The 115343-nt window shown below is 38.2% G+C and carries 106 protein-coding genes, 1 tRNA gene and 1 rRNA gene (1 of these 108 running past the window's edge); 32 read left to right on the forward strand and 76 right to left on the reverse strand.

Annotation, left to right across the window (positions count from 1 at the left end; genetic code table 11):
- The 3 genes from A6E04_RS00440 to A6E04_RS00450 all read right to left on the reverse strand — a co-directional run.
- Window positions 1–114, reverse strand: a 16S ribosomal RNA gene (locus A6E04_RS00440); the annotation flags it as partial.
- A gap of 461 nt (window positions 115–575) precedes the next feature.
- Window positions 576–953 (reverse strand): ATP-binding protein, encoded by a 378-nt coding sequence (locus tag A6E04_RS00445; protein WP_065609328.1) that lies wholly within the window; start codon window positions 951–953, stop codon window positions 576–578.
- 2 nt (window positions 954–955) lie between these two features.
- Window positions 956–1876, reverse strand: coding sequence for a LysR family transcriptional regulator (locus A6E04_RS00450; RefSeq protein WP_017021465.1), 921 nt, complete (start codon window positions 1874–1876; stop codon window positions 956–958).
- A 123-nt stretch (window positions 1877–1999) separates the two neighbouring features.
- Between A6E04_RS00450 and A6E04_RS00455 the strand changes: the two genes are divergently transcribed.
- The 3 genes from A6E04_RS00455 to A6E04_RS00465 all read left to right on the forward strand — a co-directional run bounded on the left by A6E04_RS00455 (window position 2000) and on the right by A6E04_RS00465 (window position 4749).
- Entirely contained in the window at window positions 2000–3196 is a 1197-nt protein-coding gene (locus tag A6E04_RS00455) for a glycine C-acetyltransferase (RefSeq protein WP_017021464.1), read from the forward strand.
- On the forward strand, window positions 3196–4227 hold the full coding sequence (gene tdh / locus A6E04_RS00460) for an L-threonine 3-dehydrogenase (RefSeq protein WP_012552112.1): 1032 nt from the start codon (window positions 3196–3198) through the stop codon (window positions 4225–4227). Before A6E04_RS00455 ends, tdh begins: the two co-directional genes overlap by 1 nt.
- 189 nt (window positions 4228–4416) lie before the next feature.
- Complete coding sequence (locus A6E04_RS00465; RefSeq protein WP_065609330.1) at window positions 4417–4749, forward strand: DOPA 4,5-dioxygenase family protein; 333 nt, start codon at window positions 4417–4419, stop codon at window positions 4747–4749.
- Window positions 4750–4826: 77 nt separating this feature from the next.
- Here the strand turns inward: A6E04_RS00465 and A6E04_RS00470 are convergent, their stop codons facing one another.
- From A6E04_RS00470 to A6E04_RS00505, 8 genes are all read right to left on the reverse strand, one after another.
- A complete protein-coding gene (locus tag A6E04_RS00470; RefSeq protein WP_065609332.1) occupies window positions 4827–6065 on the reverse strand; it encodes a hypothetical protein in 1239 nt (412 codons plus the stop codon).
- A gap of 188 nt (window positions 6066–6253) precedes the next feature.
- Window positions 6254–8587 carry a Lon protease family protein gene (locus tag A6E04_RS00475; RefSeq protein WP_017021462.1) on the reverse strand — a complete coding sequence of 778 codons (2334 nt, stop codon included), beginning with the start codon at window positions 8585–8587 and terminating at the stop codon, window positions 6254–6256.
- A 380-nt stretch (window positions 8588–8967) separates the two neighbouring features.
- Window positions 8968–9042, reverse strand: a tRNA-Gly gene (locus A6E04_RS00480).
- Window positions 9043–9253: 211 nt separating this feature from the next.
- Window positions 9254–10792, reverse strand: coding sequence for a Na+/H+ antiporter NhaC family protein (locus A6E04_RS00485; RefSeq protein WP_065609335.1), 1539 nt, complete (start codon window positions 10790–10792; stop codon window positions 9254–9256).
- 284 nt (window positions 10793–11076) lie between these two features.
- Window positions 11077–12054: a Gfo/Idh/MocA family protein gene (locus A6E04_RS00490; protein WP_017021460.1), complete on the reverse strand. Its 978-nt coding sequence runs from the start codon at window positions 12052–12054 to the stop codon at window positions 11077–11079.
- Between the two features lie 26 nt (window positions 12055–12080).
- Window positions 12081–12425, reverse strand: coding sequence for a HopJ type III effector protein (locus A6E04_RS00495; protein WP_012552117.1), 345 nt, complete (start codon window positions 12423–12425; stop codon window positions 12081–12083).
- Between the two features lie 89 nt (window positions 12426–12514).
- Window positions 12515–12793, reverse strand: a complete 279-nt coding sequence (locus A6E04_RS00500) for a GNAT family N-acetyltransferase (protein ID WP_017021459.1) — start codon at window positions 12791–12793, stop codon at window positions 12515–12517.
- Between the two features lie 29 nt (window positions 12794–12822).
- Window positions 12823–14001: an MFS transporter gene (locus A6E04_RS00505; RefSeq protein ID WP_017021458.1), complete on the reverse strand. Its 1179-nt coding sequence runs from the start codon at window positions 13999–14001 to the stop codon at window positions 12823–12825.
- Between the two features lie 305 nt (window positions 14002–14306).
- Here A6E04_RS00505 and A6E04_RS00510 point away from each other — a divergent pair, with 305 nt between their 5' ends.
- Entirely contained in the window at window positions 14307–14807 is a 501-nt protein-coding gene (locus tag A6E04_RS00510) for a GNAT family N-acetyltransferase (RefSeq protein ID WP_065609337.1), read from the forward strand.
- 67 nt (window positions 14808–14874) lie between these two features.
- On the opposite strand, the gene A6E04_RS00515 is transcribed toward A6E04_RS00510, so the two are convergent.
- The 3 genes from A6E04_RS00515 to A6E04_RS00525 form a co-directional block, all read right to left on the reverse strand.
- On the reverse strand, window positions 14875–15144 hold the full coding sequence (locus A6E04_RS00515) for a DksA/TraR family C4-type zinc finger protein (RefSeq protein WP_065609339.1): 270 nt from the start codon (window positions 15142–15144) through the stop codon (window positions 14875–14877).
- Window positions 15145–15290: 146 nt separating this feature from the next.
- Complete coding sequence (locus tag A6E04_RS00520; RefSeq protein WP_065609341.1) at window positions 15291–16295, reverse strand: glycosyl transferase family protein; 1005 nt, start codon at window positions 16293–16295, stop codon at window positions 15291–15293.
- Between the two features lie 153 nt (window positions 16296–16448).
- Window positions 16449–17174, reverse strand: a complete 726-nt coding sequence (locus A6E04_RS00525; protein WP_017021454.1) for an EAL domain-containing protein — start codon at window positions 17172–17174, stop codon at window positions 16449–16451.
- A 404-nt stretch (window positions 17175–17578) separates the two neighbouring features.
- Here A6E04_RS00525 and A6E04_RS00530 point away from each other — a divergent pair, with 404 nt between their 5' ends.
- Complete coding sequence (locus A6E04_RS00530; RefSeq protein WP_017021453.1) at window positions 17579–18223, forward strand: winged helix-turn-helix domain-containing protein; 645 nt, start codon at window positions 17579–17581, stop codon at window positions 18221–18223.
- Complete coding sequence (locus A6E04_RS00535) at window positions 18216–18689, forward strand: hypothetical protein (RefSeq protein ID WP_017021452.1); 474 nt, start codon at window positions 18216–18218, stop codon at window positions 18687–18689. The genes A6E04_RS00530 and A6E04_RS00535 overlap by 8 nt, the downstream gene beginning before the upstream one ends.
- Before the next feature lie 67 nt (window positions 18690–18756).
- Here the strand turns inward: A6E04_RS00535 and A6E04_RS00540 are convergent, their stop codons facing one another.
- Entirely contained in the window at window positions 18757–19776 is a 1020-nt protein-coding gene (locus A6E04_RS00540) for a DUF2955 domain-containing protein (RefSeq protein WP_065609343.1), read from the reverse strand.
- A 12-nt stretch (window positions 19777–19788) separates the two neighbouring features.
- On the reverse strand, window positions 19789–20856 hold the full coding sequence (locus tag A6E04_RS00545; RefSeq protein ID WP_065609345.1) for an HlyD family secretion protein: 1068 nt from the start codon (window positions 20854–20856) through the stop codon (window positions 19789–19791).
- A gap of 101 nt (window positions 20857–20957) precedes the next feature.
- Here A6E04_RS00545 and A6E04_RS00550 point away from each other — a divergent pair, with 101 nt between their 5' ends.
- Both A6E04_RS00550 and A6E04_RS00555 read left to right on the forward strand, forming a co-directional pair.
- Complete coding sequence (locus A6E04_RS00550) at window positions 20958–21836, forward strand: LysR family transcriptional regulator (protein WP_012552129.1); 879 nt, start codon at window positions 20958–20960, stop codon at window positions 21834–21836.
- Window positions 21837–22002: 166 nt separating this feature from the next.
- The gene (locus tag A6E04_RS00555; protein ID WP_017021449.1) at window positions 22003–22239 is read left to right on the forward strand and encodes a hypothetical protein; all 237 of its coding nucleotides are present in this window, start codon (window positions 22003–22005) and stop codon (window positions 22237–22239) included.
- A gap of 71 nt (window positions 22240–22310) precedes the next feature.
- Here A6E04_RS00555 and bioD read toward each other — a convergent pair whose 3' ends face one another.
- From bioD to bioB, 4 genes are read right to left on the reverse strand one after another with little or no spacing between them, the layout of a single operon-like run.
- The gene (bioD, locus tag A6E04_RS00560; protein WP_017021448.1) at window positions 22311–22994 is read right to left on the reverse strand and encodes a dethiobiotin synthase; all 684 of its coding nucleotides are present in this window, start codon (window positions 22992–22994) and stop codon (window positions 22311–22313) included.
- Window positions 22987–23814 (reverse strand): malonyl-ACP O-methyltransferase BioC, encoded by an 828-nt coding sequence (bioC, locus tag A6E04_RS00565; protein ID WP_017021447.1) that lies wholly within the window; start codon window positions 23812–23814, stop codon window positions 22987–22989. Before bioC ends, bioD begins: the two co-directional genes overlap by 8 nt.
- Before the next feature lie 7 nt (window positions 23815–23821).
- Complete coding sequence (gene bioF, locus A6E04_RS00570; RefSeq protein WP_065609347.1) at window positions 23822–24973, reverse strand: 8-amino-7-oxononanoate synthase; 1152 nt, start codon at window positions 24971–24973, stop codon at window positions 23822–23824.
- Window positions 24957–26009: a biotin synthase BioB gene (gene bioB, locus A6E04_RS00575; RefSeq protein ID WP_017021445.1), complete on the reverse strand. Its 1053-nt coding sequence runs from the start codon at window positions 26007–26009 to the stop codon at window positions 24957–24959. Before bioB ends, bioF begins: the two co-directional genes overlap by 17 nt.
- A 118-nt stretch (window positions 26010–26127) precedes the next feature.
- Here bioB and bioA point away from each other — a divergent pair, with 118 nt between their 5' ends.
- Window positions 26128–27396, forward strand: a complete 1269-nt coding sequence (bioA, locus tag A6E04_RS00580; protein ID WP_026025404.1) for an adenosylmethionine--8-amino-7-oxononanoate transaminase — start codon at window positions 26128–26130, stop codon at window positions 27394–27396.
- 72 nt (window positions 27397–27468) lie between these two features.
- Here the strand turns inward: bioA and A6E04_RS00585 are convergent, their stop codons facing one another.
- The 3 genes from A6E04_RS00585 to tyrR form a co-directional block, all read right to left on the reverse strand.
- Window positions 27469–27675, reverse strand: coding sequence for a hypothetical protein (locus A6E04_RS00585; protein WP_012552136.1), 207 nt, complete (start codon window positions 27673–27675; stop codon window positions 27469–27471).
- Window positions 27676–27806: 131 nt separating this feature from the next.
- Window positions 27807–28364, reverse strand: a complete 558-nt coding sequence (gene rimJ, locus A6E04_RS00590) for a ribosomal protein S5-alanine N-acetyltransferase (protein ID WP_065609939.1) — start codon at window positions 28362–28364, stop codon at window positions 27807–27809.
- Window positions 28365–28375: 11 nt separating this feature from the next.
- The gene (tyrR, locus tag A6E04_RS00595) at window positions 28376–29923 is read right to left on the reverse strand and encodes a transcriptional regulator TyrR (RefSeq protein ID WP_012552138.1); all 1548 of its coding nucleotides are present in this window, start codon (window positions 29921–29923) and stop codon (window positions 28376–28378) included.
- Window positions 29924–30071: 148 nt separating this feature from the next.
- Between tyrR and A6E04_RS00600 the strand changes: the two genes are divergently transcribed.
- Genes A6E04_RS00600 through A6E04_RS00610 form a run of 3 tightly spaced genes read left to right on the forward strand, consistent with a single transcriptional unit; the run spans window position 30072 to window position 34365 of the window.
- A complete protein-coding gene (locus tag A6E04_RS00600) occupies window positions 30072–31016 on the forward strand; it encodes a YbgA family protein (protein ID WP_017021443.1) in 945 nt (314 codons plus the stop codon).
- Window positions 31006–32445, forward strand: a complete 1440-nt coding sequence (gene phrB, locus A6E04_RS00605; protein WP_065609349.1) for a deoxyribodipyrimidine photo-lyase — start codon at window positions 31006–31008, stop codon at window positions 32443–32445. The genes A6E04_RS00600 and phrB overlap by 11 nt, the downstream gene beginning before the upstream one ends.
- Window positions 32446–32496: 51 nt before the next feature.
- Window positions 32497–34365 carry an alkaline phosphatase D family protein gene (locus A6E04_RS00610; RefSeq protein WP_065609351.1) on the forward strand — a complete coding sequence of 623 codons (1869 nt, stop codon included), beginning with the start codon at window positions 32497–32499 and terminating at the stop codon, window positions 34363–34365.
- 20 nt (window positions 34366–34385) lie between these two features.
- Here A6E04_RS00610 and A6E04_RS21240 read toward each other — a convergent pair whose 3' ends face one another.
- Window positions 34386–34523 carry a hypothetical protein gene (locus A6E04_RS21240; RefSeq protein WP_175365403.1) on the reverse strand — a complete coding sequence of 46 codons (138 nt, stop codon included), beginning with the start codon at window positions 34521–34523 and terminating at the stop codon, window positions 34386–34388.
- 179 nt (window positions 34524–34702) lie between these two features.
- Between A6E04_RS21240 and A6E04_RS00615 the strand changes: the two genes are divergently transcribed.
- Window positions 34703–35641 (forward strand): ChaN family lipoprotein, encoded by a 939-nt coding sequence (locus A6E04_RS00615; protein ID WP_065609352.1) that lies wholly within the window; start codon window positions 34703–34705, stop codon window positions 35639–35641.
- A 50-nt stretch (window positions 35642–35691) separates the two neighbouring features.
- On the opposite strand, the gene A6E04_RS00620 is transcribed toward A6E04_RS00615, so the two are convergent.
- The 11 genes from A6E04_RS00620 to A6E04_RS00670 all read right to left on the reverse strand — a co-directional run bounded on the left by A6E04_RS00620 (window position 35692) and on the right by A6E04_RS00670 (window position 45321).
- Entirely contained in the window at window positions 35692–36210 is a 519-nt protein-coding gene (locus tag A6E04_RS00620; protein WP_065609354.1) for a DUF3833 domain-containing protein, read from the reverse strand.
- Window positions 36207–36713, reverse strand: coding sequence for a chalcone isomerase family protein (locus A6E04_RS00625; protein WP_065609356.1), 507 nt, complete (start codon window positions 36711–36713; stop codon window positions 36207–36209). The genes A6E04_RS00620 and A6E04_RS00625 overlap by 4 nt, the downstream gene beginning before the upstream one ends.
- Window positions 36697–37230, reverse strand: coding sequence for a DUF2878 domain-containing protein (locus A6E04_RS00630; protein ID WP_065609358.1), 534 nt, complete (start codon window positions 37228–37230; stop codon window positions 36697–36699). Before A6E04_RS00630 ends, A6E04_RS00625 begins: the two co-directional genes overlap by 17 nt.
- Window positions 37231–37287: 57 nt before the next feature.
- The gene (locus A6E04_RS00635; RefSeq protein WP_422106844.1) at window positions 37288–38490 is read right to left on the reverse strand and encodes a class I SAM-dependent methyltransferase; all 1203 of its coding nucleotides are present in this window, start codon (window positions 38488–38490) and stop codon (window positions 37288–37290) included.
- Between the two features lie 76 nt (window positions 38491–38566).
- A complete protein-coding gene (locus A6E04_RS00640) occupies window positions 38567–39298 on the reverse strand; it encodes a DUF1365 domain-containing protein (RefSeq protein ID WP_017021434.1) in 732 nt (243 codons plus the stop codon).
- Window positions 39295–40572, reverse strand: coding sequence for an NAD(P)/FAD-dependent oxidoreductase (locus A6E04_RS00645; protein ID WP_065609363.1), 1278 nt, complete (start codon window positions 40570–40572; stop codon window positions 39295–39297). The genes A6E04_RS00640 and A6E04_RS00645 overlap by 4 nt, the downstream gene beginning before the upstream one ends.
- Complete coding sequence (locus tag A6E04_RS00650; RefSeq protein WP_017021432.1) at window positions 40572–41309, reverse strand: SDR family NAD(P)-dependent oxidoreductase; 738 nt, start codon at window positions 41307–41309, stop codon at window positions 40572–40574. Before A6E04_RS00650 ends, A6E04_RS00645 begins: the two co-directional genes overlap by 1 nt.
- Window positions 41306–41734 (reverse strand): nuclear transport factor 2 family protein, encoded by a 429-nt coding sequence (locus tag A6E04_RS00655; RefSeq protein ID WP_065609365.1) that lies wholly within the window; start codon window positions 41732–41734, stop codon window positions 41306–41308. The genes A6E04_RS00650 and A6E04_RS00655 overlap by 4 nt, the downstream gene beginning before the upstream one ends.
- Before the next feature lie 102 nt (window positions 41735–41836).
- The gene (locus tag A6E04_RS00660) at window positions 41837–42496 is read right to left on the reverse strand and encodes a ChrR family anti-sigma-E factor (RefSeq protein ID WP_065609367.1); all 660 of its coding nucleotides are present in this window, start codon (window positions 42494–42496) and stop codon (window positions 41837–41839) included.
- Window positions 42489–43100: a sigma-70 family RNA polymerase sigma factor gene (locus A6E04_RS00665; RefSeq protein ID WP_065609369.1), complete on the reverse strand. Its 612-nt coding sequence runs from the start codon at window positions 43098–43100 to the stop codon at window positions 42489–42491. Before A6E04_RS00665 ends, A6E04_RS00660 begins: the two co-directional genes overlap by 8 nt.
- A gap of 199 nt (window positions 43101–43299) precedes the next feature.
- Window positions 43300–45321: an EAL domain-containing protein gene (locus A6E04_RS00670; RefSeq protein ID WP_065609372.1), complete on the reverse strand. Its 2022-nt coding sequence runs from the start codon at window positions 45319–45321 to the stop codon at window positions 43300–43302.
- Between the two features lie 218 nt (window positions 45322–45539).
- On the opposite strand from A6E04_RS00670, the gene A6E04_RS00675 reads away from it, so the two are divergent.
- On the forward strand, window positions 45540–45857 hold the full coding sequence (locus A6E04_RS00675; protein ID WP_017021427.1) for a c-type cytochrome: 318 nt from the start codon (window positions 45540–45542) through the stop codon (window positions 45855–45857).
- Here the strand turns inward: A6E04_RS00675 and A6E04_RS00680 are convergent.
- The 3 genes from A6E04_RS00680 to A6E04_RS00690 form a co-directional block, all read right to left on the reverse strand.
- Complete coding sequence (locus A6E04_RS00680; protein WP_065609374.1) at window positions 45824–47056, reverse strand: cysteine desulfurase-like protein; 1233 nt, start codon at window positions 47054–47056, stop codon at window positions 45824–45826. The two genes, A6E04_RS00675 and A6E04_RS00680, sit on opposite strands and share 34 nt — an antisense overlap.
- Window positions 47040–47696: a 2OG-Fe dioxygenase family protein gene (locus A6E04_RS00685; protein WP_017021425.1), complete on the reverse strand. Its 657-nt coding sequence runs from the start codon at window positions 47694–47696 to the stop codon at window positions 47040–47042. The genes A6E04_RS00680 and A6E04_RS00685 overlap by 17 nt, the downstream gene beginning before the upstream one ends.
- A gap of 238 nt (window positions 47697–47934) precedes the next feature.
- Window positions 47935–49119, reverse strand: a complete 1185-nt coding sequence (locus tag A6E04_RS00690; RefSeq protein WP_012552150.1) for a multidrug effflux MFS transporter — start codon at window positions 49117–49119, stop codon at window positions 47935–47937.
- Window positions 49120–49197: 78 nt separating this feature from the next.
- Here A6E04_RS00690 and A6E04_RS00695 point away from each other — a divergent pair, with 78 nt between their 5' ends.
- From A6E04_RS00695 to A6E04_RS00710, 4 genes are all read left to right on the forward strand, one after another.
- A complete protein-coding gene (locus tag A6E04_RS00695) occupies window positions 49198–50070 on the forward strand; it encodes a LysR family transcriptional regulator (RefSeq protein WP_065609376.1) in 873 nt (290 codons plus the stop codon).
- A gap of 115 nt (window positions 50071–50185) precedes the next feature.
- Window positions 50186–50806 (forward strand): LysE family translocator, encoded by a 621-nt coding sequence (locus A6E04_RS00700; RefSeq protein ID WP_017021423.1) that lies wholly within the window; start codon window positions 50186–50188, stop codon window positions 50804–50806.
- 172 nt (window positions 50807–50978) lie between these two features.
- Window positions 50979–51536: a glutaredoxin domain-containing protein gene (locus tag A6E04_RS00705; RefSeq protein ID WP_017021422.1), complete on the forward strand. Its 558-nt coding sequence runs from the start codon at window positions 50979–50981 to the stop codon at window positions 51534–51536.
- Window positions 51537–51801: 265 nt separating this feature from the next.
- On the forward strand, window positions 51802–53940 hold the full coding sequence (locus A6E04_RS00710) for a transporter substrate-binding domain-containing diguanylate cyclase (protein ID WP_065609378.1): 2139 nt from the start codon (window positions 51802–51804) through the stop codon (window positions 53938–53940).
- A 2-nt stretch (window positions 53941–53942) separates the two neighbouring features.
- Here the strand turns inward: A6E04_RS00710 and A6E04_RS00715 are convergent, their stop codons facing one another.
- Complete coding sequence (locus A6E04_RS00715; RefSeq protein WP_017021420.1) at window positions 53943–54122, reverse strand: hypothetical protein; 180 nt, start codon at window positions 54120–54122, stop codon at window positions 53943–53945.
- A 143-nt stretch (window positions 54123–54265) separates the two neighbouring features.
- On the opposite strand from A6E04_RS00715, the gene A6E04_RS00720 reads away from it, so the two are divergent.
- A complete protein-coding gene (locus A6E04_RS00720) occupies window positions 54266–55015 on the forward strand; it encodes a phosphatase (RefSeq protein ID WP_065609380.1) in 750 nt (249 codons plus the stop codon).
- A gap of 95 nt (window positions 55016–55110) precedes the next feature.
- Here A6E04_RS00720 and A6E04_RS00725 read toward each other — a convergent pair whose 3' ends face one another.
- Complete coding sequence (locus A6E04_RS00725; RefSeq protein WP_017021418.1) at window positions 55111–55986, reverse strand: DMT family transporter; 876 nt, start codon at window positions 55984–55986, stop codon at window positions 55111–55113.
- 53 nt (window positions 55987–56039) lie between these two features.
- Window positions 56040–56642: a flavin reductase family protein gene (locus A6E04_RS00730; RefSeq protein ID WP_017021417.1), complete on the reverse strand. Its 603-nt coding sequence runs from the start codon at window positions 56640–56642 to the stop codon at window positions 56040–56042.
- A gap of 268 nt (window positions 56643–56910) precedes the next feature.
- Between A6E04_RS00730 and A6E04_RS00735 the strand changes: the two genes are divergently transcribed.
- From A6E04_RS00735 to A6E04_RS00745, 3 genes are read left to right on the forward strand one after another with little or no spacing between them, the layout of a single operon-like run.
- The gene (locus A6E04_RS00735; protein ID WP_012552159.1) at window positions 56911–57126 is read left to right on the forward strand and encodes a DUF4177 domain-containing protein; all 216 of its coding nucleotides are present in this window, start codon (window positions 56911–56913) and stop codon (window positions 57124–57126) included.
- Window positions 57126–57350 carry a membrane protein insertion efficiency factor YidD gene (gene yidD / locus A6E04_RS00740; protein ID WP_017021416.1) on the forward strand — a complete coding sequence of 75 codons (225 nt, stop codon included), beginning with the start codon at window positions 57126–57128 and terminating at the stop codon, window positions 57348–57350. The genes A6E04_RS00735 and yidD overlap by 1 nt, the downstream gene beginning before the upstream one ends.
- Window positions 57350–57748 carry a membrane protein gene (locus A6E04_RS00745; protein ID WP_017021415.1) on the forward strand — a complete coding sequence of 133 codons (399 nt, stop codon included), beginning with the start codon at window positions 57350–57352 and terminating at the stop codon, window positions 57746–57748. The genes yidD and A6E04_RS00745 overlap by 1 nt, the downstream gene beginning before the upstream one ends.
- Window positions 57749–57762: 14 nt before the next feature.
- Here A6E04_RS00745 and A6E04_RS00750 read toward each other — a convergent pair whose 3' ends face one another.
- The gene (locus A6E04_RS00750; RefSeq protein WP_017021414.1) at window positions 57763–58617 is read right to left on the reverse strand and encodes a helix-turn-helix transcriptional regulator; all 855 of its coding nucleotides are present in this window, start codon (window positions 58615–58617) and stop codon (window positions 57763–57765) included.
- Window positions 58618–58919: 302 nt separating this feature from the next.
- On the opposite strand from A6E04_RS00750, the gene A6E04_RS00755 reads away from it, so the two are divergent.
- A complete protein-coding gene (locus tag A6E04_RS00755) occupies window positions 58920–60821 on the forward strand; it encodes a PTS fructose transporter subunit IIABC (protein WP_065609382.1) in 1902 nt (633 codons plus the stop codon).
- A 76-nt stretch (window positions 60822–60897) separates the two neighbouring features.
- Window positions 60898–62097: a mannose-6-phosphate isomerase, class I gene (gene manA / locus A6E04_RS00760; RefSeq protein WP_026025401.1), complete on the forward strand. Its 1200-nt coding sequence runs from the start codon at window positions 60898–60900 to the stop codon at window positions 62095–62097.
- A gap of 64 nt (window positions 62098–62161) precedes the next feature.
- Here manA and A6E04_RS00765 read toward each other — a convergent pair whose 3' ends face one another.
- Both A6E04_RS00765 and A6E04_RS00770 read right to left on the reverse strand, forming a co-directional pair.
- Window positions 62162–62899: a PTS sugar transporter subunit IIA gene (locus A6E04_RS00765; protein WP_241802863.1), complete on the reverse strand. Its 738-nt coding sequence runs from the start codon at window positions 62897–62899 to the stop codon at window positions 62162–62164.
- A gap of 50 nt (window positions 62900–62949) precedes the next feature.
- Window positions 62950–63249: a PTS fructose transporter subunit IIB gene (locus A6E04_RS00770; RefSeq protein ID WP_026025399.1), complete on the reverse strand. Its 300-nt coding sequence runs from the start codon at window positions 63247–63249 to the stop codon at window positions 62950–62952.
- A gap of 214 nt (window positions 63250–63463) precedes the next feature.
- On the opposite strand from A6E04_RS00770, the gene A6E04_RS00775 reads away from it, so the two are divergent.
- Window positions 63464–65365 (forward strand): PTS fructose transporter subunit EIIC, encoded by a 1902-nt coding sequence (locus tag A6E04_RS00775; protein WP_026025398.1) that lies wholly within the window; start codon window positions 63464–63466, stop codon window positions 65363–65365.
- Window positions 65366–65453: 88 nt separating this feature from the next.
- Here the strand turns inward: A6E04_RS00775 and A6E04_RS00780 are convergent, their stop codons facing one another.
- The 12 genes from A6E04_RS00780 to A6E04_RS00835 all read right to left on the reverse strand — a co-directional run bounded on the left by A6E04_RS00780 (window position 65454) and on the right by A6E04_RS00835 (window position 79219).
- Window positions 65454–66626: a tetratricopeptide repeat protein gene (locus tag A6E04_RS00780; protein WP_065609384.1), complete on the reverse strand. Its 1173-nt coding sequence runs from the start codon at window positions 66624–66626 to the stop codon at window positions 65454–65456.
- The gene (locus A6E04_RS00785; protein WP_017021408.1) at window positions 66623–67246 is read right to left on the reverse strand and encodes an energy transducer TonB; all 624 of its coding nucleotides are present in this window, start codon (window positions 67244–67246) and stop codon (window positions 66623–66625) included. The genes A6E04_RS00780 and A6E04_RS00785 overlap by 4 nt, the downstream gene beginning before the upstream one ends.
- The gene (locus A6E04_RS00790) at window positions 67246–67650 is read right to left on the reverse strand and encodes an ExbD/TolR family protein (RefSeq protein WP_017021407.1); all 405 of its coding nucleotides are present in this window, start codon (window positions 67648–67650) and stop codon (window positions 67246–67248) included. Before A6E04_RS00790 ends, A6E04_RS00785 begins: the two co-directional genes overlap by 1 nt.
- Window positions 67647–68180 carry a MotA/TolQ/ExbB proton channel family protein gene (locus tag A6E04_RS00795; RefSeq protein ID WP_017021406.1) on the reverse strand — a complete coding sequence of 178 codons (534 nt, stop codon included), beginning with the start codon at window positions 68178–68180 and terminating at the stop codon, window positions 67647–67649. Before A6E04_RS00795 ends, A6E04_RS00790 begins: the two co-directional genes overlap by 4 nt.
- A complete protein-coding gene (locus A6E04_RS00800; protein WP_065609386.1) occupies window positions 68180–69541 on the reverse strand; it encodes a MotA/TolQ/ExbB proton channel family protein in 1362 nt (453 codons plus the stop codon). The genes A6E04_RS00795 and A6E04_RS00800 overlap by 1 nt, the downstream gene beginning before the upstream one ends.
- 1 nt (window position 69542) lies before the next feature.
- Window positions 69543–70310 (reverse strand): DUF3450 domain-containing protein, encoded by a 768-nt coding sequence (locus A6E04_RS00805; protein ID WP_370527163.1) that lies wholly within the window; start codon window positions 70308–70310, stop codon window positions 69543–69545.
- Window positions 70311–70386: 76 nt separating this feature from the next.
- On the reverse strand, window positions 70387–72402 hold the full coding sequence (gene fhuB / locus A6E04_RS00810) for a Fe(3+)-hydroxamate ABC transporter permease FhuB (RefSeq protein WP_065609390.1): 2016 nt from the start codon (window positions 72400–72402) through the stop codon (window positions 70387–70389).
- Window positions 72395–73339 (reverse strand): ABC transporter substrate-binding protein, encoded by a 945-nt coding sequence (locus tag A6E04_RS00815; RefSeq protein WP_065609392.1) that lies wholly within the window; start codon window positions 73337–73339, stop codon window positions 72395–72397. The genes fhuB and A6E04_RS00815 overlap by 8 nt, the downstream gene beginning before the upstream one ends.
- The gene (locus tag A6E04_RS00820; protein ID WP_065609394.1) at window positions 73333–74100 is read right to left on the reverse strand and encodes an ABC transporter ATP-binding protein; all 768 of its coding nucleotides are present in this window, start codon (window positions 74098–74100) and stop codon (window positions 73333–73335) included. The genes A6E04_RS00815 and A6E04_RS00820 overlap by 7 nt, the downstream gene beginning before the upstream one ends.
- Before the next feature lie 128 nt (window positions 74101–74228).
- The gene (locus A6E04_RS00825; protein ID WP_065609397.1) at window positions 74229–76379 is read right to left on the reverse strand and encodes a TonB-dependent siderophore receptor; all 2151 of its coding nucleotides are present in this window, start codon (window positions 76377–76379) and stop codon (window positions 74229–74231) included.
- A gap of 143 nt (window positions 76380–76522) precedes the next feature.
- Window positions 76523–77419: a helix-turn-helix domain-containing protein gene (locus A6E04_RS00830; RefSeq protein WP_017021399.1), complete on the reverse strand. Its 897-nt coding sequence runs from the start codon at window positions 77417–77419 to the stop codon at window positions 76523–76525.
- A 204-nt stretch (window positions 77420–77623) separates the two neighbouring features.
- Window positions 77624–79219: an ABC-F family ATPase gene (locus tag A6E04_RS00835; RefSeq protein ID WP_017021398.1), complete on the reverse strand. Its 1596-nt coding sequence runs from the start codon at window positions 79217–79219 to the stop codon at window positions 77624–77626.
- A gap of 205 nt (window positions 79220–79424) precedes the next feature.
- Between A6E04_RS00835 and A6E04_RS00840 the strand changes: the two genes are divergently transcribed.
- Window positions 79425–80510 carry an NAD-dependent epimerase/dehydratase family protein gene (locus tag A6E04_RS00840; RefSeq protein ID WP_065609399.1) on the forward strand — a complete coding sequence of 362 codons (1086 nt, stop codon included), beginning with the start codon at window positions 79425–79427 and terminating at the stop codon, window positions 80508–80510.
- Between the two features lie 58 nt (window positions 80511–80568).
- Here A6E04_RS00840 and A6E04_RS00845 read toward each other — a convergent pair whose 3' ends face one another.
- The 9 genes from A6E04_RS00845 to A6E04_RS00885 form a co-directional block, all read right to left on the reverse strand.
- Window positions 80569–83487: a multiheme c-type cytochrome gene (locus A6E04_RS00845; protein ID WP_065609941.1), complete on the reverse strand. Its 2919-nt coding sequence runs from the start codon at window positions 83485–83487 to the stop codon at window positions 80569–80571.
- A gap of 30 nt (window positions 83488–83517) precedes the next feature.
- On the reverse strand, window positions 83518–84888 hold the full coding sequence (locus A6E04_RS00850; RefSeq protein ID WP_244886230.1) for a hypothetical protein: 1371 nt from the start codon (window positions 84886–84888) through the stop codon (window positions 83518–83520).
- Window positions 84889–84891: 3 nt separating this feature from the next.
- Complete coding sequence (locus A6E04_RS00855; protein WP_244886231.1) at window positions 84892–85476, reverse strand: hypothetical protein; 585 nt, start codon at window positions 85474–85476, stop codon at window positions 84892–84894.
- A gap of 21 nt (window positions 85477–85497) precedes the next feature.
- The gene (locus A6E04_RS00860) at window positions 85498–86919 is read right to left on the reverse strand and encodes an FAD-dependent oxidoreductase (protein WP_065609402.1); all 1422 of its coding nucleotides are present in this window, start codon (window positions 86917–86919) and stop codon (window positions 85498–85500) included.
- A complete protein-coding gene (locus A6E04_RS00865; RefSeq protein ID WP_065609404.1) occupies window positions 86916–87734 on the reverse strand; it encodes an FTR1 family iron permease in 819 nt (272 codons plus the stop codon). Before A6E04_RS00865 ends, A6E04_RS00860 begins: the two co-directional genes overlap by 4 nt.
- A gap of 50 nt (window positions 87735–87784) precedes the next feature.
- Window positions 87785–88267: a hypothetical protein gene (locus tag A6E04_RS00870; protein ID WP_017021391.1), complete on the reverse strand. Its 483-nt coding sequence runs from the start codon at window positions 88265–88267 to the stop codon at window positions 87785–87787.
- Between the two features lie 110 nt (window positions 88268–88377).
- Window positions 88378–90399, reverse strand: coding sequence for a hypothetical protein (locus tag A6E04_RS00875; protein ID WP_065609407.1), 2022 nt, complete (start codon window positions 90397–90399; stop codon window positions 88378–88380).
- Between the two features lie 268 nt (window positions 90400–90667).
- On the reverse strand, window positions 90668–91765 hold the full coding sequence (locus A6E04_RS00880; protein ID WP_065609409.1) for an alkene reductase: 1098 nt from the start codon (window positions 91763–91765) through the stop codon (window positions 90668–90670).
- Between the two features lie 78 nt (window positions 91766–91843).
- Window positions 91844–93031 (reverse strand): MFS transporter, encoded by a 1188-nt coding sequence (locus tag A6E04_RS00885; RefSeq protein WP_065609411.1) that lies wholly within the window; start codon window positions 93029–93031, stop codon window positions 91844–91846.
- Window positions 93032–93267: 236 nt separating this feature from the next.
- Here A6E04_RS00885 and A6E04_RS00890 point away from each other — a divergent pair, with 236 nt between their 5' ends.
- The gene (locus A6E04_RS00890) at window positions 93268–94203 is read left to right on the forward strand and encodes a LysR family transcriptional regulator (RefSeq protein ID WP_065609413.1); all 936 of its coding nucleotides are present in this window, start codon (window positions 93268–93270) and stop codon (window positions 94201–94203) included.
- 221 nt (window positions 94204–94424) lie between these two features.
- Here the strand turns inward: A6E04_RS00890 and A6E04_RS00895 are convergent, their stop codons facing one another.
- The 5 genes from A6E04_RS00895 to A6E04_RS00915 form a co-directional block, all read right to left on the reverse strand.
- Window positions 94425–95150: a hypothetical protein gene (locus tag A6E04_RS00895; RefSeq protein WP_065609415.1), complete on the reverse strand. Its 726-nt coding sequence runs from the start codon at window positions 95148–95150 to the stop codon at window positions 94425–94427.
- Window positions 95151–95360 carry a hypothetical protein gene (locus A6E04_RS00900; protein WP_017022881.1) on the reverse strand — a complete coding sequence of 70 codons (210 nt, stop codon included), beginning with the start codon at window positions 95358–95360 and terminating at the stop codon, window positions 95151–95153.
- Window position 95361: 1 nt separating this feature from the next.
- Complete coding sequence (locus A6E04_RS00905; protein ID WP_065609417.1) at window positions 95362–96081, reverse strand: hypothetical protein; 720 nt, start codon at window positions 96079–96081, stop codon at window positions 95362–95364.
- Window positions 96068–99337: a T6SS effector BTH_I2691 family protein gene (locus A6E04_RS00910; protein ID WP_065609419.1), complete on the reverse strand. Its 3270-nt coding sequence runs from the start codon at window positions 99335–99337 to the stop codon at window positions 96068–96070. Before A6E04_RS00910 ends, A6E04_RS00905 begins: the two co-directional genes overlap by 14 nt.
- Before the next feature lie 390 nt (window positions 99338–99727).
- Complete coding sequence (locus A6E04_RS00915) at window positions 99728–100921, reverse strand: acetate/propionate family kinase (RefSeq protein ID WP_023604528.1); 1194 nt, start codon at window positions 100919–100921, stop codon at window positions 99728–99730.
- A 311-nt stretch (window positions 100922–101232) separates the two neighbouring features.
- Between A6E04_RS00915 and A6E04_RS00920 the strand changes: the two genes are divergently transcribed.
- Together A6E04_RS00920 and A6E04_RS00925 are read left to right on the forward strand one after the other, a co-directional pair.
- Window positions 101233–102216: a response regulator gene (locus A6E04_RS00920; RefSeq protein WP_065609421.1), complete on the forward strand. Its 984-nt coding sequence runs from the start codon at window positions 101233–101235 to the stop codon at window positions 102214–102216.
- Entirely contained in the window at window positions 102213–103181 is a 969-nt protein-coding gene (locus A6E04_RS00925; RefSeq protein WP_017021382.1) for a sensor domain-containing diguanylate cyclase, read from the forward strand. Before A6E04_RS00920 ends, A6E04_RS00925 begins: the two co-directional genes overlap by 4 nt.
- 215 nt (window positions 103182–103396) lie before the next feature.
- Here the strand turns inward: A6E04_RS00925 and malG are convergent, their stop codons facing one another.
- From malG to malE, 3 genes are all read right to left on the reverse strand, one after another.
- On the reverse strand, window positions 103397–104287 hold the full coding sequence (gene malG, locus A6E04_RS00930) for a maltose ABC transporter permease MalG (RefSeq protein ID WP_012552182.1): 891 nt from the start codon (window positions 104285–104287) through the stop codon (window positions 103397–103399).
- Window positions 104288–104310: 23 nt separating this feature from the next.
- Entirely contained in the window at window positions 104311–105855 is a 1545-nt protein-coding gene (gene malF / locus A6E04_RS00935) for a maltose ABC transporter permease MalF (RefSeq protein ID WP_065609423.1), read from the reverse strand.
- Between the two features lie 126 nt (window positions 105856–105981).
- Window positions 105982–107166 carry a maltose/maltodextrin ABC transporter substrate-binding protein MalE gene (malE, locus tag A6E04_RS00940; RefSeq protein WP_017021380.1) on the reverse strand — a complete coding sequence of 395 codons (1185 nt, stop codon included), beginning with the start codon at window positions 107164–107166 and terminating at the stop codon, window positions 105982–105984.
- A gap of 400 nt (window positions 107167–107566) precedes the next feature.
- Here malE and malK point away from each other — a divergent pair, with 400 nt between their 5' ends.
- Both malK and glgX read left to right on the forward strand, forming a co-directional pair.
- Window positions 107567–108676, forward strand: a complete 1110-nt coding sequence (gene malK, locus A6E04_RS00945; protein WP_017021379.1) for a maltose/maltodextrin ABC transporter ATP-binding protein MalK — start codon at window positions 107567–107569, stop codon at window positions 108674–108676.
- Between the two features lie 72 nt (window positions 108677–108748).
- Entirely contained in the window at window positions 108749–110704 is a 1956-nt protein-coding gene (glgX, locus tag A6E04_RS00950) for a glycogen debranching protein GlgX (RefSeq protein ID WP_139078720.1), read from the forward strand.
- Between the two features lie 342 nt (window positions 110705–111046).
- On the opposite strand, the gene A6E04_RS00955 is transcribed toward glgX, so the two are convergent.
- Window positions 111047–111988: a chemotaxis protein CheV gene (locus tag A6E04_RS00955; protein WP_017021377.1), complete on the reverse strand. Its 942-nt coding sequence runs from the start codon at window positions 111986–111988 to the stop codon at window positions 111047–111049.
- A 191-nt stretch (window positions 111989–112179) separates the two neighbouring features.
- On the opposite strand from A6E04_RS00955, the gene sstT reads away from it, so the two are divergent.
- On the forward strand, window positions 112180–113421 hold the full coding sequence (gene sstT / locus A6E04_RS00960; protein WP_065609435.1) for a serine/threonine transporter SstT: 1242 nt from the start codon (window positions 112180–112182) through the stop codon (window positions 113419–113421).
- A 118-nt stretch (window positions 113422–113539) separates the two neighbouring features.
- Here the strand turns inward: sstT and A6E04_RS00965 are convergent, their stop codons facing one another.
- Together A6E04_RS00965 and glgA are read right to left on the reverse strand one after the other, a co-directional pair.
- Window positions 113540–114202, reverse strand: a complete 663-nt coding sequence (locus A6E04_RS00965) for a YoaK family protein (protein WP_017021375.1) — start codon at window positions 114200–114202, stop codon at window positions 113540–113542.
- Window positions 114203–114327: 125 nt separating this feature from the next.
- Window positions 114328–115343, reverse strand: the 3' portion of a protein-coding gene (gene glgA, locus A6E04_RS00970) for a glycogen synthase GlgA (protein ID WP_017021374.1). It continues 433 nt past the right edge of the window; 1016 of the gene's 1449 nt are visible here — the last part of the coding sequence; its start codon lies beyond the right edge, outside the window; the stop codon is at window positions 114328–114330.

Consider the following 115343-nt stretch of genomic DNA (forward strand, 5'->3'; position numbering starts at 1 on the left):
ACCCGTCCGCCGCTCGTCAGCGAATTAGCAAGCTAATTCCTGTTACCGCTCGACTTGCATGTGTTAGGCCTGCCGCCAGCGTTCAATCTGAGCCATGATCAAACTCTTCAATTAAAGTTTTTTGGTTGCTCTGTCTTCTTAATTAAAAGAGGGCAGAAACAAAACCAGCTCAATGATTTATACTGATTTCTTACATAAATATATTTGTGTAGTCACTCAGTTCATTGATAGTTGCTCACTTATAAATAAGTTAAGCTATTTTGACTATCAACCTATAAGTGTCCACACAGATTGCTAAGGTCTAATTATTAAAGAGCTCAAAACTAAGCTTTCACTTTCGTTTTGTTTGAAGTGTCATTTCAATTACTAAAAGTAAGTTGCAAGCAACTTTTGAAAACTCCGTTCGCGTTAATGTTTCACTTCACATCGAAACCGTAAACCCTTGCTAAGAAAGGTTTGCTGTGACAACGGATGCGAAGTATAGAGATTTAGAAAGCAGTTGCAAGTACTTTTTAAAACAAAGAAAACGATCGCTCAAAAAACAAACAGATCGATGTGAAAACAACCTACAACGACTAAGCTTGCCAATCCTTTTTCATTCTCTTTATTACTAGTTCAGGGACGTTGTGCGTACTTTTAAATTGGCCTTTGCATACTTCAATATTCAGTACTGCTCCGTATTGTTGGGCAATTTTCCGATAAGCATCCATTTCCCACTGCTTAACAAACGTATTCGCCACCACCACACTTCTACCATGATAAAGATTAAATTCACATTGAGATTGGCACCATTGATGAGCCGAGCTTAATAATGATCCTTCAAAGCAATATTTATTATCATCATTCACAAAAAACTGATCCGCCTCTATATGTACCAAATCCAATGTTTTTGCCAATGTTGATTTTCCACTACCAGGTAAGCCTCTCAATAATCGCAATTCTAATTTATTCATAACTAGCTCTGCTCTTTCATTAAATTCTGTCTTACAAACTCAGTAAATACTTTTATTCTTGATGGCATGTATTTATTTTGTGCATACTGCATCGCGATAACACCATGATAATTTCCTTTTATCTGCCAATCAGAAAGAACAGGAACAACATCGTTATTCTCTAACGCTTCTTTAATTACAAAATCAGGAAATATCCCAATACCAAATCCGTCTTTAACACCATTTAGCCGCATCTGCGAATGGTTAACAGCATATCGACCTGTCACTGCAATAACATGACTCTCGTCGCCTTTCACGAATTCCCAAATATGATCTGTTGTTGTTTCTCCTAAATACAAACAATCATGATTAGGTAATTCTTTTGGGTGAAGAGGCAACCCTCTCCCTTCTATATAAGAGGGGCTTGCACACAAACTTAAATTAACCTTCCCTATCTCCTTCATAATTAATCCTTCCGTCGGTTTATCCGTTAACCGAAAGACCACATCAATACCTTGAGCTATCATATCTATATCACCATCGGAGGCTCTTAGCTTTAATTGAATTTTAGGGTATTGGGTTAGAAAAGGAGTCACTAAAGGTTGAAGTACTATCGTTAAGAATGCTTTTGGTGCAGCAACCGTCAAACTCCCAGAGGGAACTATATGCTCTGAACTAGAAATATCAATCGCCTGCTGAGCCGCCTCAACCATAATGACGGATTGCTGATATATTTTTTTACCCGACTCAGTAATAAGCAAGCTACGTGTTGTTCGCTCAAATAACTTTACAGATAGCGCACTTTCTAATCGAGTAATTAGCTTACTCAACGCAGATGGCGTTACCCCAAGTTTTTTAGCTGCAGCCGTAAAGCTTCCTTCATTAACGACTACAATATACGTAGCAAGATCGGGTAATAAGGTAATAAGTTTATTTGTGACCATGATTCACTAATGCTTTTCCATTTTTAGGGATAATAGTCGTAATTGATTTGAATTAGAATCTATTTATCGGATTTTGATTACACTTTTTATGTACAACAATTATAACTAAAAGAAGGGAACACAATGTCTTCTGCATTCTACACTCAGATCCAAAATCAAATTGAAGAAGTAAAGAGCGAAGGTTTATACAAATCTGAGCGCATCATTACTTCAGCTCAAAAAGCGTCTGTTTCTATTTCTACAGGCCAAGAAGTACTAAACTTCTGTGCAAACAACTACTTAGGATTAGCTAACCACCCTGCACTTATCCAAGCAGCTAAAGACGGCATGGATGAGCATGGCTTTGGCATGGCATCTGTTCGTTTTATTTGTGGTACTCAAGACTCTCATAAAGTACTAGAAGAAAAGCTTTCTACTTTTTTAGGTAAAGAAGACACCATCCTTTACACCTCATGTTTTGATGCAAATGCAGGTTTATTCGAAACTATTTTAGGCAAAGAAGATGCAATCATCTCTGATGCTCTAAACCACGCATCAATCATTGATGGTGTTCGTCTTTGTAAAGCAATGCGTTTCCGCTATGCAAACAACAACATGACTGAATTAGAAGAACAACTGATTGCCGCGAAAGAAGCAGGTGCTCGTCATACGCTTATCGTTACAGACGGCGTATTCTCAATGGATGGCGTGGTTGCTAACCTTCCTGCTATTTGTGATTTAGCCGATAAATACAACGCACTTGTTATGGTTGATGATTCTCACGCTGTTGGTTTCATGGGCGAAAATGGCGCAGGTACTCACGAACACCACAATGTTATCGACCGTATTGATATCATCACAGGTACGCTAGGTAAAGCAATGGGTGGCGCATCAGGCGGCTACACTTCGGGCAAAAAAGAAGTGATCGATTGGTTACGTCAACGCTCTCGTCCGTACCTATTCTCAAACTCTGTTGCTCCTGCAATCGTTTCTGCGTCTATTCGCGTTCTTGATTTACTGGCTGAATCTGGCGATCTACGCACAAACTTATGGGAAAACTCTGCTCATTTCCGTACTCGTATGGAAGCCGCTGGTTTCACGATGGGTGGTGCTGATCACGCCATCATCCCAATTATGTTAGGCGATGCTAAATTAGCCGCCGAATTCGCAGAGCGTGCGTTAGAAAAAGGCATCTATGTTGTTGCTTTCTCTTTCCCAGTGGTGCCTAAAGGCCAAGCTCGTATTCGTACACAAATGTCAGCGGCTCATTCTCGTGAGCAGTTAGATCGCGCAATTGATGCCTTTATCGCAGTAGGTAAAGACATGGAGATCATTAAATAATGAAAATTAAAGCACTATCAAAACTAAAACCTGAAGAAGGCATTTGGATGACCGAGGTTGAAAAACCTGAAATGGGTCATAATGATATTCTTATCCGTATTAAGAAAACGGCTATTTGTGGTACTGACGTACATATCTACAACTGGGATGAGTGGTCACAAAAAACCATTCCAGTCCCTATGGTTGTAGGTCACGAATATGTTGGTGAAGTTGTTGGTATTGGCCAAGAAGTTCGTGGTTTTGAGATTGGCGACCGTGTTTCTGGCGAAGGTCACATTACTTGTGGTCACTGTCGTAACTGTCGTGGCGGCCGTACTCACCTTTGTCGTAATACTACTGGTGTTGGTGTTAACCGCACTGGTGCTTTCTCTGAGTTCTTAGTTATTCCTGCATTCAATGCATTTAAGATCCCTGCAGGTATTTCGGATGATCTAGCATCCATCTTTGACCCATTTGGTAATGCGGTTCACACTGCCCTATCATTTGATTTAGTGGGTGAAGACGTTCTTATCACTGGTGCTGGTCCAATTGGTATTATGGCTGCTGCGGTTGCAAAACATGTAGGGGCTCGCCATGTTGTAATTACTGACGTTAACGAATTCCGTTTAGATCTTGCTAGAAAAATGGGCGTTACTCGTGCAGTAAACGTGATGAACGAGAAACTTGAAGACGTAATGTCAGATCTTGGTATGACTGAAGGCTTTGATGTTGGTCTTGAAATGTCTGGTAATCCATCAGCGTTCAACAGCATGCTAACCAACATGAACCATGGTGGTAAGATTTCTTTATTAGGAATTCCGCCATCAGACATGGCAGTAGATTGGAACCAAGTCATCTTTAAAGGCTTAGTTATCAAAGGTATTTACGGTCGTGAGATGTTTGAAACTTGGTATAAAATGGCAAGTTTGATCCAATCAGGTCTAGATCTAACGCCAATCATTACGCACCACTACAAAATTGATGATTTCCAAGCCGGCTTCGATATGATGCGTTCAGGAATGTCAGGGAAAGTAATCTTAGATTGGGAATAATCCCTAACGACAGATACTAACAAACGATAAAAGGCTAAACTTCGGTTTGGCCTTTATTATATTACTCGCGCTTATTTATTCTCAAGAGATTCAAAGTATAATCATGTAGATATTAAACTGATGAATAGAATCCGCACTCGCAGTTATCTCAATCTATTGGGTAGTATATAATTAAAAAGAGAAAGTAGTATGAAGAATTCAGAACATAACGGGTTTCATGTTCATGTCTATTTTAATGAACATAATATTGATTGTGCAGTTGCTCTAACAGAAGCCTTATACAAAGCATTTGGTTTTGAGATTGGGAATATAAACACAAAACCGATTGGTCCCCATCCAGTATGGAGTCGCCAAGTTTCCTTTAAAGAAGACGATTATCAAGCTGTATTTCAATGGCTAGAGGCAAATCGTTCTGATTTATCAATTTTAATACATCCCTTAACCGAGGATGAATATCGTGATCATACTGAATCTGCAGTGTGGTTAGGAAAACCAATTAATCTTGATCTAACTATATTTTAATAAACAACATCAATAGTATTCACGTCTTCATTTATTATAAAAAGAAATGAAGACCTAAATACTCATTATAGGTTTAATTAAATCGTAAGGGTTTTATAAGCTAAAAACTCTTTATTAAAATGATAGTCAGACCACATCTTTTCATTTTCACGACTTTCAATAAACGCACGCTTCGCTGAAATAAATGCCAGTTTCTCACTCATTTCTTTAGTAGAAAATTCTTTAAATTTATAACTACTTCGTGCTGTTTGGCCAACAATACCTTTGAATATCGTTTCATCTTCTCTTCGTTTAACAACAACACCGATTATTCCTGAAGATGGATGCTTAGCAACAAAGTACTTCCCTTTCGCTGATTCTTCTTTACGTTTACTTTCAAAGTTAGCCCAGTTGTAATTCGCTTTCATCAAGGCAACTTTACGCAATACGTGCGCTGGATGTGTACATGCTTTGAATTTATTAATCTCTATTTTTGTGCCTATTTTCGCATGTTCTTTTTTTACAATGAATTCAGATTTATCTTCCGATTCAATCATTTGAATTTTCTTTGGCTTTCTTTTAAATTCAAACCATGTTTTTTCAAACATCACTTTATTGCTATCCATTGCTTTTTGAATTAGTTGGTCGCAGATTTCACGCATTTCAAACCTAGATAGCGGTGTAGTGATTAGTGTTTTACTCGGCTTGAACTTTTCAATTTCAGAACTATTCGTTTTCATATACGTATCTAATACCTCACCTATTGCATTTAACTCTGCTAGGAAAGTACCGAGATCATCAAAATTAATGTTATATAAACTACGAGAGAAATTATGAGAACGATAAGAACGCTTATTTTCATGGCGTTCAAAATGGCTATTAATATAAGGAGTGCCATTTATCATTGATACTTTTAATTGAATATTAGGATGTAAGCCTTGATAAACAGATTTTGCAGTGAAGGTTTTTGTTTTTCTTGCGTCATCTGCCGTTTCATATTCTTCTTGTTCAATCAACTCTGCTATCGACCACGCCGCTTCAATAATTGCTTCAGAACGTGCATCAACGTCGTTATCTTCATTATCAAAATCAGCATAATACGCTTTGCTATAATATGGTTTTCCTTTACGAGCAAAACGGACTTGTGCAAATTCCATTCTTCGTCTTTTTGTTGATTGACCATCATTCCAATTGATACCAATAGGAATCCAGTATTCAGTTCCACTAATATCAACAGGTTTTACCCGTAGTAATAAATTTTCTTCTATGTAAGTTTTTTTACCACGAACGACAAGAAACGTATCGAAATCCAATCGTGGAGAAAGCGGATGGTACATATAGTAAGAACCTCAATATATGAAATAGATAAATTACAGCCGAGAAAAAACCTTGAAGGAAGCGCTTTTTATTTCATTGTTATCTTATTTTTTAATTATATCACCGTTTTAATTATTAGTTTAGATTTCTTATAACAATATAAAAAAAGGCATAAGATTGATCTCATACCTTTCTTGGTGATTAAAGATTAAACGCTTAATTTAGAACGAATTATATCATAAACACCATCATTACTTTCAGTGTTAATTATTTCACCTATTAATAGCTCAATAGCTTCGCTAACTCGTTTAACAGGCCAGATAGCAAATGTACCTTTTTCAATGGCTTGAGTTACTTCAGTATTTAACATCAAATTTTGAACATTAGATTCAGGAATAATGACCCCTTGAGAGCTTTTTAATCCTTTAATTTTACAAACTTGATAAAATCCTTCAATTTTTTCATTTACTCCACCGATAGGTTGCGCCTCTCCAAACTGATTCATTGAACCTGTAATAGCGATATCTTGTCTTATACCTTTTCCTGAAAATGCAGAAATAATAGAACAGAATTCAGCCATCGATGCACTATCGCCATCAACACCACCGTAAGATTGCTCAAATGCTAAACACGTTTTTAATGGGATCGTTTTTTCACTCCCAAATAGAGAGGCAAGATATGCACTCAGTATCAACACACCTTTAGAATGGATACTTCCACCTAACTCGACTTTTCTTTCAATATCAAAAACTTCACCTTTACCAAATGACGTTGTGGCTGTAATTCTATTTGGCATTCCAAATTGATGATTTGACGTAGATAACACAGATAACGCATTAACCTGCCCTACTACACGGCCTTCGGTTTCCATCAACGTAGTTCCGTTAACAAAACTTTGCATAACCCCATCTTGAACCCGATTAACACGATGTTCTTTATTAGATAAAGCCAATTCTACATGCTTCAAACGGATCATATTTGAATTCGCAGCTCGTGCGATGTAGTTAGTTTCTTTCAATAAATTAGAAATATCCGCAGAGTGCAACGACAAACGATTTTGATCTCCCGTTTGACGAGAGCTGTATTCAATAATTCGTTCTATCGCTCTTTTATCGCATTGCAGCATATTACCATCATTTACAATGCTCGAAATAAATTGAGCATAATGAAACTCAGAAGCATCCGTTCTTGGCATATCATCTTCAAAATCAGCCGTAACTTTAAATAACTCACTGAATTCAGAATCATAATGCTGTAACAGTTGATACGTTTGGTAATCACCAAATAAAATAATTTTCACATTAAGAGGGATCGGCTCTGGTTCTAAAGAAACCGTTCCTGATAGGGTTACCTCCCTTTCTAATGAGCTTAAATTAAGGTTTTGAGAACGTAATGCTCGCTTTAAACCATCCCAAACATAAGGGCGTTCAAGCACTTTTACGGCATCCATTAATAAAACACCGCCATTTGCCTTATGAAGACTACCTGGACGAATTAAGGAAAAGTCAGTAAATACAGTTCCTTTAAAGGTTGCATTTTCTATATAACCAAACAAATTATGATAGCTAGGACTTTCCTCAACGATTAAGGGAAACTGTTCTGTCTTTTGACTAACAATAAGATTGATTTGATAACGTCGTGGTAATTTCTTTTCTAACGACGCATAAGCAAGTTCAGCATCTTCATTACCTTCTTGAATAAAAACATCAAAGTTTTCTAAAATGTCTTTTTCCATGTCTTTTAAATGCTGAGTGATCACCTTTGAATCTTGATATTTAACCTTAATCACTTCAAAGTTAACACTTAATACTTGAGAGACAACTTCTTGATTCAGCTTCTCGATCTTATCCGAATATTTATCTTCCCATTCAGTCAGTTGACGAACCAAACTTCTTAATTTTATTTCCAACTCATCGATAATAGATTCAAGCTGACGTTGTTCTTGTCTATCTAGCGCATCAAAGCTGTCTTCGGTATGTAATTCTTCGCCATTCATAGCAATAAATTGATACTCGCCTTGGGTTGTCACAGCAAGGCTAATCCCTTTACTCTTAGCCTCTTTAGTTAATGATTCAAGTAATGATTCTTGCTTATCGACTAACTGATTTTTTAATATACCCGTTCGGCTATAATAGAGCTCATTGTCAAACGCAAGTGGAATTGCTTTAACAAATTTTAATGTTATTTTTTCAATTTCTTTTTTAAAGCTTAACCCACTGCCCACTGGTAACTGTAAAATTTTAGGGCTTCGCGTATCATCAAAATTAGTGACATAACACCAATCACATACTCCGTTCCCTACGGGTTTATGGCGCTTTAAATAACGTAAGACCATTGTTCTCTTGCCAAGACCATTTTGACCAACGGCATAAATATTATAACCACGGTCGGGAATAGACATCGCAAACTCAACAGCTTGCTGCGCCCTATCCTGACCAACAATTTCATCAATAGGTGTAATATACTTGGTAGATTTACAGGTGTTCTCATCTAGGTTTGCAGAGCGATATACTTGCTTATGCGTGAGAGGTAAAGTAGACATAAGGCGACCTCTTTTTATTAGTAATTTTTACCAGTATAGTTTGAAAAAATCGCTATTTTAGTGACCTGTCCTGTAAATATTTGAATTGATAGGTATTTTGGAAGAAATAAATAAACCCATCGGTTAATAGAATAACCATAATAAAATTAATTTTAGTCTTTAATGAAAACAATGCTTATCATTAAAATATAAATACGTTCAATTACAGATAAGCTCTGAAAGCATATTAGCTTCTAAGGTCGTTTCTGGGTTAATTCCATTTACAGACGAATACATCGATGATCTGCTTGAATAAATGAATTTAAATACTGTTAGATGTTAATTCAAAAAGACTGAAAATTTATTTTGATTTGGAACCAGAAGGGATAAAACTTGAAGAGTGGAGCGTGCAGTGGGAATCGAACCCACATCATCAGCTTGGAAGGCTGAGGTAATAGCCATTATACGATGCACGCACATCGTGAAGACGAGATAGATAATGCCATAATCATTTCATTCGTAAAGCTATTTCTTTCACTTAACTATTTGATTGCTCGATATTTAAACGAAAGAACGTTAAGAGTTCATTTATCATACAACATTGCATTGTTAACAATACCTTTCAAACAAAAGAGCCGCGTAAAAAGCGGCTCTTTACTCATGGTAACAATTACATTGTTCTAACTGTTATGATGATGCAGTCACTTTTGAACACGTTATTTCTTTCTTTTCTTTATTTTCAGTCCATTTAGCCAAAGTAAACACTGAGATAAATTGCATAATCAAAGCAACAATAAATACGATAGGACTATCAATTAACCCTGCAATAATGAAACTTACAAATGCAATCGCACCATTTAATAACGCATAAGGCAATTGTGTTTTAAAATGTTCAAACTGATCACACCCAGCTCCTGTCGATGACAAGATCGTGGTTTCAGATATTGGAGAACAATGGTCACCAAATAAACCTCCAGACAACACAGCACCAATACAAACAAATAATGGCGCATCAATAGCAATAGCGGTTGGAATAACCAAAGGCATCATAATGGCGAACGTCCCCCAAGAAGAGCCTGTTGCAAATGAAATAATCGCAGCCAATAAGAAAGCCACTGCCGGTACCAACCAGTATGGGAAACCACTTTGAGCTTGTTCCGCAATATAAGCGGCGGCGCCTAGCTCTTTACCTACCGAGCTTAATGCCCACGCTAAGATAAGGATGATAGCAACTTGCATCATATTCCCCATCCCTTTCATATATACCGCAATACCATCAGAAAAATTTCTTACCTTATTAAAGGCCATTAATCCTATCAATGTAGCGGCTGCAAAAAAATACGCCGTTGATAACGCAGCTCGAAACGCAGAACCCGATATTTTTTCAAATGGGAATCCTAAAGGGGCAAGCATTGTGACTAATACGATAGCCATGACAAGTAAAGGGGCCCAAACAAAAGATGCTTTTGCATTTTTATGCGTAAACACCTCACTTGAAGCCTCAGCTGAAACATTAACAATACCTTGCTCCGCTTGCTTCTCAGCAATCGCCATCGGTCCAAAGTCTAATTTTTTAAACGCAACAAGAGGAACAATAGCAATCGCTAGAATCGCATAAAATTGATATGGAATCGCACCAATAAATGCATCCCAATCAGACGTTTCTACATTTAATGCTGTAAATTCTTTTTGAATTAAACCCATGATATAAACACCCCATCCAATGAACGGGATCAAAATAGCAACAGGAGATGACGTTGAATCAATAATAAACGCTAATTTTTGACGAGATACTTTTAATTTGTCGAAAAGAGGACGAAAAACAGGACCAACAATTAACGGCGTACCTAAATCAGAGAAGAAAATAACAATACCACCCAACCAAGCTGAAGTTTGAGCCTTAAATTTACTGGTTACCCAAGCCGTCACACGATGAGCAAAGGCTTGACCACCACCAGATTTCTCCATTAATGCAACAAATCCACCAATAAAAACAAGTAAAACGAGTACTCCAGCATTATAGCTGTCTGTTAATTGTGGTGATAAATAGCTCTTTACCATTACACCAAACGTTTCTAATGGATCCCCGTGGGTAAAAAAACCATTCAGCATAGCAACACCGCTAAGCACACCGGCAAATAAACCAACAACGACATTTTTCATCGTAAGGGAGATAAAGAGCGTAATAATAATGGGGATAAGGGAGCTAATGCCTGTCTGTTCCATAACGATATTCCTTTTGCTACTGCATAAAACAAATTAAATATAAATTCACTATTGATGACTATATATTTAAAAAATAACGATGTAAACAATACAAAGCAATTTAATAACAATTATTTACCACTCTTTCTACAATCGATATTTTAAGTTAAAAATAGACAATAAAAACCAATCTTTATAACGCTAAAATGAGAAGAAAAAAGTATATAAAAAAAGCCAAATGATTCATCATCATTTGGCTTTTTTGTGTCTTATTTCGCGATAAACGCTGTCTTTCTGTGTATTCGTTAGTTATCCGCAGGGAAGACGACACCTGTTTGCTTGCGGATCTCAGTGGTTACTTTAGAAATCAATAAAGAACGCTCAACCGCTTGGTTATCCATTTGGTTTGCTTCTACCTGTTCTGCAAACTTAATCGCCTCATAAAACATAGGGTTTGGGTTTTGCTCGACCGTTAAGTCTTCTCTTTCTCCACCACGAGTAATTTTAGTTACCTTCTCACCGATAGAAATCATATCAGCTAAGATAGCCCCATCCTCACCTTGGATCTCACTAGGTACATAAGAATCGCTGGTTTTTGAATGCATCACGACTACATCAAAGCCTTCATATCCACAAATAATACTGCCATTACCATCAACACCAGAGTCTAATAAGTGTGCTTGCGCTTGAATCGATGTTGGCTCGCCAAATAATTCAATCATAGACCCTACACAATAAAAACCAATATCCATGATCGAGCCATTAGAAAATACCGGATTAAATGTATTTGGATTTTCACCATTTAAGTATTTAGGGTAACGAGAGGAGTATTGACAATAAGTGATGTGTGCTTTTCGGATTGCACCAAGGCTTGGCAACTCTGCTTTAATCAATTGAAAATTAGGTAAATACGGTGACATAAACGCTTCAAATAATACGACATTATTTTCTACTGCCGTTTGATAAGCCAATTGCGCTAATGCATAATTTGATGCCATTGGCTTTTCACAAATAACGTGCTTGCCCTGTTTCATCATTTGAATCGATTGGGATCCGTGAAAAGAGTTTGGGCTGGCGATGTATACTGCATCAACCTCATCGCTTTGTGCCAGTTCATCTAATGAATCGAAAGTACGATTAACACCGAACTTATCTGCAAATGTTTTCGCCTGTTCTAACGAACGAGAATACACCGCTTTCAATTCAAATTTACCCGATTCTAATGCAGCAGCGAGAAATCGCTCAGTGATCCAATTTGTTCCTATTACAGCAAGTTTAATCATGATTACTCTCTATGCTTATTTCATTGTTATTTTAATTGCAGAGCTTGAGAGCTAAAGTGGACACCAGACCATCCTGATACCATAAAACTACGGATATTTTGATGATCATTCTCCATTGGATGCAATAATACATCTTTACGGTAATAGCGGCCAAAGCAAGCGAGTGTTTGCTCTACTGTTAGTTCATGTAATTTAGCAAACGCAAAAATCTTGCATGACCCATTATTTTGCCCCGCTTCATTAACGGTCTCACCGTTTGCAAACTCAGTTGCTGTAAACTCATAATGGTTCTCAATCACGGCCATTGTTTCTGAAAATTCTATTAATTTAGGCTCTGTTTTTAATTTATTAAGAAACGTATTCAATGCCATTATGATAATCCTTACTTGCATCTATTTAAATTACAGTTAAATTTTAGGCGGTTCTAAATGCCTGACACTCCATTTAGAACCTCCTATTTTTATTTAGCAAGTAAAAAATGCCATTGCTCATTTTTATTCATGTAATGAACAACATAAGAACACACAGGAACAATGGTTAAATCTGACTCTTTCATCTCATTAAGGAAGGCTTCCATCATTACTTTCCCATAGCCTTTACCTTGAAGTTCATCAGGAATACGAGTGCTAATGACATCAAGAACCTTTCCTTTTTTCTCATAAAAAATATTCGCTACCGATTTTCCTTCCAGAACAACCTGATAGCATTTGTTTTCTACATCATGAGTAATAACATTCATGTTTTCTTAACTCCATTTCATTTATGTGATTAATTCCATTTCAAAATACGAGTTTCATTCCCTTCTGTCGGTGCTTGAGGAATATTCAAAGACAATATAAAGGAAAGTAATGCCATACCCGCACCAACATAGAATACTGCAGCAGGAGAAACTAGCCACAACAAACCGAAGCTAACCGGAATAATAACCGCAGCAATGTGATTGATAGTAAAAGCAACCCCCGCTGTTGAAGCCATATCAGCTGGATCTGCAATTTTTTGGAAATAGGTCTTAATTGCTAAGGCAAGAGCAAAAAATAAATGGTCAATAATGTATAAAGCTGCCGCCATCTCTGACGTTTGTACAAGAGCATAGCCAATAAAAATGAGTACTAAGCCAGTATATTCAAACATGAGCGCTTTTCGTTCACCAATGACTCCGATCCAACGACCAATTTTTTTCGCAAATAGCCAATTGAAAGCATAATTAGCTAAAAACAGTAACGTAATATCGGCGGCCGAATATCCGAATTTTTCAACCATTAAAAACCCTGCAAATACCGTAAAGATCTGGCGGCGAGCACCACTCATAAAGGTTAATGCGTAATATAACCAATAACGTTTACGTAACACCAGTTTCTTCGTTTGAGGCGTTTCACTTTTAAATTCAGGGAAAGCTAACCACATAAAAAAGATAATAGCTAAAGCCACTGAACCTGCGATAAAGTAAATCCATTTAAACTCTAATTGCACCACTTCCAATAGCATCCACAAGACACCATAGGTACATAAAGAAGCCAAAGCCCCTATAGATATAAGCGTTCCTAGCATTTCAGGCGCTTCTTCTTTAGTGAACCACTGTAATGACAATGACTGTTTTAGCGTTTCAAAATAATGAAATCCAGTAGACATTAATAATGTCGTACACAAGAGCCCATATACACTTGGGAAAAAGCCCGTAATTGCAACTCCTACCGCTAACATCACCAAAGAGAGAATCATGAACTTTTGCTCACGAAGAAAAAGAAGGACGAACACAGCAGTAAAAGCAAGGAAACCAGGAATTTCTCGAACACTTTGTAATAAACCGATATCTGCACCAGTAAAAGCGGCTTTTTCAATAACAAAGTTATTTAGTAAAGCACTCCATGCAGAAAAAGCAATGGGTACCACGATAGAGATTAAGATAAGAAACGTTTTTGGATTTCTCCATTGAGTAGTGCTCGACATGATAGTGACTCTTATTCATATTTAGATACATATTACAGTAGCACAGATTGTTTTGATCTCTGTTTATATCGCGATCATCTTTACTTAATTTACTTTTACTTTTGTCAACGACCCATATCTCTTAAATCTATTTTTTATTTTTATACACAACATAATTAATATTAGACCCATGTATAAATGAACCTGCCCAATGGTCGATTATTCTGATAAACCACAATGATTAAAAACTGATGGGATATCTTCTTGCTATAAAGCGGCGTTATCGTTAAGTTAAGTGTATGTTTACTAGGCAAAGGATGTGTGTAATGGAAATTGTAATTCGCCCAACAGAATTAAAAGATATAAGTGGGTTATGTGAACTCTATAGTCAACCTCAAGCACAAGCTCAAACACTCCAACTGCCACAACCATCATCTAGATTATGGGAAAAACGTCTTTCAAGCGTACCTGACAACGTCTACAGTTACGTAGCCATTATTGATGGTAAAGTCGTAGGGAATATCAGTTTTGAACAAGTTACTCGCCCTAGAACTCAACATGTTGCCCACTTTGGAATGGGGGTACATGATGAATACAGCGGACGTGGTATTGGTAATAAATTATTAGAAACCGTATTAGATCTTGCAGATAACTGGCTTAACGTGCGTCGTATTGAAATCGATGCTTTTGTTGATAATAAGGCTGCATTAGCTTTATATAAAAAACATGGCTTTGTTATTGAAGGTGAAGCGATTGATTCTGCATTTCGAAATGGAAGATACGTAAATACCTATTTTTTAGCTCGCATTAATCGCAAAATGATGTAATTTCTGTCTTTCAGACTTAAAACCAATAAAAGGATGAAACATCAATTTTCATCCTTTTATATCATCACTATCGTAGCTGACTGTCTTTACTGGCTCTTCGATTATAGGCACTAAAAACTTTTTCTTTTGCATCTTCTTTTTCCTGACAAGTTACACAACAATCCACGCCAGGAAATATATTACGCCGAGCTTGGGGGATCAATTCTCCACATTCAAGGCAATATTCAGTATCGTTATGCTCATGATGTAAATGTGCTCTCACACGATTAATTGCATCAGCAACAGTAGCATCTATTTGTTCTTGTACACCACCATCTCTTGTAAATCCATTCGCCATAATGATCTCCAATAATGAACGACTAGAATGACAGTATCGATTATTAACCATTGTTTGATAATAGAGAAAAATGAGAATTACTATTGCAGAGATGTAATAATAAACCACAGGATACTCACCCGCGGTTTATTACTTAGAGAAACAATCTAAGACAGTGTTTTAACGTAGTCTGCCCAATATTGAGTAGCTGTAATGATGGCCTCTTCTCTTGGGTAATCTTCTGTACGTTTATTTGCCCATAATACATTAGCAACATTAAAAATAACGGTATTTGCCATTAACTGTAATTGCTCTGGTTTTGTTCCTAACAAACAGTGCTTAGGGACAGGTAAACCGTCAATTAATGCTTCTTCCCAATACAACTCTTCACATACACCTTTAGTTGCACACCACAAAGATTGGCTAACCTTAGGGTTATATTCTGATTCACCGCCCATGCCTTTAAAACATAATGCTAATTCAGAGCAGTCATCGGTTGCTTGTTGCAATCTAGATTCAGCTTCCCCATGCAGTTGTGGTAAGCCAGGATGAAAGCTCCCACGTAATGAAATCGGTGCAGACGCAGGGTTTAGCATACGAGCACAAGTATTGGCAGGAGTACGAAGACCATATTCATGTTGCCATAACAACATCGTTTCTACTTGTGGTGCATAAACAGATAAAGGTAAATAAGCAATGTTACCTTCATCTAGTGCACGATGAGTCGCCTCTATACTGTCACACTTTGGAATAGATAATTTATCAATAACTTGTGATACGTGCTCACGCGTACTTCCCAGTTGAAGATGACCATGCAGTAAAACCCTAAATCCATGATTCGCTAAAATTTGGGCTGCATATAACTGCCAAGACGGGCCTTGAACTTGGCGTTTTCCTGCAAAACAAGCCCAATCAATATCAACCTGTAAGTCTTTTAATTCTGGTGTTTGAACATTCCGAACAAATTCACGGATAGCAGTAGTAAAGCCACTTATCTCGTCAACCGTTTCATTTTGAACTCGGATAAGCATCATTAACATCGCCATTTTATCGCTTGATACGTCCCCGGCAAGATACTCTTTCATCACTAAATACGCTTGTTCAAACGTTAACGGCTTACGACTGCGTTCACCACGCCCTACCGTTTTAATGCATTCTATAATTGAGCTCATAGCTATCCTTGTAATAATCCTTTAAATTTCAACTGCACTGACGTTATCACATCGACAAAAAAAGCCAAGAGATTAGAAACTCTTGGCTTACTATTTGTACTGTAACGAAGGTAACTATCTATGATTAATTGGTCACCTTTACATGATTAAATCTTAATTATTGATAATGCTTCCTATAATTTTAGGTGAACATAAAAAATAACCTTGAAAAAATGGAATAGGATCGAGAGCCAATTTCATAAATTGCTCATTCGACTCAACATGCTCGATAATTAATTTCTTATTATTTTTAATCATCTTATCTATAAAGCTATGTTTATTTATAATGGAACAATAAGCGTGCATTTTTATTTTTATAAACATAAACACACTTAAGTTAAATACCGGGGTTAACATTTCATTCATAGAAACATCATCGATAGCAAATATAACGCCCTCATCATGTAACTCATAAATACTTTTCAATGTAGATTTATAAAAAAAACGCTCTCTTTTTGTAATTTCAACGATTAATTTAATATTAGATTCATTCAATTTATTACTCAAAACTATTAATTCATTTTTCAAAAAATAAATTGAACTGACTTCTATGTTAATCGATATGAATGTTATATCCATATATTTTTCTTTTATAAAAGAGACATTATCATAAATCCAATTAAAATTCCCCCTGCTCGTTGAGATATGCTCAACATCTGAAATAGTATTGTAGAATAAATCTGTATTCATGTTTTTAGGTCTAAAAACCAACTCAATACCATCCACTGAATTGCTGTCATTTCCATTATAGAGACCACTCCTTGAATGTATGCCTTGAGCATATACATCGAAAGATACGTTTGTCTTTTCACCTAAAAGAAAGTCATTACTTACTGCCATACCGGATAACCTAGTTTTAATCATAGAATTAAACTATCTATGAATTCATCATGGAAATAAAACTAAAAGTTACTAATAGTTACTTCTGACTACTACACATTGATGATTTTTATAAAAAAAACATCAAAACAAACCATAAATACACATTAAAAAGCAAATAAAAAACACATGAAATCAAAACTTTAAAATAAAAAAGCACCGATAAAAAACATTAATCTAAATTTTTCACACCTAAATAAGTAGGTTCTATTCTTTTCATTGAATATCCAATAAAATTAACAGTTATTTTATAACTCAATGATAATTTACCTATCAAATATTATGCTAAACTTAAAATAGCATAATTTATGATAGAGATGGCATGAGCATATAAATACCTAACATTATAATAAAGGTACATTGATTTGAGTGCAGTTTATAAAGCAGAAAAATATACATTCAACATGCCACACTACATAATTCAACACCCAGAAAAAGGCGATGTTGAACTATCTAGGGCTGAAGCTTACATTCTAAAAAAAATGCTTGATAATCTAAACATCGTTTGTAACAAAAACGAACTTGAAGATATAGGTTGGGAAGGTAACCCTGTTAGCACCTCAAGCTTAACGGTTGTGATTGCCTCTCTCAGAAAAAAAACACATTCAATAAATGACTTTAGTATCAGAAATATACCAAGAAAAGGATACTTTATTTCAACATCATTAATTATAGAAAAAATAGGCGTCCAATCAAAAAAAACTCTATCTCCGAAAAACGCATCATTTTATACTAAATTTAAGAAAATAATATCCGTGTGTATTTACACATTTAATATTCTAATGGTGATTTTATTCATTATAATTGGATTATTTGTTAGCATTCAACATGATTATTTATCATGCCAAAAATTAAATAACAAAACACTTTGTTCTATTGGAACGAATAACTTCAGCACATTGAGCCTTCTTGATGACATCGATGATGGACAAGTCATATTAAAAACACCAGAAAACACGATCATCCTAGACGAAGGTTCAAATATATTAATGAGTATTGGAAATGATTAAATATAAGAAAATAAATTTATTGATTTTTATCGTTTTAATAACTATCGTCATTATCTTCTTGTATGGCACATCATTAAGTTGTGATTATAGAATGAAGATAGAAACAAAAACAACGTCTTACAATGGTATTTGTAAACTAGGAGAAACATCTTGGATAGAAACACAAAAGAATAAAATTAATGGCTCTATTTGGAATGTAACGGCATGGTCATTCTCATTTAAAAACAATGTTATCTATATAATAAAAAAAAGAGAACGCTTGAATAAAATCGGGAATATACCGAATAATTTAGACATTTATAACACGCAATTAGACCATATTTCAATTCTAAATTATGAATACTATGATTTATCTGAACACCATATTGCCATTTTTTCGCAATTTCCAGAAGAGCATGTATTTATCGCAGAAGTTCATGGAACATTGAGCCTCTTTAGTAGTAAAAATAACAATCGAGCAAAATAAAGTTAAGGTTACTTTCTCCCTAACTCTATCTCTATCTTTATCTTTATCTTTATCTTTATCTTTATTATTACGCCTTATTTCTTTCTACACCACGAAAGAAGATTGGAAACAGTTGTATTAATCGATAACATATCCAAATCAATAAACTGGTTACAATCACAGCAACAACAATAGATGAAGCTCGATACAAAATAGCAAAGAAGGCGTCTTTTTGACCCGGTATTGCCCCTGTAATTGGGATGGTTAATGCAGCCATTGCAGAAAAACCGATACCTTTCATTACTGGTTTGTCACTGGCTAACCACTTACAAAAATACCCTGAAGCAATAGCAAAACTTAAGATATATAAAATAGGATTTTCATACAAATCATATAAGAGTAACTGAATCGCCATTGCGGCTAAACATCCTGCAACGGTTCCTATAATACGAATACGAGCCATCGCAAAAGACCCCACTAACGTCATAGGAGAGAGCATGATTAACATAGACGCTTGCGCTGATAATGAATCATTCAAATTACCTATTTCAAAAATAAAAAAGACGACCATTGCAACCATCCAGCCAAGAGCCGTTTGCTCTAACATTTCTCTTGGATCTTTACTCTGCCCTTCTACTTTTAATATGGGTTTACTCTCTTCAACTGGATCAGGGAAAAAATAAAAAGCAAGCGCACTAATTGGTACAACCATAACAGCTGCAACCCAAACTCCAATAATGAAATTTTCTAAGTCAAAGCTCGCGTAAGAACCAAAATTCAATAGGATTGAGCCAATAAGTAACCCAGTATAACCGAATAAATAACTCGCTTTATAGTGCATGGCATGGCATTTAAACAGGAGTAATAGGCCTACCGCTACTGTCATTAACATTGGATAAGGTTGCAGAAAACCAACAATTAAAGAAACCTGAATACTTACCCAAAAAATACTGACCATTAATTGAATAAACATCTCTGAATGCCAACGATTCAAATTAGATAACACGAATAATGGCAGTAACGTACCAAACATCCCATTTGACCACCCCAATAATGTACACATTGCAAAACCAGCAACACAACCAAACCATATTCGTAATGCTTTCATCGTAGCCTCACACTAATAAATATAATGTAAATAGCTGATCATCACGATCAAACTGTGTCCAATATAATCAATGATATTGTTGCCTGACGTATAAATAATAACCGTAGCTCTAGAGCCCACAAATAAGCGCGGTGACAAGGACTCAGAGCTAATCAAGTTCACTCTTACTCGTTGAGCGTCACGTACCCAGCGATTACTGACTTCAACACTGCTTAACTGTCCATTGGCCTTCTGCTGCGCCGACGCGACACCATAATCTCGGCTTTCAACGGTTAATGGAAAAACCTCACCAGGCATTGCATCATAAGCAACTTCAGCTTTCATTCCTTTATTCATCTTTGATGTCGCTTTTTCACGATAATCTGCTGAGATCCACAGCGAATCAGTAGGAATGAACGTCAGTAATGGTTGGTTTGCATTAGCAAATACACCTACGTGTAATTGCATATTAGTGATAATACCTTCATTTTGAGCAATTACTTGTGTGTTCTCTAAATCAAGTTGCGCTTGTTTTAATGTATTTTTAGCCGATAATACCGCACTACTTTGACCATCTCCTTTCCCTAGTTTCACTTCTAGTGCATGTACTTTTTGCTTAGCAGCCATAAGATTTGCCGATGATTGATCTCTTTTAGTTAAGACCGTATCTAATCCAGAGACTGACACCGCTCCAGATTTCGCAAGTCTTTTAATTCGGTGATATTCACGATTAGCATTATCCGCAGTAACTTGTGTTGTTATTACGTTTGATCGCGATGCTTCAATATCAGCGACTAATGACGCTTCTTGCTCTCGAGCTTGAGCCAATGCTATCTCTGCTTTTCTCACCGCTAATTGATATTTTTCATCATCAATTTTAAACAATAATTCCCCTTTCTTTACTAACTGATTATTTGTATGGCTAACTTCCACAATGCGGCCAGACACTTCAGGTGAAATCTGAACAACAAATCCTTGTACTTTGCTTTGCGTAGTTAATGGCGTCAATCTGTCTGACATGACCAGATACGCGGTTACAATGAGAAATAAGACGATTAGGATTCGCATCCATTGTTTAAATTTTTGTTCTGCAGCTTGCATGAATTTTCTCGGTAAGGATCTGAATATGCATTATAGAGAATGAAAAGTTTTCGAATAGATGGCAAAATAAGCCATATACGACCTATAAATAGGACAATAATATGAGTGACACTATAAAATCACTGCCTTCTTTTGATGATATTTATCTATTTGTGCTTGTTGTTAGGCATAAAGGCATTAGCTCTGCAGCTAATTTCTCGGGATTACAACGCTCAAAAGTCAGTCGTCGTTTACAAGAATTGGAAAAATGCTTAGGCCATCAACTGCTTATTCGAACTACGCGGGCAATAGAACTCACCCAACAAGGTGAATGGCTGTATCAGCAAGCGTCGAACCCAATTAATACACTTGTCGATGCTAGTCGATTAATGAAAGAACAACATTTAAGCCCAAAAGGCACGTTAAGAGTAGCTATTCCACCCGCTCTTGGAATGACAGAGGTATTCTCACAGCTCATTGAACAATACATTGATGACTACTCTGAAGTGAAACTTGAAATAGAGCATCATGTTCAATCACTTGATCTTCGTCGAGAGAATATTGATCTACAAATTTTACCAAGCTATATTGAACCACTGCATGATGATTACGTTCAGCAACGTTTAATTCAAATTCCTTACAGTATGGTTACGTCACCAGAATATCTACAGAATAATGGAAAGCCTGACAATATAACTCAGTTGAATAATTTTCACCTGTTAGCCAGTCGTTATAATAAGAGTCTTTTACCCCAAGGATTAACGTATCATTTATTTAGTGATGATCTTAATTTATTGCAAAGATTGGCGTTATCCGGAAAAGGGATTGCTTTACTACCCTCAATATTAATAGAGGATAACATTCAATCTGGACAGTTAATTGAAGTTTTACCTAGGCAATCATTCACTGACCTTACGATTACGTTAGTATACCCAACACCAAGTTATTTACCTGAAAAAACAAGAATGATGGTAAAATTATTTAGACAAAAGTTCTCATAAATAACCTTAATTTTCAATTAATTAACTATAATTCAATAATGGCATTTGGCATTTGTGTTTGATTTTAATTTACAAGTGCCATATTCCAACTTGTTAATAAGAATATCATTAGGTCTATAAACATTAAGGAAGCACTTTTCCTTTATATAGAGCATAGGATATCATCATGAACTTAATTGACTTTACTTTTTCAGATCGAAAGATACTGAAACAACTGCAAATACAAGGTATGACAATTAATGAAGCGATTCGATCGATCATGTGTGATATCTATTATTTAAATTATAAAGATCGAGCCATAATGAGAGCAGCAATTCGATTAGTTGGTGAAGAGAGAAAAGATCAAATAATTACTAATATACAATTTAGTAAAAGAAAGCAGTATATGACTGAAATCACATAAAAATAAAGCCAATATCATAACAAATATTGGCTTTATTGCATTTTAAATCATAAGGCATCAATTTAAAATTATTAAATCTCCATTAAAAAATCAAGATTGATGTATTTACCCATACTCTTGCGCTTAATACTTGGCATATACGGGATTTCCCCCAGTTTTGGTGCCGGCATCTTATCTTCTAACATCTCGATAATATCAGCGTAATGCTCAGTGCCCGGATTCACTCGGTTTGCTACCCAACCAACAATGTCTAAACCATCATGCTTTATCGCTTCTGCTGTTAGCATCGCATGGCTTAAACACCCTAATTTAATGCCTACAACTAACACAACAGGGAGCTTTTCTTGCTGCACCCATGTCGATAAACAATCGCTTTTAGATACCGGTACACGCCAACCACCAGCCCCTTCAACTAATACGATATCAGATTTGGCTTTAAGTGATGCTAACCCTTTAGATAAGACAGAATAATCAATCACAATATTCTCAGCCGCCGCCGCGATATGCGGAGAGGTAGGCAACAATAATGCGTAGGGATTTACTTCATCATAGCTTAACTCTACGTTAGCGACAGAGCGTAAATGAATCGCATCAGAGTTTTGAACACCATCACCTTTATCTTCTGAACCAGCCGCAATAGGTTTGTAAGCTGCGGTACGTAAACCTTTCATGTTTAACGCATCTAGAATTGCTTTTGAAGCAACGGTTTTACCAACATCTGTATCTGTACCTGCAATAAAAAATGCATCAATCATTACGTATAACTCCATAACCCACCTGATACGTTGCAGGTAAGCGGTTAAATTCATTTTTAAACATTTGATATGCCTCTTCTACTGCTAATAGCTTTTGCTTACTCAGCAAACCTGACTGTCGGCCATTAGGTAAATGCGTTGCTCCAATGCCTTTTAAATCCTTCATTAAAGCTGTCGCAGAAGAGTACATCATCTCAACAGGAATGCAGTCTAGTTGATAGGAATGGTTCTCAGATTGCGCTAACGCAAGGTTTACCGCCGATAAGGTAATGAATTCATTCACATGTTGATATATATCAACCTTTGACCATGCTTTTTTTAACTCAAACAGAGATCCATCTAGCAAAGTTGAGAATATAACCTTGCCTTTATTTTCGGTAACTCGTTTCATTTCAGCTAAAGGAACAGATAAATCCTGACACCATTGCAACGCTAAACTTGAAATCACTACATCAAATTCATTCACATCAAAAGGAAGATCTTCCGCATCACCTTGAACATAAGAAATGTTATAATCACCGCAACGTTCTTTCGCTTTGACCAGCATTGCATGAGCCAAATCAAATGCAACAACGGTTGCCCCACGATTCAGCAGTTGTTCACTGCAATATCCAGTACCACAACCGATATCAAGAACACGCACCCCATCTAATTTTATTGGTAAATACGACATAAGATGATCCGCAACTTGACGTTGAAACTCTGCCGAGCGATCGTAAGTATGAGCCGCTTTACTAAATGCAGCAGCAATCGCTTCTTTATTTTTACTGTGATTTTTAATCCAATATTCGGCGTCTATGGCGACAGCTTGATTAACCATAATTCCATCACCTTAATTCTGTTATCGCTTGAGTAAGCAATTTAATGTCTTTCTCTGAATGGTTTGCACTTAACGTCACTCGTAAGCGAGCGGTACCCAACGGGACTGTGGGGGGACGAATCGCGGTAGTCCACATTCCCTTTTCTTTTAATGAATAAGATAAGGCCATCGCGGTTTCGCTCTCACCAATAATGATCGGCTTGATTGGTGTTTGCGTTGTAATAACACCAACAGATGATCTTAACTCTGATTCAAATTGCTGACTTAACTCGTCTAGTTTTTTACGACGCCATTCTTGTTGTTGGATCATCGATAACGCATGTGATAACGCATGTGCTTGTGCTGGTGGCATCGCGGTTGAATACACATGATGACGAGCAAACTGAGATAAATAATCGCCACACTCAACGTTGCACAATACCGCAGCACCAGACAGACCAAACGCTTTACCAAAAGTAACAACGAGAATATCAGGCGTAATTTGATAAAGATCGCAACATCCACGGCCATGACTTCCTAGCACCCCGCACCCATGAGCATCATCCACCATGAACCAAGCGTTATTTTCTTTCGTTACTCTTGATAACTCAGATAAAGGGGAAAGATCACCGTCCATACTGAAAACGCCTTCCGTTACCACCAAAGAAGGATTACAAATTGATGCCTTCAGTAATTTATCTAAGTGTGCTACATCATTATGTTTAAAACGCTTCATGCTCGCAGGTGATAAAATTCCTGCTTCCATCAACGAGGCATGATTCAATTTATCTTGAACGACTTGATCGCCTTTTTCTAATAACGAAAACAGAATCGCTTGATTGGCACTAAAGCCCGAATTAAACAACACAGCACAATCAAAACCTAACCATTCAGCCAACTGTGATTCAAGATCAGCGTGAGGTTTTGAATAGCCAGTAACTAAAGGTGAAGCACCGCTGCCACTGCCATATAAAGAAAGGCCCTGTTGCCATGCTTGTGTTAATTCTTGACTGCCGGCTAAGCCAAGATAATCATTCCCTGAAAAATTAAGGTACCATTTACCATCGACACTTAATCTGGATTGATTACCTTGTTCAATAACCGTTCTGGCACGAGTTAGCCCTGCTTGCTTGCGCAAAGTAAGTGCAGAGCTAATACGTTCACTAAACGCTTGCTTCATAAAATAAATCGTTTTTATCAGGGCGAGAAGCCACACGCTCAGCAACGCGATCTAATAATTCATGTTCTTGAACTTCATCTGGCTTTTGAGCCACTTGATGGCTGTTCACACCCAGTTTTTTAAATAACTGCATGTCACTGTCTTCATCAGGGTTTGGCGTCGTCAATAATTTACAACCATAAAAAACCGAGTTGGCCCCTGCCATAAAGCACAAAGCTTGCATCTGTTCATTCATGCTTTCACGACCAGCAGATAGGCGAACCGCTGATTCTGGCATCATGATCCGAGCAACAGCAATCAAACGAATAAAATCAAATGGGTCTACGTCTTCTGCATCTTCTAATGGCGTACCTTTTACTTTTACAAGCATATTCACAGGTACTGATTCAGGGTGTTGCGGAAGATTCGCTAATTCAACAAACAGTCCGGCACGGTCATTAACACTTTCCCCCATGCCAATAATGCCACCAGAACAAATCTTCATTCCGGCATCACGAACATGTGATAACGTATCTAAACGATCTTGATAAGTACGTGTCGTAATAATATTGCCGTAAAATTCTGGAGAGGTATCTAAATTATGGTTGTAGTAATCCAATCCTGCGCCTGATAATTCGCCAGCTTGATCTGATGTGATCATCCCCAAAGTCATGCATGTCTCTAGGCCAATGTCTTTCACGCCTTTAATCATATCCAATAGATAAGGCATATCACGTTCTTTTGGATTCTTCCAAGCCGCTCCCATGCAAAAACGCGTTGAACCAGAGTCCTTCGCTTTTTTCGCCGCATCAAGCACACTTTCGACTTCCATTAGACGTTCACGATCGACATCAGTGCGGTAATGAGCACTTTGAGGGCAGTATTTACAATCTTCAGGGCATGCACCTGTTTTGATTGATAACAACGTACTCACTTGCACGTAATTTGCTTCTTGATATTGTCTATGAACAAGTTGAGCTTCAAAGACTAAATCCATAAAAGGCTTATCCATTAAGGCCTTAACTTCTGCTACTGTCCAGTTATGTCTCACTTCCACGTGTAAATTCCTTTAATTTTGTGTTGTTTTTATACTTGGCTAGTCTACGGTTAAACGATACACTGTCAACCTAAATGAAAGCATAAAGTTTACAAGTGGTGAATTAATGAGCAATAGTATCGATTTGGATTTTGACCGTCAGCACATTTGGCATCCATATACTTCTACCTTGAACCCTCTTTCTTGTTACCCTGTCACTCACGCGTACGGGGTTAACCTCTATTTAGAAGATGGGCGAGAATTGGTCGATGGCATGTCTTCTTGGTGGTCAGCTATTCATGGCTACTCCCACCCACATCTTAATCAAGCATTGAAAGCTCAAACCGATAAAATGGCACATGTTATGTTTGGCGGTATTACTCACCAGCCAGCGGTTGATTTATGTAAAAAATTAGTCGAGTTAAGCCCCTCTCGATTAGAGCAAGTCTTCTTAGCCGATTCAGGCTCTGTTGCGGTGGAAGTAAGCTTAAAGATGGCACTGCAATATTGGCATGCAAAAGGACAGCCTCGCTCTAAATTCATAACCGTTCGTCACGGTTACCATGGTGATACATTTGCAGCAATGTCCGTTACTGACCCTGATAACTCTATGCATGGTTTGTATAAGGGCTTTCTTCCTGAGCACCTATTTGTTGATTCACCGACAAGTAAGTTTGGCGAAGAATGGAACCCTAGTGACATTATTTCTTTAGAAACAATGTTAGCTGAACATCATAACGACATTGCAGCGATGATCCTTGAACCTATCGTCCAAGGTGCTGGTGGAATGCGTTTATACCATCCTCAATATCTAAAAGAAGTTCGTCGCTTATGTGATCATTATGGATTACTACTGATTTTGGATGAAATTGCGACGGGATTTGGTCGAACAGGTAAGTTATTTGCTTGTGAACATGCAGATATTGAACCTGATATTATGTGTATTGGTAAAGCATTAACAGGGGGTTATATGACACTCTCTGCGACCTTAACCAGTAAAATTGTGGCAGATACCGTATGTGGAGGAGACGCAGGTTGCTTTATGCATGGCCCTACATTTATGGGGAATCCGCTAGCCTGTGCCGTTGCTAATGCAAGTCTAGAGATAATTAAACAAAACCGCTGGCAAACTCAAACTAAACAAATTGAAACCTGTTTTGCAGAGCTATTGCCTACACTAAAAAAACACGATGTCGTTGCTGATGTTCGCTGGTTAGGGGCAATCGGGGTTGTCGAATTAACAACACCAGTCGAAATGGAAAAAATACAAGCGCACTTTGTTGACCAAGGGGTTTGGATCCGACCATTTGGTAAACTTATTTATATGATGCCTCCGTTTATTTCAGAGCCTGAGCACATCACAAAATTAGTTAACGCCATTGATAGCGCATTAACCGAATTATTCTGATTTCCAACGACAGACACAAAAAAACCGATGCCATATTAGGTCATCGGTTTTTATTTTTAGCCGTAATTCGCGCTATTTTTTCGGTTCATTGGTGAAATCATCTTCTACTAACTTATAGATAATGAAGATAGCCAATTGAAGTAGAGCCATAAGTAGTAAACTCATGATCACATAACGCTCAGAAAAAATGCCAATACCATGTAATACGGTTGATTGGATAACAAACGCACCCACCACACCCAAAATCAACAACTGTAAAAACTTAATGAACTTTAACATTTAAAAATCCTTTCTATTTATTAATTTTATTCAATAACAAACTGAGTATAACAAACACTTAGCGCTCTGTTTATCTTTCGTTCATTATTCCTATACCAATTATTCATTCTGAGAAATCAACAATGCACAATCTAATCAGGCTTCCAGTGTTCATTGGTTTTTGAGGTAAGAATATGATCTTCCCACCCACCATTGATGTATAAATAAGCTTTCGCTTCACCTTCTTTTACAAAGCCAAGTTTAGATAATACATTACCGCTTTTATTGTTACGGGGAATATAAGCAGCCATGATTCGATGAAGATTCTGAACCGTAAACATCCAATGAATGGTTTTTTCTACGGCGCGTTGCATGATTCCATTGCCTTGTTCATTTTCATCTAGCGAATAGCCTACATTCGTTGCATAGAATGGAAATCGAGTAATATTGCTGTAGCTCACCGTACCAATGATTCTCTTTTCTTGATTATCAAAGATCACAAAATAGAACGCCAAATTATGTTTATGCAGTTCAACAAGTTGCAGCAAACGTTGCTTCCAGCCCTCTGCAGTAAAAAAAGCGTTCGCACGCTTTGGCTCCCACGGCCCTAGGTGATGACGATTACGCATAAAATAATTAGCAATCATTACGGCATCACTGCTTTTAATCAAACGAACTTGGTAATGGTCAAAATCAAAATGTACATCCATATTGTTCATCCCTACTTCTTACCGATACCATAATCACGTAATTTATTCGCAATTGCAGTATGAGAAACACCCAGACGTTTAGCGAGTTTTCTGCTCGATGGAAAGTCACTATACAAACTTGATAAAATAGTAGATTCATAGGTCTTCATGATTTCATCCAACGTACCATCTATATTGAGATTCATCATATTCGTACTATTTTTATCCATATTAGGCAACATGAAATGAGAAATATTCAACTGATTTCGGTCCATCTGAGTTAGGGCTTTTAAGGTTGCACTTTTCAGCTGTCTCACATTTCCAGGCCACGAATAACTGCGTAAATACTCATAAACATCTTCCGATATCGACGGTTTAACGATACCTAACTCTTTGCATAATTGAGCAACAAAAAACTCAAATAACGTAGCAACATCTGATGGGCGCTCACGCAATGGCGGGATCTCTAAAAACAACACGTTCAATCGATAATAAAGGTCTTCTCGGAATATGCCTTGTTCTACTAAGTCTAGAAGTTCTTTCTTACTCGCGCCAATAATGCCTACATCAACGTGAATTTCTTTCTCTTCTCCAACACGACGAAAATTACCATCTTGGATGAAACGTAATAACTTAATCTGTAATAGAGGGCTCATTTCACTGATTTCATCAAAGAAAACGGTTCCGCCATCGGCTTGTTCAATAATCCCTTTCTTTCCTTCTGGCATATTCGGAAACGCACCAGGGGCATAACCAAATAATTCAGTCTCTGCAACGTCATCAGGCATGGCTGCACAGTTAACTACCATAAATGCCTTACCCGAACGAATAGAAGCATTATGACAAGCACGTGCTAGCATTTCTTTGCCCGTTCCCGTCTCTCCTTGAATAAGCAAAGATTGATCAATATCGGACAGTTTTTTCGCTTGAGAAATCAATTTTTTGTATTTAGTCGATGAGCCGACAAAATGCTCAAAACCCAAATTAGACGATTCAGGGATAAAAGGTCTTGCGTGCTGTGATTCTACTGCGGGCTTAATGATTACCACCGCGCTTACCAGTATCGATGCATTACTGTCATTCGTAATGTATACCGGCATAATTTCCATCACGTAAGCAACACCATCAACTTTCATTGATTCACGTTGACGAATACGCGACTCTTCCAACCAAAGCATGACATTAAAATCAGGAACAAGAACCGTCGCTGGTTGAGCGATTAACGCCTCTCTTTCTAATTTAAACAATGACATTACCGCGTGATTTACCGTGTCAATTTTACCTTTTAAATTAATCGAAAAAACAGGGTCTGGTAATGTACTCAATACCGCGAGCAATTCGGTATTACGACGTTCACTCGGTAAGAATTGAATTTTTCTTACATCAATAACCCCATCGATTCGTCGAATTTTTGCCATTAATAGACTAAACTCTTCAAAGTCAACTTCAGGAAAGTTAAGGTAAATTAAGCCCGATTTATCAATCTCGATATCTCGTAAATCAATACTCTGAGAAGCAAGAATATCAAGTAACTCACGGGTTAGACCTAATCGATCTTTACACTGTACTTCAAGACGCACAAACAATCCTTAATAAGAGAGGTGTCACAATATGTTTACAGGCAGTTTGCGTGAGTAAAAAAAAAGAGTCAAGCTGAAGTGATCCAAATGGAGAGTTAATTCGTTTAATTAACTACATATAATAAAAATAAGCAATGGAGTGTAAATCGTGGATATTCAAGTTGGTATAAGTTCATGCGTCAATGGTGAAAGTGTTCGTTTTGATGGCGGGCACAAAAGTAATAAGTTTGCCTCTAAAGTGCTTGCCCCTTATTTCACTTATGTTCCAATCTGCCCTGAAGTCGGCAGTGGAATGTCAGTTCCTAGACCAACCATACGTCTTGTTACTAACGAAGAGCGTATCGCCCTAGTCGATTCAAAGAATGCATCACTTGACTACACCGATTCAATGATCGAATTCTCACAGAAAACCGTTAATCGATTAAAAGAAACCGAAATGTGTGGTTACATTGTCTGCGCTAATTCTCCAAGCTGTGGCATGGAGCGTGTCAAAGTTTATAGTAAAAATAGTGCGACTAAAAATGGCGTAGGTCTTTATACTCAAATATTAATGAAAGAGATGCCTTGGTTACCCGTAGAAGAAGATGGACGACTCTCTGATCCTGTATTAAAAGAAAACTTCATTACTCGTGTGTTTTGCTTAAATGATTTATATAAATCGATGGATGGCAGCCCAACACCTGGGAAAATCATTGCGTTTCATTCCCGCTATAAATACACCTTAATGTCTCATTCAACCGTAGGTTACAAAGAACTCGGTAAGTTAGTCGCTAAAGTCGCGGATTATGACATCCACGAGTTCTTTGCTATTTATCGTACTCAATTGATGCAAACCATGTCGATTCGTGCGTCACGCAAAAACAATACAAACGTATTAATGCACCTACAAGGGTATTTCAAAAAAGAACTAGAATCACCACAGAAAAAAGAATTAGCCCTTGTGATTCAAGAATACAATCAAGGATTACTGCCTCTATTGTCTCCGATAACCTTAATTAAACACCATTTAGGAATACATACTAACGAATATTTAGCCAAACAATCATTCCTGAATCCATACCCTCAAGAATTGAGATTACGCTATGGATTATAAACCAACGACACAATGTGTTTGGTTTAGAACTGATTTAAGAATTGCTGATAACCCTGCGTTATCGGCAGCCCTTGCCAATCAAGAACCAACCATTGCTCTTTATGTCGTTAGTGAAGCGCAATGGAAAAAACACCATAAATCTTCTATTCAAATTGATTTAATCAAAAGACGTTTACTTGAGTTAGAAAAAGAGCTGCAAGAAATAAACGTCCCATTAATTATAGTGTCTTGCCCGTGGTTCAAAAATACCTCAGAGCAACTTACAATGCTCTGCAACGATCTCGATATTACTCATCTGTTTGCGAATAAAGAATACGAAGCCGATGAATTAGCCCGAGATGCCGATGTAAGATCACAGTTAACGAATATTGAGAGCCACTTCTATAATGCAAAGTGCGCCGTCACGGTTGGTAAAATAATAAATAAAACCCAGAAACCTTATAAAGTATTCACCCCCTTTAAAAAAGCATGGCGAGCGTATTTTTATCAGCACTTCCCAACCATAGAAAAAGTCATTCCTTCGGTTCCACTGTCTGAACAACAGTTAAATACATTAACACCTTATTTAGATAGCAAATTTACCTCATCGATGAATAATGAAAGCAAAGTGTGGCCAGTTTCGAATACTGCGATACTTAAAAAAATGCGTCTATTTTGCCGAGAGAAATCGCAAGATTATCATGATCAGCGTGATTACCCAGCCATCAATGGTACGAGTCAAATATCGCCTTATCTTGCTATTGGTGCACTTTCAGCAAAACAATGTATTTTACGTTTGCACTTAGAAGCCAATCATCAACTCTCACAAGGTCAAGAAATTTGGCTTGATGAGTTAATTTGGCGAGAATTTTACACCCACTTACTCTATTTTTTTCCTAGCTTATCGAAGAACCACGCGTTCCTTGATTTTGAAAAACACATTCAGTGGAATAATAAACAAGATCAGTTTGAACAATGGTGTAATGGTGAAACTGGCTACCCTATTGTCGATGCCGCGATGAAACAACTGAATACCACCGGTTGGATGCATAATCGATTACGCATGATCACCGCAAGTTTTTTAGTAAAAGATTTACACATTGATTGGCGCTGGGGAGAACAATATTTTATGTCTACACTCATTGATGGTGACTTTGCATCAAATAATGGAGGTTGGCAATGGTGTGCTTCGGTAGGTTGTGACAGCTCACCTTATTTTCGTATTTTTAATCCCACAACACAAAGTGAACGCTTTGATAATAATGGCGTTTTCATTAAATACTGGTTACCTAACTTAACCGCTCTCTTAGGAAAACAGATCCATCAACCCAGTGTGAAGACACTGTTGAAACCAGATAATTATGTGGATCCCATTGTTGATCATTCAGTACAACGACTTAAAACACTGGAGCTATACAAACAAGCTAAAATACAGGATGTTGCAAGTTAAGGCCGCTCACGTATGATAATAGACATCCATTATTCAACGTTGTATTAATTGATGCCTATTATCTTACCCTTAATTCTTGCTGGCCCTATTGTTAGAAAATCAAGCCCAACAGAAGTGAACCTATGGCTCACAACCTCTGAGCGTCTTGAAGGACATACAACAATTCAATGCGGGTTGCACTCACACCAGTTCATCATCACAGACGAACAAGGCATTAACATTGGCCAGAATGCTTGGGTTTACCTACTGCAATGCAAAGAAAGTTTTCCTGTAAACCAAGCGCTTTATTACGACATAACGACTCAACATGGCTCATTATCGAGTTTGTTGCCTCATGCCTTATATCCAAACGAAACAACATTTTCTTTCATCATCAAAGACAAAGCCGATTATGTACTGCATGGGTCTTGCCGCAACCCTCATTACCCAAGTAAAGACAGTTTAGTTATTGCAAACCAACAACTAAAAACACAAGCAATAGAAGAAAGAGCCGCTTTATTGATGATGAGTGGAGATCAAATCTATGCGGATGATGTTGCAGGGCCAATGTTAATCGCTATTCAACAAATTATTCCTCAATTAGGTTTATTTGAAGAAATACTGCCGGACTCAACAATACCAACGGGATCTTCATTATATTCACATGAGCATAATCTCTATTATCGCGATAAAATATTACCTCATTATATCGATAATACTAATTTCCTTTCTCGATGGAATTTATATAAATCTCGCCCAATTTTTAGCTCTACCGAACACGAAAACCATCTAATGACCTTTTCTGAGTTTTTTGTCATGTACCTATTGGTGTGGTCTCCGACATTATGGGGTTGTGTTTCTTTACCTGAATCCCTGCCAAATCTCGATAAAAAATGGCAGCAGTGTTGGAAAAAAGAGAAACAAATTATTGAGCAATTTGTTTCAGGCCTTAAAGACGTTCAGCAATTGTTTGCTCATATTCCCACCTATATGATCTTTGATGATCACGATATCACTGACGATTGGAACTTAACGATTGGCTGGGAAAACGCCGTTAATGGTCACCCTCTTGCCGCTCAGGTAATTGGTAATGGATTAATGGGGTACTTTCTTTGTCAGGGATGGGGGAATAATCCAGAGCAATTCGACGAGGATTTTCTTGATCGCTTTCGTGAGCTCTTTAGTCATTATGATCATAAAAAACATACACAAATTATTCATCAACTTACTCGATTTGAGGAATGGCATTACTCTATTCTTACGACTCCAAAAATCGTAGTATTGGACACAAGAACCCGCCGTTGGCGCTCAGAATCAAATGCCAATAAACCCTCTGGCCTCATGGATTGGGAAGCGATGTTAGATTTTCAGCACGAACTTATTGGGCAAGAGGCCATCATTATTGTCTCTGCTGCACCAATTTTTGGTGTGAAGTTTATCGAAGCCTTACAAAAAACAATGACCATTCTAGGGCAACCTTTAGTTATTGATGCAGAAAACTGGATGGCTCACCCAGGATCCGCAAATACCTTATTAAGTATTTTGACTCATCCTAAAACGCCTCAAAATTTTGTTATTCTATCTGGTGATGTGCATTACTCTTTTGCTTATGACATCAAGTTACGTCACAGTAAATCGAGTCCTGATATCTATCAAATCACCTGTAGCGGGTTTAAAAATGAATTTCCCAATACGTTGCTTCGTTTCTGTGACTTTATGGATAGAGTGCTTTATAGCCCACATTCACCATTAAACTGGTTTACGAAACGTAAAAATTTAGTCGTAATAAAACGAGATCCGTCAGTAACCAATAACGATAAATTGATCAACAAGAGTTCTATAGGGGAATTAAGGCTGGATGACAAAGGCAAGCCGGTACAGATTTCGATTTTAACCGCGGAAGGGGAATCTATTTCCTTTTTGCCTAAATCAAGTGATTAGAGTTAATTACTCTGTGAGAATTAATTGTTGAGAGTGATTTCAGTATCACTCTCAGAATGCATTGAATCATCAAAATACAAACCAATTTCCATTGCATCAAGCCATTCTAGCTCGATTTCTTCATAACTACTTTTTTCATCAAAGTATTGAGCACTCATAAATATCCTTACTTAAGTACGTTGAAACCTATTATACAATAACGTGAATGACATTGGTGTTACACCCATGTCATTTCTTTAAGCGATCTCACACTACAATTGATAATGATTACTATTAAGATTGAAAGTAGTCCTTAATTACCCTATTCTACTCTTCTGTTCTTTACTAAGTTGTTCCTATGAAATCTATTACGTTCATTTCTGCGCTTTCTTTGTTTTTTTTATCCGGGTGTAGCCAAAGCATTCAATCCAACACGTCTTCGGTTACTAGTTTTTATGATTACCAATTATTATCTCCAAACGGAGAAGGGATCTCTTTATCTCAATTACCAAGTGAAATAACCAACGCTGACGTTATTTTAATTGGAGAATGGCATACCCATGCTGCAGTTCATCGCTTTCAAACAGACCTATTTAAACAATTATCAAGCGAAAACCCTAAACTAGCCCTTTCTATGGAGCAATTTAGTCGCAATAAACAACCTGTAATTGATGCGTATATAGCAGGAGAAATTGGTGAACAAACGTTAATGTCAGAAGCCGATGCATGGCCTAATTATGAAAGTGATTATCGCCCATTAGTTGAACTCGCAAAAGCCACTGATCATGACATTATTGCGTCTAATGCCCCAAAACCAATAGTTAAATGTATTGGACAACAAGGTATTACTTATCTTGATAAACTTGATGACACTGAAAGAACATGGGTAGCAAATAACGTAGATACATCAGATTCGCCTTATAAATCAAAATTTTTCGCATCAATGCATCATGGTGATGAAGACCAAACTCAAAAACAGTTTGCGTCACAAATAACGTGGGATGCAACAATGGCAGAAAGCATTGTCACATATCTGAAGCGACACTCGGGGGCTCAAGTAATGCATATCGCGGGGAAATTTCATATTGAAAATGGACTTGGTACTGCAGAACAAATAAAACGCCTAAATCCAAATTTAAACGTCGTCGTAATTACTCCAACTTCATCAATAACTAATGAAAATACGGATTATCAACTGTCTGTGCTAGAGCCGCCACAACGTTTTGTTAAGAAAGACAATATGATGGCTGCTTATAAAAAGTTAAAAGGAAGAAATTCTGAATTAGTTTGTAAATAATTGCCCTCTTTCAAGCCACCTCAATAAGGGGGTGGCTTTGTATGAACGACTTATTTTCTAATCACCAAGACCACTTCACCTACTTGTATACCCCATTTATAAATTTCAGTTTGATTGATAACAACACTGTCTGATATTTGATAAATCCAATCATCAAACTCAACTTCATAGTGTGAATCGTCGACCTTTAATATCATAGAGTATTGCCAGTTCAGGGCATTTCCTGCACTTTTACCATAGGCGGTATCAAGAATATCACCGGCAGTTCCTGTGTATGAATTATTACCTAGGTCTTTAATAATCCACGTTCGATCTTGTTCTTCGCCGTCATTAAATAGAAACTGCTCGTCTAGCGTTAATGTGCTCCCATTCCATTGAGCTTGAAGATCAACGACAAACGTTCTTATCACTGTACCGCTAAAGTCTTTTACTATACCTTCTGCTTTTAAATCACCTTCAAAAAAGGTTTTCATTGAAAAGGTAGGAGAAGCCTCTTCATAATCACTGATGTCTTGAGACGAACAGCCGAATAAAAACAAACTCAATAGAAGCAAACTCAATCGTTTCATTTTCTATCTCCTATCAACTCAAGACGTAAATCTGGGTAGGTCGTTTTCTCTGAAACCCATATGTCTAAAAATAATTGTGAAAAGTCTTGGTTCGCGATATTACCTAAGGGTTTATCGTTCAAATAAAAGTGATTTGATCCATTTTTATCGATAGTAAACACTAATTTATCTTGGGGTTTAACATCCGGAAATACCGTTTCTAATTCAACAAGCCACGCGTCAATCTTAGGATGGTTAATGGATTGATCTTCCCATTGATCTTTGGTTGCTTTGATTAAATTTTCTTTTGATATATGTCGGTAGTATTCAATTTCTAACGCTTGAGGATAATCACCATATTGAAATTTACCCGACGAGGTAAACAATTGCGCTTCATACACTGATATTAAAAACCACGACAACTCAGATTTACCACTGCTAGATAAGCCGCTTAATGGTGATGCTAATACACTGTTTGTCATTAGCAGTCCCGCAATCATCAATACCTTAATTAACTTGAACATCGGCTATTCCTTTATTATCAAAACGCTGTGAGAGTTGTTTCTGGATAATAGTAAATACGCACAGATTCACGGCCCAGATCACTCCTACCGAAAATAAAGTGATTTCATATGAATAATAAAAATCAACCGCTCCTAAGCGATAGCCTGCAAGATAGTTAAGAGGCCCGGCAATGGCTCCAAGTAACACCACGAACACCATAGGAATACGAGATAACCAACCTAGGCTATGATTGATAGCAAAAGAAAAGTGGCACCATAGCAGAATAAGCCAAAAAGGAATAAGCACGTCATTAGTGAACAGGAATATATTAAAATACGACAGTAAAACATCACTCATAACACCAAAAGTGGCGACGGAGATAAGTAACAGCATATCTACTTTTCTTTTTGGCGAAACAAGCAAATGAAGAATGATAGAAACCAGTAAAAAAGGAATGGCTTGCTGCTTATAAATAATCGCAGCAAACCACGCAAGCTGAAACCATACTGCATTGATTAAAGGGAAGTAACGTAGCATGGGAGCCTCCTAACTTACCGACTAGCAATCAATAATAAATGAATTTTAAATCAACACTTAAACCACACCATTTTGAGGTTTAGCGGCAACTAAATGAACCGTACTGATTTTACGTTCTAGAAAACCACCTTCACAATAACAAAGGTAAAATTGCCACAAGCGAATAAAATCGTCGCCATAACCCATTTGTTTTAATTCAGCGTTTGCATCATCAAAACGCTCATACCAATGGCGTAAGGTTTTAGCGTAATCAAGCCCAATATCGTGCAGAGATGTGATCACCATATCTGTATTTTGAGCGACTTTATTCGCCATTACACTAACCGAAGGCAAACAACCACCAGGGAAAATATAGCGTTGAATAAAATCGACACTTTTTCTGTATTGATCATAACGTTGGTCTGAAATCGTAATCGCTTGTATTAACATTTTACCTTCAGGTTTTAAATGTCGACTGCATACATCAAAGAATGTACTTAAATACTCATGCCCTACCGCTTCTATCATTTCAATAGAGACTAATTTATCGTATTGCCCTTCAAGTGTTCGGTAGTCTTGCTTTAACAAAGTGATTTTATCTTCTAATCCCAATGCTTTTACACGCTGCTGTGCAAATTCAAATTGAGCATCTGATATCGTCGTTGTTGTTACTTTTACTCCGTAGTGTTGAGCAGCGTAAATAGCTAATGCACCCCATCCTGTGCCTATCTCAAGTAACGTTTCACCTTCTTTTAATTCCAATCGTTCACAAATAGTCTGTAACTTAAACAGTTGAGCTTCTTCTAAATTGGCATCAGCGTGTGGGTAAATCGCACTTGAATACAGCATCTCCTTATCAAGAAAGGTTTTATACATCTCATTGCCTAAATCATAATGCGCTAAGATGTTCTTTTTTGAACCTTCCTCAGTGTTCTTATTGCGTTTATGATTCATTAAATCAAACAATTGAATCACTTTGCTGAAGCTGCTTTCTACTCTATCCAGTACGCCTTGCTCTCGCCCTAGTACTTGAATTACTTTCGTTAAGTTTGGGCTTGTCCACCACCCTGAAACATACGCTTCACTTGCACCAATCCCTCCGCCAAATAAAATTTTTCTATACGCTTCTGTATTATTAATTTCAACAACGGCTTGTAGCGTTGCCAAGGGATTACCTAATATCACTTGTCCTTTTTCATCATTAATTGTCAATGACGCTTGAGTCATTCGCCCTAAATAGTCGAGAAGAATTTTACGTGCCATTCCATCAATCCAATGCATTGATGGGTAATTATCAATGGCTGTTGAGTTTTTCAATGTTGATGTATCGACTTGGTTACTATCCATTGTTCTTTCCTTATAACTTTGGGTACGGCACAAACGGAATTCGCTTTATTAGTAATTTCAATGCTTGCCAATAAATGCCCCATACTATTTTTACGGTCATCAGAGGAATAGAGATCACTTGTTGACGTATATTTTTTGAATTAAATTCGGTGCGTGTCATTGCTATCGTCGCATCAAAGATTTTTTCTTGCTCTATACCTAAGCCTCTGTTCTCTAAATGCAAAGATAAATGCTTATTCGGTGCCTTTACAAACCAATGATATTTCATGTCTAAATTAAGAAAAGGAGATACATGAAACGTTTTATCTATAACTTTATCTGAATCCATTTGAATCAAATAATAATGCGTTTGATTCCAAGGGGTATTACTCACTTCCGCTAATAAATCAGTCAACTCTTCTGATTCGTTATAACAATAATAAAGATTGATTGGACTAAAATAAAAACCAAAGCATCGAACTTGACCAACGAATAAAACTCGCCCTTCATTAAGCTCTCCACCAAGCTCCACCACTTTATCTCTCACTGATTTTTTTAATGGCTCGTCAGTTGAACCTATATAATCGGAACGATTAAAAGCAAGCGGCGCAAAACCGCCTTTTTTAAACCACCCGACTTGTTGCGTTTCTTCTAGCTCATCAAGATCTAACGCGACAAAAAACATACGGTAACTAAAGTCGTGTAATTTAGTTTGAAACCGTCTGTGTCTAACATCGCCTTGATAGAGGCATGAATGGGTCATAAGCTAATCCCAAAGCGCTGACAAACATCTAATGCACTTTTTACGCCATCTTCATGGAACCCGTTATACCAATATGCTCCTGCAAAATGTGTATGATTATGACCACATATTTCTCTACGACGGGCTTGAGCTTCTATTGTGTCTGCATTAAATACAGGATGATCGTATTTATACGCCCCTAATATTTTATCTTTATGGATCAAAGGAGAATTATTTAACGTCACACAAAACGTCGTTTCTTGTGTTTCCAGCCCTTGCAACATATTCATGTTATAAGTAACACTTGATGGGTTATGTTTGCTCGCAGTATCTAGATGATAATTCCACGCCGCCCAAGCACGTCTTTGTATTGGTAATAAACTCTCATCAGTATGTAATACCACTTCATTTTCTTGATACGTTAATTTACTTAATATCATTTTTTCTGTGGTGGTAATATCACTCAACATCGCTTGAGATTGGTCACTATGACAAGCCAATACTACATCATCAAATTCATACTTATCTTGATGATTAATCTCAAGAGTAACGCCATTAATATGACGAGTAACACTTGTCACTGGACTGTTTAAATGAATATTATCTTTAAACGATGCAATTAAAGGTGCAATGTAAGAATGAGATCCATTAGGAATGACATACCATTGTGGTCTATTTGCGATGTCTAATAAGCCATGATTATGGAAGAATCGAATAAAGAAGTGCAACGGAAATGCTTTCATGTCTTGCAAGCTTGAAGACCAAATAGCAGCCCCCATCGGTAATATGTAATGATCGGCAAAGTAACTACTGTAATCATTGCTGTATAGGAAATCCCCTAACGAACCATCAATATCAAGCTCAATATGATTCTCACCTTGGTCTTCATTCCATAACTCTTTACATTGTTTATTAAAACGTAAAATCTCACTGATCAATGACAGAAATTTAGTATTAAATAAATTAGAACGCTGAGCAAAAAGTGTATTTAAATTATGACCGTTATACTCAAGCCCTGAAATAACGTTCTTCACACTAAAACTCATTTCTGTTTCTTGCCCAGACAGCCCAAGCTGAGTTAATAGTTCAATGAAGTTGGGATAGGTTCGGTCATTAAAAACAATAAACCCAGTATCAATATCCCACTCTTTCCCTTCCGCTTTCACTCGTTTTGTTGCGGTGTGACCACCAATATAATCGTTTGCTTCAAATACTGTCACATCGTGTTCTCGTGATAATAAATGTGCACAAACTAAGCCTGAAATACCCGTACCAACAACTGCAATTTTTTTCATTATCGTTTCATCCTTAAAGCGATCCAGTGCCAAATACGATCAGGGAGACTCCCCATTAAAATTAAGAAACTCGTAAATGGAAATGGAAAATGAATGTGTTTTTTATTTTTATCTATGCCCGTTATAATGTGTTCCGCCGCTTTATCTACTTCGAGCAACATTGGCATAGGAAAATCGTTTTTATTTGTCAGTGGTGTTTTTACAAATCCAGGGGCGATAACGCTAATCGTTAATACCTCAGGAGAAATATCTAACTGGAGTGATTTAGCCAAATAATGAATCGCAGCCTTACTTGATCCATAAGCTTCTGCTCGTTGAAATGGAACATAAGCAGCACTTGATCCCATTAACGCTAAATGTCCTCCTCGCTTCATTTTAGGTATCAATGCTTGTAAGCAATAACCAATTGAAATAACATTAGTTTTTATAACTCGTTCAAACAATTCCGCGTTAAAATTCATCGCATCATCAATGTACTCACACGTACCGGCATTTAAAATAACCGTATCAAGCATCTCAATACCCGAAAATGCCGTTAAAATTGATTCACTGTCATCAAGATCAAACACCACTTCAATCAACTTACCTGTTTCTTTTGAAACCGTTAAGTGTTCAGAATTAGCATAAGCCGAAAAGTTTCGGCCACAAGCATACACTTGGTACCCTTGCTCAAGGTATTTTTCGGTTAAAGAGAGACCAATGCCAGAAGTCGCTCCCGTGATCAGTATTCTCTTCATGATTCCATTCTCTTTTTAATAAACTTCACAGCAGAACCAATTACGGGCAAATGCTCGTACAGCATTTGCCCCATGTCTACATAATCACGATGGTAATAAACCGTTTCATTGAATTTTATGTGAGATGTCCCATCCACTGAAATACGTTTACCTTTACTTATTTTAGGATGGCTGTATTCCATAGTCCAAAAAAGACTGGCCTCATTATCACTTTCAATGACCTGGTGAATATGAAATTTACACTCTAAGATATTGGCATACAAATGTTCGAAATAGTCAGTCAATTGCGATAGACCATTTAGATGATGTACTGCGTCGATGAACTGAATATCATCAGAATAAATTTCGGGGAGGCGAAATAAAGTAGAATGGTTTAACTCACCATAAAGGGAAATGAATGTAGTAACAAAATGACTGTGCTTCATGATGATATATCCTTATTGAACTTATGAATAACTACGCAGTAGTATTCAAAAAAGATCACTTCCTGTGATCTTTTATTTATTTTTTATTACCTTAGTTACAGTTTAGTACAATAAATTGCCAATCGGATTAAATAGTTTACTAATACCCTGTGTAAAGTGTAATGGCGCATTTTGCACGGTATAACATAAACACCCTTCTATCGTTTTTGGGCTATGAGCATGTGATGCATCTAACCAAATAAAGTCACCTTTATTATACGTCCCTGATTCATCTTCAAAGCTACCATCAAGTAACAGAGTTAACTCAAAGCCTTTGTGTGTATGGGCAGGAATAACACCACCAGCATTAATCTGTAAAAGGTTAGAACGTGTTTCACCTTCTTCAATTAAACGAGCACGACTAACGGCACCCAATTGATTCCATTTCATATCAACATAGCGATGTAATACGTAAGGCAATTCATAATGCAATGAATTAATAAAGATATGCTCTACTGGCTTTTCTTTCAGGTAACTGTCTGTAATATCACTGTTTAGAATACCATCAAGCATATCGGAAAAATCAACGTCATTAGTGTCTCTTATACTTGGTTCTTTCCATGCTTTTACTGCAAACAACTGAGTCAATTTTTCCGCTTTGTGTTTACAGTGCTCACACAAATCACAATGCAAAGTCATAGCAACAGACAACGATTCAGGTAAATCCCCATCAATATGAGAATGTAATAGTGCATCACTAGGATGGTGGGTTATCTTATTCATGCTCATACTCCTGTCTTAATTTGGTTAAGGCTAAACGTAATCTTGATTTGATGGTTCCAATCGGTTCGCTGAGTTGCTCTGACAGTTCTTGCTGTGTAAGCCCCTGCTCATAAATCCCTTCCACCACGACTCTTTGATTAGGCGGTAATACACTCACGGCTTTTTTTAATTTTCTGGTTTCTAACCAATCAAGTTCTACGCTCTCAACTTGCTTATCGAACAATGGCCAGAGTTCGTCACTTATCGTGTCTTCTTTATTTGACTGAATTTTACGTAACATATCAAAACTGTGGTTTCTCATTACTGTAAATATCCACCCCGACGCATTACCTTTATTCTGATTAAATAACGCAGCTTTTCGCCACACGAGCGTCATTGTTTCTTGAACAAGATCCATCGCTAATGTGGGATCATTGAATTTCTTGATGCCATAAGCGCGTATTTTAGGTGCAAACCACTTAAAAAGTAGAGAGAAAGCCTGCTTATCTTGAGATGAGGCTACCTGTAACAACCATGCATCAAGATTTGCTTTCTCTTTATCGTTGTCTGGCTGGTTTTGTATTGGGTTCACTTGATTGTTAACCTCTACATAATGAGTTTGCATAACCATCTCCAAAGTTTCCATACTCTGTTCTACGGTTATGCTTAATAATTGGATCACAATCTACACTATAACACTGCATTTATTTTTTAATGCCACAGAATCCCGTACAAACTCACAATACTAAAAACAAAAAAGATCGCTACGTATAGACATACTAAATGCGATCTTCTTAGAAAATGAACAATGACTTATTATAAAATTACATCACCGTTTCATCTTCTAGTTTAACCAATCCTAATTCAACTACCTCTTCAATAGGCATTGGTTTGTAAAAGAAAAAACCTTGAATACAAGCGATGCCTAAAGACTGTATAAAATCGACCTCATCTTTAGTTTCTGCACCTTCAACCACAATACTCGCCCCTGTAATTTGCCCTAACTCAACGGCCAAACCAAATAACTTTCGACCACGTTCCGTGTCTATGTTTAACAATAAAGAGCGATCAATTTTTACTTTATCAAAATCAAAACGCGATAAGTAAGCAATTGAAGAATAACCAGAACCAAAATCATCGAGAGCAATCGTTATCCCTAACGATCTTAATTGATTCAAGGTTTTCTTTGTTTGCTGCTCATCTTTAATTAACAGCTCTTCCGTTATTTCTAATTCAAGTTGTGTGAAGCTTAATGAACTGCGGTTTACCAATTGAGTGACTGTTGTTAAAAATGTAGGCACTAATACCGTTTCTGGAGACACATTTATTGATACCTTAAAATTAGGATCATGCGCATAGAGGCTTGCCGTCGAAATCGCTTTTTCGAGCACCCAAAAATCCAATTCAGGCAATAAACCAAGTTCAGAAAAAGACTCAATAAAAGTGGGCGGTGTAATGTAACCAGAGTAAGAACGATGTCGAATTAGCGCCTCTAAAGAAATGACTTTTTGTTTATCAATGTCATATTGAGGTTGATAATATAAAATAAAATCCCCCGTTTTATGTAGGTGTTCTACATTCTTTTGAGCCGCCATATTTATCGATAAATGCGGAATATAACTGCCAATTGCTTTAGTAGTATCAATTTTTTCAGAGGTAAAGAAACGCTCAGTTAAAGAATCCAATGCTGTTTTTCCCATACTTAATTTATCCATACGAATAAAAAATGGGTAATAAATAGCAATACCAATCAATAAAATAACACCTTGAAGTATCGAACCTGAGATCTCACCTTCCGTTCCTAAATAACCACCGATCAATGGCGGTGTCATCCAACTAATCACTCCCATAATAGGAGGTACCATGCCCCATAACGTTGCAAAGTACGCAATAATTAACCCTGCAATAGGGGCTAATAGAAATGGAATAATCATCATTGGATTAAACATAATCGGTAATCCATACAAAATGGGTTCATTAATATTAAAAATACTAAGAAGTAATGCGGCTTTTGCGAGAGTTCGATATCCTTTATTTTTCGCAAATAATAAAACACATAACACCAAGCTAAGCGTGTTCCCCGAGCCCCCCATTCCGGTATAAAAATCATAAAAGTTACTGGTTAAGATCGGCATGGTTCCTATGCCCGCTTCAATCAGAACAAGACTCTCTGATGTCATCCTAAAAAGTTCTATTTTATAAGGTGCTAAAATCACATGCCCATTGATCCCAATAGACCAAAAAACACCTCTCATTAATTCATAAATTATCCCATCAAATAATGACATGGGATCTAAATCTGGCATTCCTAACGTAAGATCTAAGCCATCAAATACCACATATCTAATCGCATAACTCAAACAAACAATAAGACTACTGACTAAGCACACTGAAATAACAAGATTGATTGAACGTTCAACAACATTAGGCAAGTGCGAGTCTTTAAACACTGACCACAATTGGAGGTATTGATAAAAAAAGCTAACGATAATAGGAATAAGAATAGCAAAAGGGAAATTGATAGGAATTACACTACCATCATGAAATAACTCCCATTGAAAACAGATAATAAAATACAATAAAACAGATGATGTAATGACGGCAACAACCGGTTGTTTATGAAGAGAAGCCAGATATTGAGAAAAGAAAACAACAAGTAAAACAGGGAATAATTGTGCAATGAGCGAGCTAATAATCTTCAACTCGCTACTGACTTCACGCCACTCAAATAGACTTGCGCCATTAGAGGCTAATAAACAAAAAGACGAAATTAAAGAGACGGGTAATAGCATAATAAAGACGTTGCTAATTCCAGCAAGGTACTTGTTCGCAGGCAAATGCTTCATTAGATAGGTAAACACTGCGACTCCTTTACAGTTAACCATTCATAAGTTTGGGAATGATATACCATAAAGTAGCTTTTAGCACTTTGTTTTCAATTAAAATTAAGTCTATCATCAAGTTAATGATAAAAATAGTAACTGTATCTCAAATCCTTACTTCGGTGATTGACTCCATAAAAATATAAAGGCTTAATCACAATTCACACAGTAAGGTATTGAAAATGTTTAAGTATCTCCCTCTTCTATTTTTATTTTGTTCTTTTAACGTACTTTCTGGTGATGCCAAACTAGGGAAAATGAAATCTCCAAGTTGTGTATATTGTCATGGTAGTACTGGCGAGGCGACAAATAGCAGCTACCCCAATCTGCATAAGCAAAATGAACTCTATTTATATTCATCAATGAAAGCGTATAAAAATGGGGAGCGTACTGGACCTCTTGCTGCAATGATGAAAGCTCAGCTGCAACGTTTAAATGATGCTGATTTACGTGATATCGCGGCATTTTATGCGAGTGAATCTAATAACGAGAATAAATAATCTATCTCTTCCGTTGTGTTGTAATGCATTAATCCAATACGAACAACACCACCGCTTTCCTCTAACCCTAATTGACGGATTAAACCTAGCGCATAAAAATGCCCACTCCATACGCAAACATTTTCTTTTCCTAGTACTGTCGCTACGTATTCGGGCGTATAACCACTAAACCGAAGCGCAAATGTAGGTGTACGAGAGCACAGGTCATCACTGTTTTTAATTCCATATAATTGAATATAACTGCGCGATGTCAACTTACTTAAAAAATAGTGAGTCAAGTGCAATTCATGTTTATTAAATTGCTCAAAACTGTCGATTAACCTATCTCTTAAACTGCTTCCTTCACTTCCCCACTGCGCTAAATACTCAATAGCGGCGACAATCCCAGCTAGACCTTCAAAGCTCTGAGTTCCTGTTTCAAATCGCCCTGGGCCTATGTTTGTTGCAGGTTCAACTTTATAAGGGGTTAATTCCCTTAACCATCTTGTTGATACATAGGCGATCCCAACGTGTGGTCCAAAAAACTTATAGGCAGAACATGCAAGAAAATCACAATCGAGTTCTTGAACATCGATCAAATGGTGAGGTGCATAATGTACTGCGTCTACATAAACCATTGCATTCACGTTATGTGCTGCCAAAATCATTGATTTTACATTCACTAATGATCCCGTGGTATTTGAAGCATAGGTGGTTGCAACAAGGCGAGTTTTTGGTGAAAGTAATGAGTAAAAATGATCCATATCCAATGTGCAATCATCGAGATTCACTCTCACTTGGTGAACAATCACGCCCTTATCTTCTGCTGCTTGCTGCCAACTTGATACATTAGAATAATGATCTAATGCCGTCACAATAATTTCATCTCCAGCTTTCCAATCTCGGCTGATCGTACGGCTCAACTGAAACGTTAATGACGTCATATTGGCACCAAACACAATATTATCTTCAGTCGGAGCATTTAAAAATACAGCACACGATTGACGAGCCTGTTTAAGCACGGCATCTGTGACATGGCTTGAAAAAAAGTGACCTCCTAAGTTTGAATTTGCATACCCTAGATAACCAGTCATTGCAGACAACACAGAACTAGGAACTTGAGAGCCCCCAGGACCATCCAGAAAAACCACTGATTGATCATTAACTTGCTGTGATAACGCGGTAAATTGGGATCGAACGTGATTAGGAGTGAAGTTCATCGTTCTTATCCTTAGCCGTTAGTACAAAAACATCCATGTGTCCTTCATGGTTTTGATCGATTAAGCGGATCGGCTGACCGTTGTGCCACAACTTTCTATCATCAACCATTGCCACTTCACCGTCTTCTAAGATCTTTCTAAAAAATGGGGCTTCTTCTGAATCTTTATAAATCAGTAATTCACCGCCTTCAATATTCGAACGATCAATACCAATAAGGGCAATGTGATCGAACCCATCTTGATGAATACCTTCTGGTGCTATTTGTGTTTCTTTGTAAATAGCGGCAATACGCATTTGATGGATTTCTATTTCTTGCCCATTGGGTAAATGGTTTAGCTCCATGAAGACTTGACACATTTCAGCCATACCTTCACTGTTAAGAATCGCCTTTTCAATGCCTTCAAATTCACGAACAACATCACCTTGAAAGTGATTGATGTCTTCACTTTGTACAAAGTTATGCTTATTTGTTTCCACTACATCGTTATTAACAACACAGATCACGGAGTAACGTCTTAATCGATAGTTACCATCCGCGTGCATGGTTTTAGGCAACCCAGAGAAGGAGGGGGCGAGTTGATGAACTGCATCATAACTCAATTGAGTCAACTGTAAGGACGTATCGTGAGAATGTAACATAGCACCTCCTGCCTAGTGCAATCGAAATTAACAATTATTTTACATTCTTTATTATTTACGCATAAATGCTAATAAATCAAACTTTTTAGTTCATTAATTTACATTAACAGAAACATTAAAAAGATAACGCTACAGAATAACAAAATAGCAGTTGTATCATTCACTGAACAACTGACCGTATGCTTAAAACCAGAACTCTAGGCTGTAATAAATTTAATTCATTGATTATTAATATTATTTATAGCCTAACTTTCCTATTCCAAAACAATACACACAACATCATAGAGGCAATCAATAAATAAAAGACACCTAAACTGTTTTGATCTACAACCCAATGCTTAACTAAATAACCACCAAGAATACCTGATAAACACATTTGGATAGAACCAGATAACGCAGAAATAGTGCCTACGTTTTTAGTGTGTGGTGACAATAATAAAGTAATCGACAATGGAAAGATGATCCCTTGTGAAACCGCTAATAATGTAAACCCAAATATTAACGAAAATAGAGACGTAGTAAAAACAACCAACCATATACCAGAAATTGACATGATCACGAGAGCAAGACATATTAGCTGATTAATTGACCATTTTTTATTTAGACTGTTCAGAATAAAGCTGCCCATCATTAACCCAGCCGAAGGGATGATCATTATCTCGCCATACTCAGCCGTCGTTAACCCTAAATCACCCTGTAATAAAAAAGGCAATAATGATACAGAGACTAAGCTAGCTAAATAACTGATCCAATTAAAACTGGCACTAGAGATCACCTGAGCATTACGAAATAAAGCACCGTAATCCCGTAATGTTTGAGCTAAGCTGAATTTTTTTGGTTTATAAGGCAGAGTTTCAGGAAGAATAAAATACCCTAATGTTAAAATGCCAATGAGATACAATAAAACAAAACCAAAGACCCATTCCCAACTAAAATGCCATGCTATCCAACCTCCAATAACCGGCGCTAAGATTGGTAAGATAGATGCCGTGATCGAAATATACGACATGGCTTTAGTCAAATGATAGCCGCTGTAGCTGTCTCGCAGTACACTTCGCCCTAATACTGAGGCACTCCCCGCGCCTAAACCTTGCAGTAAACGCCCTAACACTAATGCAGTAAAATTATCCGTCATAGATACACACAAAAGAGTGCCTAATAAATAAATCCCTTGACCTAAAATAAAGATAGGCCGACGTCCAATCGCATCAGACACGGGTCCATAGAATAATTGGGACACGCCAAAGCCCACTAAAAATAGCGTAACAAGTAATTGCACATCAGCGGAAGAAACACCTAAATCGTGGCTGATTAAGGGCAATGATGGCAAATAAATACTCACCCCTACTTGACCTGTTGCAATGATCATCATTGCGAGAAATAAAGGGGTTTTCTTAAAATCGGTTGTATTAAATAGCGTCATCACGTAAGTTTACATTCACTCTGTATAAATGATAATACAGTAGACAGGAATCACATTACGTCTTACTAGGAAGTAATAATGGATTGGATAGAAAGTGTTAGAAGCTATATAAAAGTGGTTGAAGAAGGCAGCTTCAATGCCGCGGCTTTTCAATTAAATACCTCAGGATCCGCTATTAGTAAACGTATCAACTGGTTAGAAGATCGTGTTGGTGTTCAGTTACTTACTCGTACTACCCGTTCTGTTCATCAGACAGAAGCGGGGATCTTATTTTATCAACGAGCTCGATTGCAGTTAGATCAGTGGCAATACTTAGTTGATGAAACAAGAGCCATTAATCAAACGCCAACGGGATTATTAAGAATAGGCGCCACGTTAACTGTTGGCTCTAAATTCATTATTAAGTACTTAGATGATTTTTTAACAACTTATCCAAAAATAAAAGTCCAACTGATTACCACGCTACCAGGCCAGATCCCTGATACTAATGTCGATGTCTTTATTAGTCGAGAATTAGAACAACTGAATACCTTTAGCTATAAACATACCCCACTTTTTCAACATCATTCTGAATTCTTTGCCTCTAAAGCCTATATTGAAAAAAATGGTACCCCAGAGAACCTAGATGATCTTAACAATCACAACATACTTATTTGGGGGGAAAGACCCGTTAGAGAAATTAAACTGTCAGACGGTAAGCGAATTCGATTAAGAGGCAACTTTGCGACAACCAATCCAGATGCTTTATTTCATGCAGCTAAACGTGGCATGGGTATTTTATTTGCGAGTAGACAAATGCTTATTGAAGATATAAACCTAGGTGAACTTATCCCTATTCTTCCTGGTTATACCGCCGATCACATCTCAGTTAATGCCTATTACCCTGCACTCACGTATGAACATACGCGAACTCAGTTATTCATAAAATATTTAAAAAACAAACTAAGTTGATCGTTATAACAGTAATAATAAAATTAACATTAGAATGATATTATTTTCATTGCATTCACATTAGATTTCCGTACTCTATGCCGCTTATCGATTAGTTTATTGAGTTGTAAATAGAATGAATACCGCTATTTTATGGGCTTTTATCCCAACCTTCTTTTTTGTTTCTGTTACCCCAGGAATGTGCATGACATTAGCACTTAGCTTAGGCATGAGTATCGGCTATAAACGCACATTATGGATGATGATGGGTGAACTAGTAGGCGTAGCCGTTGTTGCTGTCGCTGCCGTCTTAGGTGTTGCTGCAATTATGCTCAACTACCCTTGGTTATTTACTATTTTTAAAGCCATTGGAGCCACCTATCTTGCTTATATTGGCATTCAAATGTGGCGTTCTAGAGGCAAGTTAGCCATGACAGGCGAACAAGCTGAAGCACCAAAAGGAAAAGATTGGGATTTAGTCGTACAAGGTTTTGTTACTGCCATTGCAAACCCTAAAGGTTGGGCTTTTATGGTGTCATTACTGCCTCCTTTTATTGATGGAAGCAATGCCATTGCCCCTCAGTTAATTGCGTTAGTCTCTATCATCTTAATTTGTGAATTTTTATGCATGACTCTGTATGCGGTAGGAGGCAAAGGCCTTAAGCGTGTTTTAGGTCATTCAAATAACGTAAAAATCATGAACCGTATTTCAGGCACATTAATGATAGGTGTCGCTATTTGGTTATTCATGGGCTAATCCCGACAGCCTATAAACAGTATAAAAAAGCGACTTATATAGTCGCTTTTTTATACCTTCAACTCTATTTCTAAGCAATTCAATTCTATACATTTAATTAGCAATTAAGTTTCATTTTTAAAACAAACGTTCTATGATGAATTATCGCTTTTATTAATTATAGAGGGTCACAATGAAACCAATTAAAATAACCTTATACCGTTGGGGTGGTAGCTGGGGACCCTTTAAAGTGAATATCCCCTGTGGAGAATGCACTCTCACCAAAGACATTCTTCAAGATACCTTTGATTCAGAGCTTTCCGGCATTCCAATAGAATTAGAAGTTAAAGATTGGCTGACTTATTGGTGGGAGCCTTTAAAACTCAAGGCATGGCATGCTCCCATTATTATTGTTGAAAACACAGTGATAAGTGAAGGTGAGGCCTTGAATCGAGGAGTGCTAGTACAAGCAGTAATCGCTCAAGTAGCACAACGAGATGAAATAAAAGGTAATGTGGTTTATGGTAAAGCAACCTGCCCTTTTTGTATAAAAGCAAAAGCCGCATTAGATGAAAAAGGAGTCGACTATATTTATCATGATGTCGTTAAAGACAGCGCAGCACTTTATAGAATGATCCCTGAAGTGAAAGCAATTATAGGTCAAAAAACGCCAGTCACCGTTCCTCAAATATGGCTTGATGGGAAATATATTGGTGGATTTGATAACTTAACTTTGCATTTAAATAAGTAACTGTCTTAAATATAAAACTCATAATTAAATGTGAGTTTTATATTAATAACTAAATCCAGAACACATTAGATTCATGAATAATATTAACGATACATGAAATAAATCATATCAAAATAATTCATTATCAAAGTTAATGCTATAATAAGGAGAGATAGATTCTAGGTATGCATTAAAGATATCCTGCATCATTTATAATATCAATGGTGTACATTTGATGCTTCCATAAATTATAATAGCGACTCAAATTACAGGGCATTTATTATTTATGATATTTCTACAAATGCTAACTTCTCTATTACTGATAGTTAGTTGGTCAACTTTAGCAGCAAATACCGTATCACTTACTAAAGAAGAACAAGAATATCTAAATTCTCATCCCACACTGACGGTCTATAGTGACGAACACTTTCCTCCTTACAGCTTTCTTGAAGACGGTGTTTTAAAAGGCTATAGCCCTGATTATATGCAATTAATAGCCGCACAACTCAATGTTGAGATTATCTATGTGAAGCACACATCATGGGCGCAATCATTAACGTTACTTAAAAATAATGAGATTGATGTCATCGCGAACATTCGAAAAACAGAAAGTAGGAAGAAATATTTAAATTTCAGTCATAATCCAGTTTTCACGATGACAAATGCCTTATTATCAAAAAAAACAAATTCACCTTTATATTTTAATAATATGGATCTAGGCACATTTGATGATTATCTTACGGATAAAGTCGTTTCTGTCGTAGAACAATACGCCTACCAAGATATTTTATCTCATCATTATCCAGATTCTGATGTATTACTCTCTTCCAATACCCTTGAATCTATCGAACAAGTATTAAATGGAAATGCAGATGCCGCGATAGGACCGCTTGCTGTTTTTAATTACTACCTTTCAAAATATTATTTCACCTCATTGAATACTAAAGATATTAATGACCAAGCGCACTTTACTGATACTTATAATTACCTTGCAACGAATAAGAATAATATTCTCCTAAAAAACATACTTGATAAAGCAATCGAGAGTATTTCTTTGGATGATATACATAATTTGAATAATGCATGGTTAATAAAAAAACCCATTGCATTTAAAGATGGTTTACTGCCCTTATCTGATGCAGAGTTAGAGTACTTAAACACAAAATCACAATTCAACTATTGCCTTCCTAATGATCTCATGCCATTTAGTGGCGTTAATAATGGCAAACCCATCGGAATGTCAACGTCTTTAATCTCATTAATTCAAGAGAAATTAAATATTCCATTTCAATTTATCCCAACAAAAGATTGGAACGAGAGTCTACAAAAAATCAACAATAGAGTGTGTGATTTAATCCTCCCTATAGATATGACCAACGCAACACTGAGTACATTAGATTATACAAAAACAGTCTATAAAAGTGACATTGTTATCGCGACGAAAACTGACGCTCGCTTCATTACCAACTTTAACCACCTAAGAGATGTAAGCATTGGTATTATTAGGGGTTACTCTCAATCGAATATGACGCCTCTATTTCACCCTTCTGTAAAAATTGAGTTTGTAGATGATTTAGAAGAAGGCTTAACGAAAGTCAATAGTGGTGAGTTATTTGGTTTCATTGATTCTGTTGAAATATTAAGTTATGCAATACAACGTCATTACCCCTCTTTAATGATCAGTGGCAAAGTAGAAAACACCTGGGATCTTAGGATAGGAACTCGTAATGATGAACCTTTATTAAAAAGCATTATTGAAAAAACAATACATTCTATTCCTCCAGAAGAAACCAACACACTCATTAATAATTGGCTGTCAGTAAAATACACAAGTCCATTTGATGTGAAATTATTTAAAGTTTTACTTGGTGTTATCGTCGCGATCATTGGTGCATTATTGTATAGACAAAAACTACTAAAAAAATACAACACTAAGTTGATTCAACTGTCCACTTACGACAGCTTAACCTCTCTCTATAACCGACGTGTAATAGATACACATTTAGTTAAGCAGCAAAAATTATCGCTTCGCACCGATATGCCACTCAGCGTTATCATGTGTGACATCGATTATTTTAAAAAGATTAATGATACTTTTGGACATATTGCAGGTGATGAAGTGATCGTTAATATGTCAGCACTCTTACTAAATAACATAAGAACCTCTGACATTGTCGGTCGATGGGGGGGAGAAGAATTCATCATCATTTGCCCTAATACTCACTCATCAGGAGCAAAGGTATTAGCGGAATGTTTACGGAAGAAAATAGAAAAGATGCCTGCAACAAATGAGCAAACAATAACAATGAGCTTTGGGATAGCTCAATTTAATGAAAACCTGAGTTATGAAGAACTATTAATTAAAGCTGATGCGGCTTTATACGCAGCGAAAGAACAAGGTAGAAATAAAGTAGTCATTGGGTAGCGTTAGTTCTTCATCACTTCCGCTAACATATCCAGTTCTTCTTGAGTCAAAAGCTCGGCTTTTTTTGTGTAACTTTGAGCCGACTTTTCTTTCAATTTTTTACTGATCGCATGTTGAAGATTGCGTAACTGATATACCGTCAGTTCATTCAATTCAATTTTAAGAGTATCTGCTTTAATCATAACAAGTCTCGATCATATCCATTCACACATTGATTGAACCAATAATAGTTCTCTTTTTCTTACGCTTTGTCAGACAAATGTAAAAGCTAAAAGTTTCAAAAATCAGTTATACTGTTCGTATCGCTGTTGATTGGAGAAAACAAATGCGCATTCAGGTAGATACCCACACTCACACTTATGCTAGTGGCCATGCTTACAGTACAATCAGTGAGAATGCTTTTTCAGCATCCACACTTGGTTTACCTATGTTTTGTACTACAGATCACGCCTCTTCAATGCCTGGCGCGCCACATTATTGGTTTTTCAGTAATCAGCGCGTATTACCTCGTTTTCTTCATGGCGTCGCTATTCTTAGGGGCTGCGAAGTCAACATTTGTAATCTAGAAGGAGATATAGATATTCCCCTTTCGGTTGACCAAAACCTAGACTGGATCATTGCAAGTTTCCACGAGCCAGTTTTTCCCCCTAAAAATAAGTTAGTACACACCCAAGCATTAATCAAGATTATCTCATCAGGTCGTGTAGATGCATTAGGCCATTTAGGCAATCCAAATTTTGATTTTGATTTTAAAGAAGTAATTCAAGAGGCAGTTAAACATAACGTTGCCATTGAAATAAACAATACCTCACTGAAAGGAACTAGCCGAGTAGGTAGTGTTGACCGTTGCTATGAAATCGCTAAGGTAGCGAAAGAATTAGGCGCGTATATTACGACAGGAAGTGATGCGCATTTTTGTCAAGACATTGGGAAATTTGAAAAAGTAGAACAATTAATTGATGCCTTAGATTTCCCCTTCGATAAAATTATTACTCATTCACCGAAACAGTTTTTAGCTTTTTTAGCATTACGTGGACATGCTCCAATTGCTGAATTCGAAGCACTATCAAAATAATGCTTTCTTTTAGAAATGAACATGGAAGATTGAGTTAATCTTCCATCTCTTATCTCTTATCTCTTATCTCTTATCTCTTATCTTACGATATACAGCTAGTGCCACATCACCAACACTGCCGCCATTGCAATTAATAATAACGCGATAATATCTTTACGTTTGATTTTTTCGTTTAACCAAAACAATGAAATTAGCATAGTAAAAAACACCTCAACTTGTCCGAGGGTCTTCACTAATGGGACGGTTTGAAGTGACATCGCACTAAACCACCCTAAAGAACCGATAAAACTTGCGATACTGGTCATCACAACCAATCTAGGTTTAACAAACATGGCCTTGAGCGTTTGGCGGTCATTAAAAAGCATATAGCCTACAAGTAAGATGGTTTGCAATAAAATGACTAACAGTAAAATCCAAGCGGCTCGGTGAGGAAATGGTAAGTTAAGCGTTAGGCTTGCTTCTCTAATCCATAATGAAGTTAACGCGAAAGACGTACTGCACCCTAGGCCAATCATTGCAGTTTTCAACGAGATACTTTTAATACCATCAGGACAACTCAATATAAAGACGGCAACCCCACCAATAACAACCCCTGCCCAACCGAGCAGTGATAATGACGTTCCAAAAAATAAAACCCCAAGAAAAGCCGCTACAGGAGCTTCACTTTTAGCAAGCCCAGCACCAATAGCAAAATTCTTTTGTTTAAATAAAACAACCATCAAAGCCGTCGCGATGATCTGCATAAGAGAGGCACCAACAATAAACAAATAAGAATATTCAGTAAAAGTCGGCCATGGCACAGGATCGACCCAATAAAGCAAAGCCAAATAAATAAAAGCCAATGGACTTGCCCATAAAAAACGTGACAATGTAACTCCGGTCACATTTAGCTCTTTGCTTAAACGACTTTGAAACGCATTTCGCCATGATTGACTGAACGCAGCCAATAACGTAAAAAATATCCAGTTCACAATAATCCTTCTGGCCTATATCGTCTTAGTTTCAATAATACAAGCGTCATAACTCATGAACGAGATAATTGAACCCGTTCTCTTGTTAAGCTGTAATCGGCCCCAGACATTCGTGCTATCGCATCTAATTTATCACTGTCAATCTTGCCATCATAAACCGCTTCATCCGCAACATGCACAGCAATAACATCACCTAAAATTAAATGCCCTGATAAAACATCATCACCAAGATCAACAATTTGGTTTAATCGGCATTCAAAACTCACAATCGCATTAGCAACCCGTGGAGGAATAACAAAATCTGATTGTGCCTTTTTAATCCCAGCATACTCAAATTCATCAACATCATGGGCTAAACCATGACAGGTTTTATTCATAACCTCTAAATGTGTAGCACTGACCGTATTAATGACAAACTCACCCTGTTCTCGAATGTTTCTCAACGTATCTTTAGCTTGCGCATCTTGGTTATACATAGGATTGAAACAAAGAATTGGGGGGTTGGCGCTCGCCACAGTAAAGAAAGAGAACGGCGCTAAATTCACCTCTCCTGACGATGAAATGCTTGAAACCCAAGCAATTGGCCGAGGTAAGATCCCTCCGATTAACAACTTATAATTTTCTTGTGGTGTTAACTTAGCCGTTTCAAAGCGCATCAGACATCCTTATCGTCCTTAATTATCAACATTACTCTAACCTAAATCACCTCATTTGAGAAAAAATACATGACGATAAATATAATAGAGCTGCACAACTAAAATCGATTCTGTCGTATAAATAGTCTACTTATAAATTAAGCCACCAAGTGGTTAATAATTAATTGAGAGATACACCACAAATACTCACTATTTCATTCTTTTAAATTGTAAATATATAGATTATAAAATACATTCTTTTCTTTAAAAAACAACAGAGTAAAATGCGATGACAGGCTTTAAAGAATACAAAGTAATTCATTTAACAGAAGGCGGTTGTGGCACTGTATTTCTTGGTGCTAGTGGGGTTCCAATTCAGAAAATGGAAGCCGAATTAAATAAACAGGCACAAGATGGTTGGCAATTAGCATTTCAAATAGTAGAACAAAAGCGATTTCTTCTATTTTGGAAACGTGAAGCCGTTATTATTACATTAGGTCGTTAATGTTCGCACAATTATCAATCCTATTGATCCGCTCTTATCAACATAAAGGTGGTTCAAAAAAACTATTAAGCCTGGAATGTAATTTTGAACCAACTTGCTCTGAATACACAAAGCAATGCATTCAAAAATACGGGGCCTTTAAGGGCTGGAAACTAGGATTACAAAGAATAAAACGTTGTAATCAACCTGATTTGGTTGAAATTATTTATGATGAGGTTCCATAATGGGTTTTCTTGGTAATTTAAATGACTTAGAAGAAAAGGAAGAGCGACTTAGAAAACAAGTAGCTGCTCTCCCGACTGATGAACGCAAAGCATTTTATAAAGAACAAAGTGAAAAACTAAAAGATCCTGACACTTATGCCACTCTTAATTATTTATTTTTAGGTGGTTTTCATCATCTATATTTAGAGAAGTATTTATGGTTCTTTGGTGAATTATTAGCGTTAATTTTAAGCCTATTTTTGATTTTTTCAGGTGAAGATTTCGGGTTCTGTATATTAATTGCCATTGCCATTATTGAACTTCCACAGCTTTTCTTTTCACAAAAAATTGCGAGAGAACATAACTACCAACTTTCTTGTCACATTGTAGAAAAAATCAAGAACAAACTATTTATCTAGGGCATTTTCATGCCCTACTTTATCATTGATCTATAATCAGATGGCGTATACGTTGTTTTGCTTTTAAACACACGATAAAAATAATTCACGTCCTGAAAACCACAACGTGTCGCCACTTCAGTTAAACGAAAAGTGTATTTCTTTAGCATAAATTTGGCACGTTCTATCCTTACCCACGTAATATAATCAGCTAACGTCATGTGCCCCTGCTGTCTAAACATACGAGATAAGTGGTTTGGAGAAATATTAAAGCGATTCGCAATACTGCTTCTATCTATGCTTTTATGGAAATTCTCTTGAATATAAATACATATTCCTTGGTATAGATCTTCACTGCGGTTTTTCGGTGACTTTGTCTCTGAAGGTTCACCAAGCATTGTCATGCTATAACTAAGTAATGCCAATAATAAATGTTCGTCTATTGGTTTTTTATTCGGTTCACGAGCTAACGCGTTCAGTGCTTCTAAAATATTATCAATAGCATGACCTGTTCGCGTCGGAATACTGTATTTTTGCACATCATAAAAACCACTTTCCCCTTTGCGTTTACTCACTAGGCTAAACCCAACTTGTCGGCGTCCAAATAACAAACTTAATACTGAACAGTCTTCATCCCAATTCGGTTTATTCCAACAGTTTGGCGGAATATATAACGCATCACCCGCCATGACTTTAACTTCACGTATCCCAACCTCTGAATCTTCTATTTGATTCAAATACTCGCCATTAATTACTAACTCTAAACGAGGAAAATTCACTTGGTAACTGCATTGTGGAGGCGTGATCTTATCTCCTGCAAACCAAATTTGATTGAAACTTTCTCTTTCTGATAAAAGCGCTTCTAATACCGTACTAAACACTAAAGTCATAGTTTCTTCTTACTTGAACCAAGGTCACGTTAGTCCACTAAAACGACCTAAGAATACAATTTCCCTGATGAAAACGCCCGCAAGAAACAAGCAATAAATGCCACTAACTATCTATTAAATAAATACTTTTTTGACTAGTGCATTATAGAGTTTTCGATTTATAAAAATCAGAGCTTAATCACACTTGAAGAGTGAGGATACAATAATCCAGTAAATGCATTTCTCGCACACTTACGAATTTTTCTCATCAGAATCACACTATTCCCACTGCAATAATTTATAGAAAAAATGGGGAATGATTCATGATCACAGACTTAATCAATGAACAATTAATTTGTTTAAATTTACACGCAAAAACCAAAGACGATGTATTTTCTGAAATGGCTGCGATACTTCATCAGCAAGGTCGAATTAACGATATCGACCAGTTTTTATCTGATATTTACGCCCGTGAAGAACTAGGAAATACAGGCTTTGAAGAAGGCGTTGCTCTTCCTCATGCAAAAAGTTCAGCTGTAATTAAACCTGCCGTAATGATTGGTGTAAGCCAAGACGGTGTTGAATACGGAGCAGAAGATGGGCAGCCATCTCGCTTATTTTTTATGATCGCCTCTCCTAAAAATGGGGCAGATCATCATATTGAAGTTCTTGCTGAACTCTCTTCAAAACTGATTGAAGAAGGGTTTATCGAAAAATTTCTTAATGCGACCTCCTCTAAATTAGCGCTTGAATTATTGCTACAAAAAGCAGAAACCATTGATGCAATAGAACCTAAAAATGGATTTTTAATTGGAGTCACAGGCTGCCCTGCCGGTATTGCTCATACCTATTTGGCGTGCGAAGCCCTTGAAAAAGGCGCAGCAGAATTAGGATATAAGATAAAAGTAGAAACCAACGGGTCTATTGGAGTAAGAAATAGCCCAACAGCAGAAGAAATAGAACAAGCCGATGCCATTATTGTTGCTTGTGATAAACAAGTAGACCTCACTCGTTTTGCAGGAAAAAAACTGATTCAAACCAGTGTTAAGGCTCCGATCAAAGACGCAAAAGGACTGATCACTCAGTCTCTAACTCAACCACCTTTTGATACTGACAGTGTAAATACACCAACAGATGCCAAAGACAAAACCTCTCAAGCACGTTCAGATTTATACCGTTACCTAATGAACGGCGTATCTCACATGATCCCATTTGTGGTTACGGGCGGTTTGTTAATCGCATTAGCATTAGCGCTTGGTGGTCAACCTACTGAGAGTGGTATGGCTATTCCTCCCGGTAGTTTGTGGAATAAAGTATTAGATGTTGGTGTTGTTGCTTTCACCTTAATGATCCCCGTTCTTGCCGGTTACATTGCTTATGCGATTGCAGATCGCCCAGCACTAACTCCAGGTCTTATTGGTGGTTGGATTGCAAACAACGGTTCTTTTTATGGTGCAGATGCTGGTACTGGCTTTATTGGTGCCATCATTGCCGGTCTTCTTGTTGGTTACTTCGTTAAATTTATCGTGAGCTTTAACTACCATAAATTTATCCAACCCCTTGTTCCTATCATGATTGCCCCTATTGCCGGTTCATTGTTCATTTCTGGCTTATTCATTTTTGTTATTGGTGCACCAATAGCAAGTTTAATGGATGGATTAACCGCACTACTAACAAGCATGAGCTCTGGTAACGTGATTTTATTAGGCATCGTACTGGGTGGAATGACGGGCTTTGATATGGGTGGCCCATTCAATAAAGTCGCCTTCTTATTCTCTGTTGGCATGATTGCAAGTGGTCAAACTCAATTCATGGGCGCCATGGCATGTGCTATTCCTGTCGCACCACTTGGCATGTCGTTAGCTACCATCATTGGTCGTAAATTCAATATCTTTGAAGAATCAGAAATTGAAGCAGGCAAAGCAGCTGGTGCAATGGGTTTAGTTGGTATTTCTGAAGGTGCAATTCCATTTGCAGCTCAAGATCCTATCTCTGTGATCCCAGCGAATATCCTTGGCTCGATGACAGCCGCAGTAATGGCTTTCTCATTTGGTATCACAAACAGTGTTGCTCATGGTGGTCCCGTTGTTGCCCTACTTGGCGCGATAAATAAACCATTACTTGCACTGGCTTGTATGGCTGGCGGCGCAGTTGTAACTGCACTTGTTTGCGTATCCATTAAAAAGATGCGTCAAGCGAAAGCCCTGTCTCTAGCGGCAATTTAATTCTTAATCTTAATTTTTTGTCCCAATCACTTATTAATTTTGTGATTGGGACTTTCTGATGATTTGTGAGCATTATATGAACAATCAAACTCAACCTTTCTTTTTTCCAATGAACAATGTAATTCAAGATTATGCGTGGGGAAGCAGCACTTCAATTGAAAGTCTGTTTGGTATTGAAAACCCAAGCCATAAACCACAAGCTGAATTGTGGATGGGCGCCCACCCAAATGGCTGCTCTAGTGCGACATTTAATGACGAATCTATTTTATTATCTGATTTAATTAATCAAGACAAAGCGTCTTTCCTCTCTTCAGTAACAGCAGAAACGTTTGGTGAATTACCTTATCTTTTCAAGGTATTAGCGGCAGAAAAAGCGTTATCGATCCAAGTTCATCCAAATAAACAACAAGCCGTGGATGGCTATAATAAAGAAGAACAAGCGGGTATCCCTTTGACTGCGTTTAATCGTAATTACAAAGATAATAACCACAAACCAGAGCTTGTTTACGCCTTAACCGATTATCAAGCAATGAATGGATTTAGAGATTTTAACGAGTCCATTTCATTATTTAAAAGCATGAACTTAAAAAGTATTACTCATTTTGTTTCCGCATTTGAAGAACAACCTAATTCAATGGGATTAAACGTATTTTTCAAGAACATTCTTTCATTATCAGACGACAAGAAAGAAACGGCAATTAATGAATTAATGGCATATGCCAAAGTACAGTGTGATTCCCCTCTTTTCGCATTGCTTATTGATTTAGAAATTCAATATCCAAATGACATCGGTTTATTTACACCTCTAATGTTAAATGTTATCACGCTAAAACCAGGACAAGCGATGTACTTACACGCTTGTACTCCTCACGCTTACATTAAAGGGACCGGTCTTGAAATCATGGCTAATTCAGACAATGTATTGCGTGCGGGATTAACTCCAAAATACATGGACATAGATGAACTAATGGCCTGTACTTTATTTAATGTCACCCCATTTGATTCTTTATTGATGACTCCAGAGGTGATTGCTGGTGGTGTAAATTACCCAATTCCGGTAGACGATTTTAACTTCTCTGTTTTAGAAATGGTAAACGCATTACCGTTAAATACCACAAGTGCCGAAGTGTTATTTGCTATCAACAGTGATATGACGGTAACCCATATTTCAGGGCAAACGGTTATAGTGAAGAAAGGTCATTCTGTATTTATCCCAGCGTATACTGGCCAATACATTCTTACCTCTTCAGGAAAAGTGGCAAGAGCTTACAACTAGATAATAAAAAAATGGACTCAAAGATAATCTTAGAGTCCGTTTCTCATCACATAATAATTGAACATTATTCCAAAACTCTACCCATACCATACAACAACATGGCTTGAAGGCCAACAGGTTGCCTTGTTGCGATTAATCGCAGGCAAAACTCCGCAGATAACATACTTCGGGTTAATTGAGTGGCGGTGATCACCATCTCTCGTGTTGGTGGGCTCGGTAAAACTAAACCGACAATTAAATTCACATCCCCCATTTTAGATGCCCAATCCGTTGCGTAATCTGATCGAATTACCGCGATAGTTGGTTTTTTCACTAAAGGCGTAATGACATGAGGTAAGGCAATTTGACGAGCAATCGTCGTTGATGACTTCTCTTCACGCTTAATAAAAGCCAGTAATAACTCATCAGTTTTTTCTGGGCAAATTAATTGAGACACTCCTTTTAGCATCTCAAATTTTGATAATTGCGTTTGAGCTTTTACGTAATGGAAGTCAACATCACAGATCGGCTTTAGTTGTGGGTATTGGGTTACGATAGAATCAGAGAAATGACACAACCGGTCTGAAGCAACAAAATTGAACGTAGAAGATAATAAATCGGTTAACACAAAATTCGCGAGTTCCGCATCAATCCCTACCGTAATTAATTGGCAAAAATCCCCTTTCTGTAAACCTACTTTCAGTAAACCTAAAGAATAAGAAATATCTGCACAACGGGCTCGTGTAATATTATCGATATAAACAATGCATTTAAACTTCTTTGCTAATTGAGTCAGTTGGGCACTAATTTGTGGTCCAAGCATGCTCTCTTTAACAAAAAAGGTAATCCGATGATCAATAGTAGGTGAATCAATCATGAAATGTATTTTTTCAACACACTATCAACATCAGTCAAAATCAGTTCAATACTGTGCTGCTGTGTTTTAATACCAACGAATCGACTGCTGTTTTCTATATCAATGTCTGAAGCGATTAACACAAGATCCGCTTGTACAATATCAACCGGTGTTAGCGCATTTTCAATTCCCATCGCGCCTTGAGTTTCAACTTTAATTGATACTCCATATCTCACCGCGGCCTTTTTTAATACATCAGCTGCCATATAGGTGTGTGCGATCCCTGTAGGACACGCTGTAACTGCCACAATTTTCATGTTTGCTCTTAAATAGACTGTTTTGATAGGGGAACAATATACCATTAGTTAATTAAAAAACCGGATTAATATCAATGAATAACGATTAAAATCACACTTTACGATTGATGGTACAATAATCCAGTAAATGGCTTTTTTATCCTATTCTTTAAAATCGACTAACCCCTTACATTAGTACTACGTTAATATATTACCGTTAGGTAATGGAGTCGTTATGGATATCACATCTCTGATAAATACCAAGGTCATTTGTTTAGACCTAAAAGCGACATCTAAAGATGGCATTCTTAAAGAAATGGTCCAGATTTTAGATGATGCAGGCAAACTATCTGATAAAAAACAATTTTTATTAGATGTTTGGGCGCGTGAAGACATTGGTAATACAGGATTTGAAGATGGTATCGCGATTCCTCATGCGAAAAGTTCTGCGGTTTCGACTCCATCAGTTGCCGTTGGTATTAGTCGTAATGGCATTGATTATGGTGCAGAAGATGGTGAACAATCAGACATCTTTTTCATGCTTGCTTCACCAGATGGCGACGATACTCACCACATCGAAGTATTGGCACAAATATCCAGTCGTTTAATCGAAGATGGCTTTACAAACAAACTTAAAGCCGTCGCGACACCAGAAGAGGCATTGGCCTTATTCACAGACAATATTCAGTTAGAGTCAGAATACAGTTCATCTCCTGCCCCAACACCAAAAATAGAAAAAAGTGAATTTAAACGAAATCTTGGTCGTACAAAAGAACACTTGTTATTTGGTACGTCTCACATGATCCCCTTTATTGTTGCTGGCGGTGTTTTACTTTCTCTTTCGGTCATGATTTCAGGACACGGCGCGGTACCCACTGAAGGTGTATTGGCTGACATTGCTCAAATGGGCATTGCAGGGTTAACGTTATTCACAGCTGTTCTTGGCGGTTATATTGCTTACTCAATTGCAGATAAACCGGGACTCGCTCCGGGTATGATTGGTTCTTGGATTGCAGTTCAACAATACAACACCGGTTTTTTAGGCGCTATCGTCGTTGGTTTCTTTGCCGGCTTTGTCGTTCTTAATCTAAAAAAAATAAAGCTACCTGACAGCATGACCTCATTGGGGTCCATTTTTATCTATCCTCTTGTCGGTACTTTTATTACCTGCGCCGCTGTAATGTGGTTGATTGGTGCACCGATTGCAAATGCCATGACCTCTATGAATGAGTGGCTAGCAAGCATGGCAGGTTCTGGGAAAGTACTTTTAGGTGCAATTTTAGGTGGTATGACAGCCTTTGATATGGGTGGCCCAATCAACAAAGTCGCAACATTGTTTGCTCAAACTCAGGTAAATACACAACCTTGGCTAATGGGTGGCGTTGGTATCGCAATTTGTACTCCACCATTAGGCATGGCATTAGCCACATTACTGTCCCCTAAGAAATTCAAACGAGAAGAACGTGAAGCTGGAAAAGCCGCGGGTATTATGGGCATGATCGGCATTACTGAAGGGGCGATTCCATTTGCAGCCGCAGATCCTGCTCGTGTTATCCCTGCGATTGTCGCAGGGGGTATTGTCGGTAACATCACTGGTTTCTTATTTAACGTACTCAACCATGCCCCTTGGGGTGGGTGGATAGTGCTTCCTGTCGTTGATGGTAAGTTTGGTTATGTCGTTGGCACATTAATGGGCGCATTAACCACCGCAGTTATTGTTATTTTACTAAAGAAAACAGCAATCGAAGATGATGAATCTGACGTAAAAAACACAGTGTTTGAATCCATAAAGAATGAAGGTGAAGCCGATATTTTAGCTATCACGGCATGCCCATCGGGTGTTGCTCATACTTTCTTAGCCGCAAAAAGCTTAGAAAAAGCAGCGCATCGCCTAGGGCTTAAAATCAAAGTAGAAACACAAGGCGCAGATGGGATTAATAATAGAATCACCCCATTAGATGTGAAGAACGCAAAGTTAGTTATTTTTGCACATGATGTGGCAATCAAAGAGCCCCAACGTTTTGCAGGAATGCGAACGATTGATATTGGAACAAAAGAAGCAATGCACAATGGTGAACTATTATTAAAAGCGAATATGACGAGTACCAACCGATTATTCAGAAAATCAACGGTATAAACCACCATAAATAACCGATTAGGCATCCATATCCCCCCTGAACTTTGCTCCTAGAGTTTTTATGGATGCCTAATCACCAAGCATTTCGTTACGATTCAGACTCTAGTTTTCTCAAATTAGACAAGTAGTTAACCCATCCCTTAGTTTCATTAGACGCTGATATATCATTGGCTTTTTTCGCATTAATCAACCCTTCTTCTAAACGATTCAGTTTGTAATACGCTTTTACCTTCGCCAATAACACCGCTTGTTTTTTCTTGGGATCATTCACTTTATTTAACGATCGTAATGCGGCTTCATAATCCTTTTGCTGTAAAAGTAATTGAGATTCTTGCCAGTAATAACGAGACGATATCTTTGCGGCTTTACTCCAAAAGGCAATGGACTTGTCCCACTCTTTCGCATTTTGCCAATGCACGGCTTGCTCTACCAATAAATCAACGTCAGTATTTGCTGTTGATAAGCGTCCTAATGTCTGTGCGGCTTGTTCTGGAATACCTTGTTTTGCGTATAGCTGAGCCAACAATTTAATGTCTTGTTCTGGAAGAGATAACTTGTTGATATCCGCTAACACCAATACACTTAATGCTTGCTTGGTTTGACCTAACTGCAAGTGAGCCGTAACTAACTGACGCCACCACGTTAATTTTTCAGGTTGTAGAACAATTAACCGCTCTAAGGTAGGAACAACTTGCTTCCATTGTTTGAGTTGAACTTGCGCACCAAACTTTAACGACAATGGCGTTAATTCATCAGGCTTACGGTACGATTCATATCGACCAATCGCTTTAAGGGTTGGTGCAAACTCTGAGCTCTGATAATGGATCTGAGCGATCCTAAGCCATAACTCATCCCCTTTTTCATTCTTTGGTACCGTTTTAACCAATTGATAATAATGAGGTAGCGCCGCTTTATACTTTTGTTCCATCAAGAGGATATCGGCCAACATTTTTCGGGTTGTCCACGCTTGTTTATCCTGTAATTGACCACTCGAAACCGCATAATCAAGCTGTTTAATCGCTTGTGATTTTTGATTATTCTGCCAATAAAACACACCCAACATTCGAGCCACGAATGCTTTATCATAGACTTTCGATGTATCAACATCCGCAAGAATATCGATGGCTTCATCCAACTTTTCATTTTGCTGAAGGTTTTGTGCTCTTTGTACTTTTGTGGCGGTATATCGACTCAATTCTGCCGCCGTCACACCCTGTGTGTGCAATATAAAAAGAACCGTTAACGCAATTTTTTTCATCATTTGGCTAATTTAAACTCCAATCTAACGGTTTGATTCTGCTGAACAATGGCTTTTCCTTCTACCAATTTAGGTTGGTACTTCCATTGTTTTAGTGCCCGAACCGCATCACGATTAAATATTCGTTTTGGCTCCGCCTCTTTGACTTCTATATCAAAAGGTTCGCCCGTTTCATCAATAGAAAAAGACATAATAACGTAGCCTTCAATTTTTCGTTTTAATGCTCTACTCGGGTATCGTGGTTCTACGCGATACAATGGCATTGCCTGTTGATTGGTCGTAAAACTTCCAAACGACGTTGGAGCGCTTATTTTTAATCCGTTAATCGCCGTATCTAAACCAGCCGAAGACATTGGCGTTATAGGCATCACCGAAGACATCTCTGATTGCGATTGAGATACTTTCGTTTCTGGTGGTAATTCTGGCGGTTTAGGCTGCTCAGGAACAGAACGTTGACGACGTTGAAGATCACTTTCAGGTTCAACCATCATCATAGTAAAGCTTAAATTTTCACTGGCTTCCGGTTTTCCTTGATTACCATTGTCTACCATCCATGCCATCACGGAAAATAAAGCAATACTAATAGCCAGTGCAATAGGTAACGCCATCAATAACCTAAGCACTATCTTTGCTCCGCAGCCAATGCAATTTGCTTCACGCCCGCGCCTTTTGCTGCATCCATCACTTTAACTACGGTGCCGTTATACGCATGTTCATCCGCTTGGATCACAAGAGAGGCATCAGGTTGCTCTAATAACAGATGCTCTAACGTCGCTTGCACACGCTCTACATCTACGATTCGTTTATCGATGTAAATATCATTTGATGCGTTAATGCCAACAAAGATGCCCGCGTCTTTCTGGCTCGTCACATTTGATGCTTGAGGCCGATTCACTTCAACCCCTGATTCGCGTACAAACGAACTCGTCACAATAAAAAATATCAGCATGATAAAAACAATATCCAACATTGAGGTTAAGTCAATTTGGGCTTCTTCTGTTTTGGTATCGCGTCTTCCGAGTCTCATGTTGGACTCCTTAATGATTTTTCTAACTTCAATTCACATAAACGACACGTCTTTGCTAAACGTGCATGAACAAATAACCCAGCAAGAGCGGCAACCATACCCGCCATCGTTGGTAGCGTAGCCAGTGAGATGCCTGAGGCCATCAGTTTCGGTTGGCTACTGCCTAATGTCGCCATCACATCAAAAACAGAAATCATCCCTGTAACCGTACCTAACAATCCTAACATTGGACAAATTGATACTAACCATTTGATTAGGTTTAAATTTTGATTTAATTCGATATGCGCTTGATTTAACCAACTGTCACGAATCGCATGAGCATACCAAGATTCATGTTCACTGCGTTGATGCCATTGTGTTACCCATTGTTGGCGGCGCTTTGGAAAATAAAAACCAAGATATATCACACGCTCAACCACAAATAACCAACATACAACCACAACCCCTGCCAGCCACCACAAGATATGACCGCCTTGTGCCATAAATTGCAGTAACGTATCAAGCCAATTAGATAGCCATGACATTGCCATTAGATGTTACTTCCTACCGTAGTTTTCGCTATTGGGTTTGGTTGCTTTTCTGCCTGTATTGCGACTAACCCAATGCCTTGTTTCTCTAAAATGCTGCGTATATTCTCAGCTTGAGTGCTTAAAATATTATGAGCAAACAACAACGGCATTGCAGCAACTAAGCCAAGAACGGTAGTGACCAGTGCCATCGAGATCCCTCCTGCCATCACTTTTGGATCTCCATTCCCAAACTGAGTGATCACTTGGAATGTTTCAATCATGCCAGTAACGGTGCCTAGCAAACCAAGCATTGGTGCAAGGGCTGCAAGTAATTTCAACATTGAAAGGCCTTTTTCTAACCCTTGTTGCTCATCAACAATCGCTTCTAATAAACGCAACTCTAATGACTCAACACTGCGGTGTTTTTCTTCATCGTAAACAGATAACACTCGGCCTAACGGATTGTCGCTTGGTGCTTCTGGATTCTTCAACTGTGTTTTTATTTGCTGTTGAATAATCGCTAATTTAACGCCTCGGAAAATCGCAATCACCAATCCTAACGTTAATAACGCAAGAATGATTTTACCAACAACACCACCCGCTTGGAGTCTTTCAAACAAGGTTGGTGTTAATGCCAGTTGGTCTATCATGAAGCCACGAGACGGATCGACAACCATCGTTTCCATATCACCACTTGCAAGATCAGACAGTGAACTCAAGCTTGGGCCATTATCTGGTTGCTTAACATAATAAGTGGCGTCTTTACGTGTGCCATTCCAATTCAAGTAGCCTTGAGCGGCAATTAACCCTATCGAACCTAAGCGATACGACGCTTGAGAAGCGGTTTGACCTTCACCATCAATCACATTGGTATTAATTTTTTTCAGTTCACCACTGGCCTGGATTTGTTCATCCATGCTCATCCATAAGTCAGTTAACTGTGGCAAGGTTGGCAACGTTTTAGCAGATACGATGGTATTTACTGCTTGTGAGTATTGAAGATTATCCGCACCGGTAACACTGGTTTGATTTTCGCTTTTCAACTCTTTCGCAGCTTGACGAACAACACCAAACAATTCACCTAAACTGCCAGTATCTAAACGCAGTTTCTCTTCTCGTTTTGCTAATAGCCCTTCATTTTCACTGAAGGTTTTCGTCAATACATTAATCTTTTTTTGAACTTGGCGTTTACGTTCTGCAAGTTCTTTTTTCTGTTGTAGATACGTTTGCTCTGTTTGCTTAAACCCCGATTCTCGCTGCACATCATGTGATTTTTGTGCTTTATTTTGAGCTTGTGCACTGCTTGCTAAATCACCTTGAGCTGCAACTGAAAAAGAAAGGCTTAATAAGCAAACACTAAGAAGTGTGGATACGTAATTCATCTTATTTCTCCTCAGTAATATTCAGTGATACAGGCAGTGTAAGTAAGCTTGGGGCTACCTCTTTATTTGCAACGGCATACGCATGATTAAGATCCGAATTAAGTGAAGAGTCTAATAGTACCCATGCCTTTTCTTTTTGATCCCAAGCCCAATATTTGTCTTGATTAAAATTACGTGCAATTAAAGAAATTCGGCCTAAATACAAAATGTTAGCTTCAATGGTTTTATCATCATCAAGCGTAATTTTACCTTGGTAAACACCCAACTTAATGCCGTAATCGAGTTCGATTTGATACGCTTCTAAAATACGACGATACTTCTCAGCATCACTCACATTCGCCACCGTCATCATGGTCTCTAGCTTTTCAATGCGAAGATTGCGCTGTTCAATACGAATAGGTTTGTCGTTTTTAACTGTTTGTTTTAGACCATCAATCATTTTATACATCAAAGGCACGACCCCTTGACGAGTTTGTTCAATGTCTGAAATTTGCTGATCAATATTACTCAATTCACTGTGTTGATCCTTTACTAATGCCTCTAAATGCTTGCGGTAAACATCGAGGTTTTTAACTTCTTCTTCCAGTTGCTCAATATCAGCACGCAACGATAAAGTAGAATCGGCACTATGACTAATACGAGCCTGGCTTTGGGCAGAAGCCGTATTGGTCTTATTTTGAATGGCTTGAGCCGTTCCTAAATCACTCGCATATACCGCCATTGGTTGTGCCATCATGACCAATAGCCATGCTTTCTTCGTCATTTTTATCATAATCAAATCGCTAATTAATTAAATTCATCTAGCCAATATCAATGCAAGGCTAGCCATTATTGAACGTCTATTGTTAATGTGCAGAGCGTTGGCCTTTTATCAGCAAACCAATAAAGTAAATACCACCAATCACTGACACTAACGTTCCTGCCGCCACTTGAGATGGAAATAAAATATGCTGACCTAACCAATCAGCAATCACCATTAACCAAGCGCCAATTAATGCCGCTACAACAATCTGTTCAAATGCTTTTTTCGCCCCTAAAAGAACCGCCATATGGGGAGCAAGTAAGCCTATAAATGCAATCGGCCCCATGGTAGCAGTTACCGCCCCACAAAGTAATGCAACACAAATAAGCAATGCGATAAAACTCTTAGTTACGTTTAGCCCTCTGGCTTGTGCAAACAATCGCCCTGCTGAAATAAGGGTTAGCCAACGATGAGTAAACAGCGAAAAAGCCACCAATAAAACGACGCAAAAGAACAAAACAAAAGCAGACTCGGGAGACACTCGATAAGTAGAACCGGCAAGCCAATTCAATAATGAATATGAATCCTCATTCCCTTTTGCTAATGAAAATTGAACCAACGCATCGATTAACGCCGTTAATGCTATCCCAGTAAGAATGAGCATAGAAGGCGCATACTGATGGCGCTTCCCTAGCACCAATAGCAGCACTAATACCGCTAAACTTCCACAAAAAGCCACAAGAGGCGCGGCTTCAAAGATATTGAACCCTAAGAAAACACTGCCACCAATTAAGCTCAATGTCGCTCCCGCTGAGATACCTAAAATATCAGGACTTGCTAAAGGATTATAAATCAATCGTTGCAATAATACGCCTGCAACTGCCAATCCAGCCCCTGCAGATAAAGAGGTAAGTAGCCTTGGCCATTTTAACTCCCAACTGAACTCACTTGGGATCATCATTACCCATGGATGAAGTGTTTGGGTTGAATCTTTTGTTATCACAACAGCTAAAACCGCGACCACCACAAGACCCACAATCAATGATGGAATTAACCCTGTTGGTAAATACGATTTCCCTTTTGGTAAACTGATCGACAGTTGATCTTGCGAGCTCATGTTTCTTCGAGTAAACCAAATAAGTGCAGGTGCGCCAATGAATGCCGCCGCTGTTCCACTTGGGATCATATCTGTTGTGTAATGACTGAGCACTACCGCCAATAAATCAGTACCAACTAATAACGTAGCGCCTAATAATAAGCTAAAGAACAATTCATCTCTTGGAGTTCTAGCCCCTAAATGACGCGCAATATTCGGTGCAAGTAAACCAATAAAACTGATCACGCCAACCACAGTAATCGAAGAGGCAACCAACCATAAACCAACGGTAAATAATCCAAAGAAAGCAGGAATAACATTAAGCCCGCGAGCCGCAGCACCCACATTACCCAAACGCAATAACGCTAAGACTCTGGGCGCGAAAATAAAAATAAGTACAGCGGCTGATAGTTTAGGTAATAACCATACAATTTGATCCCATCCATTTTGAGCCAGATCCCCTGCTCCCCAAATAAACAAGTTCTTTGCATATTGTTCATTTAATAAAATAATAGCGGTGGCGACAGCACCCAGAAAAATATTCACAGCCATGCCAGATAGCACGATAGGTAAGCCTGATAAATTTCGAATACCAGCAATAGCAACGACTAAACCAAACGTGAGCGATGCCCCAACGAGTGCCGCCATAGACGCATAATCAGCCACATACTCAGCAAACCACACATTCATAATGACTAAGGCTAGCCACGCACCTGATGCTGTTCCGAGAGTCATTGGTGAAACGAGGGCATTCTGAGTCAACTGTTGCATTAAGCTACCGACCAACCCAAGCATTCCACCAACCAAAAGTGCCATGATTAAACGAGGCAATTGTGACTCAACAAAGATGATCTTATCAAAGTCATCAAGTAAAGTGAGATCAACACTCGCTTGGCTTATTGCTTGCCATTGCTGAGATAAACTCAATACAGCATCAAATTGAAACGTAGCAACCACCAACCCAATCAATACACAAAGTACCGATAGATAATGGAAAGAGACGCCCTTCAACTGACTACTCATTATTACCACTAACATTGATTGATTTAGGTGCTACCTCAAGTAGGCTTTTTGCCAATGCTTGCGCTGTGTATTTGATCGACATTGCGCCACCATAACTCCATACCGATTCAACACTATTCACTCGATGGGCACGTACGAAAGGCATCGCATTCCAAATAACTGATTTGTTTAATTTACTCTCTTCATTAAACGGTTCTATATACAACGCAATGCCATCATCAATATGACGAAGATCTATTAAGCGAAGTTGTGTTACTCCCCATTGGTTACTTTTTTGAGATAAAGCGGTGGTAAACCCTAACTGATTTAACGCGTATTGCACTGTTGAATTATCACCATACATAAAGACCGAGGTCATAGTTGCGAATCGAAACACAGAGACGGCTGGTAACGCATTACCATACGCGTCAGCTAACTGCTGCTTTAATTCTGCTATCTCGGTATCCATCTCAATTAACTTTTCTTGTGCGACTTCCTCTTTTCCTAACACAAGGGCAATGGCTTCAAAGTTATTAATCGCCATCAAGCTATTATCATGATCTGCAGAGTAAGTTTGAAAATACAACACAGGCGCTATTTTTTCTAACTGAGGAATTAAATCGGCCTGCGGAGAAGCAACAAGAATCACATCCGGTTTTACCGCCGCTATTTTCTCAAAATTTGGTTCTGCGCGAGTACCGACATCTTCAATATCACTCGATAATGCGGGTTGTACTACCCACTCACTGTACCCCGCGGTATCTGTGATTGCGACAGGTGTAACACCGAGCTCTATAACTTGTTCTGCTAGATCCCAGTTTAATGCGACAACTCGCTGAGGTATGGAATCCAGAACTTGTTCACCACGACTGTCTTGAACAACAAATTGAGCCAATGCCGTCTGACTTACCATCATAAATAGAAGAGTGATAAGCGAAGGAATACGATTTTTCAACATACGATAGCAACTTTATGATTATGAATAGGATGATCAATTAAGGTGATCGGAGTGCCATACAAGTCAGACAATAACGCATCATCAAGCAAATGGCCTGCTTCACCTTTAAAGGCCACTTTTCCGCCTTTAAGTGCAATGATTTGTGTCGCATAACGAAGCGTTAAATTAAGATCATGCAGAATAACAATGATTCCTTTTTTCGTTTGTTGGTTTAACTCGCTCAATAGTCCCATGAGTTGATATTGGTGATGAATATCCAATGCGGATGTTGGCTCATCTAAAATCAAAATATCCGCTTGCTGAGCTAATAACATCGCCACCCACGCTCGTTGTCTTTCCCCACCAGAAAGTTGATCAGCCAATATTGACCGAAAAGTTTCTACGCCAGTTTTGATCATCGACTCTTCAATAATCTGTGCATCTTCTTTATTAAAACGCCCAAGAACGCCACGCCAAGGATAACGACCTAAGCGAACAAGCTCTTCAACATTAAGCCCTGCGACTTCTGGCAACTTTTGAGGTAAAAACGCCACTTTTTGAGCGAATCTTTTCGAATTTAACGTAGACAGTTGTTGTTGATTTAATCTCACTTCACCTTCTTCTGGTGAAAATTGATTCGCCAACAAGTTCACCAAGGTCGATTTACCTGATCCATTATGGCCAAGTATGACCGTTAAGGCGGTTGGATCTATTGTTAATTCATCAATATCAAGAATCGTACGTTCGTCCCTGATCACTTTTATATTGTTTAGTTGATACATACTGCTACATTATTTATGTGTGTAAATGGACTTCTTTATGTCATGCCTAATTCATTTCTTTCATGGCAAAAACGCAAGAAAAGAAGCACGTAAAATGATACGTACTTCCCCCTTTTTCTTAATTAAACTTAAAAGTTATAATTAACACTCAATTCTACCGTTTGCTCTGCACCGTACCAACAGTTAGCCGAGTCATAACAACTGTAATATTCAGTATTAAATAGGTTAGTTGCGCTTAGTTGCGCCGTTGCACCAGCCAATGATTCACTTAATCCATCCAACTCATAACCAATAGAGACATCAGCAACCGTATAATCAGGCACTTTATCTGTATTGTTCGCATCCATTTCCATTTCACCCACATAACGTAAACCACCACTAATGCGTGTTCCCGTTAGAATACCATCGTAGATATAGTAGTTAGACCAAAGGCTAGCGGCATGGGTTGGTACATAAATTGGTGTTTTACCTTCTAAGTCATTACCACTGTCTTTGGTAATTTCCATATCAATATACGTATAGTTTGCAGCGACGTCCCAGCTATCATTAATCATCCACTGACCTTGCAGCTCAACACCTTGAGAACGGATTTCACCAATTTGCAGTTGAGGTCCCCATGGGTCTGTCGGATCTGACATTAATGCGTCACTTTTTACGATTCTAAACACCGATGCTGACGCTGTTTTTGTATAATCAGCTGAATCATATTTCACACCCGCTTCTATTTGCTCACCCAATTCAGGATCATAAGCGTTACCTTTTCCATCCAGACCGGCAGCTGGTTCAAAACTGGTTGCGTAGCTAATAAATGGTGAGAAACCACTTTCAAGCTCATACAGTGCACCAACACGGTATGAGAATTGACTTTGATCTGCATCTTTAGACGTTGTGCTTGTTGTATTGCTTGATTTATATTGATCGAAACGACCACCGGCAATCAGAACTAAACGATCAATTCGCACTTGATCTTGAGTATAGAACCCTAATTGTTCAACACTGATTTTTTCTTTCGATTCATAAGACTTGGTAAGTTTACTTTTATCAATCATGTCATTGTTTGGATTGAAAATATTAAAATTACCAAACTGATTGGTCGTACCAAACTCTTGATAAAGTGAGTCACCATCTAATTTCTGGTAATCAATACCAAACAACAGATTGTGCTCAATACCTCCAGTCACTACACGACCAGACAGTTGGTTATCAATCGTATAACCAGTTGAGCTTTCATCAGTACTGTAAATATTGCGATCAAGATTGCCCGTTGATGCATCAAAGTTACTTTCAATATGGTATGTATTCTCTTGATACAGCGATGCATTCATATAACGGAAGTTTTGTAAGAATGACCAGTTATTATTGAACTCATGGTTGATCTTATAACCAGCCATAAAGAATTCACGCTCAAACGTACTCCAGTTTTTATCTCCAACAAACGTGGACGGATCTGTACTGCCATTTGGATTGTCGTAAATCATTCCAGAAGATGGCATTGAAGAGTTCATACCCATTGACGGATCATTCTGATAATACATATTAAAGTTGATCAGCGTTCGGTCACTTACTTGCCAATCAACTGATGGGGCAATAACGTAGCGTTCTTCTTTTGTGTAATCAACTTGACCATCTTTTTGACGAGCAAGGGCAATAAAACGATAAGAGAAATCACTGTCTCCAAACTGCCCTGTCGTATCAATAGAGGCTTCCACAAGATTACCAGTACCTGTTGCTAATTTTACATCCGTACTTTTTTCTTTTTGTGGTGATTTGGCGATCATATTGACCATACCACCCGGTGGCATTGACCCATATAATACTGACGTTGGCCCTTTAAATACTTCAATTTGTTGAAGCGCAATAGGATCAATCTGAGGTTGTAAATTCCACCCATTTAAGCCTTGTAAAACCAAACCATCGTAATAGCTTTGGTTTACATCAAATCCACGAATATTGAACGTATCGTACATTGTCACTGCACCACCTTTCTGCTCGGTTGTCACACCAGGAACATAGCGTAGTGCCTCATTAAGAGATTTAACACTGCGTTGTTCTAATGCTTCACCATCGAGAATAGTAATGCCCTGAGGGGTTTCCTCTGGCTCTAACGATGTTTTTGTTGCGGTATTACGATAAGCCTGACCAAATATTGAAATAGTCTCAATATCATCAGAAGAGTTATTGTCATTAGCCATTGCTGAAATAGGAAATAAAAAAGAAGCCGCAATTGCCGTTGCTAATAGGGTGACGTTAAGTTTTGGATGTTCAGTAGATACGTTCATTATAATCCTGTTTACAACTTTTAAATTGAATGCAAATGAGAATGATTCTCTTGCGCAGAAGTATAATGATTTCTTTTTAGTAAAAGTTAACAATTTGGGGCATGAAGGCAGTTTTTTACTGATAAATTGATTTATAACAAAAACTACAGATTTCGAATTGGCAACCAATACTCAACATCAATAATTTCTTCGTTTTCATTCGATTGGTAAATTTCAAGATCGAACCCTTCAATACCTTGATGGCCTGAAAGCGGCAACCATTCTGAAATCAACCATTCAACAGACTTCGCCAAACCACTTGAAGGACCTATATAAGGCAGAACTGCGTATTCTTGAGATGGGATGATAACTTGCAATACGTTTTCACTTAATGACATTAATACTGATGATAAACTTTCATCTTCAATAACACCTGCCCAGTAAATTAGGGACTCGGTATCATTTCGAGTATCAATAACGCCATATTTACTCTCTGGAAATGAAGACACCTGGGTTAAATACCCATCAAGCTCTTCCCACACTTGAGGGACTTTATCTAAGAAATCAGGAGCATCTGAAAACAAACCTTGCAGCGTGATAGGCAATCCCGTTAACGTGAAACTTTCTTTATATTCTAATCGCACTTGATAGAAACCTGAGCCTTGGATCTCTGTCAGACTTTGACTTTTTAGAAACGGTTTACGAATACCTATTTTTTTACCTTGTTTTTGATACTCTCGCGGCGACATTTTAAAGTATTGCTTAAAAGAACGGCTAAAGGCTATCTCTGAGGTAAAGCCATATAAATAAGCTATATCTAACATACGATACTTTTTATTAAGCACTTCAAGAGCCGCCATGCTTAAACGTAGCTCTCGTACATATTGAGCCACATTCATTCCGGTATGACTAAGGAATACTCGTTGTAATTGCCACCGAGACCAACAACTCATTTCTGCAAGTATCTCAACAGATAATGGGCTATCCATATTTTCATGGATATACGCCAAAATAGTATCGATTCGATTGAATGTTTTATCATTATCGATATCCGCTGACATAACTTATCTCCGTTCTTTAAGGTGAACCATAGCTTACATTGAGTAGAGGTAGTTATCAAAAACACAATTGATATCCCCTCTCTTTTTTAAGTCACGACACAACCCCATACATATCCAGCTTGGTTAGTAATAGTCCAGACATAAAAAATGGAAGCTTATTAATAAGCTTCCATTTTATTTTATCTGTTTAGGTTTTTAGCTAAATTAGCCTTTTAAACCTTGTTTGATTAGGTGTTCTTCGTATGTACCGTGGAAATCGTTAACGCCATCTTTTGTGATTTCAATGATGCGTGTTGCGATTGAAGATACAAACTGACGGTCATGAGATACAAACATTAATGTGCCTTTGTAGTTCTCAAGCGCCAAGTTCAATGCTTCGATAGATTCCATGTCCATGTGGTTTGTTGGTTCATCCATTAATAGGATGTTTGGTTGTTGCATAATCAACTTACCAAATAACATACGACCTTGTTCACCACCAGAAATCACTTTAACTGATTTCTTGATATCGCTTTGAGAGAAAAGCATACGGCCAAGAATACCACGAACAACTTGCTCGTCATCGCCTTCTTGTTTCCACTGCCCCATCCAATCTAATAGATTTAGGTCTTCAGCGAAATCATGTCCGTGATCCTGCGCGTACATACCAATATTGTTGTTCTCAGACCATTTGATCATGCCTGACATTGGTTCCATAGCACCAGCAAGTGTGTTCAATAATGTTGATTTACCAATACCATTCTCACCGATGATCGCAATGCGCTCACCCACTTCAACCATCAGGTTAACGCCGTTAAGCAAGATGTTTTCGCCATAACCTTGCTTTAGACCTTCAACTTCTAATGCATTACGGAAAAGTGGTTTTTCTTGGTCAAAACGAATGAACGGAGATTGACGGCTAGATGCTTTAATCTCTGTAAGTTCAATTTTATCCAAACGCTTCTGACGAGAAGTCGCTTGTTTCGCTTTTGATGCGTTTGCAGAGAAACGGCTTACGAACGTTTGTAAGTCAGCAATTTGTGCTTTCTTCTTCGCATTGTCTGCTTGAAGTTGCTCACGAGCTTGTGTTGCTGCTGTCATGTATTCATCGTAGTTACCTGGGAATAGGCAAATATTTCCGTAATCCACATCAGCCATGTGTGTACATACTGAGTTCAAGAAATGACGGTCATGCGAGATGATGATCATTGTACAGTTACGAGCAAGAAGAATGTCTTCTAACCACGCAATAGTATGCATATCCAAGTTGTTCGTTGGTTCATCAAGAAGCATGATGTCTGGTTCAGCGAACAGAACTTGTGCTAATAAAACACGAACTTTAAGACCTGGAGCAACTTCACTCATTAAACCAAAGTGTAGTGACTCTGGAAGGCCTAGACCTAATAGAAGTTCACCAGCACGAGCTTCAGCTGAGTAACCATCCATTTCACCGAATTGAGTTTCTAAATCGCCAACACGCATACCATCTTCATCTGACATTTCAGGTAAAGAATAAATACGGTCACGCTCTTCTTTCACTGTCCATAGCTCTTTATGACCCATGATTACAGTATCGATTACTGTGTATTCTTCGAATGCGAACTGATCTTGGCCTAATTTAGCCATACGTTCATTTGGATCTGTTGAAACTGTACCGCCAGACTGTTCTAACTCGCCACCTAAGATCTTCATAAAGGTAGATTTACCACAGCCGTTCGCGCCGATTAAACCGTAACGGTTACCGTTACCAAACTTAACAGAAATATTTTCAAAAAGAGGCTTATCGCCAAATTGCATTGTGATGTTAGCAGTCGTTAGCACAGTACATTCCAATTAGTTATTCAAATAGACATAAAAAAGCTGGCCCGTATGTCCAGCTTTTCAAATTTGCGCCGATTATAGCAGCATTTGTGATTTACATCACTGTATTATTGTTCTTTTAAACCGTGGGCAAAAAAATCATCTTCAACGCCAGTTATGTTATAATTTGTTACGTTTTCTTTCACCGAGTTTTATTGTTTTATTTATGAAATATCTAATCACTGGCGTTTCTGGTTTTATTGGCTTTTCTGTGGCTAAACAATTACTTCAGCTAGGTCACTCAGTCGTTGGTATTGATAACCACAATGCTTATTATGATATTTCTTTAAAGCAAGCGCGCCTTAATTTCTTACTTCCTCATTCCTCTTTTGAGTTTCACCAATTATGCATAACAAGTGCACAAGATCTTGCCTCTGTATTTGAAGTGCACAAGTTTGATCGCGTCATTCATTTAGCCGCTCAAGCTGGGGTTCGCCATTCTATCGATAACCCAATTTCTTATGGCGAAAATAACCTAATGGGCTACCTCAACATGTTAGAAGCTTGTCGTAAAGCACGCATTCCGCATTTTATCTATGCCTCTTCAAGCTCAGTTTATGGCTTAAATAATAAAACGCCTTTTTCTTGTCATGATAATGTTGATCACCCAGTGTCACTTTACGCTGCAACGAAACGTGCTAATGAACTAATGGCTCATTCATATTCTCATTTGTATAATATACCAACCACCGGTCTGCGCTTTTTTACCGTGTATGGCCCATGGGGTCGTCCTGATATGGCCCCTTTTATTTTTACGAAAAAAATACTTAATAACCAAACCATTAATATAAATAACAATGGGGAAATGTGGCGAGACTTTACTTATATAGATGACATTGTTGAGGGAGTAATCAGAATCGCCGATGTCATTCCATCTCAAGAAAACAACGTTGACAATAACAATTCTCCAGCACTAAGCTCTGCCCCTTATCGCATTTACAATATTGGGCATGGCAGTCCAGTAAATTTAATGAGTTTTATTCAAGAAATTGAAAAAGCGACCAATAAAGTAGCGACGAAACATTTTAGAGAAATGCAACCCGGTGACGTATACCAAACCTATGCAGATACTCAAGATCTCTTTGCCGTGATTAATTACACGCCTAAAGTCTCTATTACAGAGGGCGTTCCACAGTTTGTCGATTGGTTTAAACATCATTATCAACACGAGAACAATTCCGTTACTTCGACGAATAACAATGATACGAGTAGTGATGTAATCTCAATAGAGAGCATTTTATTGCAGTCATAAAAAATTGGGGGGAAGTATATACACCTCTCCCCCCATTTTTTATGTTGTTTTCTGTTCTCTATTCAGTGTAGGTTTTTACTATTTTTTGAAGTTCAATGACTTCAGGTTCTGGAATATTTTCATCAGGGTAAGCCGCTCGAACTTTATCCGTTAATCCTTTAGCAAATACTTGGTACAGCACTCTTGTTGATACCGTAATTGGGTATTCAACCTCTGTTGGTAACTCAAAGTGTTCTTGACGTGTTTCTCCCGATTTAATACGAGTATCTTGTCCTATTTTTACATAACGCCAGAAACGTAATCCAACAGGCTTTCCATCTTTATCAACCCCAATTTTAATAAATCGATGCGCATCTTTTGGAATTGCCCCATCTTTCATTACGCCACTCTCAAACACATTGTTACCCGTTGCATCTCTCGCAATAACTTCTAGCCATACTTGTCGACGAGCACCACCGGGCATGTCATGCCCAGAGTTAACATTAGTCACATTTGCGGTAAATGAATTGCCTTGTTTTTCGACGTCTAACGTTAAGGCTGTTTTCAAGATATCAATGCTCAGCTTTTTATGCTCAGGGTTACGCATTCCAGTAAAGTAATAGTTACCTCCTGCAAAATGATGCGAACGTAAATTTGATTTCATTGGACCATCGTCCGTCGATTGACCACCGACCTTATTATTAAAATCAGTAACGTCTTGAGTCATATGGCAATCAATACACGTTTTATTTTTACTTGGATCGTTAGGTGCGTTAAATGGAGACGCTAACCACTCGCCAAAATTATCATTAATATTAGCGCCTTGCCCTGTGGTGAACTCATTGTGACAACTCGCACAGTACAACGAACTTTGATATAACTTTGGATCCGAGTATGAGGCTTTATGCTGCTCTGGAGCCGCATTAATTTGTTTTTCAGACAGCCATTTCAACACACTATTTTCAGTATCTTCAAACACATAGGCTTCACGATCTTTTAAGTTAACCGTAACATCTGTATTACCACCTGCATTTTCTGCTTTAGTGATCCGATGGCAGAACACACATCCAGTACCCCGCTCACTCACTGAACGCCCATGGGCATAGGCCTCTTTTAGATCTTCACCTCCTTTTGACCACATATCCCCAAAGTCCGATAATGGTTTATTATCGCCATTAATCACGCCTTGTGGGACGTGACAACCACGACAAAGCACTCTGAACTCTTCTCCTTCAGTTTCAGCCGCAACGTCTTCTTGGAATCGATAATAAGGATGGTCCATGTTCATACCATGGTTTGAGTCTGCCCATTGGTTAAATATTGTAGTATGACAATCGGCACATTCGGCGGAATTAACCCATTCATCAGGATGAGTATAACGTTTCGTGTCGTCTAATCTTAACCATGTTGATAAATAAGGTAAATTCTCTTGAGAACGTACGTATTCATTCAATGCAGACATCATTTTAGCAGCCTCAACAGGCGGATGCTCTACACTTACTGGTGGCTTATCTTCTTCACGAGGATCGCCCCCCATTCCGCCTTGAGTCTTTTGGATAATATCAATATAGGCACCAACGGGATCACCTGCGATCATTTTTCGTACATCAACATGCCCTGTTAGTGCATTTTCAAAACGATCTTTTTTTCCGTCTTCCATTAATTGACGGTTAGTAAAGTTAAAGCCGTCGAAATGACATGAATTACAGCTCATCCAAAAATCACCCGCCATTGGGAAATCAGGATAATCAGCCATATTTGCCGTGTTGAATAGTCGCTTCCCTTCACGTAACTGCGTTGGCATTGGATCATGGGTAACTAAATTAGCAAAATTGGCCTGCGTTAATTTCACTTTTGCAAAAGGCCCTGCCGCTCCTGTATCAAATTTGGTGATATCTAACGACATCGCATTTTGAACATAAAGATCGCGCCCTGATATTAAGATCCCTCTTGGATTATCTCCCGGCACATTACGATAAATTTGCGTCGCTTTTACGCCACCTTGAAATTTTTTGCGACGATGACGTTTCTTATTTCTTTTCCCTTCACGAGATAAATCGAAAACCAACAGGTCTTCAGATCCAGCCAATGTAAAGATGACTTTTTTGCCGTCATCAGTAAACGCTCCATCGTGTGGGTTTGATACGATTCTAATTCGATTTCCACTTTCAATAATATTAATTTGCTTAAACAGTTGTTTGCGTTCATCAACCACTTCTTGCTCATTTCCAGGGGTTAAATCTAAAATTGAAACCGTTGGGAAAACCGTCGATTGAAATTGAAAATCATGATCGAACGACCACAGCACATGTGGTAACCAAGCCGTTTCACCATCAGGAGATATAACAATGTTATCCAGCAATCTTGGTTTACCTTGAGGCGTTGTTTTTTCTTTATGCGCTTCAGAATCAGCTAATTGAATCACCTTAATTAAAGTCGGGACACCGCTATTCGTATCAAAGATAGAAACCTGTCCGGTTAACGAGTGTGATACAAGTAGACGTCCATCATCCATCAATGAAAGCCCTCGCGGGGTTGATTCTGTACTGATGGTTTTGATTACACTGCCTGAACGGTCTATCACTAACAGCTTATCTCTCTCAAAACTCGTTACGTAATACTGCTGATTTTTCGCGTCAAAAACGGCACCAAATGGGCGTGAAGGTACTTGGGTAATATGCTCAACCTTTAACGATTTAGCATTGAGTAATAAAACGCTATCGCTTAAATAATCTGTCACTAAGAGTTGCTTAGCATCATCACTCATAGCAACTCGGCGAATGTCTCTGCCAACAGTCGCTTCATTAATGATTTTTCCGCTCACTCTGTTAATAATACTCACACTCCCCGCATCAAAATTAGCACTAATAAATTGTGACTTATCTGAATTGAACAGAATCGAGCTGCTTTTTTCGATTGCCGAAGCAAATTGACTTACACTCATGCATAAGATGAGTGTTAGCCAGTGTACCGATGTCCATTTACTACTTAATTTCATCGTTGTATTACCCAATTGTTTCATTTCAACCTATTGCCCATCAATTATCTGATATAAATACAGTGTTCTTTCCCCGATGAATCGAGCAGAAAATTGCTGAACTAATATTCCTTTTTCTAATACTGTTCCTGATATTCGCCACGCACTTTCTGGTGATACTAATGCCGCTTCGTGTAATTTAATATTGCTACTCGGATAATACATATCGTAAACGGCTCGTTCACTTAACCTATCTCTGAGTAAATTAACACTGTAATTTGTTCCGATCATACAGGCCTCAGGGTGTACTTCAAACCATGCTATCGCTTGCTGTATTGGTGCTTGTCTCGATTGTTCAACAGTTAATTTATCACCGGTAACAATGAACAAAAGAATGACAAATAAAGGCACAACTCCTTTTTTATTTTGCCAAAACATAGAACAAAAACTCATCGAAAATACAATAATGACAAGAACTAAAACCGGAGCCCAATGTCGTAAATTATCTGGGTTTTGGCCTAACGTAATCCAAACCCAATAAATCAATGCGATGACAGAAATCATTCCAACATAACGTGCTTTTAATTGTTGCTCTGATGGTTTTTTAAATACTGTTTTTAGTGACCAAATAAGAAGAATAAAAATGGAACTAAGGATGACCAAACCATAAGCACTCATCAACCCTTTCACCCACTGTATAATTTGAGATTGATTACCCTCAGCCGTATTTCCCCATATCTCAAAATGTCCTTGGGTAAAACGTACTCCTTCTTCAAAATACGCCATTCCATCATGTTGCAAAATAAACAGTAAGCTAACGCATCCTATAATCGCAATCACACTAGCCGCTTGAAAATACGCTTTCAGCTTCAACAGATGACTTGGTACAAATAATGGAAATAATGCTAATCCCATCGCTAATGGAAAATAAGAAGGTCTTGATGCCAACATCAAACCTAACCAAAAACCAACATGATAATTCCGTTGTAAAATAGCTGAAATAACAGCCATAAGGAAAAATGCCAGAGCGATTGGATCTGATAAACCGCTTAATGCCATTGAAACCAACAACGGTTGCATTAATAACACAACGCAACCTAAAGCCGACTTCCACCATGACGCCGATAATATAAAAACAATACGAGCCACAAGCAGAGGTAACATTAGTGCGCCAAGTAATGACACCCACACATTCGCTGTAATGGGATTCACTATTGTCGCTGCGACCCTATTCAAGATCACAAACGCGGGATAACCAGGAAAATGAGGGCGAAATTCCAAAACAGAAAATCGCTCTACCGCACGTGAAAAATTAAATGCATCATCACTGGTTATCTCTATCGGGTATTGATTTACATATAATCCCCAAAGAAAATAACTGGCGACAAAAATCAATAACCAAACGTACTTATTGCCGTTCATTCTTTATTTAAAATCACGGATCGCATTGAGCAGCAGTGCTTTTTGCTTTGAAAATTCAGCAGGATCTGCGGGTGCTTTTCCTACTCCAAATACCCCAGGATTACCAATAGAGGCTAACGCACCTTGAATCGCTTGAGTCGCTTCTTGGCGTTGGCTGCCATTCATTTTTGGAGCAAGTAAATCTAAAAATAACTTACTTTTCACTACCAGTACTTTGGCTACTTGATAATCATCCAGATTTTTCTCTGCACCATCTAATCGACGAATAATTTCTTCTACTACCGCAGAATCCATTAAAGTTTCTATTTTCTCTGCATCTTTATTATCAATGGCTTCTAACATCGGCGTTAAAAGATCAACTTGATGTTCATTTTTCAAGTAAATAAATTCGTCATTTAAACCAGCTACCGATGCACTAACTGCAGCATAGTCAGGAATTGTTAGCGCTTGTAAAATCGCTTCTCGCCCTTCAATAACTGGCTCTTTACCTGCCGCTGCGTAAGAATACGCATACGAAGACACACTGAACAGTAGACTTAAAAACAAGACGAATAATTGGCGCACCATCACTCTTCCATATCTATTCATTTATCACTCCTAAAGGTCGCTTTACGCCACGCTTTGAACTTCAATCACCGTTTTTTCATTACGGAAATCAAATATTTCACGACGACGATCTTTGCCATCAATCACACTTTGTGCGGCCATCATTCCCATTTCCATCGCTGTATCAGTGAAAATGTAACGGAAAGTACCTTGTCGCCCAGTCATGATTAAATTTTCAAATTGACATAAATGGGTAATGGCCTTTTCACGTTTGGCTTGATAAGTAATATCCATTAATGGGTAGGCGTGCTCTGTGTATGAGGTAAAAAACTCTCCTGTCGCTAATTTAGGATCAACACCCAGAGCTTCAAGATCACTCAAAATACGCGTTTGTAGTTTTTTGCCATCCATATTCCAAACATCATCGTTTTTATTGCATGGGATCTCGATCATCACTGATGAACGTCCCTCTGGAGCCATATACGATGAACGACGTTTTGGTTCTTGCAAACGAGTACCTAACATTTCAGGATCAGATAAATATTGCCATGTATTATCAGAGATATTCTCTGTCTCCATTGGCATATTCATAAAGCGTAATGAACGGAACTCTAGTTGACTGTCAAAGTCCGTTAATTTACACATTAATGACAATGGAAGCGTTGAGATAAGCTCGTCACATTGAATATGCTTTACTTCTTCATTGTGTTTATAACTTACAGAACCAATACGATTATTCTCAGCATCAAGGCCACATACATCACTGTTTAATAAGATTTTAGCACCACGTGCTTCTAACTCTTCCGCTAATCTGGTGTATAGCTGACCAAAGCCTAATTTAGGATAGCGGTATTGTCGGGCGTAGGTACGAACGGATGATTTTTTACCTGGTAATAAACGTCGAACAACGTCTTTTAAATCCATCAAACTAATACGTTGAGATGCCCAATCACCAGATAAAAATTTAGGATCGATTCCCCATAATTTACCGGTATAACCTTCAAAAAAGTGTTTATACAAAGTACGACCAAAACGGCTTTCTATCCATTCGGCAAAACTTACATTCGATCTATCATGAGGTGTTGATTTAAATAATTGCTTGATAAAATCAACGCCTCCCCCCAATAATAGGGGCAGCGGTGCATTTTTAATGAGATCCACTAAGGCTAACGGATACTGATAAATACGGCCTTTATAACGAATAACACTCTTACGTTGTGCAAACAGTAAATCATCGCCCATCAATTTATCAACAAAGGTCAATAATTTAGGATTTTTAGTAATAAAACGGTGCCCACCAAAATCAAAACGATACTCGCCATGTTCTCCGGTAAATGTTTGAGTTGCACACATTCCGCCTACGTGATCATCTCGTTCAATAATCGTAACTTGATAACCTGCATCCATTAACTCCCATGCAGACATTAGGCCTGCCGGACCAGCACCAAGTACTACAACGTGTTTTTTATTTGTTGATTCACTCATGCTTGCTTATAACCTCTATTCCAAAATGTAACAAATGTTGCCATGTATCCTCCCCATACTAATAATTGCAATAAACCTGGGGATGAATTGTAACCAAATAAAGCACGTAAAAATGTGCCAAAAACACCTCTATCATCGAGAATATGCGAGATATCAAACAATTGAGCATGCAAAATTGGAAGTAAATGAGCGGCTTGAAGCATATTAATAGCAGAAGATAATAAACCGGCGGCAATAACAATAATCAACAAACTCGTCCAACGAAAGAATGAACGAATTGGTACATTTTTAGTACTTTTAAGCATCATCCAAACAATAACAAAAGCTAAAACTAAACCCGCGACTGCACCAATAAGTGCATCTTGTGTACTGAATGCGCCAAAGTTTGAATACATCAATGCAGAGAAAAATAAGATGGTTTCAAACCCTTCTCTCAATACCGCTAAAAACGATAAGAAAACCAACCCGACAACATTGCCCTTAGAGACCATATCGTCAATCTCTTTTTTCATGCCTTCTACTTGGTTTTTAGCCTGACTTTGCATCCAAATAGCCATATAAGTAAGAACGACAGTAGCAAAGAGTAATATCCCTGCCATAAGAATATTGCGGTACAACTCACTGCTAAACTGATCAACAACAACCTGAAATACAACCGCAATGGCTAACGATAAAATGAGTCCCGCAAACACTCCAACATAAATATATTTATTGTATTGGCGTGCGTTTAATTTTGATAAATACGACAGTGCAATTCCAACCAACAAAAAGGCTTCTAGCCCTTCTCGTAGGGTGATTAAAAAACTTGCAAACATAGTGACCTCAAATAGGTTAATTTAATTAAGAGTCTGAGCTCTTTCATTTATTACTTTGTTGTTTTAAATACTTTTAGAACGGTCCAACGCATAGCATGACGAAACACTAATGGTGCAAGTAACCACGAAGAATAAAAATGCACATCTTGAATAAAGAGTCCTAGCTCATTGCCAGGTTTACCAATAAAGAACAGATAAAAACCGCTAAGGCTGCAGATAATAAGTAGCCATTCAATGGCATTACCCGTATGGCGAAGAAAGGCCTTTTTACTTTTAGTAATTAATCGACGATGGGAAACCCAAAATGCACCAACCACTAAAATAAAAAGAGAAACACCAATCAGCATATGGCCTAGTAGTACCCACCGTTCAACTTGCCAATAAATTTCAACACGATCCCAAAGTAAAACACCACTAATAAACATGGTATAAAGTAGAGCTTCAGCCCATTGATGATGATAGGCTAAACGTTGCCACCACTGACTAAATTTACTCAATTCTATTTTTGATTCAGAGATCTGATTTACAGCCATAATCATCGACACCTACTCTGGTTGAACTTTATGTTGCGTGTTAAGACAATAGAAACGACAAAGGCAGCGAGAAAAATCGCTGCCTGAATGCACATAATATTACTTAATCGTTACTTAACACTGACTTTATTTGCCATTGTCATTGCCGTACCAAACTTACCACCAGCAGCAATAATTTGATGAACACCATCTTCGTCAGTATCTGTTGATTTACTGCCTTTTAATTGGTTTTCACCCGAATCACCCATCCATTCAGCTAATTGCATACCGCCATTAATCACACCACGGAACCAACTTACGTAACGGTTAGTTAGTGTTGTTAACTCAAGCGCTGGTTCATTTTCACCTTCTTCATTTTTAAGATGCAAGATGACTTCACGTAAACCACCAGAAATCGCAGCCGCCGTATATGGTGTATGAATCGTGGCTTTGCCTGGTACCGAAGCCCACGTATTGATGTTCTTATCAAACATGTTTTTCTCTACCGCTAGGTAAATAGAGCGAGCAGCTTGTTTGTATTTCACATCGTCGGTTGCTAAAAACGCAGCAACTAAACCACGAATCGCAGCAAACTGTGCATCCAATGATGTTTCATTACCCACTTTTACTGTCTTAGATAACGTTGCACCATCAGCCACTAAACCGTTTTTAGTCACTAATTTATTAATGATGAAATCGGCTTGACCTTTGATCATCGCTAACGCTTCTTTACCTGCGTCTGTTTTTAAATTCACATCACCTGATTCTGCTGAAGCATAACCGACAGGCAGTGCATCTTTCGCTCGTTGATAAATAGACAGAGCGACAATTGAATACGCGGCATCGTAAGTATCAACTTTATTGCCTTGTTTACCTGATTTATTTTCGGTTACAAATGTCCCTTGGGCTTTGTTGTAATGCAGAGCAGCAATATTCTTAAATAATAAATTCGACAGGTTGTTTGATAGTGAAAATGCATCTGTCGCAATAACATCATTCTTCTCATTACCATCAATATTTACTTTTGGTGCAGCAGCAAATGGAGCACCATCAAATACAGCTAAAAACGCCGGATTTTGAGCGGCATTTACTGTACGTTGATCACTGTATGCAAAGAATTCTGAAACAGGCCATAACATTGACCATGTATCACGTAATGATGATGAGCTATCTGTCACTTTCAATGCTTTAATCGATTTAACGCCATTTTCCTGCCCTTCGGTCACCGCAACTTTATGTGCGAACCAAATCGGTTTCTTAAACGGGTTGTAATCAGGACCAAATTTCACGCCTAATGTTTTGCCATCAAAGCCCATTTGTTCTTGCATGATTTGCATTTTATCAACCGACATCTCAGTAAGAAGCATGCCGTTAAAACCATCTGCCGCTGATACACCTAAACTGTGCTGACCATCTTGATCCATGACAGCGGATTCCGCTTCCACTTCTTCATCCGTCGCTGTTACGTGCATACCACCTAAGAAATCTTGAGACCACATCACTTCTTTAAGAAGAATGCCACCAGTTGCAGCTGGATTAAATGACTTATCAAAAGAAGCGTCATTCCACGCTAGCGATTTGTAATCACGGAAATAAGCAGGTACCTCAGTTTGAACTGTTTTGCTATTGCCTTTAGCTGTTGTAATTTCAACTTCATCACCATTAACGGTGGTTGTATCAGGCTTTTGTGCAAATTCAGGGCTACCAGAAACATAAGGAAGTGAAATGGGGTACATATTCTGAGGAACTTCACTTACAGGAAAACCAACCGCGGTTGCCATTTCAATAACACGTTTACCTAAATCGGCTAATTCACCACCTCGAGCTTTGTTCGCAGGGCCATTGACTAAATGAGGGCCCATTGTCGATTGGTAGTTTAGTGCGTACATCGCTTCTTCAGAATATTCGTAGCTTTCAATACCTGATGCAAAATCAAATGGCGTTGGATCATCGGCAACATTTGGATCCAAGACATCTAAATCAAGGCCTAATGATTCAGCGAGTGGCTCACCTGACAATTCAAATTCGGTATAAGCTAAGAAGTTACCTGCTGGCTCAAGAGTCTTATCTAAAACGGTGACTTCTGGTGCTGCGTATACTGATGAAGCTAATACGGCGGCTGAAATAGCGATACTTAATGTTGATTTTTTCACTGCTTTTTCCTTTAGCTCTGATAATGCGAGTGATTATCATTAATAAACTTATTAACAACAAGGTTTTATTTTTTATAGAAAGAAAAGTGTGACAATGATCACTAAAATGTAAGGAGATGTTACATGCACATCGAAGGTATCGCTAAAGTAAATCAATCCTCCTTTGCTCTTTTCCTGAACTTACTGACTAAAAACAAAAAAAGCTCAAACCAAAATTTGAGCTTTAAATACAATGCGAATAGTCTCATCAACTGAATCGATAATGTCACTATTCCCCTTTAAACATAGGGTAATCAATGTAGCCAAGTTCATTACCACCAAACAACGTCGCACCATCTAATCCAGAAAATTCATAATTATTCTCTAATCGTGACACTAAATCTGGGTTAGAAACAAACGGACGACCAAAAGCGACTAAGTCAGCATAGCCTTTATCTAATATCTCATCAGCTCGCTCTTGCGTATAACTGCCTGCCACGATAATAGTGTTTGTGAAAATGTCTCGTAATGTAATGCGAAAACTCTCAGGGATAACGGGAGCATCATCCCAATCAGCTTCAGATAAATGCATATAAGCAATGTCACGAGCCTGAAGCTCTTTTGATGCATCAAGAATAGTAGGAACAATATCAGGGCAATCCATGTCTTTAAACGTAATAAACGGAGCAAGGCGAACCCCCACTTTGTCAGCACCAATGGCTTCAATTACCGCATCAACCACTTCAAGAAGGAATCGGGTTCTATTCTCGCGCGTCCCGCCGTAGTTATCCGTGCGCTTATTTGAATTTGTACGTAAAAATTGATCAATCAAATAGCCATTGCCGCCATGAATCTCTACGCCATTAAAGCCCGCTTCTATCGCTTTCTTTGCTGACTGAGCAAAATCTTTAATAACTCGATCGATATCCGCCTGAGTCATTTCTCGCGGTTGAATGCAATCCACCATATTTCCATTGCCTTTCTCATCAGAGATCCAAACCTTAGTTTCAACTGGAGATAATGCAGAAGGCGCAATAGGCAACTCTCCCTTTTGGAAAGTAGGATGAGAGACTCGCCCTACGTGCCAAAGCTGACAAAACATAGCAGCACCTTGCTCTTGAACGGATTTAGTAACGAACTGCCATCCTTTTACTTGCTCATCAGTGTAAACACCCGGAGTGAATGAGTACCCTTGTGAATCATCTGAAATTTGAGTCGCTTCAGATATAATTAGCCCCGCACTCGCACGTTGTTTATAGTAAGTAGCCATCATTTCGTTTGGTATATTCCCGGGCTGACTTGTACGAGCGCGAGTCATTGGTGCCATTACTACACGGTTTTGTAGAACCAATCCTTTTAAACTTGTTTTCTGAAGTAATTTGCTCATTCTGTTCACCTTATTAAAACCATTTATCATTAATTTCGTATTTCTTGATAAAGAAACCATGCAATCAACATTCTTTTATTAACTCGTTAAGCTAGACACTAATTTATTCGATGCATTTTCATTTCGATTTGCTTTGGCAATAAAGAACAAACCTATGATTGGAACAACAACAGCGGCATAAGGGATCATGCTCGCCCCTACATGGCTATCAAGCACCAAACCACCAAGTAACCCACCAAAAGCATTCGCTAAATTAAACGCTGAAATATTTGCGGTAGCAGCAAGTTCTTGACCTTCACCACCATGTTTCATCACTCGAAGTTGCATCGCTGGTACATTTGCAAATGAAGCAATACCGAACACAAAAGCCGTAACCACAAACAATATTTTGTTATCAACAGATAAACCAACAAGAATCAGTGAAATAAGCATCGCTACCGCCCAAAACATGGATGCTTTCGCGAGATTTTTATCCGAAGATCGGCCCCCAAGTATGTTACCAATAATCAGACCTGCCCCCACAATCACTAAGATCCAAGTAACCGCAGCCTCCCCGTAACCAGTGATATGCATAGCAATCGGCGCAAGATAACCATATAGCGTCATAAATCCAGACCATGACAACGCAGTGATCGCTAAACTAATAAGTAACATTGGATTTTTAAATGCCATAAGCTGAGTTTTAATATCTTTAGCTTCACTATGACCTGTTGATTTAATAGACGTTAAAATAAATACCATCGCAATCGCACCGAAAGCGGCGACAGTAAAAAATGTGATGTGCCATCCGAACTGTAAACTTATCCAAGTCCCCGCAGGTACTCCCAACACATTCGCCAACGTTAATCCTGCAAACATTTGTCCCACAGCACGCCCTGCCATTTTTTCTGAGACTAGATTCGTTGCGACTACTGCACCAATACCATAGAACGGGCCTTGCACAAGACCAGCGACAACACGACTCACTAAAAGTAAATTATAATTAGGCGCTAATGCAGATAGGATATTGCCGATAATAAACAGAACCATTAACCCGATGAGTACAATCTTTTTATTAAAACGTGCGAGATAAATCGTTAAGATTGGCCCGCCAATCACAATCGCAAGCGCATAAGCACTAATTAAATAGCCAGCTTGACCTTCCGTAATCGAAAGTGATACCGCTATTTGAGGAAGAATACCGGCAATAACAAACTCAGCAGTTCCAATAGCGAAGGCCGCTAGGGTTAATATCCACACCTGAAATGGCATTTTTTCTTTATTCATGATGATTTACCTCTATTTATGTCAATCTTTAATGGCCTAACATTAAGTACCTATAAAGATCGTATTCATTATTAGTTAAAGGCCTTTAAGTGTTATCCATCATCACTTCGACTCTTTATTTCGCCCTCTCCTCTGGCCTATGGTTGCTATTATATTCATTCATGATACTTTGATAATTAGGTAAAATATGAACTAATTATTCAGCTGAGATGAACAATGAAATAGCAGGAGGATAAATGGATAAGTTTTCTGATATGACGATGTTTGTGAGTATAGTGAAACATCAAGGATTAGCCGCTGCAGGGCGTGAACTTGGTTTTTCTCCGGCCACAATGACAGCAAGGCTTCAAGCTCTTGAAGAAAGGTATGGTGTAAAGCTACTTAATAGAAGCACGAGGCATTTATCACTCACTGATTCAGGAGAGCTTTACCATAAAGCCTGTATCGAGATATTGGATAACGTTAATGAAACAGAAAATCTAATCCGAAACGGGGTTAAAGAAGTCAAGGGCTCATTAAGAATATCAGCGCCAAAAGACATCGGTAGACAATATATTCTTCCTATATTATCTGAGTTCTGTAAACAACACCCCAACGTTGTTCCCTATTTATATTTGAACGATCGTATCTCTAATATTGCTGAATCAGGTATCGATATCGTGATCCGATATGGAGAGTTGGCCGATAGCAGTTTAATATCACGACGTTTATCACCAAGTAAAAGAGTATTGTGTGCTTCACCAGAATATTTAGCACAACATGGAACGCCATTAACACCTCAAGATTTAGTGAATCATAACTGCCTAGCAATGATTCGCAGCAATGAAGAATTGAAAACATGGCACTTTCAAGATGAAGAGCAAAAAAGTGTCATCGCTATTATTCCAAAGCGATTCTCAGATGATGGCGAAGTCATTAGGCATTGGGCTTTGGAAGGAGTTGGCGTTGCTTTAAAATCAGCTTTAGACGTGCAAGCAGACATTGAGAATAAACGATTAGTCACCTTACTCAATGGGCACATGAAAAACTTTAATTCATCAACATCAAGCGCAGATTTACATGTGCTATACATCAGTAAAAAATATCAACCAAAGCGCATCCGACTGTTTCTGGATTTTCTTCATGAACGATTCAATGAATTAATAGAACAACCAGAAAGAAGTAAGAAGTAAGTATTCTCAAATTTCACAGACTACATTAACAAAAAAGGCTCAAACCTAAGTCTGAGCCTTTTAATATAAATAGGTAATTACTGAATTATTACAGTAATTCAACCGACTGCTGAGCAATAAAGAATTCTTCGTTGGTTGGGGTTGGTAAAGTATCGCACCTTAAATATTCCTAATTTTATGATGCTATAAATTTCAGCATTCAGACATCTAGGTTCACTCAATCACTCTGCAACTTCATCTTGCTGATAAATTGGATGTTTATATTTATCATTTAGTCTTTTAATTTTGACAACTTCCATTTCTGGGAAAAGTGAAATCAAATGAGTTAGCAATTCAGCTTTTTTTTCGAGAGTCGGCGTATATATATCACCCACATATTCAAAGCCTCCCTTCCCAGGGACTGAGAGTGAAAGTACACTATCATTCATCACATTAAAAACAACACTACGCTCATCAATGAATATATAGCTCTTATCTACGGTTGACTGGAAATTTGTCATCCCAAATGACATGAGCGCAAAGGCCCCTGCTCCAACAAAAGCCAGAGGACCAAAAATAAAGGCAACGATAATACAGACCACAATACCAACCCAAGCAAAGCCTCGTGCGATTTTATAAGCCATCTCTGGGATCATGTCTTGTTCAGTGTAATGAATCCCCATTGGAGTTAAGTAGTAGCAATAGTCTTTATCGGGTGCAAATAAGTATCTCCCTATAAACACCAACGTCGTTGATAAAATAAAGAGCCCCAAAAAAACAGGTGAGTCTACTGTCAGGTCAGTAACCAACCAAAGAAACAATAGTGGTATCCCTCCCGAAAATATTGACAAAATCCAATAGGCTAAATTAGTGTATTTTTGACCCGCGCCCTGATACTCCCAATAATAAATTATATTAGCGTTGTAAAGTTGATCTTTTAGCCGTTTTTTTTGTTCATCTGCATTCATTTAGTTCACATCCACATTAATTGTTCTAATAGAAGGTTCTTTGAATGCAGGTGATATAACAAGCTCACCTTGGCTATTACCTGAAGCAATATATCCCAACATATCATGCTCTGATGCTTGCCAATTAAAAGGCAGGTTAATGAAGACCGTAATGGTATCTCGGGTTGTGCCGCCTAAATCTAATAGGTAGATCAATTTCGATTGCTTCATTCTAATCTTGAATGAAAATAGGATGCTTAAACATATCATTTAACTTAGCTAACTCTACGTACTCTATATTTTTTTTGCTATTTTGAATCGCTGTTATAATTTGTTTCTTTTGCTCTAAAGAAGGCACGTAAAAGTCTCGGCGACAACAATAACCAGGAGCTATATAACTGTCTACTCTGAACATAGTATCGTTAACTAGATTAAATAAAATTGGCCTATCAGAAAAAAAAACTTCATGCTCTTGTATAGTTGACTGGAAATTTGTCATCCCAAATGACATGAGCGCAAAGGCCCCTGCTCCAACAAAAGCTAAAGGGCCAAACATAAAGGCAACGATAATACAGACCACAATACCAACCCAAGCAAAGCCTCGCGCGATTTTATAAGCCACTTCTGGGATCATGTCTTGTTCAGTATAATGAATCCCTATTGGAGTTAAGTGATAACAACGATGTTTATCTGGTGTAAAAAGATATCTTGAAATCAATACCATCATAGTTAGAAAAGTAAATATCGCCCAAAAAGAATATGAATTTAAGGTTATATCTTCAGAAACAGACCAAAGAAATAACAAGATAAGTAAACCAATAAATACCGAATACCCCCAGTTAAATAGATTATTATATCTTAATCCAGCCCCTTCATAATCCCATGCATAAATAACATCTGCACTATATAACTCTTCTTTTAATTTAATTATTTGGTCTTTAGAACTCATCATTCACCTCAACTTTAATAGTGCGAATAACGTTATCTTTCCTTGCTGGCAATATAACAAGCTCACCTTGACTATTACCTGAAGCGATATAGCCTAACTGATCATGCTCTGATGATTGCCAGTTAAAAGGTAAGCTAATGAAGGCCGTAATACTATCTTTGGTTGTACCACCTAAATCTAAACGATAGACAGGGTTTCCCGTTCCATCTTTACTCCAAATACCATTTTGTTCGTTTACAAACACCGCAGGTTTTGGTGAAGAAGCCACATAACTGTAATTATTTTGCACTGGCGTGCGCGTAACTTGTAAACCAATGGACTTACCTTTTGTGTGCATGGGCAAAGATATCTCTAATTGCCATTGTTGCCCCGCAACGGAACCGTATATTGCTTTAGAAGGAGAACCAGAAAATACTTTGTTGAGCCTTACTTGAGGCTTATGAATAATCTGCTCCAATCGGGTCAACTCATCAACGACTTCCCAATCTTTTGCATCTTTCCCCCATGTGGAATGCAATAACCACTTTTCTAGTTCGGTACGCTTAAAAGCATTGATAATTATAATTGAGATAAATAAGAGAATTGAACTAACCATAAATGTGGTCAGCATCCAAGGAGCAATAATAGAACTAATACTAGTTCGACCTATTAAACTATAAATGTTTGACCTAAATTGCATAGAAAATACAAACAGTTGGGCTGCAGTAGATGCCCCTTTCAGCCCATACCCAAACCGCTCCATTGGTGAATGACTCGTATCTTTAAATTTATCATGGCTCTCCCACGTCTCTAATCCTGTCGCCATTAAGCCAAATAAAGATACCGCAGCGGTTGTTTTGGCAAAGGTTGCTAAACTTTGTCTAAGTTCGTATGAATGAGTACTACTTCGCAATGCTATTTTCAGTGACTCTGAAAGTAAAGATTGGTTAGTCGCCATCTTGCCCCAGGCTACATCTCTCCACATTGCTGTGACAGCTGATACCGCATAACTCGTCGCATAGGTTGCTTCTCTAACAGCAGGGTCGGTCCATAAATCACTCTCTGGATGTTGCGCTGCTTTATGATGGATATTTTTAAGCACTGCTGCCGTGTTCCAAAGGTTAAGGATGGCGACAACCCCTCCCATCTTCCCCATTTTATTCCACGATGCTTGAGTAATATCTTTACCTTGCTGCCAACTGCGCTCAATTGCTTCATTGAGCATTTGCTTGGCGGCATTATTGACGGCTTCATACTTGAGCATCACCATCACTGGAAGCTCACTACTCAATAGCTTTTGCATTCTTTGTTGAGCGCTGCGCATGGTTTGTATTTGATGGTTTTTCGGTGTCAGTTGCCCTGATGGTGGCTGACTAATTTGACGAATGATCATCACTTCTGCATTCATCTTTCGCTGCCACGCGGCAAAGTGTGCAGGATAATCTGGGTTATGTATCACAATTGCCTCGGGGTTAACCAAAGCTTCTAATATGACCAACCTTAAATTACTGATCATCCCCTGAGGCGTTGTTGCTGTGTTCATTTGATGTGGAAACAGTAAATTCGCTATCCCTCGCCAACTCTCTTTAGCTTGGCCTGTCACTGCATTTTTCAGAGCAATAAAACTTAACTGTACAGGCTCAGCTAGCGCTTTAAACCATTTATTATCTTGAATTCGAATATCATCAGTAAAACCTCCCCAACTCGCTATCGCTCCCGATAATGCCCCCATATCACCTGAACTATTGGTAGAAAGAAGGTGATTACTCAGATCTTCCACATGATCATTAAGCGCTTGTAAATTGTCGTTTGAAAAACCCAATGACGCTAATGAAAACAGTGTTTTTGGAGAATCGAGGGAAAGTGCGCTTTCTAGAGTGGCGTACTCCTTCTCGGTATTCACCGTTTGTTTTATTACCTGTACATATTGGCTAATTAAACTTAGTAAATAAGTGAGGTGTGCTTCATCTTGATTATCAATACCAATGACGAATGGATCCGTTCCTAGCTGCTCAAACGCCTCCATAAAATCTTGATAGAGCATGGCAATGCGCTTATCTTGATCTTTAAGTTGGGTGTAGTGTTGAGTAAGAAACTCATCTAATTCATTCCAATTAACCTCATCACTGAAGAGTGTATTCTTTTCCCAAGCGGTTTTCTGCTCATCACTGGGCGTAAAATGGTATTTCTCTTTTAGTTCAGAGTGTTTCTCTAACGCTTCTTCTTGAAGTGGGGTAAATGGGGCATTGCCAATGCTTGGGTTTGAATCAAAAGCGGCAGACTCTTTATCTGCCAGAGATTGAATGGCAAGGTATTCGGTTAACTGACGCTCAAATTCCAATATCTTCATTGGATCATCGTTAATTTGCTCAGGTAACTCCTCAGGCTTTAACCTTACTCGACCAAGATTACGGGTAATTTCAGCCATTTGCAGTTTATGGATATTATCTTCATCTTTGTGTATTGCACTGCGTAGTGTGATTTCTTCTGCAAGTGGTAAGAATAAATCGGATACATCCGCTAAAGGATCATCAAGCGCAATAAACATCCCACAATCTTGGGCTGGTAAATCGACTCGATAATCTACATCCCAACACCCTGGCTTATCTGCTACATGTTTAAAACTGTCAGTTTGAGCTTCAGTTGAAGCTAATGGTGTGCAAGTCGAATCAAAAATCCCAGCTGGAGCACCATTGACTCCTATATCTGCTGCATAGTGGCCAAGCTTAGAAGAAAGCCCCGCATGAGGGTGAGCTAAGGTCGATTTAAATTGTTTTAAATTAACCTTACGCATCCATACTGAGCAATTAGATTCATGAGAACGCATATACTCACACATTCGCCATGTCCAACGTTGATGGGCAAATGCCATATAGATCGTATTTTTTGCAGGGTACACTAAGCAACTCTTCGTTTCACCTTTGCTACCTCGTTTATTAGCGGGCTTATCGGCTTCATCGCTTGACCAATCAATGTTGGTAAACTCATACCCTTCAATTTGATATTCATGAAACGTTGTATCTGTTTCATCATACACATACAACCAACCATCACGGAGTTGCCTTAACGTATACTGACGCTGCTTAGGCGTAAATCGACCTTTCCATTGCGGGTCAGAGGCTGGGAATGGGTGCATCTGTAGCCCTTGCTCATTCATCTCGTCCAAGGCATAACGAACGGGAATAATACCGATATCACTACGCTGAAAGGGGCACAAGCCAGCAGGACTTTTTGCGTCACGGGTTGATGCGCACATAGCAGCTTTGTTGGCAGTACTCATTTAATACTCTTCCTTATTAATGTATTTAGCATTTACTCTGACTGGTGGTTGCTTACAAAAAACCAACAAGTAAGATTTCTTGTAAAATCGAGATGTGAAAACTCTATATAGGTGAGAAATAAGACACAATAAAAACCCCTTTCTTAGGGTTTAAAAATCAAATCGACCCGAGACGGTTCACATTTTAAATGAAAGAGATTGTAGGAAGATAAGTGATTTTTATTTATAAGGTTGGAGATAACTTATCAACAATAAAATCAATAGGATATGAAATTTAATATTGATTATCTGCAAGTGTTTCCTTTGTATGTATATGCAATCACAAATCCCAGAAACAAAAAAAGCGAGCCATCATAGCTCGCTTTTCAATATTCTATATTTTAGAAGAAATTACAGAAGCTCAACCGACTGCTGAGCAATAACGAATTCTTCGTTGGTTGGAATCACCATCGCTACTGCGTTTAGCATTTCTGATTTAGCAATGATTCCTGCACTGCCAAAGCGAGCAGCTTCATTGCCTTTTTGATCTTCCACAAACCCTAGAATTTTAAGGTTGTTTAAAATTTCACGACGAATTGGTAACGCATTTTCACCAATACCCCCCGTAAAGATAATGCCGTCAAGTGAATCTAAAGCCGCTAGGTATGACGCCACGTATTTTGCTACTCGGTAAGTAAATACTTGGAAAGCAAGAGTTGCGCCTTCGTGGCCTTCTTCCATTGCCTCAAGAATACCACGAGCATCACTTGTTAGGCCAGATACACCTAAGAAACCTGAATTCTTATTTAGAGAATTAAATACTTGATCTTGTGACCAACCTTTCTTCAATAAATATTCAATAATACCTGGGTCTAAATCACCACAACGCGTCCCCATCATTAAACCAGAAAGCGGGGTAAAGCCCATGCTTGTATCTACACTGTTACCATCTTTAATTGCACATACTGATGCGCCATTACCTAGGTGTACAGAAATAACACTTAATTCTTCTACTGGTTTATTCAGCATTTTTGCTGCTTCACGGCTAACGTAGTAATGACTTGTGCCGTGGAAACCGTAACGACGTACACCAAAATCAGTGTAAAGCTCTTTAGCAATAGCACCTGTGTATGCGCGCTTTGGCATTGTTTGATGGAAAGCCGTATCAAAGACTGCGAATTGAGGAAGACTTGGGAAAGCTTCAATCGCCGCACGAATACCAATCGCACCTGCTGGGTTATGAAGAGGTGCTAAATCAGATAAACTTTCAATTTCTTTTGTTACTTCTTCATTAATGCGTACTGTTTCTGTGAATTTCTCACCACCATGAACAATACGATGACCGATAGCAACGATACCATCGGTAAAACCAAATTTTTCTGTTAAACCTACCAATTTGCCAATCGCAATCTTATGATGGTTTTCTTCGCCTTCAATGGCTATTTCTGTTTTCTCTCCCTGATACTTCCAGCTCATACGAGCATCTTCAAGACCGAAGCATTCACCAAGGCCACTTAATACTGCATCGCCAGAAACGGAGTCAATAATAGCAAACTTAAGTGAAGAGCTGCCTGAATTGATAACTAATACGTATTCGTTGTTCATCATTATTCTCTTTTTATAAATCGTAGGTTGCACGTATATTCGTGCCCTTTTGTAACTAGTACCATTATTCAACTATTTTTTAATGATTCAACTTTTGTTTTGCGCCTAATGTGAATTTTTATGAATAACATGTCTTAGATCAATTTTTTAAAACGTATTTTTTATCTATGGAAACCTTATTCTCGATAATAATTTACAAAGTTAATGTTAAGCAGATCGTAGTTAAATGAGCAAAAGCAGGATAAAAGTTGATTTGCTGCCCATATAAATTAGGATGGTGTACTGCCTGTGATTAATCAAATATTATAATAATGAAAATTCTGATTTGCGATGACTCAACCATTGCCCGTAAAGCGCTTGCTAGCAACATTGATCCTTCTCCTAATATAGAGATTTTCTATGCTGAAAATGGAAAGGAAGGATTACAAATATTAAGTCAACATTCTATTGATGTACTTTTTCTTGACCTTACAATGCCAGTAATGGACGGTTTTGAAGTTCTGAGTGCCCTCCCTGTTAATTCTCACTACACAAACATCATTATTGTCTCTGGCGATATCCAAGAAAAAGCTAAGCAACGGTGTTTTAATCTTGGCGCTAAAGGCTTTATTGAAAAGCCGTTTAAAAAAGAGGAAATTTCGAGTTTATTTTATGAATACCGTATTCCTTTTTTAGTAAAATCCCCCTATTTATCATCGGTGACACCTGCTATCGATGTGATCGCTAGTATTCAAGAAATCAGTAATATTGCTTTAGGAGTCAGTGCTTCTCTTATTTCTGAACAATTTGATCGTTTTATTGATATGCCTTTACCTAATGTCGCCTCTTTACATCATTCAGAATTAAGAATGGCACTGCAAGATGTTGTTAATAACTCTGAATATCGCGCTATTTCACAACGTTTTGTAGGTAATGGTATTAATGGAGAAGCATTAGTTTGTCTGCATGGTAATGATTTAACTGAATTAATTACAACAACAAATGAAACAGAAGTGACGACAACCAATGAAGCCATTCTTGATATCTCAAATGTATTAGTTTCTTCTTTCCTTCTGTCTTTCAGTAAACAACTAGACATCAGTATTTCTCTAAGACAACCAATCGTGCTAGATACTGAGCATTTAAAAGTCGCCTTAAAAGATAAGCATTCTTTTTTAGAAGATTATGATAAGGATATTTTCACTATCGAATTTGTGTATTCCGCCGAAAGTTTAGATTTAAAGTGTGATGTGATTTTTCTTATGGATAATGACTCTTTAGAGGCCATTAAAACAGTCTTGGAGCATCTAGTATGAATACGAAAAATACAGCGATGAATGACTTTCATTGGGCAATGCAAGTCATTGGAGATTTAGACGCTGGCTTAATCGTATTAGATAAAGAATATCGAGTATGCGCTTGGAATTCTTTTATGCAATCTTACAGTGGCGTCACTGCTGATTCGATTCTTGGTCACGTTATTTTTGACATCATTCCTGATTTACCAGCCTCTTGGCTTAGAAAAAAAGTAGATGCTTCTTTTAGTCTAAAAACTCGAGGCTTTTCATCTTGGGAAGACCGTCCCTATTTATTCAAATTTAAAAACTTTACCCCTATCTCTAGCGGCTTGACTGAAATGCGTCAAAACATTACTTTCTCACCACTGACTTCGTTAAATGGACTCGCTTCACACGTCAGTTTGGTTATTAATGATGTTACAGACATAGCCAAAAACAAGCTTCACTTACAAGAGTCAAATCAACAACTCTCTAACCTAAGTAAAACAGATGGATTAACAAACCTATTTAATAGGGCTTATTGGGAGTCTTGTTTGAAGAAAGAATTTGAGACGGCACAAGTGTCTGGCGCCGTATCATCAATCGTCATTTTTGACATCGATCACTTCAAGCAAGTAAATGACACTTATGGACACACTGTGGGTGATGACGTCATCCGAAACGCATCAGATCTACTTCGCAAAACATCACGTAACACCGACATTTGTGGTCGTTATGGAGGGGAGGAATTTACCGTTATTCTTCCAGGTACCAATGCAGAACAAGCATTGTATTTCACAGAAAGGCTCCGCAAGCGAATAGAAAAAGCGATTGTAGTTTGTGAAAAGGCAAACGTTAGTTACCAAGTTAGCCTGGGTGTATGTGAATTAGCACCTGAACATACTGATTATTTATCTTGGTTAGAAATGGCCGATAAAGCACTTTATCACTCAAAAGAAAATGGACGAAATAGGTCAACGGTTTATCATCCTGATCTAGCCTAACCCTCAGATTTACCTACCTTACAGACAGAAAAAAGCCTGAGAAATAAACTCAGGCTCTCATTACAAAAAGTAAAGTTGCATCCTGCAACACTTACCCAGCTATGCGTAATGCCAATACTGCGTTGAACACTTTACCAATCGGCGACCAAACCATCATAAAGCTCTTTACGCAAAGGACCCTGCCCATAAAAATGTACGGGTCCGTATTATTATCGTTATCCTTTTACACCACCGGCTGTCAAACCACCTACGAGAAACTTCTGCGCGAGTAAGAAAACCAATGTAATAGGTAATGCTGATAATACTGCAGCGGCCGCAAAATCACCCCATAAGTAGTTCTGAGGGTACAAATATTGTTGCATGCCAACTGCTAATGTGTACGAGTTTACATCAGAAAGTAGTAAAGATGCTACAGGAACCTCCGTTATTACCCCAATAAATGACAAAATAAATACAACCGCTAAGATTGGAACCGACAGTGGCAATAGCACCAAACGGAATGCCTGCCATGGTGTTGCACCATCTAATGCTGCTGCTTCTTCAAGTGAATTATCAATCGTTTCAAAGTATCCCTTAATGGTCCAAACATGAAGCGCGATACCACCAAGATAAGCAAAAATAAGCCCTCCATGAGTATTCAACCCTAAAAACGGTATGTACTGCCCTAACTTATCAAACAATGCATACAACGCGACAAGGGCTAATACCGCGGGGAACATTTGAAAAATCATCATTCCTTTAAGTATAGTTTCTTTTCCTTTAAAACGTAGTCTTGCGAACGCATAAGCACTGGTTGTCGACAATGCAACGATTAATATAGAACTTATACCTGCGATTTTTATTGAATTCCACAACCACGTTAATACAGGAAACGGCGGTTGAGTAGATGATCCATCAGCGTGCTCAACGGCAATGCCTAGTGCCAATTTCCAGTGCTCTAGAGAAGGATTTTCTGGAATAATACTTCCCGTTGCAAAGTTACCTTCACGAAATGAAATAGTAATAACCATAAGTAATGGAAAAATAATCATCGCCAAGAAAATCCACATAGCGACATGCGTTGCCCATACACGATATTTTAAGTTTTTACCTTGGACCATTGGCATAACAATGACTCCTTATTAAATAATTAGTTATTTGATAATTTAGTGAAACGTAGGTTCAATAGCGCTAACCCACCAACCAATAAGAATATAAGTGTTGCAATTGCACTGGCTAAACCAAAGTCTTGACCACCACTGCCTTCAAAAGCAATTCGATAGGTGTAGCTCACTAATAAATCGGTATAACCTGCGGGCTCTGTTGTGCCAATCATGTTCGGGCCACCTTTTGTTAATAGCGCAATCATTACGAAGTTATTAAAGTTAAAGGCAAATGCCGCGATTAATAATGGGGTTAATGGCTTCACCATCATGGGTACCGTAATATAAAAGAAATTCTGAATCGGGCCCGCACCATCGATAGCGGAAGCTTCGTATAAATCTTCAGGAATAGACTTTAATAGCCCCATACATAAAATCATCATGTACGGAAACCCTAACCATGTGTTCACGATTAATACCATGACTTTGGCGGTAAATGGGTCAGAGAACCAGTTAGGTTGAATCCCGAACATACTATCAAGCAGCATGTTAATCTCACCAAAACTTTGGTTAAAAAGACCACGGAATATCAAGATTGAAATAAACGCTGGGACCGCATAAGGAAGGATCAATAGTAAACGATATACCGCTCTGCCTTTTAGCGCTTCCCATTGAACAACAGACGCTAATATTAAACCTATCGCTAAAGTAAATACGATGGTCAATGTTGCAAACAGAACCGTCCAGATAAAGATACTGATAAACGGTTCTTTAATGCCATCGTCTTTCCAAATACGTTCAAAGTTTGCTGTCCCAATATTAACAACAAAACCAGGTGAAATAGGATCACCTACGTACTCGCCGTTATCATTAATTTCTTGATAAAAACCAATTTCATGATTCGCTTTGAAATACTGTTCTGTTTTATTGTTAAACAGTGTTTCACCGTCTTCTTGTAAAGTAAATAAAGGTCCAACCGCTGCAAACTTACGCAAGCCACTCATTTTAATTTGCTCACCAGAAGGCAGTGATAATGAGATTAAATTAAGGTAAGGACGCTTAGCAATAATCTGTTTAATCTTTGCTTTTTTACCTCGAATATACTCAACTGGTGCTAAAGCCAGTGTTCTCTCTGCATCTTGGTTTAGGTCAAACGACTCTGTTGCCAATAATTGCCCTGCATCTTTTATCGTTAACGCATAACCGTTACCTTGATCCATTAAAGTAAAAGGATAACTTTTTCCGCTTTGGAATGTTTTGCTTAAATGCACCGCCTGAGAACGCTCTAGAGAAAGCTGATTTGTTGCACTGTAATTGGTAAACGCCAGTCCAATAGTGTACATCAAAGGGAAAATAATAAAGAGAATCATCCCTGCGATACCAGGGTAAGTATAACGATAAGCGTATGTTTTTTTACTTCCAAATACGTAAACGGCAAGAGATGTTAATACTAACGTTAACATTGCGAATGCAGTTTCGCCACGAGAGTACATAAGTACGCAAACATAACCATTAATCGCAGCGATGGCTGAAAGCAATCCCCACTTAGCCATTAATTTATAGTTTGTTTGCGAAGCAATTGTTGTTGTCATAAGCTTCAAGACCTTTTAAAAATACCAACCTAGTAAATCAACTCATCAGATAAAATAGACTTATTTAGGGGAGTATAACGATGAGAGAATAAAAAGGAGGAAGACAAGTCTCCCTCCATAACTGCTTTATTTAGTCATTCGTTGTTCAGCAGCAGCCAATGCGTCTTTTACTATTTGACGTCCATCAACTACGTTACCAAGCGCTTCTTCCATGCTATACCAGAAAGTAGTGAACTGAGGGATGTTTGGCATCACTTCACCATTCATTGCATTATCCATTGTGGCTGCAATTCTTGGATCATTACCCAGTTGCTCTTGGAATGAATTTAATGCAACTGCGCCCAGTGGCTTATCATCATTGAGTGTTTTTAAGCCTTCATTTGTTAATAAATAACTTTCGAAAAACTCAACAGCAAGATCTTTATTTGGCGACGCAGAGCTAATGCCTCCAACCCACACACCAACAAACGGCTTTGATACCTGACCATGGAATTTCGGTAATGTAGTAACTCCATAATCGATACCTGCTTTCTCAATGTTTGACCAACCCCAAGGGCCATTAATCATCATAGCGACATTGCCTTTAACAAATTCAGATTCAGCAACCGAGTAATCCATATCAGCTGAAATGACGTTGTCTTGTACCATTTTCTCGATAAAACTCATCGCGCTTTGAACTCCGGGTTCATTAACTCCGGCATTCTTTACATCATAACCATCCGCTGTTTTTTTAAATGCATAGCCACCATCAGCCGCAAGCAACGGCCATGTAAAGTAGGCTCCGCCACGTAATGGCCACATGATTGCTTTTTGATTGTTTTTAGAAAGCTCTTTATCCAATGCTGGAATATCTTCCCAATTTTTTGGTGGCGTTTTAATCACGGCTTTATTATAAATTAATGATACTGATTCAATAGCAACAGGATAAGCGATGGTTTTACCTTTATAAGACACCGCGTCCCACGCAAAATCGACAATCTCTGATTTCAATTCTTCAGATGGCTTAATTTCGGCTAAAAGACCCGCCTCAGCAAACCCACCAAAACGGTCATGGGCATAAAAAAGAATATCTGGGCCATCACCTGCTGCGGCTACTTGAGCAAATTTCTCTTCTGCTTTATCTGGAAAAGAAACAGTCACTTTTACGCCAGTGTCTTCTTCAAAGCGTTCACCGATCTGAGCCATACCTTCGTACGCCTTATCACCAGTAACCCAAATCGTTAATTGACCTTCTTCAATTGCAGCAGAAGCATTAATAGAACCAAGAGCTGCCATTGTGCAAATAGCAACAGTGCTGAGGACTTTTTTCATTGTGAATCCTTCCTTTTATAATTAATGAATCATCCGTAGGGTTGAAGTAATAAGGGTGATGACTCAGTTTTCAGAATGTATTTTCGGCAATTAACACCGATTATTCATCCTCCTACTTTCTACGCCTTTACTTATCTTGATAAAAAGCGTGATCTCAATCTTGATTAGGTCAGTATCAGATCACAAAATACCACTGAAGTGGGATAATCCTCACACTGAAAGTTGATAAAACTTTGAAGCTCATCGATTTTATTCAAAAACGTGATCTAGGTACTCCTCCCCCCTACTCCCCCAAAAAAAATCAAAGGGAGGAGGATGACGGCATGGTTCTTTTCCGTAAGAATGGAACCATAAAGCAATTCGAATGAATTATTTAAAATTAGAATAGAGGACAGACACAATGACGAGTGTCACTTTACGCAACGTCTGCAAATCTTATGGCGACGTTAAGATCTCGAAAAATGTTAATTTAACGATTAATTCTGGTGAATTTGTCGTTTTTGTTGGGCCATCAGGTTGTGGTAAATCCACACTATTACGCTGTATTGCAGGTTTAGAAGACATCACTTCTGGCGATCTCTACATGGGTGATAAACGGATGAATGATGTAGAGCCATCTAAGCGTGGTGTCGGCATGGTTTTCCAATCTTATGCTCTTTATCCCCACCTTAATCTATTTGATAATATGTCATTTGGTTTGAAGTTAGCAAAAAAAGACAAAAGCGAAATAAAACAAAGAGTTGATCACGCAGCAGATATCCTACAATTAGGGCATTTACTTGAACGTCAGCCTAAAGCATTATCTGGAGGACAACGTCAACGTGTCGCGATTGGACGTACATTAGTGTCCCAACCTGATGTGTTTCTATTGGATGAACCTTTGTCTAACCTTGATGCTGCACTCCGTGTTCAAATGCGTATCGAAATAGCTAAACTGCATAAAAAACTTGGCTCGACGATGATTTATGTAACACACGACCAAGTTGAAGCGATGACAATGGCTGAGAAGATTGTGGTCCTTGATGGCGGTTACGTTTCTCAAGTTGGCGCTCCATTAGAACTTTATCATTACCCAAAAAATCGCTTTGTTGCGGGTTTCATTGGTTCACCAAAAATGAATTTCATTAGTGTTTTCATTGATGATGTAGAAGACGATCAAGTTAAGGTTCAATTTGCAAACGGCTCTTCATTTTGGATCCCAGTAGATGGAAAAAATGTGGTTCGTGGCGAACGAATGTCTCTTGGTATAAGACCTGAACATCTTATTGCAGCAGAAAAAGCAGATGCCATTATTCATGGCGATGTTCTTGTGGTAGAAAAGTTGGGATATGAAACACAAATTTATTTAACCGTTGAGGATGCGGACGCCGATATCATATATCGTGTACCTGATACTGCTCTTGTTAATGCTGGTGATAAATTTACGATTGGGATCCCTGCATATCGTTGTCATTTATTCCATAACGATGGCAAAGCATGCCAAAGACTTTATAAAGAAGCTGGGGCTTAACATAAAAACCTTAGTCAAATTTAACAAGCCCAATAATGCATTGGGCTTTTGTTGTTTATCCAGAGGAACATTGTGATTACCAACCAAGCTTTCCCTTACCCTTTAGGTGCAAACCTAAAAGCACACGGATGTAATTTTTCAGTTCACTATGCTTCTGATTACCCATTAACATTAGTGATTTTTAATAATGATGGTAGTCATCAAGAATACCCATTTACTGAAGAATACGGTGCTATAAAATATACCTTTATCGAAGGTGTTACTGCTGGCTGCATTTATGCTTTTAAAATCATAAAAGATAAAGAAGAATTATTACTTCTTGATCCTTATGCAAAAGCATTAGCTAATACACCTCATTATCAACCCCCTTATACCTCAGAGCAAAGTTGGACACTGGCACAATCCGTCGTTATTAATAATGAATTTGATTGGCAGCAAACCTCAAGACCAATGATCCCCCACTCTGAAACTATCTTACTAGAAACCCATGTAAAAGGGTTTACCCTACTTAATACTAAGATAAAAGAAGAAGTTCGGGGAACTTATCTTGGTTTAGCGGATCCAGCGAATATTGCACATTTAAAACAGCAAGGGATTACTTCAATCCAGCTACTTCCTGTTGCTGCTTGTATGCACGAACCACATTTACTTGATATGAAAATGGTCAATTATTGGGGGTACAATCCACTCTCATTCATGGCCCCAGATCCTCGGTATGCAAAAAGCGATGCCGTTATAGAATTAAAAACTGCCATTAGAGAGCTTCATAAAAACAACATCGAGGTCATTTTAGATGTTGTTTATAACCATACGGCGGAGGGCGGCAATGGCGGATCAACATTTAATTTAAAAGGATTAGATCAAGACTACTATCTGCACCATCACGGTAACTACACTAACTATACAGGTTGTGGGAATACACTCGACATTACCCATCAAGCAAGCTTAAATTTAGTCATGGACACTTTACGTTATTGGGTAGAACAATATCACATTGATGGTTTTAGATTTGATTTAGCCGCCACATTAGGCCGAGAATATGACCAATTTAACCCTAACAATGCTTTCTTCAAAGCAGTCGCTCAAGATCCTATTCTTCAAAGAGTGAAGATGATTGCAGAACCTTGGGACATTGGCCCTAACGGTTACCAAGTAGGGGAATTCCCTGATGGTTGGAACGAATGTTGTGATAAGTATCGCGACACGACAAAAAGCTTTTGGCGCGGTGAACAAAATTACATTAAATCCTTAGCAACACGGCTAATGGGATCTCGAGATCTGGTTAGTGCTTCACGATGGCCTCACAAATTACCCGTAAACTACGTCAGTTATCATGATGGATTTACATTGCAAGATTTGGTCAGTTATAAAGATCGCCATAATCATGCGAATGGTGAAGATAATCGAGATGGGCATGGCGATAATCGCTCAGATAATTATGGTATTGAAGGGGCGACCGATAATCCAAGAATTATTGCTCTACGTGAAAAACAAAAACGGAATATGATGACAACCATTCTGTTCAGTTTTGGCATTCCACACTTACTCGCTGCTGATGCCTGCTCACATACACAGCAAGGGAATAATAACGCGTATTGCCAAGACAGTACTATTAGCTGGGTTAACTGGTCACTCAACCGAAATGCAAAAGAATTCAAAGTATGGTTGGCAGAGATGATTCACGCTCGTCAAACGCATATGGTTCCGATAATAAATGCATTCAGTGGTTCAAGAAGAAATGGACAGAAAGTTGAATGGTACGCGCCTGATGGGCATGTGATGAACCACAGTGATTGGCATGGAGCTAAATCATTATGCTTACATCTAAATGTTGATAATGGGGATAAAGAATTATTAATCATTATTAATCAGGCAAATACAGCGACTCAATTTATACTTCCAGAAGCCACAGAACACCGTCGTTGGTTGTTAATTTGTGATACTCAATACAATAAATTAACGCCAAAACAAACCGTATTTGACTATAGTTTGTCACCTCTTTCTATTGCGATCTTCGCGACACAATAAACCACTAATAAAAAAGGAGGCGTAGGCCTCCTTTTTGGTACTGCACTAAACTTAATGTTCAGTTTCAGATTTTACACGTCCCTTGTGATATGTTCTATACGCTAAAACCGTCAGCGTAATTATTAGCTTGGATGTCATCCAGATCATATACGAACAATCTACCTTAAAATTGGTGTGTAAAAGACAAAGTGTCTTGCTCTTTATCACTCTAATAACATTAGAGCCGTCAATAATAATACCTAAAGGTAACAATTTTGTCATTAACTTTACATAACCCCTAGCCAAATGCATTGACTGGAAAAATAAAGCAACACAAGTAATTAACACCGATAATGCTATAAATTAAATTATCTGAGATAAGCGATCTTGCACTACACCCACAATTAAGTCGGGTTGGAACTTAGAAATAAAACGATCACACCCTACTTTCTGTACCATAGCATCGTTAAAACTGCCACTTAATGATGTATTCAATGTAATGAACAAATCTTTCATACGTGGATCATTTCGAATCTCATGCGTTAAACGGTAACCATCCATTTCTGGCATTTCAGCATCTGTGATCATCAACAAAATCTCATCAGTCACCACTTTACCTTCATCACACCATCGTTTTAATAAATTTAAGGCTTGTAGACCATCACTACATTCTATTACCTCTAAACCTAGCTGTTGCAATGTACTACGAACTTGTGCACGCGCAGTGCTTGAGTCATCAACCGTTAATACTTTACGCCCGTGCATATGATGAATAAGATTTTCGTCTAAAACGCCTTCAGAGATCGAAATATCATATTCAATAATTTCAGCTAAGACTTTTTCAACATCAATAATCTCAACAATGCGGCTTTGTTTTGGTTCGACTTCCACTTGCGTAATTGCCGTTAAATAATTATGACGACCCACGGTTTTTGGTGGCGGTTGAATATCAGCCCATGTTGTATTTATAATATTTTGAACCTGGCCAACTAAAAAGCCCTGAGTTGAACGATTATATTCAGTTATGATCAAATTAGTATCTTCATCGATCTCCATTGGCTTCATGCCAATGGCACCACGTAAATCGATAACAGGAACAGACTCACCACGTAAGCTTGCGACTCCGGCAATATGATGGTGAGACCCCGGCAGCCTTGTTAATTTAGGAACCTTAAGGATCTCTTTTACTTTAAATACATTAATTGCAAAAATTTGGGTTGTATTAAGCTTAAACAGCAATAACTCCAATCGATTTTCACCCACTAGTTGGGTACGTTGATCAACGCTACTTAACATTCCACTCATCGGTATCGCTCACTTAATAAGATATGTTGATAATATAATCAAGGATGCTTTCTACAGCACGTTATATATATATTATCGGCAAATTTGAGAAGTCTTTAACAAGTTAGTGCAAAAAAATAGACAATAATGTTACTATTCGCCGAATAAGCATCAGATAAGATGTATGTTGCACTAAATTAAAGGAATTTTATATGTCACCAGCACAACCCCTACTCGTTCGAATGATGAATACTAACATCGTTCTTCAGATACTCGTCGGTATTATTGCCGGTGTTGCTCTTGCTGTACTTGCTCCAGATCTTGCTGTTTCTGCCGGCCTTTTTGGTCAATTGTTTGTTAGTGCGCTAAAAGCAGTTGCACCAATTCTTGTCTTTATTCTCGTTGCATCATCGATTGCAAATCAGAAACGTGGGCAAGACTCAAATATGAAGCCAGTGGTTGTTTTGTATTTAGTCGGTACCTTTTGTGCTTCATTAACCGCTGTAGCAATGAGTTTTATTTTTCCGACAACTCTCTCTCTTGTTACTGATGCAGCAACGAACAGTGCACCAGAAGGCATAATGGAAGTTCTGCATACACTTCTATTCAAAATTATTGATAACCCAATTAATGCATTAATGACGGGTAACTTTATTGGTATCTTAGGCTGGGCAATCGCTTTAGGCTTAGGTCTTCATTCTGCTTCTGATGCAACAAAGAAAGTGTTCATTGACCTTTCAAACTGTATATCAAGCATTGTAACGGTCGTTATCCGTTTTGCGCCTATCGGTATCTTTGGTTTAGTGTCTAGCACATTTGCAGAAACAGGCTTTGATGCATTAGCAGGTTATTCTCACCTACTGGCCGTTCTACTTGGTTCAATGGCATTTATCGCATTAGTCGTTAACCCATTAATCGTATTTATCCGCACAAAACGTAATCCTTACCCATTGGTATTTTTATGCTTACGTGAAAGTGGTGTAACCGCATTCTTCACTCGTAGTTCAGCAGCAAATATCCCAGTAAACATGGCATTATGTGAGCGTTTAAACCTGCATAAAGATACCTATTCAGTATCGATTCCACTAGGTGCAACAATTAACATGGCTGGTGCAGCGATTACCATTACCGTTCTTACGCTGGCGGCGGTTCATACAGTGGGTGTTCAGGTTGATTTACCTACAGCATTACTGCTTAGTTTAGTGGCCGCTATTTCGGCGTGTGGTGCTTCTGGTGTTGCTGGTGGTTCATTATTACTTATCCCATTAGCATGTAGCTTATTTGGTATCCCTAACGAAATTGCAATGCAAGTGGTTGCTGTTGGTTTCATCATCGGTGTAGTTCAAGATTCAGCTGAAACAGCCCTAAATAGCTCGACAGACGTTCTTTTCACTACAGCAGCATGCCGCACTGCAGAAAACCCATACAAACCTCTAGTACAAGAAACAAACTAATTTGGTTTTATGATACAAATAAAAAATGGCAGCGAATTATCGCTGCCATTTTTGTATCTATAATCAATTAATGATGTCTATTTCAAATTTAGTAAGAAACCATAAATACAATCGATTTTTAATGATCAGGATGTTGATATAAATACAATGAGTAAGATAACGCCAATAACGCACACAATGTCGCTGGAATCGCTAACGTATTGGTTCCAAGGATAGGATAAAAATACCCGCCAATAACACCACCGAAAATAAAACCAAATGCGATAAACAGATACAAAGCTAACCGTCTGCGATGAATCACTTCACCTTTAAGTTTCATCCCTAACATGATGCCTAAATCAGTAAAGACTCCCGTAACATGAGTCGTCCTAACGACTGCCCCGCTGTATGTTGTTACTAATCCATTCTGCAAACCACAAGCCGCCGAAGCAAAATAATGCCCCCATTGACTTCCTTCATTTAAAATCACCATTGCAGCAAACAAAAATAAACTTTCGATTAATAAGGCAAAATTATATCTGCGGCCTAATTTTAACGCACTACACCCTACGATTAAACTGCTTAACGAAGAACCTAAAACGAAGCTAACAATGATATAAAATAAATGTAAGGTCGTACCATCAAACGCCAGCAACTGAGTACCTAATAGCGTTGCAGTACCAGATAAATGAGAAATAGATTGATGCTGGAAGCCCAACAAACCGACAGAGTTAGTAATACCAGCGAGTAAGGCCAGAAAAAAGGTACCGTATTCAACCCATTTTGGTAGTTTTGAAATCACAATATATTTACCAAGTCGTAAAGACGGATATTCTATACTCAAATACAAAGAAATGGATGATCTGTCGCAAATAAAAAAGGAAAGGTCTGCACCTTTCCTTTTGTTATGAAATTGTTGAGTCGTAATTAATCTAGATACATTTCAACATATTTCTCTGCGGCATCAGACCAGCTAAAGTTTTGTTTCATTGCATGTAGTTGAATTCGTTTAACTTCATTCAAATCTTGGGCATACAATAACAACGAACGCATTAATACTAATAGCAACTCTGTTGGCTCAGGGTTAATAAAACTAAAACCCGTCGCATTTTCATTGTCACTATCATAATCAATCACACTGTCTTTTAACCCACCAACCGCACGAACGATAGGTAAGGTTCCATAGGCCATACTGTAGATCTGATTTAAACCACAAGGTTCAAATTCTGATGGCATCAAGAAAAAGTCAGATGAGGCTTCTATCCAATGAGCTAGCTTATTGCTGTATGCTTCGACAAACGCAAACTTATCAGAATGTATCGCTGCAATTTCTGTTAATTGTGCAGCAAGAACAGGATCACCCGTACCAACAATAACAATTTGCAAATCATGCTTTAAAAACTGCTCTAAAATTGGAAGTAAATAATGAATGCCTTTCTGGTTTGTTAAACGACAAACCATGCCATACATTGCCACTTCTTTTTGTGGTAAACCGACTTCTTCTTGCAGAGCTGCTTTACATACTTTCTTACCACGAACCATACTAATTCGATTGGCTTTAAATTGCTTAGGAATGAAAGTATCCGTCTCCGGACTCCACTCACTATAATCACAACCATTCAAAATACCAAACAAGTCAGATTCTCTTGCTTGAAAATCAGAAGCCATTCCATGAGAACCCAGTTCTGTTAGCAATTCTTTTGCATACGTTGGACTTACCGCATTAATCTTATCTGCACATTGAACACCCGCTTTGAGCATACTAATATGAGTATGACTAACGGCCGCTTCAGGCACATAATGCGTTTTAAATTCAGAAAGGCATCCAATATCATCGTAATGAAAAATACCTTTAAACACCGCATTATGAACAGATAAAACACTGCGTACTTGAGAAAAGTAAGCGTCGTTTGCATAGCGTTTTTTAAGAAGGTACGGCAATA

Source organism: Aliivibrio logei, assembly GCF_001691055.1.
Lineage (GTDB): Bacteria > Pseudomonadota > Gammaproteobacteria > Enterobacterales > Vibrionaceae > Aliivibrio > Aliivibrio salmonicida.

Excerpts from the sequence above, each read along its gene's own strand:
- A6E04_RS00840 (WP_065609399.1), top strand. The coding sequence starts at position 79,425 with ATGAAATATCTAATCACTGGCGTTTCTGGTTTTATTGGCTTTTCTGTG.
- A6E04_RS00625 (WP_065609356.1), bottom strand. The coding sequence starts at position 36,713 with ATGTTCAAGTTAATTAAGGTATTGATGATTGCGGGACTGCTAATGACA.
- A6E04_RS00845 (WP_065609941.1), bottom strand. The coding sequence starts at position 83,487 with ATGAAATTAAGTAGTAAATGGACATCGGTACACTGGCTAACACTCATC.
- bioD (WP_017021448.1), bottom strand. The coding sequence starts at position 22,994 with ATGATTGATGCATTTTTTATTGCAGGTACAGATACAGATGTTGGTAAA.
- A6E04_RS00925 (WP_017021382.1), top strand. The coding sequence starts at position 102,213 with ATGAATACGAAAAATACAGCGATGAATGACTTTCATTGGGCAATGCAA.
- A6E04_RS00615 (WP_065609352.1), top strand. The coding sequence starts at position 34,703 with ATGAAATCTATTACGTTCATTTCTGCGCTTTCTTTGTTTTTTTTATCC.
- malE (WP_017021380.1), bottom strand. The coding sequence starts at position 107,166 with ATGAAAAAAGTCCTCAGCACTGTTGCTATTTGCACAATGGCAGCTCTT.
- A6E04_RS00655 (WP_065609365.1), bottom strand. The coding sequence starts at position 41,734 with ATGAAGCACAGTCATTTTGTTACTACATTCATTTCCCTTTATGGTGAG.
- A6E04_RS00770 (WP_026025399.1), bottom strand. The coding sequence starts at position 63,249 with ATGAAAATTGTGGCAGTTACAGCGTGTCCTACAGGGATCGCACACACC.
- A6E04_RS00865 (WP_065609404.1), bottom strand. The coding sequence starts at position 87,734 with ATGTTTGCAAGTTTTTTAATCACCCTACGAGAAGGGCTAGAAGCCTTT.
- A6E04_RS00620 (WP_065609354.1), bottom strand. The coding sequence starts at position 36,210 with ATGAAACGATTGAGTTTGCTTCTATTGAGTTTGTTTTTATTCGGCTGT.
- A6E04_RS00610 (WP_065609351.1), top strand. The coding sequence starts at position 32,497 with ATGCCTATTATCTTACCCTTAATTCTTGCTGGCCCTATTGTTAGAAAA.
- rimJ (WP_065609939.1), bottom strand. The coding sequence starts at position 28,364 with ATGGATGTACATTTTGATTTTGACCATTACCAAGTTCGTTTGATTAAA.
- A6E04_RS00955 (WP_017021377.1), bottom strand. The coding sequence starts at position 111,988 with ATGAGTGGAATGTTAAGTAGCGTTGATCAACGTACCCAACTAGTGGGT.
- A6E04_RS00635 (WP_422106844.1), bottom strand. The coding sequence starts at position 38,490 with ATGCATTGGATTGATGGAATGGCACGTAAAATTCTTCTCGACTATTTA.
- A6E04_RS00520 (WP_065609341.1), bottom strand. The coding sequence starts at position 16,295 with ATGAGCTCAATTATAGAATGCATTAAAACGGTAGGGCGTGGTGAACGC.
- A6E04_RS00695 (WP_065609376.1), top strand. The coding sequence starts at position 49,198 with ATGGATTGGATAGAAAGTGTTAGAAGCTATATAAAAGTGGTTGAAGAA.
- A6E04_RS21240 (WP_175365403.1), bottom strand. The coding sequence starts at position 34,523 with ATGAGTGCTCAATACTTTGATGAAAAAAGTAGTTATGAAGAAATCGAG.
- A6E04_RS00795 (WP_017021406.1), bottom strand. The coding sequence starts at position 68,180 with ATGGCAATGTCATGGCTATCTAATTGGCTTGATACGTTACTGCAATTT.
- A6E04_RS00855 (WP_244886231.1), bottom strand. The coding sequence starts at position 85,476 with ATGAATAGATATGGAAGAGTGATGGTGCGCCAATTATTCGTCTTGTTT.
- A6E04_RS00860 (WP_065609402.1), bottom strand. The coding sequence starts at position 86,919 with ATGAGTGAATCAACAAATAAAAAACACGTTGTAGTACTTGGTGCTGGT.
- A6E04_RS00495 (WP_012552117.1), bottom strand. The coding sequence starts at position 12,425 with ATGGCATTGAATACGTTTCTTAATAAATTAAAAACAGAGCCTAAATTA.
- malK (WP_017021379.1), top strand. The coding sequence starts at position 107,567 with ATGACGAGTGTCACTTTACGCAACGTCTGCAAATCTTATGGCGACGTT.
- A6E04_RS00540 (WP_065609343.1), bottom strand. The coding sequence starts at position 19,776 with ATGAAAGCATTACGAATATGGTTTGGTTGTGTTGCTGGTTTTGCAATG.
- A6E04_RS00465 (WP_065609330.1), top strand. The coding sequence starts at position 4,417 with ATGAAGAATTCAGAACATAACGGGTTTCATGTTCATGTCTATTTTAAT.
- A6E04_RS00485 (WP_065609335.1), bottom strand. The coding sequence starts at position 10,792 with ATGGAACAGACAGGCATTAGCTCCCTTATCCCCATTATTATTACGCTC.
- A6E04_RS00700 (WP_017021423.1), top strand. The coding sequence starts at position 50,186 with ATGAATACCGCTATTTTATGGGCTTTTATCCCAACCTTCTTTTTTGTT.
- A6E04_RS00645 (WP_065609363.1), bottom strand. The coding sequence starts at position 40,572 with ATGAAAAAAATTGCAGTTGTTGGTACGGGTATTTCAGGCTTAGTTTGT.
- A6E04_RS00910 (WP_065609419.1), bottom strand. The coding sequence starts at position 99,337 with ATGAGTACTGCCAACAAAGCTGCTATGTGCGCATCAACCCGTGACGCA.
- bioC (WP_017021447.1), bottom strand. The coding sequence starts at position 23,814 with ATGGTTAATCAAGCTGTCGCCATAGACGCCGAATATTGGATTAAAAAT.
- A6E04_RS00690 (WP_012552150.1), bottom strand. The coding sequence starts at position 49,119 with ATGACGCTATTTAATACAACCGATTTTAAGAAAACCCCTTTATTTCTC.
- A6E04_RS00890 (WP_065609413.1), top strand. The coding sequence starts at position 93,268 with ATGGATAAGTTTTCTGATATGACGATGTTTGTGAGTATAGTGAAACAT.
- A6E04_RS00670 (WP_065609372.1), bottom strand. The coding sequence starts at position 45,321 with ATGAAGCATTTGCCTGCGAACAAGTACCTTGCTGGAATTAGCAACGTC.
- A6E04_RS00555 (WP_017021449.1), top strand. The coding sequence starts at position 22,003 with ATGAACTTAATTGACTTTACTTTTTCAGATCGAAAGATACTGAAACAA.
- A6E04_RS00815 (WP_065609392.1), bottom strand. The coding sequence starts at position 73,339 with ATGTTGAAAAATCGTATTCCTTCGCTTATCACTCTTCTATTTATGATG.
- A6E04_RS00895 (WP_065609415.1), bottom strand. The coding sequence starts at position 95,150 with ATGAATGCAGATGAACAAAAAAAACGGCTAAAAGATCAACTTTACAAC.
- A6E04_RS00550 (WP_012552129.1), top strand. The coding sequence starts at position 20,958 with ATGAGTGACACTATAAAATCACTGCCTTCTTTTGATGATATTTATCTA.
- A6E04_RS00630 (WP_065609358.1), bottom strand. The coding sequence starts at position 37,230 with ATGCTACGTTACTTCCCTTTAATCAATGCAGTATGGTTTCAGCTTGCG.
- A6E04_RS00545 (WP_065609345.1), bottom strand. The coding sequence starts at position 20,856 with ATGCAAGCTGCAGAACAAAAATTTAAACAATGGATGCGAATCCTAATC.
- A6E04_RS00475 (WP_017021462.1), bottom strand. The coding sequence starts at position 8,587 with ATGTCTACTTTACCTCTCACGCATAAGCAAGTATATCGCTCTGCAAAC.
- A6E04_RS00505 (WP_017021458.1), bottom strand. The coding sequence starts at position 14,001 with ATGTCGAGCACTACTCAATGGAGAAATCCAAAAACGTTTCTTATCTTA.
- A6E04_RS00790 (WP_017021407.1), bottom strand. The coding sequence starts at position 67,650 with ATGAGACTCGGAAGACGCGATACCAAAACAGAAGAAGCCCAAATTGAC.
- A6E04_RS00920 (WP_065609421.1), top strand. The coding sequence starts at position 101,233 with ATGAAAATTCTGATTTGCGATGACTCAACCATTGCCCGTAAAGCGCTT.
- A6E04_RS00820 (WP_065609394.1), bottom strand. The coding sequence starts at position 74,100 with ATGTATCAACTAAACAATATAAAAGTGATCAGGGACGAACGTACGATT.
- A6E04_RS00880 (WP_065609409.1), bottom strand. The coding sequence starts at position 91,765 with ATGAGCAAATTACTTCAGAAAACAAGTTTAAAAGGATTGGTTCTACAA.
- A6E04_RS00765 (WP_241802863.1), bottom strand. The coding sequence starts at position 62,899 with ATGCTTGGACCACAAATTAGTGCCCAACTGACTCAATTAGCAAAGAAG.
- A6E04_RS00660 (WP_065609367.1), bottom strand. The coding sequence starts at position 42,496 with ATGAATAAGATAACCCACCATCCTAGTGATGCACTATTACATTCTCAT.
- A6E04_RS00445 (WP_065609328.1), bottom strand. The coding sequence starts at position 953 with ATGAATAAATTAGAATTGCGATTATTGAGAGGCTTACCTGGTAGTGGA.
- phrB (WP_065609349.1), top strand. The coding sequence starts at position 31,006 with ATGGATTATAAACCAACGACACAATGTGTTTGGTTTAGAACTGATTTA.
- A6E04_RS00470 (WP_065609332.1), bottom strand. The coding sequence starts at position 6,065 with ATGTACCATCCGCTTTCTCCACGATTGGATTTCGATACGTTTCTTGTC.
- manA (WP_026025401.1), top strand. The coding sequence starts at position 60,898 with ATGAACAATCAAACTCAACCTTTCTTTTTTCCAATGAACAATGTAATT.
- A6E04_RS00585 (WP_012552136.1), bottom strand. The coding sequence starts at position 27,675 with ATGTTAAAGTTCATTAAGTTTTTACAGTTGTTGATTTTGGGTGTGGTG.
- A6E04_RS00755 (WP_065609382.1), top strand. The coding sequence starts at position 58,920 with ATGATCACAGACTTAATCAATGAACAATTAATTTGTTTAAATTTACAC.
- A6E04_RS00885 (WP_065609411.1), bottom strand. The coding sequence starts at position 93,031 with ATGAATAAAGAAAAAATGCCATTTCAGGTGTGGATATTAACCCTAGCG.
- A6E04_RS00730 (WP_017021417.1), bottom strand. The coding sequence starts at position 56,642 with ATGCGCTTTGAAACGGCTAAGTTAACACCACAAGAAAATTATAAGTTG.
- A6E04_RS00780 (WP_065609384.1), bottom strand. The coding sequence starts at position 66,626 with ATGATGAAAAAAATTGCGTTAACGGTTCTTTTTATATTGCACACACAG.
- A6E04_RS00830 (WP_017021399.1), bottom strand. The coding sequence starts at position 77,419 with ATGTCAGCGGATATCGATAATGATAAAACATTCAATCGAATCGATACT.
- A6E04_RS00510 (WP_065609337.1), top strand. The coding sequence starts at position 14,307 with ATGGAAATTGTAATTCGCCCAACAGAATTAAAAGATATAAGTGGGTTA.
- A6E04_RS00490 (WP_017021460.1), bottom strand. The coding sequence starts at position 12,054 with ATGATTAAACTTGCTGTAATAGGAACAAATTGGATCACTGAGCGATTT.
- A6E04_RS00450 (WP_017021465.1), bottom strand. The coding sequence starts at position 1,876 with ATGGTCACAAATAAACTTATTACCTTATTACCCGATCTTGCTACGTAT.
- A6E04_RS00850 (WP_244886230.1), bottom strand. The coding sequence starts at position 84,888 with ATGAACGGCAATAAGTACGTTTGGTTATTGATTTTTGTCGCCAGTTAT.
- fhuB (WP_065609390.1), bottom strand. The coding sequence starts at position 72,402 with ATGAGTAGTCAGTTGAAGGGCGTCTCTTTCCATTATCTATCGGTACTT.
- A6E04_RS00650 (WP_017021432.1), bottom strand. The coding sequence starts at position 41,309 with ATGAAGAGAATACTGATCACGGGAGCGACTTCTGGCATTGGTCTCTCT.
- tdh (WP_012552112.1), top strand. The coding sequence starts at position 3,196 with ATGAAAATTAAAGCACTATCAAAACTAAAACCTGAAGAAGGCATTTGG.
- A6E04_RS00775 (WP_026025398.1), top strand. The coding sequence starts at position 63,464 with ATGGATATCACATCTCTGATAAATACCAAGGTCATTTGTTTAGACCTA.
- A6E04_RS00720 (WP_065609380.1), top strand. The coding sequence starts at position 54,266 with ATGCGCATTCAGGTAGATACCCACACTCACACTTATGCTAGTGGCCAT.
- yidD (WP_017021416.1), top strand. The coding sequence starts at position 57,126 with ATGTTCGCACAATTATCAATCCTATTGATCCGCTCTTATCAACATAAA.
- malF (WP_065609423.1), bottom strand. The coding sequence starts at position 105,855 with ATGACAACAACAATTGCTTCGCAAACAAACTATAAATTAATGGCTAAG.
- A6E04_RS00800 (WP_065609386.1), bottom strand. The coding sequence starts at position 69,541 with ATGAATTACGTATCCACACTTCTTAGTGTTTGCTTATTAAGCCTTTCT.
- A6E04_RS00515 (WP_065609339.1), bottom strand. The coding sequence starts at position 15,144 with ATGGCGAATGGATTTACAAGAGATGGTGGTGTACAAGAACAAATAGAT.
- A6E04_RS00715 (WP_017021420.1), bottom strand. The coding sequence starts at position 54,122 with ATGATTAAAGCAGATACTCTTAAAATTGAATTGAATGAACTGACGGTA.
- A6E04_RS00665 (WP_065609369.1), bottom strand. The coding sequence starts at position 43,100 with ATGCAAACTCATTATGTAGAGGTTAACAATCAAGTGAACCCAATACAA.
- sstT (WP_065609435.1), top strand. The coding sequence starts at position 112,180 with ATGTCACCAGCACAACCCCTACTCGTTCGAATGATGAATACTAACATC.
- A6E04_RS00900 (WP_017022881.1), bottom strand. The coding sequence starts at position 95,360 with ATGAAGCAATCGAAATTGATCTACCTATTAGATTTAGGCGGCACAACC.
- A6E04_RS00675 (WP_017021427.1), top strand. The coding sequence starts at position 45,540 with ATGTTTAAGTATCTCCCTCTTCTATTTTTATTTTGTTCTTTTAACGTA.
- A6E04_RS00500 (WP_017021459.1), bottom strand. The coding sequence starts at position 12,793 with ATGAATGTTATTACTCATGATGTAGAAAACAAATGCTATCAGGTTGTT.
- A6E04_RS00905 (WP_065609417.1), bottom strand. The coding sequence starts at position 96,081 with ATGATGAGTTCTAAAGACCAAATAATTAAATTAAAAGAAGAGTTATAT.
- A6E04_RS00535 (WP_017021452.1), top strand. The coding sequence starts at position 18,216 with ATGATTAAATATAAGAAAATAAATTTATTGATTTTTATCGTTTTAATA.
- bioF (WP_065609347.1), bottom strand. The coding sequence starts at position 24,973 with ATGAAGCAAGCGTTTAGTGAACGTATTAGCTCTGCACTTACTTTGCGC.
- A6E04_RS00640 (WP_017021434.1), bottom strand. The coding sequence starts at position 39,298 with ATGACCCATTCATGCCTCTATCAAGGCGATGTTAGACACAGACGGTTT.
- A6E04_RS00735 (WP_012552159.1), top strand. The coding sequence starts at position 56,911 with ATGACAGGCTTTAAAGAATACAAAGTAATTCATTTAACAGAAGGCGGT.
- A6E04_RS00455 (WP_017021464.1), top strand. The coding sequence starts at position 2,000 with ATGTCTTCTGCATTCTACACTCAGATCCAAAATCAAATTGAAGAAGTA.
- A6E04_RS00750 (WP_017021414.1), bottom strand. The coding sequence starts at position 58,617 with ATGACTTTAGTGTTTAGTACGGTATTAGAAGCGCTTTTATCAGAAAGA.
- A6E04_RS00525 (WP_017021454.1), bottom strand. The coding sequence starts at position 17,174 with ATGGCAGTAAGTAATGACTTTCTTTTAGGTGAAAAGACAAACGTATCT.
- A6E04_RS00685 (WP_017021425.1), bottom strand. The coding sequence starts at position 47,696 with ATGTTACATTCTCACGATACGTCCTTACAGTTGACTCAATTGAGTTAT.
- A6E04_RS00680 (WP_065609374.1), bottom strand. The coding sequence starts at position 47,056 with ATGAACTTCACTCCTAATCACGTTCGATCCCAATTTACCGCGTTATCA.
- malG (WP_012552182.1), bottom strand. The coding sequence starts at position 104,287 with ATGCCAATGGTCCAAGGTAAAAACTTAAAATATCGTGTATGGGCAACG.
- A6E04_RS00705 (WP_017021422.1), top strand. The coding sequence starts at position 50,979 with ATGAAACCAATTAAAATAACCTTATACCGTTGGGGTGGTAGCTGGGGA.
- A6E04_RS00915 (WP_023604528.1), bottom strand. The coding sequence starts at position 100,921 with ATGAACAACGAATACGTATTAGTTATCAATTCAGGCAGCTCTTCACTT.
- A6E04_RS00825 (WP_065609397.1), bottom strand. The coding sequence starts at position 76,379 with ATGAACGTATCTACTGAACATCCAAAACTTAACGTCACCCTATTAGCA.
- A6E04_RS00710 (WP_065609378.1), top strand. The coding sequence starts at position 51,802 with ATGATATTTCTACAAATGCTAACTTCTCTATTACTGATAGTTAGTTGG.
- A6E04_RS00870 (WP_017021391.1), bottom strand. The coding sequence starts at position 88,267 with ATGGCTGTAAATCAGATCTCTGAATCAAAAATAGAATTGAGTAAATTT.
- A6E04_RS00745 (WP_017021415.1), top strand. The coding sequence starts at position 57,350 with ATGGGTTTTCTTGGTAATTTAAATGACTTAGAAGAAAAGGAAGAGCGA.